The 112,337-nt window shown below is 63.3% G+C and carries 112 protein-coding genes, 4 tRNA genes and 1 riboswitch (2 of these 117 running past the window's edge); of the genes, 48 read left to right on the top strand and 68 right to left on the bottom strand.

Annotation, left to right across the window (positions count from 1 at the left end):
* Positions 1–142: the start of a 6-phospho-3-hexuloisomerase gene (hxlB, locus tag LDN85_RS02745; RefSeq protein ID WP_223944523.1), read on the bottom strand. The gene continues 449 nt to the left of window position 1, outside the view; 142 of the gene's 591 nt are visible here — the first part of the coding sequence; it begins with the start codon at positions 140–142; its stop codon lies off the left edge, out of view.
* A gap of 152 nt (positions 143–294) precedes the next feature.
* Here hxlB and LDN85_RS02740 point away from each other — a divergent pair, with 152 nt between their 5' ends.
* On the top strand, positions 295–1,569 hold the full coding sequence (locus tag LDN85_RS02740; RefSeq protein WP_223944522.1) for a LuxR C-terminal-related transcriptional regulator: 1,275 nt from the start codon (positions 295–297) through the stop codon (positions 1,567–1,569).
* 5 nt (positions 1,570–1,574) lie between these two features.
* Here the strand turns inward: LDN85_RS02740 and LDN85_RS02735 are convergent, their stop codons facing one another.
* Both LDN85_RS02735 and LDN85_RS02730 read right to left on the bottom strand, forming a co-directional pair.
* Complete coding sequence (locus tag LDN85_RS02735; RefSeq protein ID WP_223944521.1) at positions 1,575–2,990, bottom strand: ferredoxin reductase; 1,416 nt, start codon at positions 2,988–2,990, stop codon at positions 1,575–1,577.
* A complete protein-coding gene (locus LDN85_RS02730) occupies positions 2,987–4,288 on the bottom strand; it encodes an aromatic ring-hydroxylating dioxygenase subunit alpha (RefSeq protein WP_026542250.1) in 1,302 nt (433 codons plus the stop codon). The genes LDN85_RS02735 and LDN85_RS02730 overlap by 4 nt, the downstream gene beginning before the upstream one ends.
* 161 nt (positions 4,289–4,449) lie before the next feature.
* On the opposite strand from LDN85_RS02730, the gene LDN85_RS02725 reads away from it, so the two are divergent.
* Both LDN85_RS02725 and LDN85_RS02720 read left to right on the top strand, forming a co-directional pair.
* Positions 4,450–5,382, top strand: a complete 933-nt coding sequence (locus LDN85_RS02725) for a LysR family transcriptional regulator (RefSeq protein WP_026542249.1) — start codon at positions 4,450–4,452, stop codon at positions 5,380–5,382.
* A gap of 195 nt (positions 5,383–5,577) precedes the next feature.
* A complete protein-coding gene (locus LDN85_RS02720) occupies positions 5,578–6,942 on the top strand; it encodes a DUF1524 domain-containing protein (protein WP_223944520.1) in 1,365 nt (454 codons plus the stop codon).
* Positions 6,943–7,027: 85 nt separating this feature from the next.
* On the opposite strand, the gene LDN85_RS02715 is transcribed toward LDN85_RS02720, so the two are convergent.
* The 3 genes from LDN85_RS02715 to LDN85_RS02705 form a co-directional block, all read right to left on the bottom strand.
* Positions 7,028–7,252 carry a hypothetical protein gene (locus LDN85_RS02715; protein ID WP_026542247.1) on the bottom strand — a complete coding sequence of 75 codons (225 nt, stop codon included), beginning with the start codon at positions 7,250–7,252 and terminating at the stop codon, positions 7,028–7,030.
* Between the two features lie 5 nt (positions 7,253–7,257).
* Positions 7,258–8,106, bottom strand: coding sequence for a pyridoxal 5'-phosphate synthase lyase subunit PdxS (pdxS, locus tag LDN85_RS02710; RefSeq protein WP_272941670.1), 849 nt, complete (start codon positions 8,104–8,106; stop codon positions 7,258–7,260).
* Positions 8,107–8,323: 217 nt separating this feature from the next.
* Entirely contained in the window at positions 8,324–9,004 is a 681-nt protein-coding gene (locus LDN85_RS02705; RefSeq protein ID WP_091552752.1) for a GntR family transcriptional regulator, read from the bottom strand.
* A gap of 120 nt (positions 9,005–9,124) precedes the next feature.
* Between LDN85_RS02705 and purU the strand changes: the two genes are divergently transcribed.
* The 10 genes from purU (at position 9,125) to LDN85_RS02655 (ending at position 22,600) form a co-directional block, all read left to right on the top strand.
* Positions 9,125–10,039, top strand: a complete 915-nt coding sequence (gene purU, locus LDN85_RS02700; protein ID WP_026542590.1) for a formyltetrahydrofolate deformylase — start codon at positions 9,125–9,127, stop codon at positions 10,037–10,039.
* A gap of 47 nt (positions 10,040–10,086) precedes the next feature.
* Positions 10,087–12,579 carry an FAD-dependent oxidoreductase gene (locus tag LDN85_RS02695; RefSeq protein WP_091552751.1) on the top strand — a complete coding sequence of 831 codons (2,493 nt, stop codon included), beginning with the start codon at positions 10,087–10,089 and terminating at the stop codon, positions 12,577–12,579.
* Between the two features lie 7 nt (positions 12,580–12,586).
* Positions 12,587–13,213 (top strand): cyclodeaminase/cyclohydrolase family protein, encoded by a 627-nt coding sequence (locus LDN85_RS02690; protein WP_026548343.1) that lies wholly within the window; start codon positions 12,587–12,589, stop codon positions 13,211–13,213.
* Positions 13,210–14,094 (top strand): bifunctional 5,10-methylenetetrahydrofolate dehydrogenase/5,10-methenyltetrahydrofolate cyclohydrolase, encoded by an 885-nt coding sequence (locus LDN85_RS02685; protein WP_223944519.1) that lies wholly within the window; start codon positions 13,210–13,212, stop codon positions 14,092–14,094. Before LDN85_RS02690 ends, LDN85_RS02685 begins: the two co-directional genes overlap by 4 nt.
* A gap of 11 nt (positions 14,095–14,105) precedes the next feature.
* Positions 14,106–16,424 (top strand): FdhF/YdeP family oxidoreductase, encoded by a 2,319-nt coding sequence (locus LDN85_RS02680; protein WP_223944518.1) that lies wholly within the window; start codon positions 14,106–14,108, stop codon positions 16,422–16,424.
* A 177-nt stretch (positions 16,425–16,601) separates the two neighbouring features.
* Positions 16,602–17,819 (top strand): formaldehyde dehydrogenase, glutathione-independent, encoded by a 1,218-nt coding sequence (fdhA, locus tag LDN85_RS02675; protein WP_026542594.1) that lies wholly within the window; start codon positions 16,602–16,604, stop codon positions 17,817–17,819.
* A 117-nt stretch (positions 17,820–17,936) separates the two neighbouring features.
* Positions 17,937–19,172, top strand: coding sequence for a molybdopterin molybdotransferase MoeA (locus LDN85_RS02670; protein ID WP_223944517.1), 1,236 nt, complete (start codon positions 17,937–17,939; stop codon positions 19,170–19,172).
* Positions 19,173–19,301: 129 nt separating this feature from the next.
* Positions 19,302–20,108, top strand: a complete 807-nt coding sequence (locus tag LDN85_RS02665; protein ID WP_026548347.1) for an IclR family transcriptional regulator — start codon at positions 19,302–19,304, stop codon at positions 20,106–20,108.
* A 263-nt stretch (positions 20,109–20,371) separates the two neighbouring features.
* A complete protein-coding gene (locus LDN85_RS02660; RefSeq protein WP_026542596.1) occupies positions 20,372–22,333 on the top strand; it encodes a BCCT family transporter in 1,962 nt (653 codons plus the stop codon).
* 63 nt (positions 22,334–22,396) lie between these two features.
* Entirely contained in the window at positions 22,397–22,600 is a 204-nt protein-coding gene (locus LDN85_RS02655; RefSeq protein WP_223944516.1) for a hypothetical protein, read from the top strand.
* Between the two features lie 130 nt (positions 22,601–22,730).
* Here LDN85_RS02655 and LDN85_RS02650 read toward each other — a convergent pair whose 3' ends face one another.
* The 3 genes from LDN85_RS02650 to LDN85_RS02640 all read right to left on the bottom strand — a co-directional run bounded on the left by LDN85_RS02650 (position 22,731) and on the right by LDN85_RS02640 (position 25,484).
* Positions 22,731–23,423 carry a fasciclin domain-containing protein gene (locus tag LDN85_RS02650; RefSeq protein WP_026548349.1) on the bottom strand — a complete coding sequence of 231 codons (693 nt, stop codon included), beginning with the start codon at positions 23,421–23,423 and terminating at the stop codon, positions 22,731–22,733.
* A 204-nt stretch (positions 23,424–23,627) separates the two neighbouring features.
* Positions 23,628–24,002 carry a VOC family protein gene (locus LDN85_RS02645; RefSeq protein ID WP_026542598.1) on the bottom strand — a complete coding sequence of 125 codons (375 nt, stop codon included), beginning with the start codon at positions 24,000–24,002 and terminating at the stop codon, positions 23,628–23,630.
* 198 nt (positions 24,003–24,200) lie between these two features.
* Positions 24,201–25,484 carry an acyltransferase gene (locus LDN85_RS02640; protein WP_223944515.1) on the bottom strand — a complete coding sequence of 428 codons (1,284 nt, stop codon included), beginning with the start codon at positions 25,482–25,484 and terminating at the stop codon, positions 24,201–24,203.
* Between the two features lie 110 nt (positions 25,485–25,594).
* Between LDN85_RS02640 and LDN85_RS02635 the strand changes: the two genes are divergently transcribed.
* From LDN85_RS02635 to LDN85_RS02625, 3 genes are all read left to right on the top strand, one after another.
* A complete protein-coding gene (locus LDN85_RS02635; protein ID WP_223944514.1) occupies positions 25,595–26,836 on the top strand; it encodes a sensor histidine kinase in 1,242 nt (413 codons plus the stop codon).
* Entirely contained in the window at positions 26,824–27,462 is a 639-nt protein-coding gene (locus LDN85_RS02630; protein ID WP_026542601.1) for a response regulator transcription factor, read from the top strand. The genes LDN85_RS02635 and LDN85_RS02630 overlap by 13 nt, the downstream gene beginning before the upstream one ends.
* Before the next feature lie 62 nt (positions 27,463–27,524).
* Entirely contained in the window at positions 27,525–28,106 is a 582-nt protein-coding gene (locus LDN85_RS02625) for a GNAT family N-acetyltransferase (protein ID WP_026542602.1), read from the top strand.
* A gap of 60 nt (positions 28,107–28,166) precedes the next feature.
* Here the strand turns inward: LDN85_RS02625 and LDN85_RS02620 are convergent, their stop codons facing one another.
* Positions 28,167–28,940, bottom strand: a complete 774-nt coding sequence (locus tag LDN85_RS02620; protein ID WP_223944513.1) for an IclR family transcriptional regulator — start codon at positions 28,938–28,940, stop codon at positions 28,167–28,169.
* 171 nt (positions 28,941–29,111) lie between these two features.
* On the opposite strand from LDN85_RS02620, the gene LDN85_RS02615 reads away from it, so the two are divergent.
* The 3 genes from LDN85_RS02615 to LDN85_RS02605 are packed head-to-tail and all read left to right on the top strand — an operon-like array spanning position 29,112 to position 31,761.
* A complete protein-coding gene (locus LDN85_RS02615; protein ID WP_223944512.1) occupies positions 29,112–29,843 on the top strand; it encodes a CoA transferase subunit A in 732 nt (243 codons plus the stop codon).
* 20 nt (positions 29,844–29,863) lie between these two features.
* The gene (locus tag LDN85_RS02610; RefSeq protein WP_223944511.1) at positions 29,864–30,550 is read left to right on the top strand and encodes a CoA transferase subunit B; all 687 of its coding nucleotides are present in this window, start codon (positions 29,864–29,866) and stop codon (positions 30,548–30,550) included.
* Positions 30,547–31,761: an acetyl-CoA acetyltransferase gene (locus LDN85_RS02605; protein ID WP_223944510.1), complete on the top strand. Its 1,215-nt coding sequence runs from the start codon at positions 30,547–30,549 to the stop codon at positions 31,759–31,761. The genes LDN85_RS02610 and LDN85_RS02605 overlap by 4 nt, the downstream gene beginning before the upstream one ends.
* Before the next feature lie 18 nt (positions 31,762–31,779).
* Here LDN85_RS02605 and LDN85_RS02600 read toward each other — a convergent pair whose 3' ends face one another.
* Both LDN85_RS02600 and LDN85_RS02595 read right to left on the bottom strand, forming a co-directional pair.
* Positions 31,780–32,502, bottom strand: coding sequence for an ankyrin repeat domain-containing protein (locus LDN85_RS02600; protein WP_223944509.1), 723 nt, complete (start codon positions 32,500–32,502; stop codon positions 31,780–31,782).
* 10 nt (positions 32,503–32,512) lie between these two features.
* Complete coding sequence (locus LDN85_RS02595) at positions 32,513–33,097, bottom strand: heme-binding protein (RefSeq protein ID WP_223944508.1); 585 nt, start codon at positions 33,095–33,097, stop codon at positions 32,513–32,515.
* A 173-nt stretch (positions 33,098–33,270) separates the two neighbouring features.
* Between LDN85_RS02595 and LDN85_RS02590 the strand changes: the two genes are divergently transcribed.
* The 5 genes from LDN85_RS02590 to LDN85_RS02570 are packed head-to-tail and all read left to right on the top strand — an operon-like array spanning position 33,271 to position 37,574.
* A complete protein-coding gene (locus LDN85_RS02590; RefSeq protein ID WP_223944507.1) occupies positions 33,271–34,503 on the top strand; it encodes a sensor histidine kinase in 1,233 nt (410 codons plus the stop codon).
* The gene (locus tag LDN85_RS02585; RefSeq protein ID WP_026542610.1) at positions 34,500–35,126 is read left to right on the top strand and encodes a response regulator transcription factor; all 627 of its coding nucleotides are present in this window, start codon (positions 34,500–34,502) and stop codon (positions 35,124–35,126) included. The genes LDN85_RS02590 and LDN85_RS02585 overlap by 4 nt, the downstream gene beginning before the upstream one ends.
* Positions 35,127–35,152: 26 nt before the next feature.
* Entirely contained in the window at positions 35,153–35,719 is a 567-nt protein-coding gene (locus tag LDN85_RS02580) for a DUF308 domain-containing protein (protein ID WP_026548359.1), read from the top strand.
* A gap of 59 nt (positions 35,720–35,778) precedes the next feature.
* Positions 35,779–36,585, top strand: coding sequence for an exodeoxyribonuclease III (locus LDN85_RS02575; protein WP_026542612.1), 807 nt, complete (start codon positions 35,779–35,781; stop codon positions 36,583–36,585).
* A gap of 35 nt (positions 36,586–36,620) precedes the next feature.
* Complete coding sequence (locus tag LDN85_RS02570; RefSeq protein ID WP_223944506.1) at positions 36,621–37,574, top strand: hypothetical protein; 954 nt, start codon at positions 36,621–36,623, stop codon at positions 37,572–37,574.
* Positions 37,575–37,588: 14 nt separating this feature from the next.
* Here LDN85_RS02570 and aqpZ read toward each other — a convergent pair whose 3' ends face one another.
* The 5 genes from aqpZ to LDN85_RS02545 all read right to left on the bottom strand — a co-directional run bounded on the left by aqpZ (position 37,589) and on the right by LDN85_RS02545 (position 43,069).
* Entirely contained in the window at positions 37,589–38,329 is a 741-nt protein-coding gene (gene aqpZ / locus LDN85_RS02565) for an aquaporin Z (protein WP_223944505.1), read from the bottom strand.
* A 203-nt stretch (positions 38,330–38,532) separates the two neighbouring features.
* Positions 38,533–39,588: a LacI family DNA-binding transcriptional regulator gene (locus LDN85_RS02560; protein WP_026548363.1), complete on the bottom strand. Its 1,056-nt coding sequence runs from the start codon at positions 39,586–39,588 to the stop codon at positions 38,533–38,535.
* A 113-nt stretch (positions 39,589–39,701) separates the two neighbouring features.
* Positions 39,702–40,664, bottom strand: a complete 963-nt coding sequence (locus LDN85_RS02555; protein WP_026542616.1) for a carbohydrate ABC transporter permease — start codon at positions 40,662–40,664, stop codon at positions 39,702–39,704.
* The gene (locus tag LDN85_RS02550) at positions 40,661–41,626 is read right to left on the bottom strand and encodes a sugar ABC transporter permease (RefSeq protein WP_026542617.1); all 966 of its coding nucleotides are present in this window, start codon (positions 41,624–41,626) and stop codon (positions 40,661–40,663) included. Before LDN85_RS02550 ends, LDN85_RS02555 begins: the two co-directional genes overlap by 4 nt.
* Before the next feature lie 96 nt (positions 41,627–41,722).
* Entirely contained in the window at positions 41,723–43,069 is a 1,347-nt protein-coding gene (locus LDN85_RS02545; RefSeq protein WP_026542618.1) for an ABC transporter substrate-binding protein, read from the bottom strand.
* Between the two features lie 250 nt (positions 43,070–43,319).
* Between LDN85_RS02545 and LDN85_RS02540 the strand changes: the two genes are divergently transcribed.
* A complete protein-coding gene (locus LDN85_RS02540) occupies positions 43,320–43,721 on the top strand; it encodes a helix-turn-helix transcriptional regulator (protein ID WP_026542619.1) in 402 nt (133 codons plus the stop codon).
* Positions 43,722–43,762: 41 nt separating this feature from the next.
* Here LDN85_RS02540 and LDN85_RS02535 read toward each other — a convergent pair whose 3' ends face one another.
* The 7 genes from LDN85_RS02535 to LDN85_RS02505 form a co-directional block, all read right to left on the bottom strand.
* On the bottom strand, positions 43,763–44,407 hold the full coding sequence (locus tag LDN85_RS02535; RefSeq protein ID WP_223945411.1) for a DNA alkylation repair protein: 645 nt from the start codon (positions 44,405–44,407) through the stop codon (positions 43,763–43,765).
* A 524-nt stretch (positions 44,408–44,931) separates the two neighbouring features.
* Positions 44,932–45,267: a hypothetical protein gene (locus LDN85_RS02530; RefSeq protein ID WP_139183505.1), complete on the bottom strand. Its 336-nt coding sequence runs from the start codon at positions 45,265–45,267 to the stop codon at positions 44,932–44,934.
* A gap of 100 nt (positions 45,268–45,367) precedes the next feature.
* Positions 45,368–45,979 carry a hypothetical protein gene (locus LDN85_RS02525; RefSeq protein ID WP_026542621.1) on the bottom strand — a complete coding sequence of 204 codons (612 nt, stop codon included), beginning with the start codon at positions 45,977–45,979 and terminating at the stop codon, positions 45,368–45,370.
* Entirely contained in the window at positions 45,976–46,635 is a 660-nt protein-coding gene (locus LDN85_RS02520) for a DUF6286 domain-containing protein (protein WP_026542622.1), read from the bottom strand. Before LDN85_RS02520 ends, LDN85_RS02525 begins: the two co-directional genes overlap by 4 nt.
* The gene (locus tag LDN85_RS02515; RefSeq protein WP_026542623.1) at positions 46,632–47,012 is read right to left on the bottom strand and encodes a hypothetical protein; all 381 of its coding nucleotides are present in this window, start codon (positions 47,010–47,012) and stop codon (positions 46,632–46,634) included. The genes LDN85_RS02520 and LDN85_RS02515 overlap by 4 nt, the downstream gene beginning before the upstream one ends.
* Complete coding sequence (locus tag LDN85_RS02510; RefSeq protein WP_026542624.1) at positions 47,009–47,200, bottom strand: DUF2273 domain-containing protein; 192 nt, start codon at positions 47,198–47,200, stop codon at positions 47,009–47,011. The genes LDN85_RS02515 and LDN85_RS02510 overlap by 4 nt, the downstream gene beginning before the upstream one ends.
* Positions 47,197–47,643, bottom strand: coding sequence for an Asp23/Gls24 family envelope stress response protein (locus LDN85_RS02505; RefSeq protein ID WP_026548367.1), 447 nt, complete (start codon positions 47,641–47,643; stop codon positions 47,197–47,199). Before LDN85_RS02505 ends, LDN85_RS02510 begins: the two co-directional genes overlap by 4 nt.
* A gap of 222 nt (positions 47,644–47,865) precedes the next feature.
* On the opposite strand from LDN85_RS02505, the gene LDN85_RS02500 reads away from it, so the two are divergent.
* Together LDN85_RS02500 and LDN85_RS02495 are read left to right on the top strand one after the other, a co-directional pair.
* Positions 47,866–48,549: a DUF6318 family protein gene (locus LDN85_RS02500; protein ID WP_223944504.1), complete on the top strand. Its 684-nt coding sequence runs from the start codon at positions 47,866–47,868 to the stop codon at positions 48,547–48,549.
* Between the two features lie 221 nt (positions 48,550–48,770).
* The gene (locus LDN85_RS02495; RefSeq protein WP_223944503.1) at positions 48,771–49,496 is read left to right on the top strand and encodes a PKD domain-containing protein; all 726 of its coding nucleotides are present in this window, start codon (positions 48,771–48,773) and stop codon (positions 49,494–49,496) included.
* On the opposite strand, the gene LDN85_RS02490 is transcribed toward LDN85_RS02495, so the two are convergent.
* From LDN85_RS02490 to LDN85_RS02460, 7 genes are all read right to left on the bottom strand, one after another.
* The gene (locus LDN85_RS02490) at positions 49,493–50,341 is read right to left on the bottom strand and encodes a TIM barrel protein (protein WP_223944502.1); all 849 of its coding nucleotides are present in this window, start codon (positions 50,339–50,341) and stop codon (positions 49,493–49,495) included. The two genes, LDN85_RS02495 and LDN85_RS02490, sit on opposite strands and share 4 nt — an antisense overlap.
* 11 nt (positions 50,342–50,352) lie before the next feature.
* Positions 50,353–51,189, bottom strand: a complete 837-nt coding sequence (locus tag LDN85_RS02485) for a carbohydrate ABC transporter permease (RefSeq protein WP_026542054.1) — start codon at positions 51,187–51,189, stop codon at positions 50,353–50,355.
* The gene (locus LDN85_RS02480) at positions 51,183–52,154 is read right to left on the bottom strand and encodes a sugar ABC transporter permease (RefSeq protein ID WP_223944501.1); all 972 of its coding nucleotides are present in this window, start codon (positions 52,152–52,154) and stop codon (positions 51,183–51,185) included. The genes LDN85_RS02485 and LDN85_RS02480 overlap by 7 nt, the downstream gene beginning before the upstream one ends.
* A gap of 11 nt (positions 52,155–52,165) precedes the next feature.
* Positions 52,166–53,488 (bottom strand): extracellular solute-binding protein, encoded by a 1,323-nt coding sequence (locus LDN85_RS02475; RefSeq protein WP_223944500.1) that lies wholly within the window; start codon positions 53,486–53,488, stop codon positions 52,166–52,168.
* Between the two features lie 209 nt (positions 53,489–53,697).
* On the bottom strand, positions 53,698–54,804 hold the full coding sequence (locus LDN85_RS02470) for a LacI family DNA-binding transcriptional regulator (protein ID WP_223944499.1): 1,107 nt from the start codon (positions 54,802–54,804) through the stop codon (positions 53,698–53,700).
* Between the two features lie 74 nt (positions 54,805–54,878).
* The gene (locus tag LDN85_RS02465; protein ID WP_223944498.1) at positions 54,879–55,781 is read right to left on the bottom strand and encodes a PfkB family carbohydrate kinase; all 903 of its coding nucleotides are present in this window, start codon (positions 55,779–55,781) and stop codon (positions 54,879–54,881) included.
* 85 nt (positions 55,782–55,866) lie between these two features.
* Positions 55,867–56,868 (bottom strand): SIS domain-containing protein, encoded by a 1,002-nt coding sequence (locus LDN85_RS02460; protein WP_026547479.1) that lies wholly within the window; start codon positions 56,866–56,868, stop codon positions 55,867–55,869.
* A 154-nt stretch (positions 56,869–57,022) separates the two neighbouring features.
* On the opposite strand from LDN85_RS02460, the gene LDN85_RS02455 reads away from it, so the two are divergent.
* Positions 57,023–57,601, top strand: a complete 579-nt coding sequence (locus LDN85_RS02455; protein WP_223944497.1) for an HAD family hydrolase — start codon at positions 57,023–57,025, stop codon at positions 57,599–57,601.
* 110 nt (positions 57,602–57,711) lie between these two features.
* Here LDN85_RS02455 and LDN85_RS02450 read toward each other — a convergent pair.
* From LDN85_RS02450 to LDN85_RS02440, 3 genes are all read right to left on the bottom strand, one after another.
* A tRNA-Phe gene (locus tag LDN85_RS02450) sits at positions 57,712–57,787 on the bottom strand.
* Between the two features lie 46 nt (positions 57,788–57,833).
* A tRNA-Asp gene (locus LDN85_RS02445) sits at positions 57,834–57,907 on the bottom strand.
* Between the two features lie 84 nt (positions 57,908–57,991).
* Positions 57,992–58,064 (bottom strand) — tRNA-Glu (locus LDN85_RS02440).
* Between the two features lie 327 nt (positions 58,065–58,391).
* Here LDN85_RS02440 and LDN85_RS02435 point away from each other — a divergent pair.
* On the top strand, positions 58,392–59,345 hold the full coding sequence (locus LDN85_RS02435; RefSeq protein ID WP_223944496.1) for a DMT family transporter: 954 nt from the start codon (positions 58,392–58,394) through the stop codon (positions 59,343–59,345).
* A 20-nt stretch (positions 59,346–59,365) separates the two neighbouring features.
* On the opposite strand, the gene LDN85_RS02430 is transcribed toward LDN85_RS02435, so the two are convergent.
* Positions 59,366–60,289 (bottom strand): carbohydrate kinase, encoded by a 924-nt coding sequence (locus LDN85_RS02430; RefSeq protein WP_026547476.1) that lies wholly within the window; start codon positions 60,287–60,289, stop codon positions 59,366–59,368.
* Between the two features lie 90 nt (positions 60,290–60,379).
* Here LDN85_RS02430 and LDN85_RS02425 point away from each other — a divergent pair, with 90 nt between their 5' ends.
* A complete protein-coding gene (locus LDN85_RS02425) occupies positions 60,380–60,889 on the top strand; it encodes a metallopeptidase family protein (protein ID WP_026547475.1) in 510 nt (169 codons plus the stop codon).
* Between the two features lie 10 nt (positions 60,890–60,899).
* Entirely contained in the window at positions 60,900–61,820 is a 921-nt protein-coding gene (locus tag LDN85_RS02420; RefSeq protein WP_026542062.1) for a cation diffusion facilitator family transporter, read from the top strand.
* Here the strand turns inward: LDN85_RS02420 and LDN85_RS02415 are convergent.
* Together LDN85_RS02415 and LDN85_RS02410 are read right to left on the bottom strand one after the other, a co-directional pair.
* Entirely contained in the window at positions 61,817–64,585 is a 2,769-nt protein-coding gene (locus LDN85_RS02415) for a PEP/pyruvate-binding domain-containing protein (RefSeq protein WP_223944495.1), read from the bottom strand. The two genes, LDN85_RS02420 and LDN85_RS02415, sit on opposite strands and share 4 nt — an antisense overlap.
* Positions 64,586–64,606: 21 nt before the next feature.
* Entirely contained in the window at positions 64,607–65,644 is a 1,038-nt protein-coding gene (locus LDN85_RS02410) for a universal stress protein (protein ID WP_223944494.1), read from the bottom strand.
* 414 nt (positions 65,645–66,058) lie between these two features.
* Here LDN85_RS02410 and LDN85_RS02405 point away from each other — a divergent pair, with 414 nt between their 5' ends.
* Positions 66,059–66,751 (top strand): FAD-binding protein, encoded by a 693-nt coding sequence (locus tag LDN85_RS02405; RefSeq protein ID WP_091552699.1) that lies wholly within the window; start codon positions 66,059–66,061, stop codon positions 66,749–66,751.
* 195 nt (positions 66,752–66,946) lie between these two features.
* Here LDN85_RS02405 and LDN85_RS02400 read toward each other — a convergent pair whose 3' ends face one another.
* Positions 66,947–67,732: an NlpC/P60 family protein gene (locus LDN85_RS02400; protein WP_026542066.1), complete on the bottom strand. Its 786-nt coding sequence runs from the start codon at positions 67,730–67,732 to the stop codon at positions 66,947–66,949.
* Positions 67,733–67,735: 3 nt separating this feature from the next.
* Positions 67,736–67,928, bottom strand: a riboswitch (cyclic di-AMP (ydaO/yuaA leader).
* Between the two features lie 150 nt (positions 67,929–68,078).
* Entirely contained in the window at positions 68,079–68,711 is a 633-nt protein-coding gene (locus LDN85_RS02395) for a copper resistance CopC family protein (RefSeq protein ID WP_223944493.1), read from the bottom strand.
* Between the two features lie 114 nt (positions 68,712–68,825).
* Here LDN85_RS02395 and LDN85_RS02390 point away from each other — a divergent pair, with 114 nt between their 5' ends.
* From LDN85_RS02390 to LDN85_RS02370, 5 genes are all read left to right on the top strand, one after another.
* Entirely contained in the window at positions 68,826–70,268 is a 1,443-nt protein-coding gene (locus LDN85_RS02390; RefSeq protein WP_026542068.1) for an NCS2 family permease, read from the top strand.
* Between the two features lie 74 nt (positions 70,269–70,342).
* On the top strand, positions 70,343–71,293 hold the full coding sequence (gene hutG, locus LDN85_RS02385) for a formimidoylglutamase (RefSeq protein WP_223944492.1): 951 nt from the start codon (positions 70,343–70,345) through the stop codon (positions 71,291–71,293).
* Between the two features lie 69 nt (positions 71,294–71,362).
* The gene (locus LDN85_RS02380; protein ID WP_223944491.1) at positions 71,363–71,803 is read left to right on the top strand and encodes a hypothetical protein; all 441 of its coding nucleotides are present in this window, start codon (positions 71,363–71,365) and stop codon (positions 71,801–71,803) included.
* A 218-nt stretch (positions 71,804–72,021) separates the two neighbouring features.
* Positions 72,022–72,092 (top strand) — tRNA-Cys (locus tag LDN85_RS02375).
* Positions 72,093–72,255: 163 nt separating this feature from the next.
* A complete protein-coding gene (locus LDN85_RS02370; protein ID WP_026542070.1) occupies positions 72,256–72,477 on the top strand; it encodes a hypothetical protein in 222 nt (73 codons plus the stop codon).
* A gap of 122 nt (positions 72,478–72,599) precedes the next feature.
* On the opposite strand, the gene LDN85_RS02365 is transcribed toward LDN85_RS02370, so the two are convergent.
* The 5 genes from LDN85_RS02365 to LDN85_RS02345 all read right to left on the bottom strand — a co-directional run bounded on the left by LDN85_RS02365 (position 72,600) and on the right by LDN85_RS02345 (position 79,704).
* Positions 72,600–72,848, bottom strand: coding sequence for a hypothetical protein (locus LDN85_RS02365; RefSeq protein WP_026542071.1), 249 nt, complete (start codon positions 72,846–72,848; stop codon positions 72,600–72,602).
* Between the two features lie 199 nt (positions 72,849–73,047).
* Entirely contained in the window at positions 73,048–74,640 is a 1,593-nt protein-coding gene (gene hutH, locus LDN85_RS02360) for a histidine ammonia-lyase (RefSeq protein WP_026542072.1), read from the bottom strand.
* Between the two features lie 4 nt (positions 74,641–74,644).
* Positions 74,645–76,396 (bottom strand): urocanate hydratase, encoded by a 1,752-nt coding sequence (locus LDN85_RS02355; protein ID WP_026547468.1) that lies wholly within the window; start codon positions 76,394–76,396, stop codon positions 74,645–74,647.
* A 178-nt stretch (positions 76,397–76,574) separates the two neighbouring features.
* A complete protein-coding gene (locus tag LDN85_RS02350; protein WP_026542074.1) occupies positions 76,575–77,381 on the bottom strand; it encodes an IclR family transcriptional regulator in 807 nt (268 codons plus the stop codon).
* Positions 77,382–77,553: 172 nt separating this feature from the next.
* Positions 77,554–79,704, bottom strand: a complete 2,151-nt coding sequence (locus LDN85_RS02345; protein ID WP_223944490.1) for an ALF repeat-containing protein — start codon at positions 79,702–79,704, stop codon at positions 77,554–77,556.
* Positions 79,705–79,973: 269 nt separating this feature from the next.
* On the opposite strand from LDN85_RS02345, the gene LDN85_RS02340 reads away from it, so the two are divergent.
* Complete coding sequence (locus LDN85_RS02340) at positions 79,974–81,434, top strand: amino acid permease (RefSeq protein ID WP_223944489.1); 1,461 nt, start codon at positions 79,974–79,976, stop codon at positions 81,432–81,434.
* Positions 81,435–81,472: 38 nt separating this feature from the next.
* Here LDN85_RS02340 and LDN85_RS02335 read toward each other — a convergent pair whose 3' ends face one another.
* The 3 genes from LDN85_RS02335 to LDN85_RS02325 form a co-directional block, all read right to left on the bottom strand.
* Positions 81,473–82,906, bottom strand: coding sequence for an HNH endonuclease signature motif containing protein (locus LDN85_RS02335; protein ID WP_223944488.1), 1,434 nt, complete (start codon positions 82,904–82,906; stop codon positions 81,473–81,475).
* A gap of 508 nt (positions 82,907–83,414) precedes the next feature.
* A complete protein-coding gene (locus LDN85_RS02330; RefSeq protein WP_026542078.1) occupies positions 83,415–84,164 on the bottom strand; it encodes a 3-hydroxybutyrate dehydrogenase in 750 nt (249 codons plus the stop codon).
* A gap of 4 nt (positions 84,165–84,168) precedes the next feature.
* On the bottom strand, positions 84,169–85,554 hold the full coding sequence (locus tag LDN85_RS02325) for an MFS transporter (RefSeq protein WP_026542079.1): 1,386 nt from the start codon (positions 85,552–85,554) through the stop codon (positions 84,169–84,171).
* 137 nt (positions 85,555–85,691) lie between these two features.
* On the opposite strand from LDN85_RS02325, the gene LDN85_RS02320 reads away from it, so the two are divergent.
* Positions 85,692–86,588, top strand: a complete 897-nt coding sequence (locus tag LDN85_RS02320) for a LysR family transcriptional regulator (RefSeq protein WP_223944487.1) — start codon at positions 85,692–85,694, stop codon at positions 86,586–86,588.
* A 49-nt stretch (positions 86,589–86,637) separates the two neighbouring features.
* Here the strand turns inward: LDN85_RS02320 and LDN85_RS02315 are convergent, their stop codons facing one another.
* The 6 genes from LDN85_RS02315 to LDN85_RS02290 form a co-directional block, all read right to left on the bottom strand.
* Positions 86,638–87,489 carry an ABC transporter ATP-binding protein gene (locus LDN85_RS02315; protein ID WP_223944486.1) on the bottom strand — a complete coding sequence of 284 codons (852 nt, stop codon included), beginning with the start codon at positions 87,487–87,489 and terminating at the stop codon, positions 86,638–86,640.
* A gap of 17 nt (positions 87,490–87,506) precedes the next feature.
* A complete protein-coding gene (locus LDN85_RS02310) occupies positions 87,507–88,595 on the bottom strand; it encodes an iron chelate uptake ABC transporter family permease subunit (RefSeq protein ID WP_223944485.1) in 1,089 nt (362 codons plus the stop codon).
* On the bottom strand, positions 88,592–89,707 hold the full coding sequence (locus tag LDN85_RS02305) for an iron chelate uptake ABC transporter family permease subunit (protein WP_223944484.1): 1,116 nt from the start codon (positions 89,705–89,707) through the stop codon (positions 88,592–88,594). The genes LDN85_RS02310 and LDN85_RS02305 overlap by 4 nt, the downstream gene beginning before the upstream one ends.
* Entirely contained in the window at positions 89,707–90,588 is an 882-nt protein-coding gene (locus LDN85_RS02300) for a siderophore-interacting protein (RefSeq protein WP_223944483.1), read from the bottom strand. Before LDN85_RS02300 ends, LDN85_RS02305 begins: the two co-directional genes overlap by 1 nt.
* A complete protein-coding gene (locus tag LDN85_RS02295; protein WP_223944482.1) occupies positions 90,585–91,538 on the bottom strand; it encodes an ABC transporter substrate-binding protein in 954 nt (317 codons plus the stop codon). The genes LDN85_RS02300 and LDN85_RS02295 overlap by 4 nt, the downstream gene beginning before the upstream one ends.
* A 136-nt stretch (positions 91,539–91,674) precedes the next feature.
* The gene (locus tag LDN85_RS02290; RefSeq protein WP_223944481.1) at positions 91,675–92,505 is read right to left on the bottom strand and encodes an AraC family transcriptional regulator; all 831 of its coding nucleotides are present in this window, start codon (positions 92,503–92,505) and stop codon (positions 91,675–91,677) included.
* 40 nt (positions 92,506–92,545) lie between these two features.
* On the opposite strand from LDN85_RS02290, the gene LDN85_RS02285 reads away from it, so the two are divergent.
* Together LDN85_RS02285 and LDN85_RS02280 are read left to right on the top strand one after the other, a co-directional pair.
* The gene (locus LDN85_RS02285) at positions 92,546–94,348 is read left to right on the top strand and encodes an ABC transporter ATP-binding protein (protein WP_223944480.1); all 1,803 of its coding nucleotides are present in this window, start codon (positions 92,546–92,548) and stop codon (positions 94,346–94,348) included.
* A complete protein-coding gene (locus tag LDN85_RS02280) occupies positions 94,345–96,099 on the top strand; it encodes an ABC transporter ATP-binding protein (RefSeq protein WP_223944479.1) in 1,755 nt (584 codons plus the stop codon). The genes LDN85_RS02285 and LDN85_RS02280 overlap by 4 nt, the downstream gene beginning before the upstream one ends.
* A gap of 25 nt (positions 96,100–96,124) precedes the next feature.
* Here the strand turns inward: LDN85_RS02280 and LDN85_RS02275 are convergent, their stop codons facing one another.
* Positions 96,125–96,997, bottom strand: a complete 873-nt coding sequence (locus LDN85_RS02275) for a fused MFS/spermidine synthase (protein WP_223944478.1) — start codon at positions 96,995–96,997, stop codon at positions 96,125–96,127.
* A 117-nt stretch (positions 96,998–97,114) separates the two neighbouring features.
* Between LDN85_RS02275 and LDN85_RS02270 the strand changes: the two genes are divergently transcribed.
* Positions 97,115–97,279, top strand: coding sequence for a hypothetical protein (locus LDN85_RS02270; RefSeq protein WP_223944477.1), 165 nt, complete (start codon positions 97,115–97,117; stop codon positions 97,277–97,279).
* A 27-nt stretch (positions 97,280–97,306) separates the two neighbouring features.
* Here the strand turns inward: LDN85_RS02270 and LDN85_RS02265 are convergent, their stop codons facing one another.
* From LDN85_RS02265 to LDN85_RS02245, 5 genes are all read right to left on the bottom strand, one after another.
* On the bottom strand, positions 97,307–98,146 hold the full coding sequence (locus LDN85_RS02265) for a sucrase ferredoxin (RefSeq protein WP_223944476.1): 840 nt from the start codon (positions 98,144–98,146) through the stop codon (positions 97,307–97,309).
* Between the two features lie 65 nt (positions 98,147–98,211).
* Positions 98,212–99,378 carry a cupin domain-containing protein gene (locus tag LDN85_RS02260; RefSeq protein WP_223945410.1) on the bottom strand — a complete coding sequence of 389 codons (1,167 nt, stop codon included), beginning with the start codon at positions 99,376–99,378 and terminating at the stop codon, positions 98,212–98,214.
* A gap of 41 nt (positions 99,379–99,419) precedes the next feature.
* Positions 99,420–99,713, bottom strand: a complete 294-nt coding sequence (locus tag LDN85_RS02255) for a BatC protein (protein ID WP_223944475.1) — start codon at positions 99,711–99,713, stop codon at positions 99,420–99,422.
* Positions 99,714–99,798: 85 nt separating this feature from the next.
* The gene (locus LDN85_RS02250) at positions 99,799–100,314 is read right to left on the bottom strand and encodes an N-acetyltransferase (RefSeq protein WP_026542092.1); all 516 of its coding nucleotides are present in this window, start codon (positions 100,312–100,314) and stop codon (positions 99,799–99,801) included.
* A gap of 3 nt (positions 100,315–100,317) precedes the next feature.
* Complete coding sequence (locus LDN85_RS02245) at positions 100,318–100,989, bottom strand: O-methyltransferase (protein ID WP_223944474.1); 672 nt, start codon at positions 100,987–100,989, stop codon at positions 100,318–100,320.
* 78 nt (positions 100,990–101,067) lie between these two features.
* Here LDN85_RS02245 and LDN85_RS02240 point away from each other — a divergent pair, with 78 nt between their 5' ends.
* Both LDN85_RS02240 and LDN85_RS02235 read left to right on the top strand, forming a co-directional pair.
* The gene (locus tag LDN85_RS02240) at positions 101,068–101,643 is read left to right on the top strand and encodes a TetR/AcrR family transcriptional regulator (RefSeq protein ID WP_026542094.1); all 576 of its coding nucleotides are present in this window, start codon (positions 101,068–101,070) and stop codon (positions 101,641–101,643) included.
* Positions 101,644–101,716: 73 nt separating this feature from the next.
* Complete coding sequence (locus LDN85_RS02235) at positions 101,717–102,505, top strand: oxidoreductase (protein ID WP_223944473.1); 789 nt, start codon at positions 101,717–101,719, stop codon at positions 102,503–102,505.
* A gap of 61 nt (positions 102,506–102,566) precedes the next feature.
* Here the strand turns inward: LDN85_RS02235 and LDN85_RS02230 are convergent, their stop codons facing one another.
* A complete protein-coding gene (locus LDN85_RS02230) occupies positions 102,567–102,911 on the bottom strand; it encodes a thiamine-binding protein (protein ID WP_223944472.1) in 345 nt (114 codons plus the stop codon).
* 92 nt (positions 102,912–103,003) lie between these two features.
* Between LDN85_RS02230 and LDN85_RS02225 the strand changes: the two genes are divergently transcribed.
* The gene (locus tag LDN85_RS02225; RefSeq protein WP_026542097.1) at positions 103,004–103,633 is read left to right on the top strand and encodes a TetR/AcrR family transcriptional regulator; all 630 of its coding nucleotides are present in this window, start codon (positions 103,004–103,006) and stop codon (positions 103,631–103,633) included.
* Positions 103,634–103,705: 72 nt separating this feature from the next.
* Entirely contained in the window at positions 103,706–104,314 is a 609-nt protein-coding gene (locus LDN85_RS02220; RefSeq protein WP_223944471.1) for a DUF5684 domain-containing protein, read from the top strand.
* Between the two features lie 42 nt (positions 104,315–104,356).
* Here the strand turns inward: LDN85_RS02220 and LDN85_RS02215 are convergent, their stop codons facing one another.
* The 4 genes from LDN85_RS02215 to LDN85_RS02200 are packed head-to-tail and all read right to left on the bottom strand — an operon-like array spanning position 104,357 to position 106,778.
* A complete protein-coding gene (locus tag LDN85_RS02215; protein WP_026542098.1) occupies positions 104,357–104,668 on the bottom strand; it encodes an AzlD domain-containing protein in 312 nt (103 codons plus the stop codon).
* Positions 104,665–105,423: an AzlC family ABC transporter permease gene (locus LDN85_RS02210; protein WP_091552672.1), complete on the bottom strand. Its 759-nt coding sequence runs from the start codon at positions 105,421–105,423 to the stop codon at positions 104,665–104,667. The genes LDN85_RS02215 and LDN85_RS02210 overlap by 4 nt, the downstream gene beginning before the upstream one ends.
* Positions 105,420–105,854 (bottom strand): hypothetical protein, encoded by a 435-nt coding sequence (locus LDN85_RS02205; protein ID WP_026547445.1) that lies wholly within the window; start codon positions 105,852–105,854, stop codon positions 105,420–105,422. Before LDN85_RS02205 ends, LDN85_RS02210 begins: the two co-directional genes overlap by 4 nt.
* Positions 105,855–105,890: 36 nt before the next feature.
* A complete protein-coding gene (locus tag LDN85_RS02200) occupies positions 105,891–106,778 on the bottom strand; it encodes a glycerophosphodiester phosphodiesterase family protein (protein ID WP_223944470.1) in 888 nt (295 codons plus the stop codon).
* A 50-nt stretch (positions 106,779–106,828) separates the two neighbouring features.
* On the opposite strand from LDN85_RS02200, the gene LDN85_RS02195 reads away from it, so the two are divergent.
* Together LDN85_RS02195 and LDN85_RS02190 are read left to right on the top strand one after the other, a co-directional pair.
* On the top strand, positions 106,829–108,238 hold the full coding sequence (locus LDN85_RS02195) for a DUF445 family protein (protein ID WP_223944469.1): 1,410 nt from the start codon (positions 106,829–106,831) through the stop codon (positions 108,236–108,238).
* 50 nt (positions 108,239–108,288) lie between these two features.
* Entirely contained in the window at positions 108,289–108,717 is a 429-nt protein-coding gene (locus LDN85_RS02190; RefSeq protein WP_223944468.1) for a VOC family protein, read from the top strand.
* Between the two features lie 14 nt (positions 108,718–108,731).
* Here LDN85_RS02190 and LDN85_RS21965 read toward each other — a convergent pair whose 3' ends face one another.
* The 4 genes from LDN85_RS21965 to LDN85_RS02170 form a co-directional block, all read right to left on the bottom strand.
* The gene (locus LDN85_RS21965) at positions 108,732–109,916 is read right to left on the bottom strand and encodes a Fic family protein (protein ID WP_275966475.1); all 1,185 of its coding nucleotides are present in this window, start codon (positions 109,914–109,916) and stop codon (positions 108,732–108,734) included.
* 115 nt (positions 109,917–110,031) lie between these two features.
* Positions 110,032–110,865 carry a biotin-dependent carboxyltransferase family protein gene (locus tag LDN85_RS02180; RefSeq protein ID WP_223944467.1) on the bottom strand — a complete coding sequence of 278 codons (834 nt, stop codon included), beginning with the start codon at positions 110,863–110,865 and terminating at the stop codon, positions 110,032–110,034.
* 54 nt (positions 110,866–110,919) lie between these two features.
* A complete protein-coding gene (locus tag LDN85_RS02175; RefSeq protein WP_223944466.1) occupies positions 110,920–111,669 on the bottom strand; it encodes a 5-oxoprolinase subunit PxpA in 750 nt (249 codons plus the stop codon).
* A protein-coding gene (locus tag LDN85_RS02170; protein WP_091552664.1) for a hypothetical protein crosses the window boundary here: on the bottom strand, positions 111,653–112,337 show its 3' portion. 152 nt of this gene lie beyond the right edge of the window; 685 of the gene's 837 nt are visible here — the last part of the coding sequence; its start codon lies off the right edge, out of view; the stop codon is at positions 111,653–111,655. The genes LDN85_RS02175 and LDN85_RS02170 overlap by 17 nt, the downstream gene beginning before the upstream one ends.

Below are 112,337 nucleotides of genomic sequence, written 5' to 3'. Positions count from 1 at the left end.
CAGTACTGATCTTCTCCGCAAGACCTGACACATCGGCGTAGTCAATGCCTGAGGTGGTGCCGGCAAGCTCGCCCAGGATCAGGGATACGTTGCCGGCCACATCGTCATGGGTGCTTGCCGCTGGTTCTGCGGTGATGCTCATCGTCACTCCTTTTGCAGGTAGGTTATTGCCGTCGTTGAGGGGCTACCCATGATTCTTCCGGTCAGTTCAGGTAGGGGAAACGCTAAAAAGGGACGGTTATGGCTACTCCTTTGGGTAGTCAGGGCCGATGTCATTGGCCTAAGCTGCATGACATGTCCCATCCCACCGAGTTCCACTGGCCCCTCCTGGAGGCGGTTGCGTCCATCGCCAAAGCCCCCTTGACGGGCATTGCCGAGGAGCTTCGCGCAGGGATACATCCGTATCTGGAGTCAAGTGCCTTGGTCATCTTTACCGAGGACTGCACTGGCCGGCCGCAGAAGAAAGCAGGCGCCGAGGACATCGTCAGCAGGGTCTCCATCCCCGAGCTGGAAGGCCTGCGCGCCGCCATGGAGGGCGACGGACCGTGGCGGGGGTCGGCCCGGATCGCCGGTGGGCCCAGGGAGGTCCTCGCTTTCCGCTACCCACCCAGCAACGCCCTGCTGGTGCTTACCGATCCGGCGCCAGTTGAGCCGGATGCAGGGGAAGGATCCCTACGGTTGATGGCCTACCTCTGGGGGCTTGCAGCGGCGCGGATCCAGGAAAAAGTCAGCGACGCACCGCCGTCGTACCTCTTGGAATCCCGGGCCGCATCCGCGGAGCGTATTCGCGTCACCGGCGAGCTGGTAGACCAGCACTCGACAACCCTGGAGACAGTCCTCGCCGCGCTCAGGTCAAACTCGCTGGATGATCGGGCCGCCCGCACCTTCGTCACCGATCTGACTGCCAAAGCCCTGGTGGGGCTGCGGACCCTCAGTGACCACACCAACAACCTGGTGGAGGAGCCTGTGGCCAAAGCGTTCGAACGGCTCCGGGAAGACCTCCGGCCACTCATGCACTTCAGCAACATCGACATCCAGTTCATCGAACCACCGGCGAACGGCAGGGCACTGCCCGGAGAGGTGGCCCACGCAGCCAGGGCTGTGGTTCGGGGCTTGGTCCTGGCGATCGCAGAGCAGTCGGAGGTTCATCGGGTCCGGGCCCAGTGGGACTGCGACGGCGAGAACCTGCTGATCAACGTCAGGGACGACGGCGGCGGTGAGCTTTCCCCTCAGGGACCCAACCTGGAACGGTTGCTTCAACGCGTGCAGGCTGTGGACGGGACCATGAACGTGGAGATCATGCCGGGATGGGGAGCCGACATCTCCGTGGTCCTGCCGCTCGATCCGCCATCAACTCCGGCAGGGGATGCAGCCGGATGGGGGCTGGCCGCCCGGGAACTTGAAGTTCTTCAACTGCTGGCCGCGGGCCAGCGTAACCGGACGATCGCGACGGACCTCGGCATCAGCGAAAATACCGTGAAATTCCATCTCCGGAACCTCTTCCGAAAACTGGACGTCCGGTCCCGCACTGAGGCCATTGCGCTGGCCCACAGTGCGGGACTCCGGTAGCCGTACTAGGCGTCGATCACCATGTCGGTGAGCGCGGTGGAACAGCAGGGCAGGAACTTTCCGGCGTCGATTTCCCGGGCACGGATGCCGCCTTGGTGGTTCATCTCCACATCCCCTGAAAGCTTGACCACTTTGCAGGAGCCGCACATGCCTTCCTTGCAGTTGGCGCCGATCCTGACGCCCGCACGCTGGGCCGGGCCGAGGATGTGCTCGGTGGGGTCGACGCGCACGTTAATGCCCGTCCGCAGGAAGGACAGGGTGAGGCTTCCCGTTCCCACAGTGTCAAAGCTCGACGCGTCAGGGGCAGCGGCCTCCTGCCCGGCGTGAGGACCGGCGTCGGAAGGTTCAGTACCTGCCGCCTCCGGATCGGTGGTTTCCAGCGGCAGGCCGGTGGCTTTCAACGTTCCTTCAGCGTCGTAGCCTGGCTCGTAGAGTCCAAACGCCGTGGGTTGGCTTTCGTAGTAGTCCTCGGCGGAATCGGCGATTTCCTCGGCGATTTCCTCCGCAATGTCCGCTGCAAGGGCCAGCTCCGCCTGGTATTCGAGGATGGTCTGGCGATCACCCGTGAAGAACTCCATGTGGATGGAGGTATCGTCCACGCCCACCTTCCCCAGGAGCTCGGTGGCGGTGTTCAAGTAGCCTTCAGGACCGCAGGCATAGACCTGGCGGCCGTTGGCATCGGGTGCCACTTCCTCGAGCATGGCGGCCGTCAGCCGTCCCGTCAGGCCCTCCCAGTCCTCGGGCTTGCCGCGGTCACCCAGGGAATAGAAGACCTTGATGCGCGAGTCCACCGAGGCAATGTAGGCAAGCTCCTTATTAAAGGCAAAGCCTTCGGCTGCCGCGCCGTGATACAGCACCACCACATCGGCCTGTCCGGGCAAGGAGTGGATGGTCCGCACCATGGACATGATGGGCGTGATGCCTGCACCGGCGGCCAGCAGGAGGTACCGCGCCCGCCTGTCTGCATCAGGGAGGTGGAAGGCGCCCACCGGCCCCAGCATCTCAAGGACCGTGCCAGGTTTGATGTTCTCATGCACCCACGGCGAAACCAGCCCGGTGGGGTCCCGTTTGACCGTAATGTCAAAGGTCCACGGCTTGGTGGGCGCACTGGACAGCGAGTAGCTGCGGTCCGCAGGGTCCTGGTCCCCGCCGTTCACCGGGAAGGCAACATTGACGTACTGGCCGGCACGGAAGGCCAGGGGTGCGCCGTCGGAACGGCGGAACACGAAAGTCATCATGCCGCCCACTTCGGGAACAACTTCCACGCATTCGGCCATGAACTCCTGCGGATGCCAGGGACCCAGGGCCCGGGCGGCACTGGCTGGCCCCTCGGTGCTGCCCATGACCCTGTTCCATGGCATTTCAAGACCGCGGATGCGATGGGGCTCCTGGACCACTGTCTCGGTGAGGACTTCGGTCATGCCAAGTGCTCCTGGACACGCTGGACGTACCAGTTGATGAAGGCCTCCACCTGGTACTCGCTCTTCATGTACGGGCCGGGCTCGTAGGCAGGGCTGCCGGCACCGGTCTGGCACAGCTCCACGAACGCCTTGTCCTGCAGGTTGGTCTGCTTCCAGGTGTAGGTGAGCTTCTCGAGGTCGTAGTCCACGCCTTCCACGGCGTCGTCGGCAACCAGCCAGGTGGTGCGCACCAAGGACTGGTGTTCATTGATGGGGAAGACGCCGAAGGTGATGACGTGGTCGCTCTGGAAATGGAACCAGCTGTTGGGCTGCAGGTGCATCGAGCAGCGGCCCAGGCGGAAGTCCCGCAAGTCGCCGAGCAGCTTCTTGGAGAGCCTGCGGCCATCGGGCGAGAACGACTCGCCTTCGCCGTCGAGCGATTCGCGTGAAATGCGGATGCCGGCGATCCTGGTATCGAGCTCCTCCACAACCTCGTACGGAAGGCCGTAGCGGCGGCAACGCTCCTCAAGGGAGGACTGTGCTTCCTTGTTGCGGTCCCACACTTCCTCAAGGTGGGCTGGAATCAGGCCCTCGGTCAGTCCCCACGTGGGGAAGAGCGAGCAAGCGAGCTCCGGGTGGCCGTCGCAGTGGTAGCACTCACGGTTGTTCTCCATGACGAGCTTCCAGTTGCCCTCTTCGATGATGTTCTGCTGGTAGGCAATCTTCGTCTTGGACAGATCGTGGGGTGCGAGGTAGGGCTCGAAGATCTTGGAGGTCTCGTCAAAATCGGTGGGCGGCTCGTCCGCTACGCAGACGAAGATGAGTCCGGCCACTACGCGGCTGTGGGCACGCTTGAGGCCGAAGCAGCTCTTGTCGAACTTCGTCTCTCCCGGCGCCGAAGCGTGGATCAGGTTCCCTTCCGGTGAGTACGTCCAGGAGTGGTAGCCGCACACCAGGTTTCCTGTGGAGCCCGCGGTTTCGGTCAGGACGCGGGCACCGCGGTGGCGGCAGACGTTGTGCAGGACGTTCACGCCGCCGTCGTCATTGCGCAGCACGATCAGGGAGTAGGGACCATAGTCGACGGTGACGTAGTCGCCCGGCTCCGGCAGTTCGGCGATGCTGGCGGCGAAGATCCAATGTTGGCCAAAGATGGCCTCCATGTCGATCTTGAAGATCGTGGAATCGGTGTAGAAGGGCGCGTCCAGGGAAAATCCCTTGCGCCGGAACTCGAACAAACCGCTGATCTCTGCCAGCTGCTCTGCAGGCAAGGATGAAGCGAGTTTTCCACGTGAGTTGAGGGGCAAGACTGGTGCAGACATATGTTTCCTCCCGGGAGGCGTGGGTCAGAGTGTGTTTCGTGGGGAGCACGGCTGCGTTTGGGGCGAGCGGCGTTGTCGAAAACCTTATAGTCATGAGATTAGGGACGATTGAACCGCAACAAAAGCGCAAGATTCAGAAGATAACCGTGCACAATAGGTGCATGATCGATGCGAGGCTCATCACACTCCGGGTGTTTGCCCGCTGCGGCACCATTGGCGCCACTGCGGAGCTCACTGGCTACTCCCCCTCAGCCGTCTCCGCGCAACTCCGCGAGCTCCAGCGAATGCTGGGAATGCAGCTGCTGACCAAGGACGGCCGGGGCGTTCGATTGACCGCCACGGGACGCTTTTTGGTGACGGGCTCAGACGCCCTGATTGCCGAATGGGAGCGCCTCCGGGCAGCGGCAATGAAAGCCGGCGATCAAGTACAGTCACGTTTCGGCCTGGGCGGATTCTCGACGGCGGCCGCACAGTTGCTGGCGCCGCTCGCCGCCACGCTGCGCTCGACGCGTCCCCTGCTGGAAGTCCAGGTGCTGGAGGCCAACCCGGCCCGTTGCTTCGACTTGTTGGTGGCAGAACGAATCGACCTCGCCGTGATCGTGGCCATGCAGTCCGAAACCTACGGTGAGGACGATCCCCGGTTCGAGCAGACCGTGCTGTTGGACGATCCCCTGGACGTGATCATTCCCGCGGACCATCCACTGGCAGCGCAGGAATCGGTAACGCTCGAAGAGCTTGCCTCCGAACCTTGGATCACCGAGGCCGCCGGCTCCACGTACCACTCCCTCTTCACAGCCGCCTTTACAGCCGTGGGGGTGACACCCCGGGTGGCGCACGAGGCAGTGGAATGGGAAACCCAGATAGCGTTCGTGGGCGCAGGCCTGGGCGTCGGCCTGCTGCCAAGGTTGGCGCCCCTGAACAACGCAGAGAATGTTGTCCGGTTGCGCATCACGGGCAAGGGCAAGCCCACCCGACGCATTGTGGCTGCAGCACGTCGGGGCAGCATCGCCTCACCACTCATTCAGGAGTCGCTCGGCATTTTGCAGGAGAACGCCCACCGCATCCTCACGGCCCGGCCGGAAGACGAGCACTGAGACGCACGGGCTAGTCCAGCGCGGTCACTTATCCACAGGCGGCCTCATATGACTTTCGCTATGAATACCTCTATGTAATAATCCGGCCCAAATTACAATCCTGTAATTCGGATACTAGAATCCCAAGAGCGTCCAGCTACCGGCGCCACACTGTCGACCGCGAAAGGCGCGGCACGACGTCGAAATGGGGATTTCTTGTCCAATTACACTCCGCCCAATTCGGGCTCCTTTCGCCTGCGCACATCCACCCTTTGCGTCGGCATTCTCGCTGTTCTTTTGCTTCTGCTGGGCGCGGTCAGCTCAGGCTTTGGCGGAGCGCTGATCATGCTTGGCCTCCTGGCACTGTTGACGGGGCTCTACATTGCAGCCACCGGCCGACGCTCGTGGGCGCTGGTGCCCGGAGGCCGAAAAGCGGGAGCCGTTGTGTTGACGGGAGCCTTGGTAGCCCTGATTGCCGGCGCAGCTCTTGTTCCTGTTGAGCCCAAGGAGACATTGCAAGCCTCAGAACCCGCGGCCGAGGCGCAAAAGCTGACAGGGCCAGCGACTGCCAGCGCAACGCCGACCCCCACACCAACAGGCGTGGAAGCATCGACACCCTTGGATCCGGAAACGACCACCGCGGTTGCTGCATCTGTTGCGTACAGGGCACCAAGGGCCCAGCCTGCATATGGCTCCAAGGCTCTGGATGTGCTGGCAACCCTGGCCATCAAGGGCCGGGCGCCAAAGACCGGCTATGATCGCAATCAATTCGGTCAGGCATGGGCGGACGTGGATCGAAATGGCTGCGACACCCGCAACGACACACTCAAACGGGATCTGACGCAAGTTGCTTACACCAATGCTGTTCCTTGCAAGGTTCAGAGCGGCAACCTTGCTGACCCCTACACCGCCAAGACCATCAACTTCGTTCGCGGCGCCGCCACCAGCAGCATGGTCCAGATCGACCATGTAGTGGCCCTTAGTGACGCCTGGCAAAAGGGAGCTCAGCAGCTGAGCCTGGAACAGAGGACGGCCTTCGCCAATGACCCGCTGAACCTACAGGCCACGGACGGACCCACCAATCAGCAAAAGAGTGACGGGGACTCCGCAACGTGGTTGCCGCCGAACAAGAGTTTCCGTTGCGAGTATGTCGCGCGGCAAATCTCCGTCAAAGCCACGTACAGCCTCTGGGTAACCCAGGCCGAGTACGATGCCATGGCTCGTGTTCTGAGCGACTGCCCGGGGCAGACTGCGCCGACGGACCAGTCGGCGCCCGTTACGCCTGAGCCTGCACACACAACCCCAGTCACCGTTGTGGAACCAGCACCTGCACCCGCGCCGGCCCAAGCAGTGGTTCCAGCGCCGGCACCGGCAGCACCCGCTCCGGCAGCACCGGCTCCGGCTGCTCCCGCGCCGGCACCTGTAGCACCCGCTCCGGCACCTGCAGCACCTGCTCCCGCCGCGGCTTACTACGCGAACTGCGATGCTGCCAGGGCTGCCGGTGCCGCACCCCTGCACGCGGGGCAAGCGGGCTACCGTGCAGGCCTGGACCGGGACAAAGACGGCGTCGCCTGCGAGTAGACGATAGACGAGGCCAAGGAGCCTGATGCCCCCGCAGGCAACTGCGGGGGCATCTTCAGCCCGGCGCCAAAAGCCCGGCGCTCAGCTAAGCCCACACCTGGTAGCCCGTGGACTTGTCGAAGAGCTTCCGGGTGGACAGCCCCTCGGCCGCGATCCAGAGCACCGAGTCATCGTCGGCGGCCTGCTCCACCACCCCGGTGAGAACGTGGTGGTCGAGTAACCACACCTCTACGGTGTGGCCGATCAACTGGGCCCAGTCCTTCCGGAGGCCACGGCCATGAACAGTTTTGACCAGGGCAAGATCCGTCATTTTCTTTACCATCCACGTTCTGCGAGGCGGTGGGGTTGCGGGATGTCGTCCACGTTGATGCCCACCATGGCTTCGCCGAGGCCGCGGGAGACCTTGGCGATGACATCGGGGTCGTCGTAGTAGGCGGTGGCGTTGACGACGGCGGCGGCGCGCTCTGCCGGGTTGCCGGACTTGAAGATGCCCGAACCAACGAACACACCGTCCGCGCCGAGCTGCATCATCATCGCGGCATCAGCCGGAGTAGCGATGCCACCGGCAGTGAACAGCACGACGGGGAGCTTGCCGGTAGCGGCAACTTCCTTGACCAGCTCGTACGGGGCCTGCAGTTCCTTGGCCGCAACGTACAGCTCGTCCTCGGGAAGGGCTGCGAGCTTGGCGATCTCGGAACGGATCTTGCGCATGTGCCCGGTGGCGTTGGAAACATCGCCGGTGCCGGCCTCGCCCTTGGAACGGATCATCGCCGCGCCCTCGTTGATGCGGCGCAGCGCCTCACCAAGGTTGGTGGCACCGCAAACGAAGGGGACGGTGAAGTTCCACTTGTCGATGTGGTTGATGTAGTCGGCCGGGGTCAGGACCTCGGACTCGTCGATGTAGTCAACACCGAGGGACTGCAGGACCTGGGCTTCGACGAAGTGGCCGATGCGGGCCTTCGCCATGACCGGGATGGACACCGCGGCGATGATCGCATCGATCATGTCCGGGTCCGACATGCGGGACACGCCGCCCTGGGCGCGGATATCGGCAGGCACTCGCTCGAGCGCCATGACAGCCACGGCACCGGCATCCTCGGCGATGCGGGCCTGCTCGACGTTAACGACGTCCATGATGACGCCGCCCTTGAGCATCTCCGCCATGCCCCGCTTGACGCGGCTGCTGCCCGTGAGCGGTATGTGTTCGAAACGATGGGGTCTTGTAAGCACGCGATACTCCAAGGGCTGAAGGCTGTGATTGCATCACAAGCGCCCGAAGGCAGGCGTTGGGAGCACGCCTGATATCCGGGTGATATATTAGTTGGAATCTTCAGTATGCGATCAGGAAAGCGCGGAGTCAACAGCCGGACGACGGCTGGATTCAGGCCGCGAAAAGAGCCTGACGCACTGCTTGTTCGAAGCCACTGACGTGGGCGCGGGCCAACTCGGCAGCCTTTTCCTCGTCGCCGTCGATGACCGCACGGAGTAGATCCAGATGCTCGCGCACATGGTGTTCCAGATTGGGCAGCCGGTCCAGCACCATGCACCAGATGCGCGTGGCCAGGTTGTCATAGCGGATCAGGACGTCTTCAAGGTGGGGGTTGGCGGCAGCGGCATAGATGCCCTGATGGACGCTGGCATCGAGCCTCAGCGTTTCAACTACCGACGCCGCCTTCACATCGAATTCCTCCACCGCACGCATCACCGCACGCAGGTGTTCCTTGGTGGAAGCAGAAGCAACCCGGGCAGCGCGGGCGGCAGCAAGGGGCTCCAGCTGGGTCCGGATTTCGGAGATAAAGGCCAGATCGGTCACTTCCACCCGCGTGGCGAAAGTGCCCCGCCGCGGGTAAGTGATGACGAGCCTGTCGAGCTCCAGCCGCTTCAGGGCTTCACGCACCGGAGTGCGGCCAATATCCAGGTCCTTGGCGAGCTGGTCGTCGTTAAGGAGGTCGCCGGGCTTGATCTCCAGCATCAGGAGTCGGTCGCGGAGGCGCTCATAGGCGACGTCGGCCAGTGACTTCCTGCCGGCGTCATCCGTTATTGCCAGAGTTCCAAAGGCCACAGCGCCATCCCTTTCTTCACAACCCAAAAACCTATTGACCTGCCTGTGCGTCCAGTATACGCTGAATCCCAATCCTAATATATCAGTTCAGGACCCAGGAATATATCTAAAGGAGGAGACATGACCCTCGTGGCGACAGACTCACCAGTAAGCACCCTGCCAAAGCCCGCCTTGCTCAAAGAAGAGCAAGCACAGAAGTTCGTACTCACATTGTCGTGCGTCGAACGCGCCGGAATCGTTCAGGCAGTCACCACCTTCCTTTTCGAGCGCGGTTTCAACATCGAAGAGCACCAGCAGTTCGACGACGGCCTCCGCCAAACGCTGCACCTGCGGACCGCTTTCTCCGGACCGCTGTCCTACTCACCTGAGCGGCTCGAAGAGGAATTCAGTGCCATCGCTGACCGCTTCGAGATGAAGTTCAGCTTCCATGACCAGACCAAAAAGCGGGTCCTGGTGATGGTCTCCAAGTTCGGGCATTGCCTGAACGACCTCATCTTCCGGTGGCGCGGCGGCAGCCTCGGCGGCGACCTCGTAGTGGTTGCCTCCAACCATGAGACCCACAGGGCCATGGCGGAAGCAGCGGGACTGCCGTTCGTCTACATCCCCGTCACCCCGGATACCAAGGCAGAGGCCGAACAGCGCCTCCTGGACCTGGTGGAGGAATACAACGTGGACCTTGTGGTGCTGGCCCGCTACATGCAGGTTCTCTCCAACGACCTGTGCCGCGCCCTCGAAGGCCGTGCCATCAACATCCATCACTCGTTCCTTCCCGGTTTCAAGGGCGCCCGCCCCTACCACCAGGCCTATGACCGTGGCGTGAAGCTGGTAGGCGCCACCGCCCATTACGTCACCGCGGACCTGGATGAGGGACCCATCATCGAGCAGGAAGTCATCCGCGTCGACCACAGCTACGGACCCACCACGCTCTCAACCGTGGGCCAGGACGCCGAAGCCCTGGCATTGTCCCGCGCAGTCAGGTGGCACTGCGAACACCGTGTGCTGCTCGACCAGACCAGCACCGTGGTTTTCCGCTAAGCCACCCGACGCCCCAGACCCCCACGAACTTCAGCAGGAGAACCCCCATGGCAACCACGCCCCGCATTGTCATCATCGGAGCCGGGATCGTCGGCACCAACCTCGCCGACGAACTGGTCACCCGCGGATGGAACAACATCACCGTCCTGGACCAAGGGCCCTTGAACATGCCCGGTGGCTCCACATCCCACGCACCTGGCCTGGTCTTCCAGACCAACCCGTCAAAGTCCATGGCCCTTTTCGCCAAGTACACGGTGGAAAAGCTCCTCTCGCTGACTGAGGACGGCCAGAGCTGCTTCAACCAAGTGGGCGGCCTGGAAGTTGCCACCACGGAGACCCGCCTGGCTGACCTGAAGCGCAAGCTCGGTTACGCACAGGCCTGGGGCATCGATGGCAAAATCCTCACCCGCGAGGAATGCAAGGAGCTCTACCCGCTGATTAATGAGGAAGACATCCTGGGCGGCCTCCACGTCCCCACCGATGGCCTGGCGCTTGCCGCCCGCGCCGTACAGTTGCTCATCAAGCGCACCGAAGCCGCCGGCGTTAAGTACATCGGCAACACCGAGGTGACCGGAATCGAGCAGTCGAACCGCCGCGTGACCGGCGTCGAGACCGCCGAAGGCGTCATCCCGGCGGACATCGTAGTTTCCTGCGCCGGTTTCTGGGGCGCCAAGGTAGGCGAGCTGATCGGAATGTCCGTTCCGCTCCTCCCGCTGGCGCACCAGTACGTAAAAACGACGCCGGTTCCCGCCCAGAAGGGCAAGAACGAGCTGCCCAACGGCGCCCAGCTGCCCATCCTGCGCCACCAGGACCAGGACCTCTACTACCGCGAGCACGGCGACCGTTACGGCATCGGCTCCTACGCCCACCGCCCCATGCCCGTGGATCTGGATGAATTGGGCAGCTACGAGCCCAGCAGCATCAGCGAACACAACATGCCCTCGCGCCTGGACTTCACACTGGAAGACTTCCTTCCCGCATGGGAAGCAACCAAGCAGATTCTTCCCGCCCTCCGCGAAAGCGAAATCGAGGACGGCTTCAACGGCATCTTCTCCTTCACCCCTGACGGCGGCTCGCTGGTAGGCGAATCCAAGGAAGTGGACGGCTTCTTCGTTGCCGAGGCCGTCTGGGTCACCCACTCCGCAGGCATCGCCCGCGCCGTGGCGGAACTGCTTACCACCGGCAAGTCGCAGATCGACCTCGGCGACTGCGATATCCACCGTTTCGAAGAGGTCCAGCTGACCCCTGAATACGTCAGCGAAACCTCCCAGCAGAACTTCGTGGAAATCTACGATGTCATGCACCCGCTCCAGCCCAAGCTTTCCCCGCGCAACCTTCGCGTCAGCCCCTTCCACGCCCGCCACAAGCAGCTCGGTGGCTACTTCCTGGAAGGCGCAGGATGGGAACGTCCTTACTGGTTCGAAGCCAACGCCGAACTCCTCAAGGAGATGCCGGATGACTGGCAGCCCCCGGCACGTGACGCGTGGTCCGGCATGTTCAGCTCGCCCATCGCCGCAGCCGAGGCCTGGAAGACCCGTACGGCAGTAGCCATGTACGACATGACACCGCTGAAGCGCCTCGAGGTATCGGGCCCGGGAGCTTTGAAGTTGCTCCAGGAGCTGACCACCGGCGATCTGGCCAAGAAGCCCGGCGCGGTCACTTACACCCTTCTCCTGGACGAGGCCGGCGGTGTCCGAAGCGACATCACCGTGGCCCGCCTCAGCGAAGACACGTTCCAGCTCGGAGCCAACGGCAACATGGACACCGCCTACTTTGAGCGCGCAGCCCGCCACCAGACCCAGAGCGGCGACGCCGGGGACTGGGTCCAGGTCCGTGACACCACCGGTGGCACCTGCTGCATCGGCTTGTGGGGTCCGCTGGCCCGCGACCTCATCAGCACGGTCAGCAGCGATGACTTCACCAACGACGGCCTGAAGTACTTCCGTGCCAAGCAGGTCACCATCGGCGGCGTCAACGTCACCGCCATGCGCCTGTCCTACGTGGGCGAACTCGGCTGGGAGCTCTACACCAGTGCTGACAACGGGCAGCGCCTTTGGGATGCCCTGTGGAAGGCCGGCCAACCTTTCGGCGTCATCGCCGCAGGCCGTGCCGCCTTCAGCTCGCTGCGCTTGGAAAAGGGCTACCGTTCCTGGGGCACGGACATGACCACGGAACACGATCCCTTCGAAGCCGGCCTCGGATTTGCCGTGAAGATGGCCAAGGAGAACTTTGTCGGCAAGGCTGCCCTTGAAGGCCGCACCGAGGAAGGCTCTGCGCGTCGCCTTCGCTGCCTGACGGTCGACGACGGCAGGAGCCTCGTGCTGGGCAAGGAACCGGTGTTCTACAAGGACCAGGCGGTGGGTTACGTCACCAGCGCCGCCTACGGTTACTCGGTCCGCAAACCGATCGCCTACGCCTACCTGCCTTCGGCAGTATCAATCGGAGACTCCGTGGAAATCGAGTACTTCGGACGTCGGATCCAGGCCACCGTGACCCAGGATCCGCTGTACGATCCCACCATGAGCCGGCTCCGTGGCTAGCACTGCCATGATCAGCTCAGAAACCATCAATGACTACCTCTCCCGGTTGGCTTCACGTCAGCCCACCCCCGGTGGAGGGGCGGCTGCGGCACTGCACGCGGCCCAGGGTGCCGCGCTGGTTGCCATGGTGGCCAGGTACACCACGGGAGCAAAATATGAGCAGCATGCAGGGCTCGTCAACCGGATCACCAGCGCCGCCGACCACTTGGTCGTCGAAGCCCTGCGCCTCGCTGACGCTGATGAACACGCCTTCCAGTCCGTCATCGACTCCTACAAGCTGCCCTCGGACACGGAGGAACTGAAGACCGCGCGCACAGCGGCCATTCAGGACGCCCTGGTCCAGGCCGCCCATACCCCCGCACAGCTGGTCAAGGTTGCCGGTGAAGTGGTGGATCTGGCCACCGAACTTTTCGAGGTGGCCAACCCCAACGTCATCAGCGACGTCGCAGCCGCAGCCGATGCTGCCCGGGCAGCCGCCACCACGGCCCGGGTCAACATCGACATCAATGTGGTCGCCCTCAAACACGGCGAAGCCCGTTCACGTTTGGCGGAGCAGACGGACGGTATTGAGGACAAGGTGGTACTCGCCGCTGATGCCTTGGTGAAGCGCGTCCGGGAAAGGATCCTCTCATGACCACGGCCGTGCTTTCCGGAAAGGGACTCGCTTCCCGCATCCAACAGCAAGCCCGGGATGAGGCCCGCATCCTTCGCTCCGAGGGATTGCGGCCCACCCTGGCCGTTGTTGTCGCCACGGACGACGAGGCAACCCACTGGTATGTCCGTTCAATCGAGCGGGCAGCTGGACGGGCAGGGATCGAGTGCCGCGTGGTCGATCTCGGGCCAAACGCCGGTGAAGCTGCGCTGGCAAACATCCTCGAGGACCTCAGCGCAGAACCGGCCGTTCATGGGATCATCCTCCAGACTCCCCTGCCGGCCGCCGTACGTGCAGACCGCTTGGTGGGGCTCATCGCCCCCGAAAAGGACGTCGACGGCGCCAATCCCCTCAGTCTCGGCCGTTTGGCCGTGGGCCAGCCTGCGTTCGCGCCGGCCACAGCCCGGGCCGTGGTGGAATTGCTGGACCACTTCGAGGTGCCGGTCGCGGGCCGGAAGGTGGCCGTCGTCGGGCGTTCCGCCGTGGTGGGCAAGCCGCTGTCCCTGCTCCTCCTCGACAAGGATGCAACCGTCACCATCTGCCACTCCAAATCGGGTCCGCTGGAGCGCCATACCCGGTACGCCGACGTCGTGGTTGTTGCCGCGGGCCGCACCGGCCTGCTCAAAGGCAGCGATATCTCGGAAGAGACGGTAGTGATCGACGTCGGGACGAACGTCCTGCCCGACGGTTCCCTGGTGGGGGACGTCGATGAGGCCAGCGTCACCGGCGTCGCTGCCGGGCTGAGTCCGGTTCCCGGCGGCGTGGGGTCGGTAACCACGGCCCTGTTGCTGCTGCATACGGCCGAAGCTGCGCGGCAGCACTCCCCCGCCGCTTTGCTGACTGCATCCACTTCCGGGATCTGAAGGGTTTACCCATGCATGCCAAAGCTCCGCGCGAGAACATTGATGAGTCGCAACTGACCGTCACCAAACCCAAAACCAAGGCCGTGGGCATCCCGGCTGTTGCCAACGCCTTGAAAATTTCCCTGGAACAGATGGGACCGCTGCGCAGCGTCCAAACCCTGCTGGCAGTAAACCAGCTGGACGGGTTCGACTGCATGGGATGCGCCTGGCCCGAGCACGAGAAACGCAATGCAGCGGAGTTCTGTGAAAACGGCGCCAAGGCCGTGGCCGAGGAAGCCACCCGCCGCCGCGTCACACCGGAATTCTTCGCCCAGCACTCCATTTCCGATCTCAAGACCCGGGACGACTTCTGGTTGGGCCAGCAAGGCAGGCTCACCCACCCGATGTTCCTGGACGAAGGTGCTACGCACTACAGGGCCATTGACTGGGAGGACGCATACGACCTCATGGCCAAGGAACTGCGGGAGTTGGAACACCCCGACCAAGCAGTGTTCTACACCTCGGGCCGCACCTCCAACGAGGCAGCGTTTGTCTACCAGCTCCTGGTCCGGGGACTTGGGACCAACAACCTCCCGGACTGTTCGAACATGTGCCACGAATCCTCCGGTTCCGCTCTGGTGGAGACCATCGGCATCGGCAAGGGCTCGGTCAGCCTGACGGACCTGGAAACGGCGTCGCTGATCTTCGTCGCGGGGCAGAATCCCGGGACCAACCACCCGCGCATGCTCAGCGCATTGGAGAAGGCGAAGAAGAACGGCGCGGTCATCGTTTCAGTCAACCCGCTTCCTGAGGCCGGGCTCCTGCATTTTGAGAACCCCCAGCATGTGGCCGGGATGATCCAGGGCACCCAACTGACGGACGACTTCCTGCAGATCCGTGCCGGCGGAGACCAAGCCCTCTTCCAAGGCCTGGGCAAATACCTGCTGGAAGCCGAAGCTGCCGGAAGGAACACCCCTGGCCTGCAAACGGTCCTGGACCATGACTTCATCGACAACCACACAGTCGGCCTTGATGACTACCTGCGCTACCTGGAAAAGGTGGAGTGGGATGACATTGTGGAGGCAACAGGGCTGACGTTGGAGCAGATCCATTCCACCGGTGAACGGCTGCTTGCTTCCAGCGCCACGATTGTTTGCTGGGCCATGGGATTGACCCAGCACAAGCACTCCGTGCCCACCCTCCGCGATGTGGTCAACGTCCTGCTCCTGCAAGGCAACATCGGCAAGCCCGGCGCGGGTGTCTGCCCGGTGCGCGGCCATTCCAACGTCCAGGGCGACCGGACCATGGGCATCTTCGAAAAGATGCCCGGGACCTTCCATGACCGGCTGGACCAGGAATTCGAGTTCCACTCCCCCCGGGAGCACGGCTATGACACAGTGGCAGCCATCCGGGCCATGCGCGACGGAAAAGTCCGGTTCTTCATGGGCATGGGCGGCAACTTCGTCCGGGCCGCTCCCGATTCGGAGGTCACTGAGCAGGCCTTGGCCAATACCCGGTTGACCGTCCAGATTTCCACCAAGCTCAACCACTCACACTTGTCCACGGGTCGCCGCGCGCTGATCCTTCCCACGCTGGGACGCACCGAGAAGGACACCCAACGTACGGGCGACCAGCGGGTCACGGTGGAAGACTCCATGAGTGCCGTCCACGCATCACGCGGACGCCTCAAGCCTGCAAGTGAACATCTGCACTCCGAGGTAGCAATCGTATGCAACCTCGCGCACAGGGTGTTCACCGATGGCCACGGCCGCTTGCCCAACACACCCCAGGCCGCGTGGCTCGCCATGCGGGACGACTACACGCTGATCCGGAAGCACATTGAAGCGGTGTTTGACGGCTTTGAAGACTTTGAAGCACGGATCCAGCACCCTGGCGGCTTTGTGCTGCCCCACCCGCCCCGCGATGCCAGGAAGTTCGACACCGCCTCGGGGAAAGCGCACTTCACGGGCAACGAACTGGAGTTCATCAAGGTCCCGCCGGGCCGCTTGGTCCTTCAAACCCTGCGCTCACACGACCAGTACAACACCACCATCTATGGCAAGGACGACCGCTACCGCGGCATCCACGGTGGCCGGCGGGTGGTTCTCATCAACGCCGAGGACATCACAGGGCTGGGCTTTGCCGACGGCGACATGGTCCACCTGGTTTCCGAGTTCCAGGGAACAGACCGGCGGGCGGAGAACTTCCGGATCGTGTCCTATTCGACGCCGAAGGGGTGTGCCGCCGCCTATTACCCCGAAACCAACGTCCTGGTGCCCCTCGATTCCGTGGCGGACACCAGCGGCACGCCCACGTCCAAGTCCGTGATCATCAGGCTGGAGAGGGCCTGAGTTTCAACAAAAGTTCCAACAGTCAGATTTTTCACCCGTCAGATTTTTCACCCGTCCGGTGGTTCGTGAGGGGTGCTTCGGTGGCCTGAAACCTGGGGAGGTATTTCTTCATCGAAGCACCGCTTTCGGACCATTGGGCAGCATTTTTCAGTAACAGCCAGAGAACAGGGAGTGACCATGTCAGGAAACAGAGCAGTCGCCTACAAGGAACCCGGTGTCGTTGAGATCATCAACACCGACTACCCAACGTTTGAGCTCAAGGACGGGCCGGGCGTCAACCCTGCCAACGTGGGACGGAAGGTGCCGCACGGCGCGATCCTCCGGACGGTAACCACCAACATCTGCGGATCGGACCAGCACATGGTCCGTGGCCGCACCACCGCTCCGCAGGACCTGGTGCTGGGCCACGAAATCACCGGCGAAGTGGTGGAGGTAGGGCCCGACGTCGAGTTCATCAAGGTGGGCGACATCGTCTCGGTGCCGTTCAACATCTCCTGCGGCCGCTGCCGGAACTGCAAGGAACAGAAGACCGGCATCTGCCTCAACGTCAACCCTGACCGCCCCGGCAGCGCCTACGGCTACGTGGACATGGGCGGATGGGTGGGAGGCCAGGCCGAGTTCGTGCTGGTCCCCTACGCCGACTGGAACCTGCTGCGTTTCCCGGACCGCGACCAGGCCCTGGAAAAGATCATGGACCTGACCATGCTCTCGGACATCTTCCCCACCGGTTTCCACGGCGCCGTCACTGCCGGTGTTGGCGTGGGGTCCACTGTTTACGTCGCAGGCGCCGGGCCCGTGGGCCTTGCTGCCGCCGTCGGCGCCCAACTGCTGGGTGCCGCCGTCGTGATTGTGGGCGACATGAACGAGGACCGGCTGGCGCAGGCGCGCTCCTTCGGCTGCGAAACCGTCAATGTCTCCAACGGCGATCCAAAGGAACAAATCGCACAGATCCTCGGCGTTCCGGAAGTGGACTGCGGCGTTGACGCTGTGGGCTTCGAAGCCCGCGGCCACGGCAAGGATGCCTCCCACGAAGCTCCCGCCACCGTGCTGAACTCCCTCATGGACATCACTGCGGCCGGCGGATCCCTGGGCATCCCGGGCCTCTACGTCACCGGAGACCCGGGTGGAATCGACGACGCAGCCAAGCACGGTTCGCTCTCGCTCTCCCTGGGTACCGGCTGGGCCAAGTCCCTGTCCTTCACCACCGGCCAGTGCCCGGTCATGAAGTACAACCGTCAGTTGATGATGGCCATCCTTCATGACAAGGTCCAGATCGCCAAGGCAGTAAACGCCCAGGCAATCCCGCTCGAGGACGCTCCCCGCGGTTACGCAGAGTTCGACGCCGGAGCGGCAACCAAGTTCGTCCTGAACCCCAACGGCTACGTCAAGGCGTAGTACACCACCGGCTCAGTACGCATCAACCGATACCGGGGACTGCGCGGCAAGCATTACGGGAAGGCCGTGCAGTCCCCGGTATCTGCACTTAACCTCATTCCAGGGAGCGAACGATCCATGCTTACCCAAGAAGCCGCCGGCCCTGCCGTTTCAGTGCGGCACGCAGCCACCTGGGCTGAAGCCCGGGAGCTGGCGTACCACTGCGCCGGACCGCTGAACCCGTCCAAAGTCTCCCTCCGCGAAGCAATCGGGCACACCCTGACCCGCGCAGTCACTGCCCCGCGGGACCTTCCGCACTACGCGTCATCGGCAATGGACGGCTGGGCTGTCAATGGCAGCGGCGCCGAAACCGGCAGCTTTGGCCCGTGGAAATTGACGACGGCGGGGCTCCCGCTTGCGCCGGGCGAAGCCAGCACCATTGCCACCGGCGGACTGGTCCCTGCGGGTGCCACAGCAGTCCTGCGGAAGGAAAGCGGAACAGTCGCCGAGGACGGCCGGCTCTTCCTCGCCCATGATGCCAGGCCAGAGGACACACTCCCCGGCCGGCACATCAGGGGAGCCGGGGAAGAAGCCGGAGCCGGCGACGTCCTCATTCCCGCCGGCACACTCCTTAATCCGGCCCACATTGCTCTGGCCGCCGTAGCAGGCCACGATTACCTCCACGTACAGCGCAAGCCGAGGGTCGCCGTCGTACTGACCGGCTCGGAAGTGGTGACCTCTGGTGAACCGGCAGCAGGACAGGTACGCGACGCGTTCGGTCCGCAGCTGGATGCCGTCATTTCCCAATTGGGCGGAACCCCCGGTGGCCAGCGCAGGATCGGCGACTCGTACCAAGAGTGGATGGCGGCGCTGGACGATGCTGATGTTGCCGGGGCCCTGCCGCCGGACGTCACCATCACCACCGGCGGGACCGGCAAATCCGGGACGGACCACTTCCGTGACGCCGTTGCTGCGCTCGGTGGCCGGATCCTCCTGGACGGCATCGACATGAGGCCTGGTCATCCCGCCGTGCTGGCCGTACTGCCGGATGGCAGGTTCATCATAGGTCTCCCGGGAAATCCGCTCGCCGCCATGATGGCGCTCATGACCCTCGGTGAGCCCCTGCTGGCCGCCTTGGGAGACCGGCCCATCCCGTCAGCCAGCCTCATGACATCCGGGGCCGACGTTGATCCGGTCCCGGGAAAGACCCGCCTCATACCCTGCAGCGTGATCCACGACGTGGTGTTCCCGGCCTCCCATACCGCTTCGGGGATGATGCGGGGACTTGCCGGAGCCGATGGATACATGGCTGTTCCCCCCGAAGGCGTGGCAGCCGGGGCGCCCGTGCCGGTCCTGCCACTGCCCTGGAAGTAAACCACGCGAGTACCCCTGGTGTGAAAGGGTCCGTGCAAAACTCCGTCTAGGATGAGGTCAGACGAGAGCGCAGGCCGGACAACCCAAGCCAGTAAAGGCGGCCTGCCTGGACTAACGACACGAGGCATCATGGCCGCACGGAACAACCCGGACATCGAAAAGGATGCGGACGCCCAAGGCGGTGGCGTCCAGTCCGTGGACCGGGCCCTCCAGATCCTGGAAATCCTTGCCCGTGAAGGTGACGCCGGCGTGAGTGAAATCGCCGAAGAAATGGGCATCCATAAGTCCACCGTGTCCAGGTTGGTGGGGTCCTTGGTCAGCCGGGAAATCGTGCGGCAAAACAGCGAGCGCGGCAAGTACCAGTTGGGCTTTGGGATACTTCGCCTGGCGTCGTCCATCCCCGGCCGGCTCAGCGTGGTCCATGAAGCACGGGAGGTCCTGGAGTCCTTGGCTGCCGAGTACAAGGAGACCGTGAACCTGGCTGTCCTGCGGTCCAACTACGCCGTCAACGTGGACCAGGCCATGGGCCCTTCGACGCTGGCCACCTATGACTGGGTGGGAAGCCTGACTCCCCTGCATGCCACGTCCAGCGGCAAGGTACTCCTTGCCGCGTTGACCACCGACGAGAGGTCCCAGGTCCTCAAAACGGTGGGCCTGCCCGCCCGGACACCGCGCACCGTGACCAACCGGGGCGAGCTGGAGAAGCAACTGCTGGACGTGGCCCGCAATGGCTACGCCATAGTCCATGAAGAGTTCGAAATCGGCCTCACGGCCGTGGCCGTGCCCATCTTCAACCACTCAGGAAACGTTATTGCCGCGGTCAGCATCTCCGGTCCGGCCTTCAGGTTTTCACCCGAGGACCAGCCGGGGCTTATTGAGGGGCTCCGAACGGCCGGACTGACCATCAGCGCCCGTATGGGCTACCGGCACAGCTAGGCCGCAGCGAACCAACTGCTTCCACCAGCCCCAGGGGCAACATGCAGTACAAACACACCCCTGCACCTCAAGGCCAATTGATATATCAATCTGCTGTCAAAGAGCGAAAAAACCTTGACTTTCACTGTGACGCAGAGCACTCTGTTGCATAGCGCGAATGTTGTTGATTCATGCGGAACGCTCTCCACCCTTACGGATGGCCACCCCCTTCAAGGGCCATGTATAAACGCAAGCCCATGACTCTCCGAGCAAAGGACCCGCTCATGGCTATAAACAGTGACACCAAACCCCTTACACCAGAGGAGTTACCTGCCGACGACCAGTTAGTGGACACTCCACCCGACACCTTGGCCGCCCTCGACGCTGAGGACGGAGGCGCAGAAGTCCTTCCCGATTCTGAAGAGTACGAACAGATCATGGAAGAACTGCGCCACGCCAAGACCGAGCAGGCCGTCTCGGCCCGCCGGAACCGCAAACTTACCCTCGACAAAGTCACCTTCGGGATCACGGGCGCCATCGCCGTCGCCTTCGTGGTCTGGGGATTTGTTGGACGGGACAGCCTCTCTGAAACCTCCAAAGGCGCCCTGAACTGGGTCATGGAATACACCGGCTGGCTCTTCATGGTCCTGGCCTCCTTGTTCGTTGTGTTCGTCCTCTGGCTTGCCCTCGGCAAGTTCGGCAACATCCCGCTGGGCAAGGACGGCGAGAAGCCCGAGTTCCGCACAGTCTCCTGGGTGGCCATGATGTTCGCCGCCGGCATGGGCATCGGCCTGATGTTCTACGGCGTGGCCGAACCGCTGTACCACTACATCTCCCCGCCACCCGGAACAGTGGACGGCCGCACACCTGCTGCCATCCAGACCGCCATGGCCACCTCGATCTTCCATTGGACCCTGCACCCCTGGGCCATGTACGCCGTGGTGGGTATCGCCATGGCGTATGGCACGTACCGGCTCGGCCGTAAGCAGCTGGTGTCCGCGGCCTTCACCTCGCTGTTCGGCATCCGCATGGTGGAAGGCCCCATCGGGAAGTTCATCAATATCCTGGCCATCTTCGCCACCCTCTTCGGGACCGCAGCTTCCCTGGGCCTTGGCGCCCTCCAGATCGGCAGCGGAATGACCTCCAACGGCTGGCTCGGCGAGGTCGGCACCCCTGTGCTGGTGGTCATCGTCGCCGTCCTGACCTTCTGCTTCGTCGCATCAGCCGTTTCAGGCATCAGCCGCGGCATCCAGTGGCTTTCCAACATCAACATGGTGCTGGCGGTGGTCCTGGCCCTGATCGTTTTCGTTGCCGGCCCCACCCTTTTCATCCTCAACCTGATTCCTTCCGCCGTGGGCGACTACGCCAGGGACCTGGCCGAGATGTCCTCACGGACCGAAGCTGTGGGAGACGATTCCCTCCGCAGCTGGATGACCAGCTGGACCATCTTCTACTGGGCCTGGTGGATCTCCTGGACGCCCTTCGTTGGCTTGTTCATTGCCCGGATCAGCCGGGGCCGGACCATCCGCCAATTCGTCACCGGCGTATTGCTGGTGCCCAGCGTCGTGAGCGTCATCTGGTTCGGCATTTTCGGCGGGGCCGCGTTCCAGGTCCAGCAGGAAGCTGACAAGGCCGGCACTCCGGGGCTGGTGACCATGGTGGACGGTGCTCCCTCCATCAACTTCGACGGCGCCCTGTTCGATCTCGTAAAGAACCTGGGCATGCCCGGGTGGCTGACTGCCGCCGTCATCGTCCTGGCCATGGTCCTGGTGGCGATCTTCTTCATCACCGGCGCCGACGCGGCCTCGATCGTGATGGGATCCTTGAGCTCCAACGGTGCCGAGCACCCGCGCCGCGGCGTGGTGATCTTCTGGGGCAGCCTCACCGGTGCTGTCGCCGCGGTCATGCTCCTTGCCGGCGGTGACAAACCCTCCGAGGCTTTGGCAGGCCTCCAAAGAGTCACCATCGTGGCAGCCCTGCCGTTCGTGATCGTGATGCTGCTGCTCTGTTTCGCCTTGGTCAAGGATCTTCGCCGCGACCCCCTCTCGCTGCACCGCCGTCTGGCCACCTCAGTGGTGGACCGGGCCATCCGGGCCGGAGTTGAGCAGCACGGCGGGGTTCAGTTCGACCTCGTCACCAAGCACGAATGCGCCGAAAAGTGCACTGAGTCCGATTGCGCCGGTGGAACGCCCACGGGAACCATCCCCCTGGTGGGCAAACCAGCCCAGCACTCCGACCCCAAGTAACCGGCCTTTGGCCAGCCCATCCCCATTTCAGGCCAGCCCATTCCCATTCCAGGAAGGTCCACCATGCCCAACACATCCACCCTCCGCCTCAACGCCAAGGCCGGCCGCAGCAGCCAGGTCGGCTCCAACGACCAGTCCGGCGAGGACGTGACCCTCACCCTGGACTCCTCCAAACCGGTGACGGTCCGCATTGAGGTTGACCACTGCCCTTGCGGATCCGAACACCGCCGGGCCGGGTCCTACACCGACAGCGACTTCAGCCGCTGACAGAGCACAACAGAACAGGCGACACAACAAAGCAGCACACAACAAAGCAGGCGCCGGATCCCGGCGCCTGCTTTGTTGTGTGGTGCTGTTTATTGCTGGTTTGTTGCTGGTGATACTTGAGGCCTAAGGCCTATTTGGGCATCAGCACCGAGTCAACCAGGTAGACCGTGGCGTTGGCGGTCTGTACGCCGCCGCAGATCACGTTGGCGCCATCAACCGTGAGGGCGTCCTTGGTGCCGGCTACGGTCACTTCGCCACCCTGGACAGTCTTGTGGGTGCCGACGATCTGGTCCGGGGTCAGCTGACCGGGGATTACGTGGTAGGTGAGAATCTTGCTCAGCAGGGCATCGTCCGTCTTGAGCGTCTCGATTGTTGCGGGGTCGATCTTTGCGAAAGCATCGTCAACCGGTGCGAACACCGTGAATTCGCTGCCGTTCAGGGTGGAAACCAGGTCAACCTTGGGGTTGAGCTTTCCCGAAACAGCGGCGGTCAGGGTCTTGAGCAGCGGGTTGTTCGATGCTGCTACGGCTACCGGGTCCTTGGCCATGCCAGTTACCGAGCCGGCGCCGTCCGGAACCTGTGCGGCGTATCCGGCGCAGCCGGGGCCTACAAGGTTGGCGGCGGGATCCATCGCGGCGCTGGACATAGCGGACGACGACGGCGACGGTGCCATCGACGACGGAGCCGCCGAGGAACTCATCGGAGCCGGTGATGAAGACGACGGGGTGCTGGAGGTGCTGGAACCACCACAGGCAGTAAGACCGAGAAGGGCGGCTGCTGTGAGGCCAACGAAGGCGAGGGCGGGGCGCTTTGTGGACAACATGTCATTCTCCTTGTTTTTGGAACCAGGGCGTTGGCTCCATTGGTTGGTGGGACCTTGGCTGCTGATGCTGCTTTCGCTTCACCGGCGGTTTGTGTCTCACCATCTATTCGGAGGGTGGCACGGGGTGGATGGGTCCGGATTGAAAAAGTTTTTTAAAACCCTGGCCGGCCACCCCGCGGCCCCCATCCACCGTTCGCGTTCCACTCAGAAGTACGGCTTGGTGATCAGCTCCAGGGCATGGCCGGATGGATCCTTGAAATAGACGCCGCGGCCGCCGTGCTCCGTGTTTGTTTCCCCCGGGCGGGTCATCTGCGGATCCGCCCAGTGTTCGACGCCGGCGCTCACCAGACGCCCATAGGCACGGTCGAAGTGCTGGTCGTCAACAAGGAAGGCGTAGTGCTGCATCTGGATCTCGACCGGCGGCTCGGCGAATTGCAGCATTACCCCGCCGGCCAGCGTGAGGTTGGTGAAGGGACCCCAGCTGGGAGCTTCCTCCGCTTCAAGGATGGATTGGTAGAACGCGGCGGAAGCGGCGCGGTCCAAGGACGCGATGATGGTGTGGTTGAAAAGTGCAGGCATGGATATCTCCTTTGTGGGTTGTTTTCGATGGTTTGAGGGTCATCGATCCACAAGGAGGTGCCCGAGGGGCAACTGCGCTGTACCTGCCAATGCGGCAGGGCAAAACGCGCGTCAGAGGTCGGCCGGGTAGCCGATCCGTGCAGGGCAGAAGCCCGATCCGGTCATCACGGCAGCCAGTCTAACCCGTTTTGGTCCCGCTCACCGTTGTGCGGCAGCTCCAGCCTTCCGGAGATCGAGGTGGCCCCATAGCGCGCATAGGAACAGAACCACGCTGAGGAAGGCCATGCCGGGAGTGATGCCATCGACGAGGAGAACCACTACTCCAGCCACGCCACTGACTGCGCCCAGCAGGATCCTTGGGTGCGTGAGAGGACCTTTGCTCGACGCGCTTACCAGTTCAAGACGCCCCAGCCGCCTCGCAACCGGCAAGAGCGCACATGCAACAGCCACGAGCCACACCGGCCGGCTCAACCACCATTCCGCGGTCCCCGGAACCGGGAGATGTACCGGGACCATGAGCAGCAGGCCAGCGAGGGAAACCATCACCGGCATGTGCCAGAGATATATGGTCATCGCTTTGGAGCCCACCAACCTGACCAGGGACATGGCCTTGGACCTTTCGGTCCACCGTCTGATGCGCTTTTGGGCGAGGGAGAAAACCATCAGTTGTGCGATTGCCAGGAGCGCAAGGGCGCCCGTTGGCGGATTGAGGTTGCTGAACATATCCCCCGAATACCAGCCGGATGCGAAGAGATGGACCAAGAGGACCAAGGACAAACCCGCAATCCATTTCCGTGCCGCACGGGACATCCGCCCCACCCGCCCATCGGCCAGCCAGAAGCCCAGCTGCTGGATAAAGAGCCATACGAAGGCAAGGTTGGCGTGCCCGAGGGCAGGAAGCTCCATGAACAAACGTCCCGTATCCACCGCAACAATGGCGAGCGCCAACCCCACCAAAGTCGGGAGCCCCGCCTTCCCGTGAGCGGATGCCATCAGGGGAACAAGCGCCGAACATCCGAGGTAGACGGCCAGGAACCACAAGGGCTGGCTGATTCGATACCCGGCTGTTTCCACCATCTCCCCGGGAACGCCCGCTACGGCAAGTATCAGCAGCCCCGTTCCCACTGAGGCCACCAAGACCACAGCGGGAACCAGCAGCCGCACCAGCCTGAGCCGGACATAGTCACCGGCTGTGCTGCCCCGGAGCTGCATGCGGCGCCATTGCGAGACGGAACTGAAGCCGCCGGCAATGAAGAACAGCGGCATGACTTGAACAAGCCAGGACAGGGAGGAGAACCACGGATTTCCGTCCAGGGCATTCTCCAGTACAGGCCCCTGGGGACCAACGCTCACGCCCACCATCAGGGCGTGGAGTGCCACCACCACCACAAGGCAGAGACTCCGGATGACGTCCACACTGGCATCCCGCGCAGTGCCCGTTCCGTGCGGCCGGGCCATTTGTGCAGTTGTGTCACTTTTCATGCTTTCGACGCTACGGATCAGCGGATTCGGGCACGATGGTGCGGGCCACCCTGTTAAAGGTGGAGCTGGCTATACCGCCAAGGCCCTTGCTGCTGCGGCAGACTGAAGTCATGATCAAACCTCGTTTTCGGCCATGGCTTCGTGCCTACGGCTACCTTGTTGGTGAGCTGCTCGCCAGCGTCATCTCCATGGCCATGTTCATGGTTGCCGCGCTCCTTATCCCCTTGTTCCTTTTCAGCGGCGGATGGCTCGTAGCGCCCCGGGCGGTAGCCGGCCTGCGCTGGTGGGCGGCGATAGCCCGCCGTCGAACATCCAGCTACTCCGGTATGCCCGTGACCGAAAACTACGCTCCCATCCCCCGCAGGCCTTCCTTTGAAGAGCGCCTCCGTTTGGTTTTCTCCCGCAGCACCGGCCGCGATTTGCTGTGGTTGGTGGCTCACGGGCTGGGGATGCCGGTCGTCGCGCTCCTGTGTATCGGATTTCCTTTTGGCGCCTTGAACTCGGTGCTCATTCCCACGTACTGGTTCCTCCTCCCCGCCGACCAGCCTGTAGTCAACCTGTATCCGGTGACGTCATGGGAGGGTGCTTGGTGGATGCTGCTGATAGGCCTTGGATATGCAGTGGTCTCCTGGTGGCTGATTCCCGGAGCGGCTGCAGGCCTTGCCTGGATTCAGGCAAAGATGTTGTCGCTTCCTGCGAGCGCGTACCTGGCCGAGCGGGTGACTGCGTTGACGGCCAGCCGTGCCGCGGCGTTGGATGCCCATTCGGCGGAGCTCAAAAGGATAGAACGCGATTTGCATGATGGCGCGCAAAACCGGTTGGTGGGCGTCGTCATGATGCTCGGGCTGGCGGAGCGGACCCTTGAGAAAACCCCGCAGGACGCACTTCCCCATGTCCGCAGGGCACAGCAAGCCGCCACCGACGCCCTGGCCGGGCTGCGAACAGCGGTTCACGATATTCACCCGCCCATCCTGGACGAGCTCGGCCTGGAAGGAGCGCTCTCGGCTTTGACGGGCCGCTCGGCCATTCCCTGCAACCTCATGGTGTCCGACCTCCACCGGGTTCCGGCGGCATTGGAGTCGGCCAGCTACTTCATCGTGGCTGAGGCCTTGACCAATGCCAATAAGTACAGTGCCGCCACCCGGCTGTCCGTGGTGGTCAAACGGGACGGATCTGCTGAGCGGCTCCTGATCTCGGTGGAGGACAACGGCCGTGGCGGGGCGGTGGAACGTCCAGGTGGCGGGCTGGCAGGAATTCGACGCCGGGCGGCTGCTTTCGAGGGCGTTTTGGAATTCCACAGCCCGGCCAACGGACCAACAGTCGTGAAGGTGGAACTGCCGTGCGGGTTGTAATTGCCGAGGATGACGCACTCCTCCGCGAGGGGTTGTCGCTCCTGCTCAAGAGCGAAGGGTTCGATGTCATCGCTGCCGTGGACAACGCCGTCGACTTCCTTGCCGTCCTTGACGACGCCGACGCCGCCGTCCTTGACGTGAGGATGCCGCCCACCTTTACGAATGAAGGCTTGCTGGCCGCACGTGAGGCCCGACGACGACGGCCCGGCTTTCCGGTGTTGGTCCTCTCCGCTTATGTTGAGGACCGCTACGCCGGTGATCTGTTGTCCGAAGGTGCTGCCGGGCTGGGGTACCTCTTGAAGGAGCGGGTGGGTAAGGTAGCGGAATTCACTGACACCCTCCGGCGCGTTGCCGGAGGCGCAACCGTCATGGATCCTGAAGTGATCTCCCAGCTGATGAGCCGCCGGGGAGCCAGTGATCCCATCAGCACGCTCACTCCCAGGGAGCGCGAGGTCCTTGGCCTGATGGCCGAGGGCCTGGACAACCACTCCATTGGCTCCCGTTTGGTGGTCACCGAAACGGCTGTCAGCAAGCACATAGGCAACATCTTCCAAAAGCTGCAACTGTCCACCATGGACCGGGGCCATCGCAGGGTGCTGGCAGTGCTCGCTTATCTCCGGAGCTGAGCTTTGGAACCAAAGGCGGAATCCCGTTGCCTGCACCCGGTCCCGGTGACAGGATGGTCCGCATGGCTATCGAGGTTCGGCCCGCGACGGTGTTCGATGACGTGAAGACCATGGTGGGGCCCAAGAGCCCCGATTCCAACGTGTGCTGGTGCCTGAGTTACAGGATCCCGTCGAAACTGAACCAGGAGCTCCAGAAGCAGGAACGTGGAAAGTTCGTGAAGAAGCTGGTTTCCGAGGACCCGCCTCCCGGCGTTTTGGCGTACGACGGCGACGAAGTGGTTGGGTGGGCAGCGGTCCACCCGCGCGCGGACACCAGTTTCGCGAAGAACCGCAAGATCCCCCACGTGGATGATGCCGAGGTCTGGTCCGTATGGTGTATCCGCGTCCGGCCCGGGCATCGAGGGAAGGGGATCTCCCACGAACTCCTGCGAGGGGCGATCGACTTTGCCAAGAGCCACGGTGCCCCTGTGATTGAGGGTTACCCCGTGGACAACAGGGGCGGCAAGGTGGATCTGACCATGGCCTACGTTGGCACGCGCAGGCTCTTTGAAAAGGCCGGCTTCAAGAAGGTCGCCGAAACCACCTCTGTATTGAACGGCTTCCCCAGGGTGTTGATGCGACTGGACCTGCGCCAGCCCGCATAGGTAACAGCACATGCTCCGATGCGGGCTCCAATGCGGGCTCAGTAGGACGTTTACTCTCACCTAGTTGGGGCTGGCTCCCTGCAACCTTGCACTCATTCGGTGCGCTTCCTCGAGCAGCAGTTTGCCCAGGAACTCCTGGCGGTCAGGACGGAAGCGCGGTTCGATTCCCGTCAGGGACAGCGCCCAGGCCGCGCGGCCCTGCTGGTCAAACACTGCGGCACCCATACCCCAGCTGCCTTCGAGGATGAGTCCGGGATTAACGGCGTACCCCGCCAGGCGGGTGCGTTCCAGGTTGTCCCGCACTACGTTTTCGGGGTGGCCCACAGCAAAGTCGCCGGCGTGCGCAGGCCAGTCCCCCAGCAGTGCTTCCTGTTCCTCCGGGGGCAGGAAGGCCATGATCGCGGTTCCGGCCGAGGCCACTCCGAGCGGGAAGCGGACCCCTTCGTGCAGCACAAAGGATCGCACCGGAAACGCTCCCTCTTCGCGCAGGACGCAGATGGTTTCGTTCCCCCGGCGGAGGGAAAAGAACGCACTCTCCCCCGTTTCGGCGGCCAACCTTCGCAGCGAGGGCCGGGCGATGTCCTCCATGGGGAAACGGGCGGCAGCAACCGATCCGAGCAGGAAGATCTCCGGCCCCAGCACCCACTTACCCGTGCCGGGATCGTGCTCCAGCAAACCTTCGGCAGCCAGGGACGTCAGCAGGCGGTGAACGGTTGGCCGGGTCAGCCCGGACTCGCGCACCAGACCCGCCAAGGATGTCCCACCCGGCTTACGGCCCACCAGGCGCAGCAGCAGCGCCACCCTGCCCACCACTTGGGCTCCTTGCACTGCCACAGCACCCTCCCCGCGATTTTGTCCACAATATGGATACCACTCAGTCTAGCGTCCACAGCGTGAGTATTTGGTAAGTGCCTCCATTGATCTCTCACGTTGCCCTGCCTAGGCTCGATTCCAAGAGGAGACTCGTCCACAAAGTGGACCAACCAGCTCAACGAGGAGTTCGCAATGTCAACCATGTACGGGAGTGCAGCCGAAGCGCTGCGTGAGGTGATGGCAGACGGCTTGACCGTCGCCGTCGGGGGATTCGGTTTGAGTGGTATCCCCGCTGACCTGATCCATGCCGTTCGTGACTCCGGCGCCAAGGACCTCACCATCGTTTCAAACAACATGGGGGTGGACGGCAAGGGCCTTGGAGTCCTGATCGAAGCGGGCCAGGTCCGGAAGGTCATCGCTTCCTACGTGGGCGAGAACAAGCTGTTCGCCGAGCAGTACTTGGCGGGCAAGTTGGAGGTCGAGTTCACGCCGCAGGGCACCCTCGCTGAACGCCTGCGCGCCGGCGGCGCCGGCATTCCCGCGTTTTACACACGGACCGGCGTGGGAACCCTGGTTGCCGAAGGCAAACCGCTGGAAGAGTTCGACGGCGTCACGTACGTCCGCGAGCGCGCCATCACCGCCGACGTCGCACTGGTCCATGCCCACACCGCCGATACCGACGGCAACCTGATCTACCGCTACACGGCACGGAACTTCAACCCGGTGGTAGCTACGGCAGGAGCTGTGACCATCGCCGAGGCCGAGGTCATTGTTCAGCCCGGAGAACTGGACCCCAACCACATTGTGACCCCTGGGGTCTACGTCCAGCGGCTGGTCCAGGCCACCGCGCGCGTCAAGGACATTGAACAGCGCACAGTCCGGCAGCGGGCCGTAGCCCAGCACGCCGAAGCACTCACGGTTTAGCAGCAAAGGAGCCCATCACCATGGCATGGACACGAGACCAGATGGCCGCCATCGCGGCCGAAGAACTGAACGACGGCGACTACGTCAACCTCGGCATCGGCATTCCCACATTGGTAGCCAACAACCTGCCCGACGGCGTGCGGGTGGTCCTCCAGAGCGAGAACGGACTGCTGGGCATGGGCCCGTTTCCCTATGAGGGCGAGGAAGACGCCGACCTCATCAACGCCGGCAAGCAGACCGTCACCATCACTCCCGGCGGCAGCATTTTCGATTCCGCAACATCGTTCGGCATGATCCGCGGCGGGCACGTCAAGGTGGCCATCCTGGGTGCCATGCAGGTGTCCGGTTCCGGGGACCTGGCCAACTGGACCATCCCCGGCAAGATGGTCAAGGGCATGGGTGGGGCCATGGATCTGGTGGCCGGGACACCGCGAGTCGTTGTCCTTACCGAGCACAACGCCAAGGACGGTTCTGCCAAGATCGTCACCGAATGCACCCTGCCCCTCACGGGCCTGAAGTGTGTTGACCGGATCATCACTGACCTCGCCGTTTTCGACATCGAAGACGCTCTGCTGCTGCTGACCCGCCTCGCCCCGGGCGTCACCGTGGAAGAAATCCGCAGCAAGTCCGACGCAGAGTTCACCGTGGCGCTTGCCTCTGTTGAACCTACGCTTGTTGAACCCACGCTTGAAGGAGCACCCGCATGAGCTTGAAGGAGCAATTTGGCAAAGACATCCTGCTCACGGGATGGGGTCACAGCAAGTTCGGGAAGCTGACCGATGACACGCTGGAGTCGCTGATCGTCCAGGTGGCCGGCGAAGCCATCGAGAACTCGGGCCTGGACCCAAAGGACATTGACGAGATCTACCTCGGGCAGTTCAACTCGGGAATGCAGCCCCTGGGATTCACGTCCTCGTTGGCGCTTCAGGTATCGGCAGATCTGGCCAACGTTCCCGCAACCCGCACCGAGAATGCCTGCGCTTCGGGATCGGCGGCTTTCCAACAGGGTGTCAAAGCGGTCCTGGCCGGAACTGCCCGCAACGCCCTGGTGATCGGCGCGGAGAAGATGACCGACGCCGGAGCGGACGTCGTGGGGGCGGCCCTGCTGGGTGCTTCCTACGAGATGGCCGGAAAAGCGTCCTCCACCGGATTCACGGGCCTGTTCGCCGAAGTCGCCAAGCACTATGGCAAGCGCTACGGCGCCGGAATCGGCGGCCCGGGATTTGAAGGTGGCCTCGGCGATGTCCTCGGCTCCATCGCTGCCAAGAACCACCGCAACGGCATGGACAACCCCTACGCCCAGATGCACCGGGACTTCGGCGAGGAGTTTTGCCGGACCATCTCCGAGAAGAACCCCATGGTGGCCGAGCCCTTGCGCCGCACGGACTGTTCGCCGGTCTCCGACGGTGCTGCCGCCGTCGTGCTGTCCACCTCGGCTGCCGGCGGCGCAACCACGCCTGTTCGCCTGGCCGGTTTTGGCCACGCCAACGACTTCTTCCCTGCGGAGAAGCGCGATCCCACCGAGTTCGCAGCAACCAGGGCTTCGTGGGAACGGGCGCTGGGCATGGCCGGTGTCGGGCTTGAGGGACTGGACTTCGCGGAGGTCCACGACTGCTTCACCATCGCCGAGCTCATCATGTATGAAGCCATGGGCCTCACACCCCGCGGCGAAGGTGCACGTGCTGTCCAGGAGGGCTGGGTATATAAGGACGGAAAGCTCCCCATCAATGTCTCCGGAGGGCTGAAAGCCAAGGGCCACCCCGTGGGCGCTACAGGCGTATCGCAACATGTCATCGCCGCCATGCAGCTCACGGGCACCGCGGGTGACATGCAGTTGCCGAACGCCCGCCGCGGCGCTGTGCAGAACATGGGCGGCGTGGGCATCGCCAACTACGTCAGCGTCCTGGAGGCTTTCTAACCCAAGTGAGTAGCAAGATCAGCGGTTCCGGATCAGCGCCGCGATCTCCGTAAACCCGAGCCGCTCTGCGTTCTGCAGTGCGGTTCGGCCTTGGGGGTCGCGGATATCCGGGTTCGCCCCGGCTGCCAGGAGCTGCCGGACCACCTCCTGCTGGTTGGGCCCGCCGTTGTTGAGCAGGATGGCTTCCTGCATGGCGGTCCAGCCAAGGTTGTTGACGTGATCCACCGGCACACCTGCGGCAATGAGGATCCGGACAGTGTCCGTATGCCCGTGCTCGCTCGCCGGGATCAACGCGGTGCCGCCGTACCTGTTAATGCTGCGAACATCCGCGCCCGCAGCCAACGTCAGTTCCAGGACCTCGTTGAAGCCTTCCGCCCCGGCGTACAGGAAGGCCGAGTCCTGGATGTCGTCCTTTGCGTTGACGTTGCCGCCTGCCGCGATCAGTTCACGGACGCGGCCGGCGTCGTTGGCTTTCGCGGCAAGGATCAGGAGACGGTCGGTTTCCAATTGGGCCTCCGGTGGGAGTTTGGGCGGTGTGCCCGGAGCCGACGACGACGGGGCCGGGTTTGAGCCAGGCGACGCGCCGGCCGCCGGGGCAGCCGCCGTCGTGCTTGCATCGGGCGTGCCGGAAGCCGGATCGGCGGGTTCCGACGGTGCGCAGCCGGCCACGAGCCCGGCGATCAGCAAACCCGCACCGATCACCCGGCCCGCCGCCCAGCTGCGCCCCTTCAGGGAATCCATACTGTCGAGGCTACTTCGCTGCCGTGGCCAAGGCATCGGCACCGGCGGTGGCGCAGGCTTCGTCAAGGGCGCCATCGGGAGCGCCGCCGACTCCGATGCCGGCAACGGAGACTCCGTTGACCTTCAACGGGACGCCACCGGCAAGGAAGAGCGTGCCGGGGAGGTCGGCGATGGAGGGTCCGTTGCCGTTGATGCGCTTGGCGAGCTCGCTGGTGGGAGCACCGAAGGCAGCTGCCGTGTAGGCCTTCTGCTTGGCGGCTTCGATGGTGTGCTCGGCAGCGTTGTCGCCCCGCAGCAGCGCCTGGACAGTTCCGAAGCGGTCCACCAGAGCAACTGTCACGAACGGAAGTTTGTCCGCCTGGCACTTGGCCAGCGCAGCAGTGACGGCAGCGCTCGAGGCGCCAACGGAGATCCTGTTCTGGGCCACCACGTTCTCCGGCGCGGGCTGGACCTCGGCTGCAACCTTCACCGGAGCGGCCTGGGCAGCAGCCGGCGCACCTGCAGGGGACACTGCGTTGGCCACGGCCGTGACACCGCCGGTGAGCAGCAATGCTCCGGCAGCGGCGGCGGCAATCATCTTGTTCGACTTCTTCACGGGGTTCTCCTTGTAGGGCATCGGGACCGCAGTTTCGGGTACATCCCCATGCTTCCGTGGACCCACCAACCGCCACATCGCCCGGTTGCCGTTCCCGGACTCAGCCTTTCCGTCGGCGGTATCAGCCAAAAGGTGGACAGACCAATGCCCGCAAAGGGACCTAGCATGGGAGGATGCCCACTGTCCCTTCCCAGCCGGCGCCAGGCGTACGGCTCGATGGACGCATCGATGCTGTGGTGCATCTGGGCTTCGCCGTCCTGATGGTCGCTTCGGCTGTCCGCTATGTCATGCGGCACTCCCCCGCAGACAACCTGTGGACAGTTGCGTTGGCAGGGACTGTTTGTGCCCTCTATGCGGTTACCGCGGTGTTGGCCCGCCGTCGGGAACCTGGCAGGCGTCCCCCCGGACCGGCGCGCGGGGTATGGATTCCGTGGATGGCCGCATTGGTGGCAGCGTGGGCGGCGCTTGTCATTGCCGCCCCCAGCTTCGCGTGGTGTTCCTTCGCGATCTTCTTCCTCGCCCGGACCGCCTTCCGCGGGTGGGCCGCCTATGTGGCCGGTGGCGCGACGGCGGCCGCCACCGCCGTCGGACTCTTCCGGATGAGCGGCTGGACCGACGTCGCCATGCTTCTTGGCCCGCTCGCCGCGGGTGCGCTGCTGACCTTGATTTACGACAAGATCGAACGCGACGCTGCGCTGCAACGCAAACTTCTCCATGACGTCACCCAGGCCCAGGAGCAACTCGCGGCGAAGCAGCGGGAAGCCGGGATTGCCACCGAACGCGAGCGCGTTTCGCGGGAAATCCACGACACCGTAACCCAGGGCCTGGCCAGCAGCCTGCTCCTGCTCGAAGCCGCACAGCGCTCATGGCCGGATCCTGCCGCGAACCGCGAGGTGCGCAAAGCCTCCGACCTGCTGCGACGCAACCTCGCCGACACCCGCAGCCTGGTACATGAGCTCTCCGCCCCCGGGCTCGAGACCGGGCCCCTCCCCGAAGCCCTGGAACAGGCAGCACAGCAGTACGTGGACGGCATCCGTGTGCAAGTCACCGGGGATTTGCGGCCGCTCCCTTCGGAGGTCCGGCATGCCCTGCTCCGTGTCGCACAGAGCGCGGTGGCAAACATCAAGCTCCACGCCCACGCCGGCCATGCCAGCGTGACCCTTGGCTACCTTCCGGACGCGGTCACCTTGGACGTGTACGACGACGGCCGCGGCTTTGATCCCGGAGCGGTACCTCCGCCTTCTGAAACCGGAGGGTACGGACTGCGGGCCATGCGCCAACGCGTGGAACAGTTGGGCGGACAATTGTCGGTGGAAAGCACACCCGGCGAAGGCACCATCATCGCGGCCCAGTTTCCGCTGGCCCGGCCTGCTGATCAGGCAAACGCCTTGAAGGAGGCTTTGTGAACACCATCTCCGTGCTGCTCGTGGACGACCACACCGTGGTCCGGAGCGGGCTCAAAGCGCTGTTGGGCACCCAGGGCGACATCGCCGTCGTCGGGGAAGCCGCATCCGGGGAGGACGCGCTGGAGGCGGCCCGGCAACATGCCCCGGACGTGGTCCTCATGGACCTGGCCATGGGTCCCGGCATGGACGGGATCGAAGCCATCAAACAGCTCCGCCGGCGAACCCCCAAGCAGGCAATCATCGTCTTCACCACCTACGACTCGGACGCGGACATTGTCCGCGCCGTGGACGCCGGCGCCATGGGCTACCTGCTCAAGGATGCGGCACCCGAGGAGATCTTCGCGGCCGTTCGTGGTGCCGTGCAGGGCAAGAGCGTCATGAGTGCGCCCGTGGCGTCGCGGCTGTTCCAACAGCTGCGGAATCCGGACGAAATCCTCACTCCGCGGGAGGCCGAACTGCTCAGCCTGCTGACCGAGGGCCTCAGCAACCGCGACCTCGGAAAGCGCCTCTTCATCTCCGAGGCCACAGTCAAGACCCACCTCGCCCACATCTACGCGAAACTGGGCGTCGAAACCCGTGCAGCAGCAATTGCCACAGCTATCCGGCGCGAGGGGATGCGGTAGGACACGCGGTTGGTTACTCTGACCCTATGTCGGACGTAGCTGATCGCAAGATGTTCAAGAGCCCGGGAACTGCGTTGCTGGTCCGGGGAATCCTCGCCATTGTTTTTGGCCTGCTGATCTTTGCCCTGCCCAGCGCCACGGCGTTCGTGGTGGTCGTCATGTTCGGGGTCTTTGCGATCATTGACGGCATCACCAGCGTGGCCCATTACTTCTACGACCCCGCGGGCCGGTCCCGCTGGACCATTGTGGGTGGCCTCATCTCCATCGCGGCCGGCATTGTGGCCATTGCCTTGCCGGGAATTACGGCCGCGGCGATCGGCGTGCTCATCGGTTTGTGGGCGCTGGTGCTGGGGTTGTCACAGATTGTTTTGTCGCTGGCGGCCCGGACTTTCGTCAGCAGTTGGGGGCTCTGGCTGCTCACAGGCCTGATCACCACCATTTTTGGAATCGTGGTGCTGGTCAATCCGGGACTGGGTTTCCTGGGCCTGGTGTGGATGCTTGGGGCCTTTGCGCTCGTGACCGGACTGCTGCTGGTCGCTTCCGGCATCGGGTTGCGTAAACTGGCCCGCTCGGAGCTGTTGTACGGCCACTAGGTCACCGCAAATAGTCTTCAGGGGATGCGCTCAGCGCCAAGTTCGGTAAGTTAGTGGCTGTGAAGATAGCTACCTGGAATGTGAACTCCCTCCGCGCCCGTGCAGACCGCGTTGAAGCCTGGCTTGAGCGCAGCGACTGCGACGTCCTGGCCATCCAGGAGACCAAGTGCAAGGACGAGAACTTCCCGTGGGAGCTCTTTGAGCGCATGGGATACGAGGTTGCCCACTTCGGTGTGAACCAGTGGAACGGCGTTGCCATCGCCTCCCGCGTGGGCCTTGAAGATGTCGAACGCACCTTCCTGGACCAGCCGGCGTTCGGCAAGGCCGGCAAGGATCCGGTGCAGGAAGCCCGGGCCATCGCAGCCACCTGTGGCGGCATCCGCATCTGGAGCCTCTACGTTCCCAACGGCCGCTCCCTGGACGATGAACACATGCCGTACAAGATCAAATGGCTGGATGTCCTGCAGGGCCACGCAGCCGAATGGGTCAAGTCCGACCCCACCGCCCAGGTGGCACTGATGGGTGACTGGAACATCGCACCGTTCGACGACGACGTCTGGGACATCGAGCTGTTCCGCACCAACAATTACACCCACGTCTCCGAACCCGAGCGTGCAGCGTTCCATGCGTTCGAAGCCGCCGGATTCACCGACGTCGTCCGTCCTTATACCCCCGGCCCCGGTGTCTACACGTACTGGGATTACACGCAGCTGCGCTTCCCAAAGAAGGAAGGCATGCGCATCGACTTCTGCCTCGCCTCCCCCGCGCTGGCTTCGCGGGTCACGGGCGCTTCCATTGACCGCGAGGAACGCAAGGGCAAGGGCGCCTCGGACCACGCTCCCGTGATTGTGGAGCTCGCAGACTAAAGGATCCAAAACCACCGGCGAAAGGGGCGGCTGCCATGACAGGAAACCTCTATCGGGGCCAGGCAGGGCTGCCGTTCTCTTCGTCGCTGCGCATTTACGAACCCCTCGAAGCGTTCCCGCCCGAGCAGCAGCGCCGGCTCCTGGCGCGGGGCAGCAAGAACGGTTCCCGGGCCGCCGTCGAGAATGCGGAGCTGCAGGCCTCGCTGGGCCGCATCACGCGGTCCGGCGGCGATCCTTTCCCCACCGGCCGCACGGACCTGGTACGCATGACGCGCGTGCCCACGGGCCGGCACGCGGCCATGCCGGACCAGCCTGCAGTGGGCCAACCTCCAGCGGAGGACCAACCCACGGGGGATCAGCCTGCAGCGACCGCCCAGGAAGCGCACGACGCCGGGCGGCTGCTTTACTGCCCCAGCCAACTGGTGATTCGGGCGGGTTTGGCGGCCAATGCCCTCATGGACGGCGTGCACAGTCCCCTCGCCGACCTCCTCATCCCCGTCTCACAACGGGACAAGCACCAGGCAAGGATAGATCGGGTCAATGCGGGGGAAGATGCCAAGCGCGTCCACACCCGTGCCTCAACATGGGGAATCCCGTTCAGCTGGTTCTCGCTCTTCGCCGAGTCGGACAGGAAGGACGTGGTGGAATCCGACGGGCGCATTCTGACGGTGCGGGTATGGACGCCCCTGACCGAAGCCCTGGACAGGGCCCGCTTCGCAGTGGCGCACCTGGCCTTGGCCGCGCCGGACCTGGACATGCTCGATGACCTGACGCAGCTCACCGAATGGCTGGAACTGTTCCACATCCAGTCCATGGTGGAACTGGACTACGGTGCAGTGGCGGACAAGGTATACCCGGATGAATCCCCCATGGACGTGCGGCTGGGCATCGAGTGCCTGGCGGAAGGCGACATGACCGGCGCCGCTGCCGCCTACCGCAGGCTTGCCTCCCGGTGGATCCCCATCCGGCAGTTGGCACGGGCTTCCTGACCCGTCGAACTTCCCTAGCGTTCGAGGACCACTTCCTCGGTGTTGGGGAAGAACATCTTGTAGGTGATGCCTGCAATGGCAGCCCCGATGACCGGGGCAAGAATGAACAACCACACCTGTCCCAATGCTTCGGGGCCGGCGAACCATGCCACTCCCAAGGAACGTGCCGGGTTGACGGAAGTGTTGGTCACCGGGATGGACACCAGATGGATCAACGTCAAACCAAGCCCGATGGCGATGGGCGCGAAACCCTTTGGCGCCCGCGAATCGGTGCTGCCCAGGATGATGTAGAGGAAGACTGCGGTCAGGATGATCTCAATGATCAAAGCAGCCACCATTGAATACCCATCCGGGGACCTCTCGCCGTAACCATTGGAGGCGAACCCGGATTTAGCAGCATCGAACCCGTCCTTTCCGGAGGCTATGGCAAACAACGCCAGCCCGGCCAAGGAGGCAGCAGCGACCTGCGTGACGATGTAGGGGCCAACGGCCTTCCATTCAATCCGGCCGGCCAAAGCGGCGCCGATTGTCACTGCAGGGTTGAAGTGTCCACCCGAAATGTGTCCCACTGCGTATGCCATGGCCAGGACCGTCAGCCCGAAAGCCAACGCAACACCCAGGAATCCGATGCCCATGTTGAGCTTGTCCTCCGAGAGAACTTTCGCAGCCAACACTGCGCTGCCGCATCCTCCGAAGACGAGGACAAAAGTCCCCAAAGCTTCGGCCCCAAGCCGGGACGGAAGTGATTTATGCATGATCCCTCTTTCATTAGACGAGCGCCTCCCGGGCCCAACCTTCCAGGTCGGTCGGTGTCCGGATGCTTCGGCGCGGCCGCGGCACAGCAACTGCGCGGCACACAGTCGCGGCGCATTGATGCCGCGGCACAGTAACTATGTGGGCCCCGGACGGGATTCATGACGGAGGTTTGCAGGTGGGTCCCGCGAAGAGGCGGGCTGCCCTAGCTTTCCATTGGCGGGGCTGTGGTCTCGCGCACGATCAGCTCGTGTGGGGCAACCTCGGAATGGACAGCACCGGGGTTCCCATCCAGCTCGTCAAGCAGCATCTTGGTGGCGAGTTCAGCCTGGTTGTCGGGGCGTTGCCCCACCGTCGTCAAACCAATGGAAGACGAGAAATCATGATCGTCAATGCCGATCACTGAAAGGTCCTGGGGCACCTTGACGCCGTGGCGCCCCGCCTCGAAGATGACGCCCATGGCCATCTCATCGGACGAGCAGAAAATCGCTGTCGGTTTGCGTCCGGGCTGGTTCCACAAGCGGTTGAAGGCCTCTTGGCCACTGGCAACCGTGAAATCGCCCCACTGGTCCCATTCGGGACGGACTTCCAGTCCGGCGTCGGTCATGACTTCCTGGAAGGCGCGGATCCGCACACGGGGAACGTCGAAGTTCAGGTCGGTTTCGTCGTCGCCATGGAGCAAGGCGATGTCCTTGTGGCCCAAGTCCAGGAGGTGCCGCACAGCGGTGGACGCGGCGTCGTAATCGTTGATGCCGATATAGGCGCAATCCTCCACGTGCCCGCCTACTACCACCAGCGGAATGTCGATCTTGTGGAGGTGTTCCAGCTCTTCCTCGGTCAAGGACATACAGAGCACCAGCAGGGCGTCGATCTGTTTGTAGACCATGGTGGAGCTGAAGAGCCGCTCGCGGTTGCTGCCGTGGCCGCCGAGGTTGAACAGGGAGAGGTTGTACTTGCGCGAATGCAGTTCCCGGTCCGCGCCTTCGATCGCTTTGGAGAAGAACCAGCGGCTGACGAACGGGGCCAGGACGCCGATGGTGCGTGTACGGCCGGTGGCCAGGCCGGATGCCGACGACGACGCGACGTAGCCCAGCGAACTGGCAACTTCGAGAATCTTTTCGCGGGTGGCCGGAGATACGCGCGGCAGGCCCCGGACGGCCCGTGAGACGGTCGCCGTCGAAACTCCAGCGGCAGCGGCGACGTCCTCGATACTGACGCCGGTATGGCCACCGCGTTGGGACCTACCCGTTGTTCGTGACACAGGCTCCCCTCTCCGGCCGCCGTTGCTCCGCCTTCACCTTAAAGGTGGACTTCTGCTTTGCAGCCCTCGGTTACGCAGCGGCGTAATGCGCTGCGCAACCGAGGCTGCGGATCCTAGCCCTTGAGGCCGCCGGAGAGCAGGCCGCGTACAAAGTAGCGCTGCAATCCGAAGAACACCAGGAGCGGGATGATGATGGAGACAAATGCTGCCGCCGGGTTGAGGTAGTCCCTGGCGCCACGCGTACCGGAAATTTCCGCCAAGCGCTGCGTAATGGGGGCCACGTCCGCCGTACCACCGGAGAACACCAGCGCCACCAGGAGGTCATTCCAGACCCACAGGAACTGGAAGATCGCCAGGGATGCCAGCGCCGGAACGGACAACGGGAGGATGATCCGCCAGAAGATGGTGCTGTGTCCGGCGCCGTCCACCCGTGCTGCCTCAATGACTTCACCGGGGATTTCGGAGATGAAGTTGTGGAGCAGGAAGATGCCCAGCGGAAGGCCGAACATGGTGTGGGCGATCCACAGCTGGGCGTACGAGCCCGCCGGAAGGTGCAGTGTCTGCGTGAAGAACTGCAGGAGCGGGATCAGTGCCATCTGGAGCGGAATGATCTGGAGGGCAAAGACGAAGATGAACATCGCGTCGCGGCCCTTGAACTTGCCCCAGGCAAAGACGTAGGCAGCCATGGATGCCAGCACGAGGACAAAGATCGTGACCGGAATGACGATCGCGATGGAATTGACGAAGTACTGGGACAGGTTGGCCGACTGGGAGCCTGCCGGAGTGAGGACGTCGGCATAGTTCTTGAACGTGAACTGCCAGTCGACGAAGGCATTCCACCAGCCGTCGGACCGGGGGCCCACCTGCTTGGCCGCTGGACGGAATGAGGTAACAAACAGGCCGAACGTCGGGACGGACCAGACGACGGCGATCACGATCGCTGCCGCTGTTGCCCACTTGGAGGTCAGCTTGCTCTTGACCCGCCGCATGATCGGCTGGGCGTCCTCCGTGGGGTCGGATCCAGGACGCTGCCGGGTGGCCTTGGCGGCCTCTTTCGGGGCTGGCGTGGCTGTCAATGGATCTCCCTTTGCTTGCGAAGGACTCGGGCGTTGTAGACCACAATGGGCAACACCATCAGGAACAGGATGAGGGCCAATGCGGCACCGCGTCCCGGCTCACCGGCACGGAATGCCTGGGTGTACATTTCGTTGGCTACCACCGACGTGTCGTAGTTGCCGGCGGTCATGGTCCGGACAATATCGAACACCTTCAACGTGGCGATCGTGATGGTTGTCAGCACCACCACCAGCGCTCCACGGATACCCGGGACCGTGACATTACGGAATTGCTGCCAGGCATTCGCCCCGTCCAAGCGGGCTGCCTCGGTGAGTTCCACCGGGACGCCCTTGATGGCGGCCGAGAGAATCACCATGGCGAAGCCGGTCTGGATCCAGACCATCACGATGATCAGGAAGAACGTGTTTTCCGGCGCATCCAGGAGGAACTGCTTGGGGTCCATTCCCAGGGCGTCGCGGAAGAAGTTGATGACACCTGTTTGTTCGATGCCGGGCCCACGGTAGTCGTAGACGAGCTTCCAGATGATACCGGCGCCTACGAAGGAGATCGCCATTGGCATGAAGACCAATGACTTCAACACCTTTTCGCCCCGGGCCTTGTCAATGAACACGGCGTAGGCCAGGCCAAAGCTTGTGGACAGCAAAGGAACCAGGATGGTCCAGATAACGGTGTTTCGCAGTGTGGTCAGAGCCTCGGGCTGCGTGAACATCCACACGAAGTTGTCAAAGCCGTTGGCATTGCCGCCGGCATCCGTGAACGCCAGCATTGACGTTCGGATGGCCGGATAAACCAGGCCCACCAGCATCAGGATCGCGGCGGGGGCCAGGAAGCCGGCAACGGTGACTTTGTCCTTGACCGTTTTGGGTGCCCTGTCCACCAGCAACATGATGAGGCCGATAACCGCTGCGAATATCGCAAGGGCTATCACTACTTGAAGGAGTTTTTCTCCAATAAATTCCATACCCAACCTCCGGGGCGTGAGTGAATCACTAAGTTCCGGGAAAAGCACTGCCTCCCCGGCTGGGCAAACCAGTCAGGGGAGGCAGCACTTTGGGAGTTAGCTCTTAGGCCAGCTGGATTCGATGCTGTTGGCAACATCCTGCGAGGACGTGCCGTTGATCCACTGCACGATGCCCTTCCAGAAGGAGTTTGAACCCACAGCACTCGGCATCAGGTCGGATCCGTCGAAGCGGAAGACGGTGTCAGGGTCCTGGAGGATCTTGACGGTCAGCTTGTCGAGGTCGGACTGTGCGTTGTTCGGGTCCAGGCCCTTGTTTGCACTGACAACACCGCCCAGCTTCACGCGGTTGTTGGCGAAGTCGGCGCTGGCCAGGTAGGCCAGGAAGGACTGAACCTCGGGGGTGTCCTTGTAAGCGCCCACCATTTCGCCGCCACCGGTGACTGCCTTGCCCTTGCTTTCGTCGATCGGCGGGGTGATGAAGGCCCAAACATCGCCATCTTCAGCAACGTTGGTTCCTGCAGGCCAGTTGGCGGCCTGGAAGTTGGCCTGGTGGTGCATGGCGCAGGTACCGTCAAGAACCGGCTGGCCGGCCTGGGCGAAACCGGTGCTCAGGATCGAGCGGACGTCACCGAAGCCGCCGTTCACCATGTCCTGGTTGAGCAGGATGTCGCCGGCCTTGTTGAAGGAGTCGACGATCTTGGGGTCGTTGAACGGAATCTGGTGGGCTACCCACTGGTCGTAGACCTCCGGGCCGTGTGCACGCAGAACCACGTCTTCGATCCAGTCCGTGCCGGGCCAGCCGGTGGCTTCACCGGACTCGAATCCAGCACACCACGGCTTCATGTTCTTGTCATCGGCCGCGATCTTCTTGGACAGGTCAATCATTTCGTCCCACGTCTTGGGGACTTCCCAGCCCTTGTCCTTGAAGGTCTTGGGCGAGTACCAGACAAAGCCCTTGACGTTCGCGAGCATCGGGGCAGCGTAGTAAGTGCCGTCAACGGTGCCGTACTTCTTCCAGTCCGGGGACCAGTTCTTGTCCACGAGGTCGGAGACCGTCTTCGGAGCCGGCTTCAAGTAGCCTGCCTTTGCCTGGGTGGCCAGAAGGCCGGGCTGCGGGAAGATCGCCACGTCGGGCGCGGTCCCGGACTGGGCACGGACGCCGATCTGCGTCTCGAACTCCTTGCTGCCTTCGTACTTGACGGTGATGCCCGTGCAGTCTTCGAACTGCTTCCAGGACTCCTCGAGGTTGGTAGCCTCGATGTCTACGATCGTCGAGTAGACCGAGACGGTCTTGCCATCGTGCTTGCCATAGCTTTCGTAGCTGGCGCAGTCATTCGAGCCGGCGGTGGATCCCCCACCGCCACCATCTCCGCTACAGGCGGAAAGGGTAAGTGCCAGAACACCGGCGGCTGCGACCGGTAGCAGGTACTTGGTTTTCTTCATGCTAAAGACTCCTCGCTGAGTACAAGTGATTCGGCGGCGCAATTGATGTGGTGACGCTCACACTAGCTAGGAAGCGTGTGAAAATGCAAGCGCTTACACAGAACGTAACCGCATCGATACCAAGCAACCTGTTGATCTTGAAAACGCAGCCTTCTTCGCTCCATTTGGCCAACGCCCCATCAGTCCTGCACGCTCTTCAAGCTGCGGATCGATTTGTTTACCCAATGTTGCCTATGGAAAAATAGGAAGTGTGGATGAACTTGAAGCACTGCAGACCATCGGCCGATTGATCAAGGAAGAACGTCTGGCCCAAGGTTTGAGCCAAGTCCAGCTGGCCAAGCAGGCGGGAACTGCCATCAAGACCGTCCGTACGCTGGAATCGGGAACCCGCCGCACGCAGGAAATCAACCAGCGCAAGCTTGAGCATGCTTTGGGCTGGCGTGCAGGATCCGTCTCAGAGGTCCTTAAAGGAAAATCAACGTTTGCCCCGGAAATGATCACTCCTGACGACATGCGCTCAGGAGACGAACCCCGGCAGGGACCACCGCGCATCGCTGTCCCCGCGGCTCCCATCGCCAGGGCGTCACACCTGTCCGACGAAGAACTCCTCGCCGAACTCACCTACCGCATGATGCACCGCAACCGGGGCTAATTCCCGGTCCTGCCTATGGGGGCCGGCTACGGGGCGGCTGGCTATGGGGCGGCTTGGCGCCGCACCATCTCGTTGATCCAGGTGGGCGCAAACGGTGAGGTGCAGTTGGGCGGCGTGGGATAGTCCTTCAGGACCTCCAAGCGCTCCCCGATGTCCAGAGCCCTGGTCCTGTGCTCCGGAAACTCGATGCCGATCATGGCAAGGCACTGGTTCATGGCCCACTGCAGACGTTCCGGTGCGTCCTTCATGGCGGCCTCGATGCCATCCAGCAGTGCCACCAGGTCCAGGCCCTCAGGCTTCTTGACCACGCGTTCCGACGTCAGCGCCCATCCTGCGCTGGCCACCACTGGATCAGCGTCGGCGAACCAGGCCACCCGCAACTCTTCGGAATGCGGGCTCTTTTTGACCACGTAATTCACCAGCCAGTCGTGGACCTTGGGAGTCCGTGCCTCCCGGAGCATGCTGTCCAGTTCGTCGCGTTCAAAGGCTTTGGGCTTGCAGATCAGCAACGACAACAGCCTGGCAGCGGTGTCGTCCGTAGCCCACAATTTGCGTGAGAGCTCCTGCTGGGTTTTCAGCCTTTTGGCGACTGCCCGCAATTTGCTGAGGTTCACGCCATGGTCATCGCCGTGCTTTTCGTTGATTTCGCGCGCCCGGGGATCTTCGAGGGCGGCCAATTCGGCCATGAGTCCGGCCACCGTGGAGTCCAGCACCGCTGTTCCCGCCACTGGGGCTTCAACCGCTGCCGTTTCAATTACTGCCTCTTTAGCCACTGCAGCCTCCTGTCCATAGCGTATTGACCTCAGGTTACTAGCTCCGGACTGGCAGGGTTACCGGACTGGCAGGGTTACCGGACTGGCAGGGTTACCGGACTGGCAGGGCTACCGGACTGGCAGGGCTACCGGACTGGCAGGGCTACCGGACTGGCAGGGCTACCGGACTGGCAGGGCTACCGGACTGGCAGGGCTACCGGACTGGCAGGGTTACCGGACTGGGACCGAATGCTGGGCTGGGCGTGCGACCGGGCTGCATGCGCTGACGGTCTGGACGGATTACCCGGGCGGATGGAAACCGGGATTCATGCGCTTCCGGACTGAACGAGCTACCGGCTGGGACCGAATACGGGGCATTCACACAGCGATGGCAGCCCGCTCCCGCGCGGGTTTCCGCTGCGGATACGAACTGCCATCCTTTGCTGGTGGGGCGTTTGCTACTTATCGCCCTTCAGCAGACCGGCGATCTTCGTGCCCAGTCCCTTGACGTTTTCGGCTACATCACCGGCAATTTCCTTGGACTTCTCCGCCACGTCTCCGGCCAGTTCCTTGGCATTTTCGCCGACATCACCGGAGAAGAATTCTTTGACGTTTTCCGCGGCCTCGCCTGCGAACTCTTTGACGTTCCCGGCTGCCTCCCCAGCGAATTCCTTGACGTTTTCAACAGCCTCGCCCGCAAATTCCTTCGCATTTTCCAGGGCTTCGCCTGCCGCCTCTTTGGCGTTTCCTGCTGCGCCGTTTACTGCTTCGGCTCCCGTGGTCTCTTCACTCATGGTGTTCTCCTCTGTAACGGTCGGATCTGTGACGTGGCGTGCCAAAGGAGGCATTCCCCCTCGGACTCAACTTAGGGGCCGGGACTTGCATTCCGCAATGTCAGCGGACACGTTCCGCCTTGGTAAACCTGGACCGGGCACCCGAAACCATGTGCACCAACACCGGCGTTTTTTGGCCGATAACCAGGTCCAATGCTTCAACGAGCTGGGATACTTCGGCGGCCAGCACGTGTGGCGCCACTCCTTGCCTGGGCTGGATCCGGATGCGCAGCCCCGGCTTCCCCCGCACCTCGTAGGTGGCCACGGAAGCGGCTGCGAGGTCGGTCCGCTCAGCCAGCGCAGCCCTCAGCGCCTGTTCCGCCACGCCTCCACCGATCCGCACTTCTCCATCGATATGGCTGTCGTCATCGCTTGCGACCAACAGGTTGGCCCGGCCCTTGCCCTGCTGGGAGAGCCAGGCGATCATGGCGACAATGACGGCCACCAGGACCGCTCCAGCCACAATCCACAGCCAGCTTTCCTCATGTCCTGGCAAGCGGGTTTGGCGGAAGGCATTTTCCATCCCGGCCCAGACACCGGCAGAGAATCCATGCCACCACGCCGCCACAGCGGGCACGGTCGCCAGCAGCACGAGCAACAGTCCGACGGCCAGGAGTTTCACCCCAATGACGAACAACAGCACACGGTTGAGGGCACGCGGTGTCCCGTTCACGCGCCAATCACCCCCGAGGACGCCACGTTGACTCGCACGGAAGGCATCGGCACCGGCGACATCTCCTCAAGTTCTGCCCGCACAGCAGTCAGCACAGCTTCTTCGCTCACCCTGCTGCCCGATGTAGGCCGGACATTGACCACCACCAATTGCCTGGAAACCACCACCATCACCTGCTCCTGGGTAACGTTCGCGGCAGTTCGCGCGCGACGCGCCAGCGCCGATGCCAGTACTTCGTCATCAACCACGACGGCGGTACGACGGTCCCGGAGCAAATGCCGGGCTCGCCTGCCGGGCAGCACTGCGTGCAGGAAGAAGAAGAGTCCCACCATGGCAACTACGGCACCACTGGCGCCAAGCAGCAAAGGGGAAATACCTTCCGGGAGAGCGATGATGCGCCCGGCCGCAGTGGTGGGGTCGATCAGCCAGGGAGGCTGTCCCACGGCCCGCACGCCCGCCTCGAGAAGTGCGTAGAGGCAGAGCACAATCACCAGGACGGCGGCAATGACAGCAGCACCGGCGCGGGAAGAATGGGTTTCACGCCGAAGGATACGGCTCATCTCAGGGTCCTCGCCGGCCACCGGTCCAGCTCCAGCTTGCTGCTCGATGCTGTTTTGATCCCGGGTTGGGCGGTGGGCTTTCTGGTCCTGTGTCAATGAACCCGGCCTCCTTCGGTGACGTGGGCGCCGCTGATTCTGATGTCCACCCTGCTCAACTGGGATCCGCTGAGTCGCGTGACCGTTTCAAGGACAGTGGCTTTCGCAGCAACTGCCCGGTCCCAGATGGAGCCGCCGAAGCCCTGGACGCGCAACGGATCCCGCAAGACTTCGGTCAAAGCCGGGATGCTGATAGGTGCCACGATCGACAAAGCCAGCAGGCCGTCGTCGTCCGCCCAATCAGCGCGGATGTCGCTGGCCTCAACGCCGAGGGCTTCAGCGGCGGCGGCGCGCGCCAAGGATGTCAAAGCCTGGGTACTGATCCGGTTGTGGCCGGCCAGGCTGGTGGTGGATTCCACAGCCTCAGCCACGCTCATGACGAGGAGCGCCGGCCCGTAATGGCGTCCAGGACGCTCCGAAGATCCAATTTTCCGTCAGCTGCCCGGCCCAGCAGTGCTCCGATGCCCATGAAGAGCAGTGAGATCAGGAATCCCCACAGCCCAAAGGAAAAGGACATGAAGGCTACGAAGGCGCCGATCGCGATGCCCACAACGGTCATGCTCACTGGAGTGCCTCCCTTTCCACTACGGCGGCCTTGCTTCCCGTGGGTTTAACAGGCGGGGCCACATAGACATCATTGATCTCGATATTGACTTCAATGACCTGCAGGCCAACAAGCTCTTCAACCGCGCGGAAGACTGCGCTGCGCACTTGGTTGGCGACGCCGTGCAGGGGGTGTCCATAGAGGGCTACAAGGTTGATGTCCACGGCCACCTGGGTCTCGCCCACTTCTGCGCGGACACCCGCTGCATGGTCCGAGCTGCCGACGGCGTCGCGAATCGCGCCGAGCGCGCGGGACGGACCCGAACCCAACGAGTAGACGCCCGGCACTGTGCGGGCAGCAATGCCTGCAACCTTGGCCACCGCCGCTTCGGAGATGATGGTGCGTCCAGTCCCCAGGATTTCGCCCCCAGGCACAGGATCAAGCTGCACGTTCTGGTCTTCCATGGAGCACTCCCCTTCTCTTGAGTACCACCCTAGCGTCTAGCTCCGACGCTTTGGGAGAAGCGTCTCTTCGGGCGCCTGTTTTGCCGGCAACCCGGCTTAAATGCCGGCTCCGGCAGCCACTCTGGGCGGGTTATCCACAAGGCACAATTCATGGCTGGGACCCGCTTGGCAGCCCACCTAGACTGGCCGAAACATCACAAAACAGCTGCTGGGGAGCCTGTCATGCCACGTCTTTCGTCTGCCACTTTTCCTGTTGCACTGCCACGGACGGCGGCCTTGGCAGTGGGACTGGCCCTGCTCCTCACGGGTTGCCAAGGCGGCAGTCCGCCCGGCCTGCAAACCTCCGAATCAGGCTCGACGACGGTGTCCCCCACCTCGAGCAGCGCCGTTCCGGCTGCTTCGGCTACCTCCAGTGCACCGTCGCCGTCCGCGGTGTACAAGCCCGCAGATGCGAAGGGGAAGGCACAGAATGTGCCGGTTCCGGTGATGCCCGAACTGGCGAAGGAGAACTCGAAGGCGGGGTTGGAGGCGTTTATTGGGTATTGGTACGCGACGTACTCCTACGCCATCGAAACAGGCGAACTGGGCGCATGGAAGAAGATCACCGACACTACGCTCCCAGTAGCCGTGGCCCATGAAGCATCGGTGAATCTCAACTACAAAGCAGGCAGATGGATGGCTGGCGGCACCCTAAAGACGCCTGTGATTGACGTCCTGTGGAACGAATCCGAAAGTGGTGCTATTTCAGCCAAGGTCCAAGTAATTCAGGAAGCTATCCAGTACTTCGATGCTGACGGCTCCAAGGGCCAGAATGACTCTGCCGGTAGCAACACTGCGGATGCACTTTTCGCCAGCTACACGGGCGGGGCGTGGAAGGTGACCAACTACGGAACGATCGTAGGTTAATCATGCGACCGTTCACCTTCTGCGGCAGCATCTTGCTACTTGTTCTTTTGCAACTCGCCCTCGGACCTGGTTTCGCGAACGCCGACGACACACGGGTTAGCGCTGACCGGCATCAACGGCAGATAGAAGTAGGAGCTACATTCGTATTCGACCCTGAGACCGGTCAATCCAAGCCAACATCTGGGACCCCACTAGCAGCCGCCGCCGATCCAAACCAGTACATGGCCGACACCCACTGCCGTGCCGATGGGCCCGACACCAAGGACCCCGGTTGCGATGCCCTCGAATGCCCCGCCACCGAAGCCAACACCGAAGCAGGCACCCCGGTCATCTGGAAGGAAGCCCCCAAAGCCATCACCAACCCAGGCTGGACAGACTGGATCCCCGTCACCGGACCCACCTGCCTCTACGCGGCCCAACCCGAGAACGTCCTGGCCAACATCGCAGCCCGGATCCTCAACGACTTCCAACAACTACCCATCAACCCCGGAACCCTCCAAGCCCAACCCTTCCCCCACACCCTCAAAGGCGCACCCACCAACTTCTACACCACCACAGGAGAACAAGACTTCAACCTCACCATCCTCGGCCAAGCAGTCCACCTCACCGCAACACCGGCCAACTACACCTACGCCTTCGGCGACGGCACCACCCTCGGACCAACACCAGCAGCCGGCTACCCCATCCCGGAAACCGAATGGCTCAACACCCAAACACGCACCAGCCACAGCTACACAGAAACCGGCAACTACCAGGCCACCCTCACCACCAGCTTCACCGGCACCTACTCCGTCAACAACGGCCCACCCCTACCCATCAACGGAACCCTGAACCTCACCACACCAGCCCAAACCATCCAAGTCTGGAAAACACAAAGAGCACTCGTCGCCGACACCTGCCAGGAAAACCCCAACTCCTGGGGCTGCCCCGGCGCAAAGTCCGGCTAGGACGAGATCGCCGTCAGGCTGGCCGCAACAGCTTCGAGGCACTTGGATACCGCGGCGCGGGGTTGCAATGAGTAGGAGCCGTCTCCAAAGAGTTCAAACGTCAGGGCCCCGCCGTAATTCAGCCGGCTTAGGTCGCGCAGAATCTTAGTGAGATCCAGGAAACCATCACCCCACGCCAAGTGTCCGGTTGGAGTACCGTCAATCAAATGAACGTGTCGGATAGCTTCGCCGAAGGCCTTGGCATAGTCCCTGACGCTTTCCCCTGCCGCTGCCATGGCAACGGTGTCTACCACCACCCCCAAAGCCGGGGATCCGACGTCGTCGAGCATTGACCGGAGCGAACCGACATCAGTGACCAGGTTCGACTCAACACGCTGAAGAGGCTCAAGGACACAGTTCACACCAAGTTCGGCAGCGCGCTGGGTGATAGTCTGCAGGGCTTCGACGGACCTCGCCCACGCCGCCTCAACCGGCTGGTCCTCGTAGCCTCGTCCCGCTGTCAGGAACAACAGAGGTGACTCCAGTTCGCTGCACACTTCCGCGGCCCGCAAGAACAACTGAACGCTTTGATCTCTTAGCCATTTCTCCCCGGAGGCAATATTGACCGGGTAGGCCACCTGTTCGGGGGTAAGGCAATTGACTGCAAGCTCCCGCTCCCGCAGCTGTCGTCTGACTTTTAGCAGGTGTGCAGAATCAGCTTGCGGAATGTAAAGGTGCGGGGCAATTCCCCAAAGCTCCACCTCGGTCCTTCCCAGCTCGACCATGTCATCGAGGCAACGCTCAAGGGTGTGGTGCTGGTAGGCGAAGTTCGATCCACCGACCTGGTCCAGGCTCAGTAAACCCATCACGCTCATAACTACTTACCAACTCCGTCGGCGAGTCCACGGATGAAGTACCGCTGTCCGGCGAAGAAGAGCACAATCACCGGAATTGCCGCGATAGCCATACCCGCGAACACCACGGGATAGTCCGTACCGTGCTTGGACATCAAGTTGGTGAGCCCCACTGGCAGGGTTTGCAGCGCTCCCCCGCTGGTGAAGACCATGGCGAACAAGTACTCGTTCCAGGTGAACAGAATATTCAAGAGAACAGTCGAGACCAGGATCGGCTTACACATAGGCAGAATAACCTGCCAAAAGGCCCGGGCCTTCGACGCTCCATCCACGGATGCGGCTTCATCCACCTCCGCGGGCAGGTCCATCATGTAAGCCCGGATAAGGAACGTTGTGAAGGGAACCCGAAATGCCGTGTACAGGATGAGCAACGCCCAGAGATTGTTGTAGAGCCCCAGGCTCTGGAACATCTTCACCAACGGGATCAGGGCCACCGTGGGAGCGAGCATCAGGCCGCCCAGGATGAGAATGAGCACCACTCTGTTAAAGGGGATGTTCACCCTGGTCAGCCCGTAAGCCGCCCATGCGCTGATGAATACTGTCGCGATGGTGGACGCAACGGTCACCAGGACACTGGTGGTGAGGTAGTCGCCCACCCCTCGATTCCATGCAGTGATGTAGTTGTCCCATTTCCACGCAACGGGCAGTGCGAACGGATTGGAGAACAGCTCGGAGTTGGACTTCACACCGTTCAGCAGCATCCAGATCAAGGGATAAACGACGACGACGGCCAGTGCAATCAGGAAGGCTTTGACGAGGACCCGTCCGAGTACCAACAGCAGGGCTGAGCGCGTCACCATTGGACCCTCTTTTTCTTGGAGATACGTAGCTGGACGACTGCCAGGACCAGGGTGATGATGAAGACGGCGGTTGCGACGGCGGCCGCATAACCAAAGTCATTGCGGACGAATCCGCTCCTGTAGAGCCATGTACCAAGGACCTGGCTGGAATTGTTCGGCCCTCCGCTGGTCATCACCATGACTTCGTTGAACACTTGGAAGGCTCCGGAGACGGTGACAATCATCATCAGGCCGGTCATTTCCCTGACAAGTGGCAAGGAAATCGAAAAGAACCTCTGGAAGGGTCCAACGCCGTCGATGGATGCAGCTTCATACAGTTCGGAAGGGATTCGCTGAAGCGCCACCGAGAAGAGAAGCGTGCAGTATCCAAAGCCCTGCCATTGGCTCATGGCGATGATGGCAAAGATCGCCGTGTTTTCCTGTCCCAGCCAGGCTTGGGTGAAGTTTCCAAGGCCCAGGAAATCCAAGGCGGCGTTGAGGATGCCCATCTCGGGTTCGTAGATGAAGTAAAACAGGAGGCCGGCAACTGTGAGGGAGATTGCGGACGGTACAAAGTACACGGCCCGGAGGATCCCCTTCCACCGCTGGCTCCGCAGTCCCTCGATCATCGCGGCGAGGATCACCGCCCCGAATACTTGGAAGGCGATTGAGATGACCGCGTACAGCGAGTTGTTGAGGAGTGACTTCCAGAAGATGGGGTCATTGAACATCCGGACGTAGTTGTCCGCACCCACAAAGGTCTGGCGGCCACTGTAGATATCCCACTTGAGGAAGCTGAACCCAAGATTCTGCACCAGGGGCAAGTACGCGAACACGCCCAGCAGCAGGACTGCCGGCAGCACCCACACCACATTGCGCCAGCGGGGACCCTGGACAGACCTGGGTTTGCGACCCTTGGAGTTTCCGGCGGAAACGGGCGCCGTGGGCGGCGCCGCAGGCTTCCAGTCAGTATGCGAAACAGTCATGGCGTCCCTTGCTACTTCGCTGCACTGGAAGCGGCCCGGACGGAGGCAAGTACCTGGTCCGGGGTCTGGGTTCCGGCCACCAGGGCTTCCCCACCGGCCAACCAGGCGTCAGCGACTGCAGGAACAGTAACGGAGTCCAGCCAGGTGATGGCCGCAGATGCTTCGTTTACCTGCTTGATGCCTTCGATCACAGGCCCTGAGGAGTTCTCGGTGGAAACCGCACCTTTGACGGCGCTGGGCTGCCCGTACGGCGGAGCGGAGAGCTTGGCAGCGTTCTGGCTGTTGGTAGCGAATTTCATGAAGTCAGCGGCAAGCGCGGCGTTCTTGGAACGCGCATTGATGATGTAACCCTCCGGGGAACCTTCAATGGCCTTCGGATCGCCCTTGGCGTCTGCTGCCGCCGGAAGCTTGAAAATGCCCAAACCATCCTGCTTGAGCTTTGAATCGGCGGAGGCGGTGGAGTCGAATTCGAGGATCTCCTGGTAGTACATACCGGACTTCCCCTCAGCCAGGGCCTGCTGCGCCGTGGTGTAGAGAACACCGTTCGAATCCTTGTCGCTGCCGGTGCACTCCTTGACCAGGGTGGTGAACTGGTCCATGGCCTTGAGGTAACCCTTGTCCTCGAGCTTGGCTGTTGAAGGGCTGAAATCCCCTTGCAGCGTTTCGGCGGGTACCTCGTAGGCGAAGAGTTGCTGCAGGTAGTGCAGGCCCGGCCAGCCGTCCTTGTTTCCAAACGAGATCGGCTCGTAGCCGGCTCCCTTGAGTACAGAGCACGATGAGATGAGCTCGTCGAAAGTGGACGGCGGGGTCAGTCCCAGTTCTTTGAAGATGCGCTGGTTGTAGCCCATGAACTTGCCGTTGTTGTAGAGGGGTACCGCATAGTACTTCCCGTCCTTCGCGAACGCCTTGAGGGCGGACTCTCCGAAGTTGTTTCCCCACTCGGTACCGGGGGCAATGACCGGGGTCAGGTCTGCTGCGAGGCCTCCGTCAATGAAGTTGTTGGCCCAGCTGCCGGCCCAGGTGAAGTAGATGTCAGGCATGGCCTGTGACGCAGTCAGCGTCTTGGTCTTGTCCTTGATGCTCTGGTCCGTCTCCTGGATGAGGTCGAAGGAAACCTCCGGGTGCAGCTTCTTGTACTCCGCAGCCAGGTCCTCGAAGTAGGGCTCAAGCGGGTCTCCGCCAAACTTCGTGAGGATGCTGAGGGTCCCGGTGTACTGCGGGGCAGCGTTGGGATCCAAGGCAGCGGCGGGCTGGCTGCCGCCGTCGGAACAACCGGTAAGCGCCAATGCGGCGCCGGCCAGCAATGCCATCAGTGATTGGGTGCTTTTACGCATCAGTTCTTCTTTCGGTCGAAGGGCCGATCAGCCGGGACTCCTCAAAGGGAGTAGGAAAGTTATGCCCGCCGTTGGGATGAACTCGGGTACGGGCTGAAGGGGTAACTCTTGATGGGACTTGGGGGTGAAACATGTGATACCGGTACCACAGTGAATCATGATTTGAGGCACCGGGGAAGAGAGCGGAGAAAATTAGGGGCGGGAAATTTCTATTCGCCGCTGGCGGCCCGCACCGGGCCATCCGACGAGCGGGCTACCAACAGCGAAGGCAGGACGTGCTTCTTTGGGGCAGACGTATCGCCGTCAATCCTGGCAATGAGCTGCTGGGAAGCGACCACTCCCATCTGGCGCATGGGCTGCTGGATCATGGTCAGCGGCGGTTCCATGACGGCAGCCCACGGGCTGTCATCGAACCCGATCAGCGAGACATCCTTGAGCAGGCGCAGGTTTTTGGCGCGCAAGGAGTGCAGCGCCCCCACAGTTGCCTCAGTCTCGGTAGTGAAAATGGCAGTGGGTGGGTCCGCAAGGGCGAGCATCCCACTGACAGCCCGCGTGGCTTGGCCTTCATTCTTCAAAACGTGGGTGATGAGAGCAGTGTCAAAAGGAATCCCGGCCTCCTCGAGCGCGTCGAGGTAACCCCTCAACCGCTCGCCGTCACTCCAGAGCGCTTCGTCCAGAATGCTGTGCATCTGCTTCAAGTCCGTCGCCGGGCTCAGGGTCACCGGCCCCCACGCGAATGCTATGCGCCGATGACCATTCTGAATGAGCGAAGCAACGGCAGACCTCGCGGCCTCCCGGTTATCGATCACCACCGAGTCCGTCTCCAGTTTGTCCACCAGGCGGTCTATAAGAACCACAGGGGTTCCTCGATCAATGGCATTGGACAGATGGGAGACGTCATCACTTCGCCCCGCAGCTGAAGCCACAACGAGGCCATCCACTTGCTTTGCCAGCAAGACCTTGATCGCGTCGCGCTCCAGCTCAAGCTTCTCGTCAGTGCTCAGGATGATGGCATCGTAGCCGGCCGTTTTGGCGGTTTCCGAAATGCCTTTAAGCACTCCCGAGAAGAACGGGTTGGCCACATCAGCCAGCACGATTCCAAGGGTTTTGGTGACCCCCGTGGTCATGCTTCGGGCCAACGTATTCGGCTGATAGCCCAATTTCTCGGCCGCACGCATCACCTTGGCCCGTGTGGCTTCGCTGACCGATCCATAGTTCCCCAGGGTCCGGGCAACCGTCGCCCTGCCCACGCCGGCGGCTGCTGCCACCTCAGTGATGGTCGGGGCAGCCGGGTGGTTCTGATGATCCGTCGCCATCCGGCCCCCTTCAGTTGTGGAATCCGCGTTTGCGGTCTCCTGCGTTGATTTGTCTCTGCATCAGATCCTAGTAGTTACCTGGCCGGCTGGTAGTTACCTGGACGGCTGCTAGCTACCTCGACTGCCCGGCCGTAACCGAAGGCGCCCTCCACATAGCACTGGGCAGCGGCGGACCGCGCACCTCTGGCCAAGGCTTTTTGACACTCCTCAACCGGTGGCCGACGCGATCGACTCCAACCCGAACCCAACAGACTGACCACGAGTCCCGCCAGGAAAGCATCACCGCAACCCATCGTGTCCGCAAACCGGAGCGGATCGGTAGGTGCCGCCGCCTGCGTCAGGAAGCGTTCGCCGTCGTACATCACTGCGCCCGACTGGCCGCGGGTCCCCACCGCAAGCGAAACGCCCGCTGCGTGGACGCGTTTAAGGTCACTTTCGACGGCGGCAACGGTCATGTTTCCGCACGACAAAAGGGCAAGGTCCACGTAGGGCGCCGTCTGCGCCAAATAGGCGTCCGTCCTACGTTCCGGCTCGGACGAGTAGTCGAAACTGACCAGTGTCCCTGCGTTGCGCACGGCAGGCAACTGGCTTTCGGAAGCGGAGTAGACGCTCGAATGTACCAAGTCGGCCGAGGCCAGGTACCGGAGGTGTTCATCCTCCAGCACGAAAGGATCACTTGTGGTGACGCCACCTTCGTTCCAGCCAAGGAAGACCCTGTCACCGTCCACAACTTTGATTTCAGTGACACCGTTGAGGCCATCGCGGATGACGCACTGGCTTGTATCGACGCCTTCTGCATCAATGGCATCGCGGACAAAGGCGCCCAAGGAGTCCGAGCCGAAGACGCCGAGGTAGCCGGATTCAACGCCCAGCCGTCGGGCAAAAACCGCAACGTTGACGCAGTTCCCCCCGGGGTACATCACTTTGCGGTCGAGAAAACGGTCCACAATGTTGTCCCCGAAACCGATTACTTTCATGCTCTTCCTGTCTCGAAGCTGCGGGCCCGGGGAGGGCCGGGCCCGCAGCGCATTGCCTTAAGCCCCTCCCGGGTGCGGTTCTGGGTTAGTACTCGACCACGCGGTAATAGCGACGGAGATCCAGGGAGTGGTTGCGGACGCGTTCGAGGTGCTTGCTGAAACGGTCGAGTACCGTGTCCAGGACCAGCGGAGAAAGGAGTGCGCGGAACCGCGGGCTAACGCCTGGGAGTTCGTAGGCCTTGCTGTCCAGAAGAGTGGTGTTCTTGTTGTAGTTTTCGGCGAATTTGGCCACACGGTCCATCAGCGGACGTGTCTCGTCTTCGCCCATGAGCAGCATGAGGCTGGTGTCTTCCTCAATGAGTTCAAGGGATCCGTGGAAGAACTCCGCACCGTGCACGCGGGTGGTCCGGAGCCACTGCATTTCTTCGAGGATGCACATGGAATACAGGTAGGTGAGGCCCCACAGATTCCCGGTGCCCACAAGGAAATGGTAGTCAGCGTCCTTGTTCTTCTCGGCAAACGCTTCAGCCACTGATTCTGCTTGGCGGGCGACGCCGACCAGGCTTTCGGGAACGGACTGCAGTTCTGCTGCCAGTTCCTCATATCCTTCAAATTCCTCCCGCACGGCGAGAAGCCGGGTGCTCAGGAGAATCATAGGGATATCGAACGGCCAGGTTTTGGGTTCGGTAACCAAGGCGACGTCCAGGGCTTTGGCGAACGGGCTGTCACCGAAACCCGTGAAGCCGATGGTGTAGGCGCCCTTGGCCTTAGCGAACTCGATGGCCTCGATAACGTCTTCCGTGGTGCCCGAGACTGAGGCGAAGACAGCTACGGAGCCGGGGCCGAATGTCGGATCCTCGGTCAACATCAGCTCTTTGCCGATGGACGCACGGACCGGCAAGGTGGAGCGGGACCGGATGAAGTGCTCGTACGGCAGCATCGCGGCATAGGTTCCACCTGCACCGATAAGGAACAGGTTGGTCATCCCACGCTGCTGGATGGAATCAACCACCGATTCGATCTGCCCCTGCAGTGCCAGTGCGCTGCGGGTCTGCGTGAGGAATTCCTCTTCTTTGAAGCCAAGCACGGATGGTCCTTTCGTATGACGACCTGAGACGGTTGAAACAAGTTGATACCGGTATCAAGATGTGGTCATCATGGTGTCATGGGGAATTGGAGGCGTCAATAGCTTGGCTCAGCGAATCGGAGGCAGCGGGATTCGTTGCAGGAATGAGTGGGAGGTGGAAGGGCAGGATTCAGGGCGCCACGACCGCTTCCTTGGTGGAGAATTTTCTTTCCACGAACAACGCCGCGAACGGCTTCGCCAGTTTCTTCCGCTCGCCGGAGACTCCATTCCCCCCTCGGACACCACCCTCGACGCGCTGTTCGCGGTCTATCTTGAGAACTACGAGCAAGCCTGGGCCGCATTTCCCGACGCCGTGCCCGCCCTGCAGCGCTTGCGCTCCATCGGTATCCCGGTTGGTGTCATTACCAACGGGAATCACCAGCAGCAAGTCTCCAAGATCAGGAGAATCGGCCTTGAGCGGCTCATTGACAGGGTCTTCAGCTCAGAGCTCACTGGTTTCGCCAAGCCGGACGCAAGGGCCTTCCTGCTACCCTGCCGCAGCATGGGTGTGCAGCCGGCAGCGACCCTGTACGTGGGCGACAACTACCTCACCGACATCGCAGGCGCCCGCAACGCTGGCTTACGAGCAATCCACCTCCGCCGGGAAGGGTGCGAGTATCCAGAATCCATCGGCAGTTTGGAGGGCAGTTTGGAAGGAGTGATTAAGCTAACGAGCATCGAGGCGGCCAATTGAGATGCTCGGCATCAAAAGCCGGCGCTTGGGATGCCCTCTAAAATTCCAAGGGGCTTCGGCCGGAAGCGAAAGTTAAAGCAAAAAACCCCCGGATAACCGAGGGTTCTAGCTGGTGGCTCCGACCGGCGTCGATCCGGTGACCTTTCGATTTTCAGTCGAACGCTCTACCAACTGAGCTACAGAGCCTAGGTGACACGTCACCTTGAGAACCGAATTTCTTCGGCGCTCAGAGCGACCCTGACGGGACTTGAACCCGCGACCTCCGCCGTGACAGGGCGGCGCGCTAACCAACTGCGCTACAGGGCCTTGCGTTTGCAGTATCTCTACCGCGTTTTTTTCAAGGCTTCTAGCTTACCAGACTTTTTTCATCCGGTTTACCACTTCCTTGCGTACCCCCAACGGGATTCGAACCCGTGCCGCCGCCGTGAAAGGGCGGTGTCCTAGGCCGCTAGACGATGGGGGCCTGAACTCAATTCGGATTTCACAAAACAAAAGCGACGCTTACGCGTTCTTTCCGTGTCTCGCTCGTCCGAACTGGACTCTAAAACTTTAGAGCATAGATGGCGATATTCCCAAATCGAGGATTTGCCGGGCATCTGGACACCTCATCCGATGACCATCGAGGGGCTGGATCCCAACCCTAAGAGACACCCAAAGAGCCGAGAACCCGCCCCTCGCGAGCAGGCAGGAAGACCTGGGACGGGCGGCCGAGGAATTTTGGCAGGATCTTGCCCTGACGCGTCCGAAAACCGCCAGCCGCGTCGGCCCGGCGGCGGCTAGATTTGGCTCTATGACAACCACCACCCCGGCCGAACCCGGCCAGCCCTCCCCGGACCTGCCCCCGCGCATCACCCCCGCGCCGGGAGCAGCCATCAGCAAACTCGGCATTGCCGCCGTGATCGTCACCGTCGTCCTCTGGGCCTCCGCGTTCGTGGGCATCCGCGCAGTGGGCCCCAGCTTCTCCCCCGGCTCCTTGACGTTGGGACGGTTGGTGGTGGCCGCCGTCGTACTTGGAATCGTGGTGCTGCCCACCCTGAAGGTCTGGCCACGCGGCCGGGAATGGCTGCCGATCGTTGCGTATGGAGTGATGTGGTTCGGCGGCTACAACGTTGCCCTGAACGCCGCGGAGCACGTGCTCGACGCCGGCACCAGCGCCATGCTCATCAATGTCTCCCCCATCCTGATCGCAATCCTCGCTGGAATCTTCCTCAAGGAGGGTTTCCCGCGGTGGCTCCTGATCGGCAGCGGTGTTGCGTTCTGCGGGGTCGCGATGATCGCGTTGGGCTCCGGCCAGCGCTCGACGGCGGACGTCGCCGGTGTGCTGTTGTGCCTGCTTGCCGCTGTGCTCGCCTCTGTGAGCGCGATCCTGCAGAAACCCGTGCTGAGGAAGTTCACCGCTGGACAGGCGACGTGGTTCGGAATCATGGTGGGCGCAATCTGCTGCCTGCCGTGGTCGGGACAGCTGATCTCCGAAATCCAATCGGCACCGCTGCCGGCAACCCTGGGACTGGTGTATCTGGGGATCTTCCCCACAGCCATCGCCTTCACCACGTGGGCGTACGCGTTGTCCCTGATCTCGGCAGGGAAGCTGGCTGCCACCACCTACCTGGTTCCGGGCACCACCATCCTGATTTCCTGGGCTGTCCTTCAGGAAGTCCCCACGATCTGGGGGCTGATCGGCGGCGTGGTGTGCCTGATCGGCGTGGGCCTGACCCGTCGCCGGACCCGCCAGCCGTCCCGTTAGCGGACCCGCCAGCCGCTCCGTTAGCGGGCCATTCCCACCAGTAGTTCGCGGTGTGTGGGCGGGTTGGCGCCAGGACGTCCGACGGCGATGGATGCCGCCATGGAGGCAATGGTGCCGATCCGCTCCATGACGGTGGGGGCCAACCCGTCGCTGCCGCGCAGCAGCAGACCCATAATGAGCGCTGCCATGTAGGAGTCCCCGGCACCAATGGTGTCCGCCACCGTGGCCGGGACGGCTGGGACGTTGAGCTGGATGTGCCGGGTGGCCATGAGCGAACCCTGGACGCCTTGGGTGACCACAACCAACCCGGCCCCCAGGGCGAGGAGGTGTTTGGCCGTGTCCTCAAGAGCCTTGCCCGGGTACAGCCATCGGGCATCGGTGCCGCTGAGCTTTACGACGTCGGTCAGCGGCACGATCTCCTCGAAGAGCGCCAGGGCTTCCTGATGGCTTCCAAGGAGGTCCGCGCGGATGTTGGGATCGTACGTGACCATGCAACCGCCCTGCGCTTGCTCCAGCAGGCTCCGGACAACGCTTGCGCCGGGCTCGAGGAACGTGGCGATGGAGCCCGTGTGCAGGATCCTCGGTGCGTACGGCAGGGCGAGCGGAGCCAATTTCCAGTCGATGTCGAAGGTGTAGTCAGCCGAACCGTCGGCAGCTATCCGGGCGGTCGCCGTCGCAGTCTTGCCTGCTGACATGGATCCGGGCAGCAGCACCACTCCGGCGCTGTGCAGATGTGCCGCAATGGCATCGCCACGGGTATCGCGCCCAATGGCCGTCAGCAGGCCCGTTTTGACGTCCAGGCGGCCCAGGCCGAAGGCGACGTTGGCCGGAGAACCGCCGGGGTACTCCACCTGGCCTTCTGATGACTCCACAATGTCGATCAACGCCTCGCCGACAACGACGACGTCAAGGGGTTCAGGCGCGAGGGAAGAGGTGCCGGTCATGCGGTTCCTGTGTCTGTCGAAGAGGATTGACTTTCAGTATCTCTCATCACACACGGCGCCGATGATGCCTGGGCGGACTAAAGTCGGATTATGCCCGCGAATCTTCCACCCGGCTTGCCCATTGTTCCGGACGGCGAGCGCCCATCATCGCCTCTGCGGGAACGCAACGCGGTCCATAGCCCTGTTGAGCAGACGCCGGTGGACGAGGCCTATGCGGACGGCGTCGCCCGGCCTTTCGACATGTCTGCCGAGGAATTCGAAGAAGCAGTGAGCGATGCCCTCCAGCTGATCCCGCCCAAGGCGGCCAGCGCCATGGACAACGTAGCCATTTTCATTGAAGACGACTACACACCCCAACCGGGTGAAAATCCGGATACCGTGCTGCTGGGCCTTTACGAAGGCGTGCCCCTGACCGAACGCGATTCCTGGTGGGAGGCCGGCTCCCTTCCTGACCGGATCACGATCTTCAGGCAGCCTATTCTGGACATTTGCAGTACGCGTGAGGAAGTCATTGATGAAGTGGCCATCACGGTGGTCCACGAGATCGCACACCACTTCGGGATTGACGACGATCGCTTGCACGAACTCGGCTGGGGCTAGCCTTATAGACATGGGGCACGACCACAACCACTCCCACGGAGTCACAGCAACCGGCAAGCACCGGAAGCGGCTGATTGCCGTCCTCGCCATCACCTTGGGGGTGGTGGGCATCCAGGTGATCGGCGCCGTCGTCTCCGGCTCCCTGGCACTGCTGGCAGACGCAGGCCACATGCTCTCGGATGCCGCCGGCGTGTTCATCGCCCTGATGGCGGCCTGGATTGCCACCCGCCCGGCCAGTGACCAACGGACGTACGGATACCAGCGGGCCGAGGTCCTGGCGGCCTTGGCCAATGCGTTGATCCTCATTGTGATCGCTGTAGTGATCATGATCGAGGCGATCCGCCGCTTCGGAGAGTCCCCGGAGATCCATACGGACGTCATGCTGTGGGCGGCCATCCTGGGTGCCGTGGCCAACCTTGTCTCGCTCCTGATCCTGCAGGGCGCACAAAAGGAGAGCCTCAACGTCCGCGGCGCCTACCTTGAAGTCCTTGGCGACCTCCTGGGTTCCATCGCTGTCATCATTGCGGCAATTGTGATCATGACAACCGGTTTCAGCGCTGCGGACCCCATCGCCTCAGTCTTGATCGCGGTGATGATCATCCCCCGCGCCTGGCACCTGCTTCGCGATGTGGTGGACGTCCTCCTCGAAGCCACCCCGAAGGGCGTGGACGTGAACATGATCCGCGAGCACATCCTGGCCGTGGACGGTGTGGTGGAAGCCCACGACATCCATATCTGGACCATCACCTCCGGCGTTCCGGTGTTCTCGGCACACGTTGTTGTGGAGGACGAAGTCCTCAACGCCAGCGGTGCGGACAGCATCCTTGACCAGCTGGGGTCTTGCCTTGGCCGGCACTTCGACACTGAGCATTGCACATTCCAGTTGGAGCCGGTGAGCCACTCCGAACACGAGTCACACCAGCACGCCTAGCCTGTCCTGCCAGCGGGACTTTCAACGCTGACCGTCCCGGCGGCCCCGTCCACTGTGACGCGCTGGCCGGTGGCCAGCCGCGACGTAGCATCCGGAACCCCAACAACAGCAGGGATGCCGTACTCCCTGGCCACCACGGCTCCGTGGGAGTTGGGTCCGCCCATCTCCATGACCAGCCCACCGGCAGTGAGGAACAACGGGGTCCAGCCGGGATCAGTTGAGGGTGCGACGAGGATTTCTCCGGGCTCCAGGTGCGCACCAACGGGGTCCATGATGACGCGCGCAGGCGCTGTGACCCGCCCCGCCGACGCCGGACTGCCGGACAAAGTGCCAGGGCGCTGGATACCGGTGTGCCGGGGTGCGGCTTCGGGTTCGGTCCCGTCAGACAAGAGCACACGCGGTATATGCCGCCTCCGCAGTTCTTGCTGGTAGGCTTCCCGGCGCTCAGCGACCAGCCCTTTGAGGTCATCTCCGGCCAATGCTGTCTCGGCTTCATCGAGATCCAGGAAGAAAATGTCCCGGGGATGTTCGATCCGCTGGGCGGCGGCAAGTTCCTCCCCGACAAGGAGCAACTGCTTTCGTGCAGCTGAGAGCCCCAGAACCAGGTTGTACTTGGGTAACTCGCGCAGGCCCGCGAATCTCCGTGTCCGGTCCAATGCCATGCGAACCACGGCCGCGTGCAACGGGCTCTTCAACCGGGCACGGGCGATGAACCGTGCAATCTGTTCATCAGCCTCGTGGGCTGCCCGCGCGAACTGTTGGTCCGGCGCCTCAGCACCTTCGGCCAGCCTCAAATAGTTGGTAACGACGCCAAGAATGTGGGTGGGGTCATCTGACCAGCGGGGCATGCCGAGATCGATCTCGGCCACGGCCCGGTGACCGAACATGGCCAGGAATGAAGTCAATCCGGCCTGGGCAACTGCCGGGAGATCACCGTTTCGGTACTGCCCGGCCAATTCTGCTGCCGTGGAGCCTGCCATGGAGGCAACGGCGTCGGTGTCCTTCCGAATCCGGGAGGCGAGCTGCCACAAGGCCAGGTCCATCTCCGTGGTGACGTTGTTGGGCAGGCCGCGGATCACCGCCTGCAGTTCCCCCTTCGGAGCCTGGTCTCCCAACAGGCGGCCAACCAAGGCCAGCATGGCGAAGCCGAGCGCGGGCAGGGGCAAAACCTGCGGAACCGTGGCGAACAGCTCTTGGCCGAGGATCCGCTGGGCGTGGCCGATCCTCTGGTGGGGCGTAGCTTGAGGCGGGACGGCCAAGGCGGCCCGCAGGTCCACTCCGAGCTTCTCCACCCGCTTCATGGCTGAAGCCGGGCGGAACAGTCCACGGAAGAGTGACTCCGGAACGCGGTACCTGGCCGCGACGGGAGCTATGTGGCGAATCAACTTCAAGGGCGTCCTTGACGTCACTGTAAAGCGTGGATCGTCAAAGAGGCCACGTATCAGGGTGGCCGAGCGGGCCTCCATGACGTCGAAAACGCGGGGCACGATCGCACGCCCGATCCTGCTCCGCACTACAGCGGTGAGGTCGAAAAAAATGCGCTGCCCGGCCTCGTAATACGGCGGAGGTCCGGAGCGGGGATCGGGGACGTCGAATGCGGCTGTCCTGGCTACCGAGGAGGCGATGAGCCGGATGCCGGCCAGGCCCATGGGCGTGAGCGGTCTGGTCAGTCCTTGGGCGAGGCTGAAGTTCAGGAAGGCGTGCTCTCCGGGTGCAGGAGGGGTTCGCGTGGTTTGCGGGTACAAGGTAGTGATGGGCCTGGCTTGCGTGAGCCACAGTTTTCCGTCCTGATCGATGGCCCATTCAGTGTCCTGCGGGGCCCCGTAATGGATTTGGACCTTCCGGCCCAAGTCCGCGAGCGCCAAAATCTGAGGATCACTGAGGCAGGGCTGTGGATCCTCCTGCCCATCCCGCCCGGATCCAGCGGCCCGTTCAAGGCGTTCCGTGCCGCCTCCAGGGATTGGCCTGATCTCCACTTGCCTGTCCCCGACGGCCCTTTTCACAATGGCGTTGTGGCGAACGTCAACAACGTACTGATCGGGATTCACGGCCCCGGAAACCACGGCCTCTCCCAGGCCCGGGCTGGCGTCAATCACTGTCTCGTGCCGGTTTCCCGTCACGGGGTTTGCAGTGAACATAACCCCAGCGGTTGCTGAATCCACCATCTCCTGCACCACCACAGCCAGGGTGACCGATGCGTGATCGATCCCGTTGGTGGTCCTGTAGGTCACCGCACGGTCTGTCCACAGCGAAGCCCAGCAGCGGCTCACCGCGTCCAGAACCGACTCCACGCCAACGACATTCAGGAAAGTGTCCTGCTGGCCGGCGAAACTCGCGAAAGCCAGGTCCTCGGCGGTGGCAGAAGACCTGACGGCGACGGGGACATTGTCTCCCATCTGCCCGTAGGCGGCCCGCACCGCTTCGGAGATCACGGCAGGGACGCCGGCCTCGAGCACCAGCGACCGGGCATCTGCGGCAAGCCCGTTCAGCTGGTCCAGCTGGGAGGCAGAGGTCCCTTTCAAGGCCGCAAAGACCTTATCCAAACCAATAGCGGACAATGCGTAACGGTAAGCCGCGGTGGTCAGGCAGAAGCCGGGCGGTACTGGCAGGCCGGCACCGGCCAGCTCACCAAGGTTGGCTCCCTTGCCACCCACCTCCGGGAGCATTGGCCCCCGGATTCCGGCGATGTCCAGAATGAACAGGGAGCCGTGCGCGTCTGTGACGTGCCGATCCTGCTGCTGTTCCCCGGTCTCCTGGCCTTCCATGGCGATGCAGGTTCCGCTCCGCTACGCTGCCCCGAGCATGGGGCCGAACTTGTCACGGTCAGCAAGTCGTGGGTCTTCACGGTCAGGGACAACCAGCACTGGTCCCTTTGCATGGTGCAGTACGCCGTCCGAGGTGGAACCCAGGAGCATGCCCGCGAAACCACCGCGGCCACGTGTTCCCAGCACCACCAACTCGACGCTGCGGCTTGTTTCCACCAGCACGTCCACCGGAGAGCCGTCCCGGAGGTCAGTCTCAATGGCCAACTGCGGGAAGTGGCTCCTGAGCCACGCCACCCCGGCATCGAGCTGGACCCTGATGTCGGCAAAGAGGGCGTCGCGGTCCAATGGCGCCGGCACCCAGGCCAAAGACCCGCTGTACTGCGGTACGGCGCAAATGACGCGGAGCTTTGCTCCCATACGTTGTGCTTGCTCGGCTGCCTCAAGCACTGCCACACGGGCTTGCTCGGAGCCATCCACACCCACCGCAACCACGTTCTCCACAGTGCGGGACCCGGCTTTGGCGTGCTCGGCCTTGATGTGCTTGTCCTCCGTGTTTTCGCCCAGCCTGTCGGCGCAGTACAAGGGGACAGTAACCGTGGGGCACTTGGCGTGGGCGGGCAACGCACTGCTCACAGAGCCCAAAAGGCGTCCCACAAAGCCACCGCGGCCCCGGCTTCCGGAAACGAGGAGCGCGGCGTCTTCCGAGAGATCCAGCAAAACACCGGCAGCGTCGCCGTTTTCCACGGAAGCGTCGACGTCGATGGCGTAACCGGAAACCTTGTCCATGGCCTGCTTGATGATCGCGTCCGCGCCTTCGCGAATCACCGAATCATCCACGGTTGCGTAGCCACCGTCCAGGCCTGACGCGGCAAAGATTGGCACGGAGTAGGCCGTCACGATGTGAAGCGGCAGCTGACGGCGCTCCGCCTCGCGTGCGGCCCAAACCAAGGCACATTGTCCGTGCTCTGAACCGTCCACTCCAACGACAATGCCACCTGGCGCCACTGCCTGGTCCTGGCCGTCCTGTGGCTCTTCACTGTCTCTGCTGTGCTGGTCCATGGGGCCCGCCTTCCACCTGCTGCTTGATGTTCCGGCCATTCTGCCAGAGGTTCTCCACCACAGATTCCCTCACGGCTTCATTGTCAATGGCCGGGGCAGAAGAAACCTGGTAATTCCTCCTCCCAAGGCCCACTATTCTCGGTCGGCACCGCCGAATCAAGGCGACTTTGGGCTATGTGCATAACGGTCCGGGCTCGGTTGCCGCGACCCCATTTTGCGCTGCGGATGAACACCGGAAACACGCAGACGTCCGAGGCTATCCATGGCAGAAAAAGTTCGGTAGTGTTCGATTCACCGAATGGCCGGCAAACGTGTTCCAAACCACACTCCGGCCATTTATTTGCGGCCGCTTGGGGACTCGGACGCGAGCCCACGCGATGCCGAACGGCACACACGTCAAGGAGGAACCAAGCAGTGTCACTCACGCCTGATTCCGCCACGGAACGCACCACCACCGTGGTCATCGGAGCCGGCCTGTCCGGCTTGGCAGTTGCCAGTGAGCTCAGCCGCTACGGCGTGGGCTCCATAGTGGTGGACGGGTTCGGTGCGCTGTCGGCAACTGGCCCTTCAGTCCACACAGGCATGCTTCAACGCTGTGATGCCGGCGATCCCGCAGCCATGCAGGAACGCAACGAGATCCTCCGCCACCTGCGGAACTACGCCGCCAGCCATCACCTGGACGTCCGCAGCACCACGCGGGCGGTGCGCCTTGATTTCCTGGGCTCAGACCCCTCCCAGCAGATTGGCTACGGCCTGGCCGCGAGTATGACCACTGCCGGCCTCAGGACAGGGCTCCACGCCTCCGGCCCCCTGGAATCCACGCGCCGCCAATGGGCCGTGCACACTGCCAGCGGCGTCCTTTTGGCCGACCACATTGTGGTGACACGCTGTGCCCAGAGCCAGCTGCGCCGCATGCTGGCGGAACTGGGCATAGCGATCGGCCAGAACCTGTCCGCGGCCATGCGGGCTGTCGGAATGCACCTCGTCGGAGTCGGCGAACTCATCACGCCCACACCGAAGGAAGTGCTTCGGCAGGCAAAGGCCGTAGGCCAGACGATCTCATCCAAGGTCGCCCTTGCCGCAGGGCCGGGCATAGCCACCGCTTAGCGGACAAAGGCTCCGGGGCCGCCCCTGAAGCGCCGTTTGGGCGAAGAAGGACCCTCCTGCGCCCGGATTCATGGCGCGCCCTACCGGCGTCGAACCTGACTCTGAACTTTTACTCACATAACTTAACGCCAAAGGCCGGTGTCCTCGAAGATTGGTTCTTCGGAGACACCGGCCTTTGAACTGAAGCGTGAGGCTTTATGCGCCAGCGCGTACGTAGGTCAGGGGACCCGTAGCAGTCAACCAGCTGATCGGGTGGATACCCGTCTGGTTGCCGTTGATGCCACCGCTGATTGCCTGGCCGTTGCCGATGTAGATGGCAACGTGGCCGGACTGGACGATCATGTCACCGGGCTGGGGTGAGCTGACAACCTTGCCGTAGTTCATGAACTGCATGGGACCGAGGTCGCCAACAGGGATGCCTGCCGAACCGAGGGCCCGCTCCACCATGGCGGTGCAGTCCTGCATGATGCCGATCTGGGCGTAGGCCGAGGCAACCATGGCAGCGTTGACGCCACCGACGGCCGGGGCAGCAGCTGCTGCAGGAGCAGGAGCAGCGGCGGCCGGAGCGGCAGCAGCAGCCTTGGCAACAGGAGCCGTTGCAGCTGCGGTGGTGACTGCAGCCTTCTTGGCGACGGGAGCCGGAGCAACCGGAGCCGGCTTTTCGATGACCGGAGCTGCTACGGAAGCAACAGCAGGACGCTCGAAGTTGACGGTGGCGGTGGCCAGTGCGGTCACAACCTGGGTGGGAGCCTCGGAAACGGTCTCAGCGACCGTGGCGGGGCTGGAGTCCCGCTGAACCGGAGCTTCAGCTGCGTGGGCAGCAATGGAGCCGGTCAGGACAAGGCCAGAGGCTGCTGCGATGACCGCTGCCTGGCGGCCAGCGCCGGAAGCGTTGCTGGCGACTGCCTTGGAGATCGAGATGAACGGATTAGGACGTACGCTGTCCGCCTTACGACGGCCGCGAAGAATGCGTGAAGACATGAAAGAGCCTCTCCCGATGCCTGCGAGGTTAGCTGTCGGATTCGGATGGGAGTCACCCGGCCACTACGCCCCGCTGTTACGCGGAAGCTTCGTGACTTCACCCCAAGGCACGCTCGAAAGCGACCTAAAATGGGTTCCCCGTCTCTGCCGTAAGGTTTGTCTGCGAACGGATTCCGGACTGCGGCAGAGCTAGGCAATCAGGCCGGAAGTGCCCGCTACGTGGAACAGGCACAGGTACAACCGTACGCGATGATCACGCCGAAGTCACATTTAAGTAACGAGAACCATGCTTCTGGCGTGTCGCGGTGACCATTTCGAGATCTTCGCAGCTACGTAGAAAACCCCGTTATTCCGCGGCAGAATCGCCCTCAGAGTCATTTGACGCAGCCAGTTTCCGGCGTGCAGTAACAGCCAGAAAAATAACGAGACCAACAGCAACCACGGCCAGCCCAACAATGCTCCAAGGGAAGGGCTGGGAGGCGTCGGCGGCAGGCTCGCTCTTACCTGTTGCCGGCGCCCCGGTTCCTGCGGTGGGCACAGCTGCGGAGGATGAAGCCGGGGCCGACGGCGAGGCACCTGCCGAGCCACCCGGCGTCGTGCTTCCTGCGGTGGCGGTGAACGTAAAGGTGCCCTCGATGGGGTGGGAATCGCTGCTGACGACGCGCCACACGACGGTATATTCGCCGGCGGGAGCGCCTTCGCGCAGCTTCTGAACGGCCTGGTTGTCGATGATTTCCACAGGTCCGTCGGCCCAGTTTTCGCCGGCCGCCGTGACCGTCACGCCCGAACCGATCGCGAGCGGCCGGTTGTTGAACGTTATGGAGACCGACGCCGGAACTTCCGCCACCGCTGTGCCGTTGGCCGGCGTCGTGGATTCTGCGACGTCGTGGGCAGATGCCGGGGCCGCGGAAAACAGCAGGGCAGAGGCGAAGGCAAGAGCGGCGACGACGGCGGCCAGAAGCGGGCGGATGGTACGCATGGGGCGGTTTCTCCTAGTGTTGGCTTCCTTACAGACTAGGCGAATCGTCCGGAGGCCCTTTACCGGACCGCATAGGATTTGAAAGCACACTCCCCTCGATCCCCGGAGTCCTTCATGCTTAAACAAGGTTCGGCAGTAGACCGCTACTTCAAAATTACTGAACGTGGATCCACGTACTCACGGGAAATTCGTGGCGGCTTCGCGACGTTCTTCGCCATGAGCTACATCGTGGTGCTGAACCCGTTGATCCTCTCCGGGGCTGATTCGAGCGGGGCGTCCCTCGGATTCACCGCCGTCGCCGCCACCACGGCGTTCGTAGCGGGCATCCTGACCATCCTCATGGGCGCCTGGGCCAAGCACCCGTTCGCCGTGGCAACAGGATTGGGCGTCAACGCGTTCGTCGCCGTGACAGTGGCCTCGCACCCGCAGCTGACCTGGCCGGACATGATGGGCCTTGTGGTCTTGTCCGGTGTGACCATGCTCATCCTGGTGCTCACCGGTTTCCGCACTGCCGTGTTCAAGGCCGTTCCGGAAGCCCTGAAGACCGCGATCGTGGTGGGCATTGGCCTCTTCATTGCGTTGATCGGCCTGGTCAATGCAGGGTTTGTCCGGCGGATTCCCGACGCTGCCGGAACCACGGTTCCCCTGGGACTTGGCGTGGACGGCAAGCTCATGGGCTGGCCCACCCTGGTGTTCGCAGTGGGCCTGATCCTGACCATCGCGCTGGTGGTCCGCAAGGTCCGGGGCGCCATCCTGATCGGCATTGTGGTTTCCACTGCACTGGCCGCCATCCTCGAATTCACCCTCCATATCGGCCCCAGCTTTGACGGCAAGAACGTCAACCCCCGCGGTTGGTCCCTGGTTGCCCCCACCCTTTCGGAGTGGGGCGCCCCGGACCTGTCCCTCATCGGCAAGGCCAACCCGTTCGGCGCCTTCGAGCACTTGGGGTTCATCGCCGCGGCACTGCTGGCGTTCGTGATCCTGCTGAGCATCTTCTTCGACGCCATGGGCACCATGGTGGGCCTGGCCAACGAGGCCGGAACGGTGGACAAGGACGGCAACATCCCCAACGTTGACCGCGTCCTCCAAGTCGATGCCCTCGGGGCGATCGTGGGCGGCGGCGCTTCGGTTTCCTCCAACCAGATCTTTGTTGAGTCCGGCGCCGGGATCGGCGAAGGCGCCCGCACCGGCCTCGCCTCGATCGTCACCGGCTTGCTGTTCCTGGTGGCCATGTTCTTCACCCCGCTCATCAACCTTGTCCCGTTCGAAGCCGTAGCCCCGGCCCTGGTGGTTGTGGGCTTCATGATGGTTTCCCAGGTGGGCAAGATCGATTGGCAGGACTGGGGCGTTGGCATCCCGGCCTTCCTCACCATTTCCCTGATGCCGTTCACGTACTCGATCGCCAACGGCCTTGGCGCGGGCTTCATTTCCTACGTCCTCATCCGCACTTTCCAGGGCCGCGCCCGTGAAGTCCACCCCCTCATGTGGGCCGTGGCAGCTGCCTTCCTGCTGTTCTTCGGCATCGGAACTGTGGAGGAGTTGTTGGGGGTCAAGTAGGGAAGTCCGAGATTCCGGACACCCGGGTGATTGGATCGCTGGTTTTAGTGCCCGCCTTCGGGTGTGCTTAAGGCATGGAAACCAGCAGCATCCCCACTGTCGACGTCAGCCCCACACCCTGGACGGGCCGCTTTGACGGGGACGGCACCGAACACCGCCGCTGGTGGCAAGCAGTAGCACCCCTGACCTCGGCCATGCCTGCCACGTCCTCGCGTCCCGCCGTCGTGCTTGGCTTCTGCAGCGACGCCGGTGTCCTCCGCAACAAGGGCCGCGTGGGCGCTGCCGCAGCACCTGCCGCCATCCGTTCAGCGCTGGGGCCGCTGGCGTTCCACCTTGACCGTGACGTGTTCGACGCCGGTGATGTGGTTGTGGAGGACGACTCACTGGAGTCGGGACAAGAGCGCGCCGGACGCGCCATATCGGGATTGCTCGACGCCGGAAACCTCACCGTGGTGCTGGGCGGCGGCCACGAGACCGCGTTCGCCAGCTACCTTGGGGTGGCAGGTTCTGAAGCAGTTCGCGGCAAAAGGCTCGGCGTGCTGAACCTGGATGCCCACTTTGACCTGCGCGATGAGCCCACGCCGAGCTCAGGCACGCCGTTCCTTCAGATGGCCCACGCAGAAGCGGCCGCCGGACGGGAACTGAAGTACGCCGTCGTCGGAATTTCGGAGCCCAACAACACGCGTGCCCTCTTTGATACGGCCGACCGCCTGGGCGTGAAGTACCTGCCGGACGAGCTGTGCACGCCGGAGGCTGTGGAGATTTTTGTTGCCGACTTCCTGGCCGGGGTGGACGTACTGTACTTGACCATCGATCTGGACGTGATGCCGGCTTCGGTGGCACCCGGGGTGAGCGCCCCTGCTGCTTACGGTGTGCCGTTGCCGGTAATCAGCGCGGTCTGCCGCCAGGTTGCTGCGAGCGGGAAGCTGCTGCACCTGGATGTCGCGGAGCTGAATCCGGAGTTCGACATAGATCACCGCACCGCCAAAGTGGCAGCACGCCTGGTGAACACCCTGCTCGCGTAGAGAGGCGTTTAGCCGGGCCTGTTCCCGGGAACTTCCTCCGCATAGCCTGTGTGGAGGAAAGGAATGGCGATGCGTGCAGTGTCTGTGCAGGACAAGTGGGCCTGGGTGGCCGGCCTGGTGGCTGTGGCCCTGGGCCTGGTGGCGCACATGGTGGCCGGCGGGAGCGCCCCCGCCATTCCCGTTCTCCTGGGCTTCGCCGCACTCGGCTGCTTGGCCGCCCAGCTGATCGCCCGATGGGTGCACGGGCCCTTGTTGTTGCTGCTGCTCTCCGGCGTGGCCCAGCAGCTGTTGCACCTCGGATTCGACGCCTTTGGTGGCTACTTCCCCGGCAACGGTTTCCTGGACCACTTCCACGGAGGGCAGTCCCTGGGGGACGTACCTGAGGGTGCTGCGAGCAGTGGCGGGGATGTACATCTCCTTCTATACACACACATGGCAGCGGCCATCCTCACACTGCTGGTGGCGTCGGGAGTTTCCAAAGTGGCCCGGCTGCGCTCCCCCGCGGGATGAAGCCAGGGACCACGCGTTTGTAGGCGCCTTGAGCCGCTGAGCCGCTGGAGCCCGTCCGTCACCGGAAGCAACGCAGGGCAACTTTCGCGTAGCGCGGCGACACCACCCCGTAGCGCGCCGACACCACTCCGTAACGCGCCGACACCCTGCGTAGCCCCACGACAGTCTTCGAAACCAACTTTGCAACGCCCACTTGCCGGACCCTAGTGTCGTTTGCACGTGGTGTACCCAAGAGGCCAGGGAGCTGCCTGCAAAGCAGCGTACGCGGGTTCGAATCCCGCCACCACGTCTCCTGGGCACACAGCGGATCCCCCTCCGCCAGCACGCATCCATACGCAGGCTCCACATGAGACCCACATCACGGGACTGCCGGTCATCTTACAAATTTTCAGCCCCGCCCACTATGATTGATGGGTCGCCCTCGCATGCGGCACGTAATAGGAGGCCCCCCAATGACCCCTGCAATGATTGCAGAACGCGAAATTCGCCTGTCCTTTTCCAAGGCAGACGAGATCCACGACGGCCTTGACCGCGCCGTGGATGCCCTGATCGAAAGCGCAGCAGCTGACGCTAACTGCGGCATTCTGGTGACCCGGCACGAGCCCGGCACCTACACCGTGGCTCTGGACGAATCCGTTCCCTTCGGTCAGACCCGCGAAGTACTCGCTGCCTGATACCCCAACGCATCGCCGGCAGCGACGCCAAAAACCGGGGCCCGTTCCCTTCCGCATCTACTACCCGCGGAAGGGAACGAGCCCCGGTTTCTGTTTAACAAGTACCTCGACAGTAACTGCAGCTACGCCCGGCGGAGAGTGACGCCGTCGGACTTCATGAACAGTTCCTTGCCCTCTTCGGTGACGCCGGAGCCGGAATGCTCAAGCCACACCACGTTTCCACTGCCGGAAACTTCCTCGACCCGGCCCGTCGCAACCACGTGGGCGTACTTGACCACTTCCACTGCCTCGCCAACCACCAGCGTCCGCCAGTCGGTGACCGTAGCCGTGTGAGCGCTTCGCCTGGACAGGACTGCACCGCGTGCCTTCATTGAACTTCTACCCCTTTGTGGATGTTCTCTGTTGTGTATTGAGTTGTCTGCACCATTGACCGTCAAGCCCACGACATCGTTGGCGTGGACGTGACGTACACCATAAGTTTTACTACATTTGCCACGCCCCGGTGATTGCGTTGCGAACAAAGACCGGGGCGTGGCAAATATGCCCATCAAATGAGCGTTTTATTCGACGTCAGGCCAAAATCCCGACGGCGGATTCGGCGGCCGCACGGACGGCGCCGGAGCCAACCAGACGGTCAGCCGCTTCCAGTTCCGGGGAAAGGAACCGGTCCGTGCCCGGGCCCTGGACCACTTCGCGCAGCACCTCAAGGACCGCCGTGCCGGCGGGACCCGGGGTGAGTTCGCCGTCGGACATCTGCGTGCGCATGTCGATGGCGCGGGCGCTGGTGACAAGCTCGACGGCGAGCACGCGGCGGAGGTTCTCCACGGCCTTGCGCAGCTTCCGGGCAGCGTGCCAGCCCATGGACACGTGGTCTTCCTGCATGGCGGAGCTCGGGATGGAGTCCACTGATGCGGGAACGGCCAGGCGCTTGTTGTCAGAGACGAGCCCGGCTTGCGTGTACTGGGCGATCATCAGGCCCGAGTCCACGCCAGGGTCTCCAGCGAGGAACGCCGGAAGCCCGTGCGAGCGTGCGGGATCGAGCATGCGGTCGGTGCGGCGCTCGGCGATGGAGCTGAGGTCCGCCACCGCGATGGCCAGGAAGTCCAGGACATAGGCCACGGGGGCGCCGTGGAAGTTGCCGTTGGACGTGACGCGGCCGTCCGGGAGGACCACCGGGTTGTCGATCGCTGCGGCGAGTTCGCGGGAAGCAACCAGTGCGGCGTGGTCCACGGTGTCGCGGACAGCTCCGGCAACCTGCGGGGCGCAACGCAGCGAGTAGGCGTCCTGGACCTTGGTGTCGTTGATCCGGTGGGACGCGACGATCGGCGAGTTGGACAGCACGCGCAGCATGTTGTCTGCGCTGGCAGCCTGCCCCGGGTGGGGCCTGAGTGCGGCGTGGAGCTCCGGCAGGAACACCTGGTCCGTGCCGAGCAGCGCCTCGACGCTGAGCGCAGCGGTGACATCCGCCGTCGCAAGCAACAACCGGATGTCGGCAATGGCCATCAGGAGCATGCCGAGCATGCCCTCGGTGCCGTTGACGAGGGCCAGGCCCTCCTTCTCGGCGAGGGTAACCGGCTCGATCCCGTGCTGCGCGAGCAGCTCAGCGACAGGTGCTTGTCCTGCGGTTCCGTACAATTCGCCGTCGGGACCCATTGCTTCGCCTTCGCCCATGAGGACCAACGCGCAGTGGGACAGCGGCGCGAGGTCGCCGGAGCAACCCAGCGAGCCGAACTCGCGGACCAGTGGGGTGATGCCGGCGTTGAGGACATCCACCATGGTCTGCAGGACCACCGGACGGACGCCCGTGCGGCCGGAAGCCAGGGTCTTGGCGCGGAGGAACATGATGCCGCGGACCACTTCGCGTTCAACGGCCGGGCCCATGCCGGCGGCGTGGCTGCGGATCAGCGACTTCTGCAGCTGGGTGCGGAGGTCGTTGGGGATGTGGCGGTTGGCCAACGCACCGAAGCCTGTGGAAATCCCGTAGGCCGGGACGTCGCTGGTGGCGAGGTCGTCAATGTGGGCACGGACCTTGGCGACGTTGTCCAGGGCGTCCTGGGAGATGGTGACCTTGGCGTTGTGGCGGGCGACGGCGACGACGTCTTCCGGAGTGACGCCACTGGAACCAAGGGTGACGGTGAGCTGTTCGTTCGAGGTAATGGTCATGTTCTTACTTGCTCTCTGCGGATTCGTTCATGGGGATGCGGACGCCGCGTTCGTTGGCGACCTCGACGGCGCGGTCGTAGCCGGCGTCGACGTGGCGGATGACGCCCATGCCGGGGTCGTTGGTCAGGAGCCGTTCGAGCTTCTCTGCGGCGAGGTCGGTTCCGTCAGCAACGGAGACCTGTCCGGCGTGCAGGGAACGGCCAATGCCGACACCGCCGCCGTGGTGGATCGAGACCCAGGTAGCGCCCGAAGAGGTGTTGATCAGGGCGTTGAGCAACGGCCAGTCCGCAATCGCATCCGAACCATCGGCCATGGACTCGGTCTCACGGTACGGAGATGCCACGGAACCCGAATCCAGGTGGTCACGGCCGATCACGATCGGGGCCTTGACCTTGCCCTCCTTCACCAACTGGTTGAACAGCAGGCCGGCTTTGGCGCGTTCGCCATAACCCAGCCAGCAAATACGTGCCGGCAGGCCCTCGAACTCCACCCGGTCCGCAGCAGCGTCGAGCCACTTGTGCAGGTGCTTGTTCTCCGGGAACAGCTCCTTGATGGCCTTATCCGTCACGGCGATGTCTTCCGGGTCCCCGGACAGGGCAACCCAGCGGAACGGGCCAAGGCCCTCGCAGAACAACGGGCGGATGTAAGCCGGGACGAAGCCGGGGAACTCAAACGCGCGCTCGTAGCCGCCCTTACGTGCCTCATCACGGATGGAGTTGCCGTAATCGAACACCTCAGCACCGGCGTCCTGGAACTCCACCATCGCCTGGACGTGGCGGGCCATGGAAGCCTGGGCTTTCTTGGTGAACCCTTCCGGATCCGCCTCAGCCTCGGTGTGCCACTCGGCCACGGTGATGCCCTCCGGCAGGTAGGACAGGGGATCGTGCGCGCTTGTCTGGTCCGTGACCACATCGAAGGTCACTTCCCCGGCCTTGTGGCGGCGGAGCAGTTCCGGGAACACCTCTGCGGCGTTGCCCACGTAGCCCACGGACCAGCCGCGGCGCTCGTCCTTGGCCTTCTGGACCTTCGCAATGGCCGTATCCAGGTCAGTTTCGACCTCGTCCAGGTACCGCTTGCCGGCCCGGCGACGCAGGCGGGTCTCGTCGACGTCGACAATCAAGCACGCGCCGTCGTTCAACGTCACCGCCAACGGCTGGGCGCCGCCCATCCCGCCGCATCCACCGGTCAGGGTCAGGGTTCCGGCCAGCGGGCCCTCGGAGGAACCTTCAACGGCGGGTGCCGGGTGGCGGGCGGTGTTCTGCCTGGCGGCAATCAGCTTATTCCCGACGGCGGCAAAGGTCTCGTACGTGCCCTGCAGGATGCCCTGGGTACCGATGTAAATCCAGGACCCGGCCGTCATCTGGCCGTACATCATCAAACCCTCAGCCTCGAGGCGGCGGAACTCAGGCCACGTCGCCCAGTCCCCTACCAGGTTCGAGTTCGCCAGGAGAACACGCGGTGCCCACTCATGGGTGCGGAACACACCTACGGGTTTGCCCGACTGCACCAGGAGGGTCTCGTCCTTCTCCATGGTCTCCAGGGTCCGGGTGATCGCATCGAACGCGGCCCAGGACCGGACAGCACGGCCCGTGCCGCCGTAAACCACCAGGTCATCCGGGCGCTCAGCGACCTCGGGATCCAGGTTGTTCATCAGCATGCGCAACGGCGCCTCGGTCTGCCACGACTTGGCAGTGAGCTCAGTACCCCGGGCGGCCTTAACCGGACGGGCACCAGTAGTGAAATCGGCGGGTGCCATGGTGACTCCTTCGTCTGTGGGAAAGTGTGGTGGAAAGATCTTCTACCTCTACTAAAGCCCCTTTATCCCGCGGCTGGAACGGGTTTTGGGGTGGTGCTGTCCGGGATTACAGACGCACCCGAGTCCGGCTTGGTTGGCGCCTTTGGCGTGCCGGGAGGCGGGAGGTCCGTGTGGGAAGTTACTGCGCGGGCCGGCCGTGGATCCGGACCGAGAGCTCGTCTGCAGCCTTCCGGATCCGCGCAGCCAGCACCGGCCATTGCTCAGCAGGGACTTTGTCCTCCAGGAACGTGACGGCGACTGCCGCCGTCGGCCATCCCACATGGTCCGTCACGGCGACGGCAATGGAACCGAAACCGGGCGTCACTTCACCGTTTTCCGTCGCGTAGCCGCGCTGGCGTACCTGGTCCAAGTGGGAGGAAAGCGTTGAGTACTTCATGATGGGCGACTCCACCTCGTGCCGGGCAGTGAAGGCTGCGGCATTGGGGTACAGCGCCCGGACCTGGGACTTGGGCAGGGCAGCAAGAATGGCGCGGCCCGAAGCGGTGAGGTGGCTCGGCAGTCGGACTCCGACGTCGGTCACCAGACTGGGGCGGTTCTTGGCGCGTTCCTCCACGATGTAGAGGACGTCGCGACCATGGAGCACCGCGAGGTGCGCGCTCTCGCCAATCACGTCCACCAGCGACGCGAGCATGGGCCGGCCGAGCCGGGACAAGGGCTCCTGGCGGGAGTATGCGGAACTGAGTTCGAAGGCACTGATGCCTAGCCCATACCGTTGCTCTTCGTGCAGGTGCAGGACGAAGCCGTTGGCCTCCATCACGCCCAACAGGTGATAGACGCTGGAACGCGGCAAACCCAGTGCCGTGGCAATATTCGACGCCGCCATGGGGCCCCGCCTCGAGGCCAACAGTTTCAGGATCCTGAGGGTGTTTTCGGCGGCGGGGACCTTGGAACTGGCCTTGCCTGGTGCCACTGGCGACGTTGTCATGGTTCCTCACTGCTCGGGTCCGGGACCAGCGGACGCGGGGCTGTCCGGTATCCCGTACTCAAGCGTGCACCCTGCCGGGTCTCGCATCCAACCCGCATGATCAGCATTGTGTCTGGGATGCCAGAACACTGCGAGGCGCCTGGGGCGGGCGGTGCCTCAGGCTCGGCGAAGCCTACGGCTTGGGCGTGGTCTTGGGCGAGGTAGTGCTGGCGGACGCCGGCGCCGTGGCAGGAACCGGAACCTTACGGCGCAGCAGGAAGATAATTGCTCCCGCAGCCGCCAAGACCAGCGCCACGATCAAGGCGATGGTCCAAGCTCCCAGCCCAGTGGATGATGCGGCCAAGGGCGCGGCTGCCTCTTGCGACAACGACTCCGCCGTGGCCGATTCGCTGGGCCACGTAGCCGCCGGCGGGACACTGGCATCCGTTGCCTCCGGGCGCTCAGCAGCAACGGGCTCACCATCGGGCGCCTCACCTGTGACATCAAGCGCGACGGCGGGAACCAGCGCCTGCGGCCACGGCACCACCGTGGGCGCTGATGCGGAGAGTTCGGACGAATTACCTCTCGGCACGTTCAGCGGGAGTTTACCGCGAGCCTGCTCGGCCGCCGCTGCAGCCTCTGCCTGGCGTGCCGCTTCCGCGGCCCTAGCCGCTTCCGCCTGGCGCGCAGCTTCCGCCTGGCGTGCAGCTTCCGCGGCCTTCGCAGCGTCGGCTGCTATACCGGCGTCGAGCGCTGCCTTGTCCGCAAGTCCTGTGAGCTCGGTAAGCATGGCGTCAACCGACGCCACATGTGCTGCGGTGGCTTCGTCGCGCTTGGCGGCAGCAAACTGGCCGCTGGCGGCGAATGCCCGGAGATCCGCGCGACTGCCTTCTAGGGCCACTGTGGCGGCCGCCCGAAGTTCCGGCCCGGCCTTGTCCAAGGATGCGTAGGCAAGGATGCGGTTGTCCAGATCCTGCGCGGTAGCAAACCCGTACTCCAGGAAGTAACGGACATCTGCGTGGCTGGCGGAGCCCAGGGCAAGGTCAGCGGCCTTGTTGACGTGGCTGCCGCCGAGGCTCAGAAGCTGATAAACACGCTGACGGTCCGTGCCGAAAGCCGAGACTCCGCTTGAATCCCTCTCAATGGCCTCGTCGTGGCCCTTGGCTATAAAACTCTTGATCGCCGGGTCGCCCGCCAACAGGGCCTTTTCGGCAGCCTTTTTCACCTCAGGTGTGCCCACCAGCGCGAGATCCAGCGTCGCTTGACGGGCTTCCTTGATAAGGGCGTCAGGATCAGCAGTGGCCGCAGCGAGGACTGCCAAAAGTCCCGGCAACTCCTTGGCTGCGGCCGCAAACGCTTCCTTGGCAGGCTTCTCCGAAACAAGTGTCGCGTTATCCAGGGCGCCGCGCGGAACAGCATGGGCGCTCAGGAGGTCCCTGTCGGCAACCAAGCGGGCCGAGTCTGCTGTGCGGGCAGCGGTTGCGGTGTTCCGCGCTTGCTCGACGGCGGTCCTCGCCCGGGCAGCGACGTCTGCGGTTCCCGCCGGGTTGGCCTTGATGTCAGCTTTGACCTGCTGGAGCAGCGAAGCAACGGCGGCCGATTCATTGTGGTGGTCGCCTGCGACGAACTGGCCGTAGCGGAGGTAGTCGGCAACCTTCGCGGCGTCGGCGGCGGGCTCTGCGGTGGCGAGTGCGGTCTTGGCTCCGGATGAAACCGCGGGATTGGGCGAGGCGATCAGTGCGTACGCCGCCTGCCTGTCCGACACCTGGGCCTTGACCTTCCAGCCGCTCAGGACGAACTCTTCGACTGCTTGCTGGCCTTCGTCAAGGCTCTTCTGAGCCTCGCGCTGAACCAGGCCATTGTTGTACTCGGTGAAGTAGTAGGCAACTGTTTTGAGGTCCACCCTCCACGTGCTCTCCCAGCCGGAGGCGAGGAACGCATCGATCAACGCGGGGTTGGCGGAGGCCAGAATCTCATTCGCTTTCGAGCGGACATGCTCACTCCCCCGCTGCGTCAGCTCGGTGACCAACTGCTTGCGGTCCGCTGCCAGCGGAGCGTTTTGTCCGCCGTCGACGAATGCCTGGACGGCCTGCGGGCCTCCAGCCAAGGCGACAGCGGCGGCAGCGCGTGTTGCGGGGCCGGCCGTCTTCCACAATTGGACCACGCCAGCCGCATCTACAGCCCGGGAAACATAGGGAACCGGAGCCTGGGACTGGGTCGGGACCTCAAAGGCCGGAATCTCGTAGGCCTGCGCAGGGGCGGCAAAGAGCAAGGACGCCCCGGCTACAAGAGCCACGGCGGCAGCGGCCCAACGGCGTCGGGTGTGACGAAGTACAGAAATCAAAGGTCCCCCATAAGGATGCGATGGCAGCGCTGAATTCAAGGGGGGGCGACGCTGGAAGCGAGGGATGCCTGACCGGTTTGATGAGCTGTCCGCGGTCATCATATCCGACGCCGGACTATGACTTTGACCACCATCCTGCAAGGCAGCGCCCGTTCACAAAACGCACTGTCTGCGATCAAAGACACCAAACGTCCGTGAGTCCGATCACAAGGGGCTCAAAAGTGATCTGCTGGATAGCGATCCCCTCCCAAAGACGAGAAGGTTTTACTATGCAACAAACCAAGCTGGCCGCGGAGAACTCTGTCCTCCAGGCCGCGGGTACGGCGCTCAGCCGAGGCCTGAACGTCCGCCACATCCGCTTCATGGCCCTCGGATCCGCAATTGGTACGGGCCTCTTTTACGGCTCTGCCTCCGCCATCCAGAAGGCCGGCCCGGCTGTCCTGCTGGCCTACATCATCGGCGGCGCAGCCGTATTCATGGTGATGCGCGCCCTCGGTGAAATGGCTGTCCGACACCCCGTGTCCGGCTCCTTCGGTCAATACGCGTCCAAGTACCTGGGACCGTTCGCCGGTTTCGTGACCGGGTGGACCTACGTGTTCGAGATGGCGATTGTGGCTATTGCCGATGTCACCGCATTCAGCATCTATATGGGCTTCTGGTTCCCCCAAGTGGATAGATGGATCTGGGTGCTCGCGATCATACTGTTCCTTGGCGCCATGAACCTGCTCAGCGTGAAGGTCTTCGGAGAGCTGGAATTCTGGTTCTCGCTGATCAAGGTGGTGGCGATCATCGCCATGATTGTGGGCGGTGCCGCGATCGTTGTGTTCGGCTTCCAAACGGGCGACGGCGGCGGCGTGGCACCGGGGCTGGGGAACCTCGTGAACCACGGCGGTTTCTTCCCGAACGGTTTTGAGGGGCTCCTCGCCGCTTTCGCCGTCGTGATGTTTGCCTTTGGCGGGATCGAAACGATCGGTATCACGGCCGGCGAGGCCACCAACCCCAAGAAGGTCATCCCGCAGGCAGTTAACACTGTTCCGGTCCGTGTGCTGCTCTTCTACGTGCTGACCCTCGGCGTGCTGATGAGCATCTTCCCTTGGAACGAGATAGGAAGCAGCGGGAGCCCGTTTGTGCAGATCTTCGACGGTTTGGGCATCCCTGCCGCGCCCCACATCCTCAACGCCGTGGTGATTACGGCTGCTCTCTCGGCGATCAACAGCGACATTTTCGGGGCCGGACGCATCCTGTTCGGCCTGGCACAGCAGGGTCATGCGCCCAAGAGCTTCAGCAAGATCTCCCGGCACGGAGTTCCCTGGATGACGGTGGTGATGATGGGCGGCATCCTGCTGGTGGGCGTCGTGCTGAACGCCGTCATCCCGGAGGACGTGTTCGTGCTCATCGCCTCGATCGCTACCTTTGCCACCGTGTGGGTCTGGGTGATGATCCTGGCCTCGCACGTCGCCATGAAACGCGAGATCAAGCGCAAGGGGCTGCCGGCGTCGGAATTCGGGTCGCCTTTGTGGCCCGTCGCCTCAATCCTGACCATGGCGTTCATGGCAATGGTGATCGTGATCCTCGGCGTCTTCGAAGACACGCGCATTGCCTTGTACGTAGGTGGCACCTGGCTGGTTCTCCTGTTCGTGGCCTACAAACTGTGGGTCCGCGGGGGTGGCCTTCGCCGGGCAGAGCTGGTGGACGAAACGGCCGCCATCCCCGTGGTGAAGGCACGCTAATTTGTTGAAGGCCTCATGTTGTTGAAGGCGCTCCAGCCTCAGCTTCTGAGGCGTGCGGACTTGTGCCCCGGCAACGGTGGTGCTTTTGATTGGTAGCTATGCCCGGTGGGAGTGCGGACCTGAAGTGTGTGCACGTCACCGGGCATACTCGCGGCGTTCCAGCCCGGATTTTCCTTGGTGTGGTTGCAGGCTTCGCAAAGACCGGCTCCGTTTCGGAGGTTTGTGCCGCCTTCCGAATGCCATGGAATGATGTGGTCGATGTGTCGGATGGGCGCGTCGCAGTACGGGGTACGGCATGTGTTGTCCCGGATGTTGATGAAGCGCCGCAACCGTTGCGGGAAGAATCGAGCTCGGCAGTCCATCGTCAAGAGTTCGCCGCTGCCGGGAGCGGTGTAGAGGCGGCGGAGCAACACCGTGAATTCGCTGCGATGATGCTGGTCCTCGGACCCGGATGGTTCCTCAGCAAGAAGCGCCCTTGCCCATTCCGCGGGTACGATTCCGTAGCCTTCGAGTCGGGCCGGCTCGGGATCCCCTTGGAAGAGCGTGCGATCGGTCATGACGAGGTTGAGGTTGATACCTGAGACACCACCCGGTGTACCGGTAATGCGTTCAGTTAGGGTGTCTGCCATGGCCTGGCCGCGGGTTCGCGGGTCTCCGCTGGAGCGAAGGGAGTCAGCCGTCCGGGTCAGCGCGGCATAGACAGCGACGCCTTGGGCGACCGGGAGCAGGGCGGTGAGGTACGTCATGGTGTCCGGCGCAGGACGGAGGCTGACCGTCCGTTCCGTGGCTGCATGGCTGGCTCGTTGCGCCACCGAGCGCGGGTCACGGCGATACGCGGCGGCCTTGGCGGCAGCGATGATGGCTTTGTCCCCGACTCCTTCAAAGGTCCCGGAGTCAGGGGCGAGTTCCTCGTCCACAGCAGCCCGGTCTTCAACGGACAGGCAGGCTGTTTCCTTCACTAGCAGCGTTGCCCGCCATTCGTTCAACTGGCCCGAATCCAGCGCTGCCATGGTCCGGTGCATCTCCATGACCAGCGCTTTGGCAAACCCTAAGAGCCTGGACCCTTTGTTTGGTGATTCCCGCCGTGCCAACGCCACCTGCGCAGCAACGCCCATGCCGCGTTCTGCTGCGGGAACCCCGGACTGGGCCTGCTCCGCCCGCTGCGTAAGATCAAACGCCACCGCAACCCGGGCCTGCCGAGCCGAAATTGCAGACGTCAGTTCCTCAAGTTCGCGCATCTCATCAATAAGCCCCGAGCTATCAGTGTTGATCGGAAGCGTCCTCAGATCAAAGATGAGCCCCTGAATACCCGGTCCTCGTACGGCCGCGCCAGGTACCGCCGACCCGGTAGCCGCAGTAGCCGAGGGAGTCAGGACAACGGAAGAAGCATCCGGTGGCGAAGCCACTGGCGCCTGCTGCGATCCCCGATTTCCGTCCATGAAGCCACTCTTCCAGCGACTCGGCCCGAACATCAGACCCCATGTTGTCTATGTGGACAACCTTCAAAACGCCCGGGAAGGGCAGGAAAACAAAAGGCCAACAACGCCAATGTTCACGACGAGCATTGGGGCCAGCTGTCACCTCGCAGGCTCAAAATAGAACAGCAGTCCTCGTACCTCCTCCATGGCCTCGGGAAAGCCGGCCACGTCTATCACGCCCAAGGTTGTGTCCAGCTGGATCGAGCGAACACCCCGGCCAAGCAAGCTCGCATCGTTGGGATGAGGGTCCCAGAGATTGGGCTCCGCCCTCCCACTGATGAGGAAAGTGAAGAGCCTTTCTTGCGACGGTCTGGCGGGGCCCGTTCTGACAAAGTCCACCGCTGGAGTGCGAAACGAGACCAGTCCGCGCTCCCAGCCCGTCCGGCGGCCGCTTTCCTGTGGCTCGTGGCAGCGGATCCAACACTCCAAACGCCCGCTTCGCAGCAGCCGTTTGAAGCGCAGCGCCACCTCGGCGGCGGGGGACTTGCGCGCCGCAAAGGAGCTACCGGGCCGACCACCCGCCGTCCATGGTGTAGCTCGCGCCGGTGACCATACCGGCGTCGTCGGAGGCCAACCACGCGGCCAACGACGCAACTTCCGCAGGCTCCACCAAGCGCTTCACTGCGGACTCGGTGAGCATCACCTTGGCCAGGACTTCGGCCTCGGGAATGCCGTGGAGCCGGGCCTGATCCGCGATCTGCTTCTCGACAAGGGGGGTGCGGACGTAGCCCGGGTTGATGCAGTTGGACGTCACGCCCCGCTCGCCGCCTTCCAGGGCGGTGACTTTGCTGAGTCCTTCGAGCCCGTGTTTGGCGGAGACGTAGGCGCTCTTGTAAGCGGATGCCCGGAGCCCGTGGACGGAGGAAATGTTGATGATCCTGCCGAATCCGTTGGCGTACATGTGCGGGAGCGCGGCCCTGATGAGGAGGAACGGGGCCTCCAGCATCAGGGCCAGGATCCGCCGGAACTCCGCAGGCTCGAACTCCTCGATCGGGGCAACTTTTTGGATACCGGCGTTGTTGACCAGGATGTCGCAGTCCAGGCTCAGCGCAGCCAAGGAGTCCACGTCCAGCAGATCCACGGTCCAGGCAGTGCCGCCCAGCTCATCGGCGAGGGCCGCAGCTCCGGAGGCGTCGACGTCGGCCACTACAACTTTCGCCCCCCGGGCGGCGAGCGCACGGGCACAGGCTGCCCCGATCCCGCTCGCCCCGCCGGTCACCAGTGCTTTGCGTCCGTTCAAGGAGTTCTCCATCGGATCAGCCTTTCGAGGTAGCGGTTGTCAGGCCGTGGCGGATCGCGTCGGCTTGGTCCACGTCCTGCAGGGCGATGCCCTTGGTCTCCTTCAACGAAACGACTGCGACGACGGTAATCGCGCAGGCGACCACGAGGTAGATGGCTGTGGGAACCCAGGACCCGGTGTCCTTGAGCCACTGGGTTGCCAGCAGCGGAGCCAGTGAACCGGCGAAGATCGAGGTGACCTGCGAGCCGAGCGAGACACCCGAGTAGCGCATGCGGGTGGGGAAGAGCTCGGACATGATGGCCGGCTGTCCTGCGTACATGAACGCGTGGAGGCAGAGACCGATGGTGACGGCCAGGACGATGACCACGGCGTTCTTGGTGTCGAACATGGGGAAGGCGAAGAACGGCCACGTTGCCCCGGTGATCGCGCCGATGAGGTAGACGGGTTTGCGTCCCCATGAATCCACCAGGCGTCCGATTTGCGGGATGACCAGGAAGTGGATGACGTGGGCGATCAGGAGTGCCAGCAGGAGCGAGGAGGTGTCGTACTTGTGGACGCTCTTGAGGTAGACGATCGCGAAGCTCACTACGAGGTAGTACATGATGTTCTCCGCGAAACGGAGCCCCATGGCCTGGAGGATGCCCTTGGGGTACTTGCGGATGACTTCGCCCACGCCGTAGCTGATTGCCTTGGACTCTTCCACCTGTGCCTTGGCTTCGAGGAAGATGGGGGCTTCGGTGACGTGGGTACGGATGTAGTAGCCCACGAACACGATCACTGCGGAGAGCCAGAACGCTACGCGCCAGCCCCAGCCGAGGAAGGCCTCGCTGCTGAGCGTGGTGGACATGACGAACAGGACCAGGGTGGCCAGGAGGTTGCCCACCGGCACTGCCGCCTGGGGCCATGAGGACCAGAAGCCGCGGGACTTGTTGGGGCTGTGCTCAGCCACGAGCAGCACGGCGCCGCCCCATTCGCCGCCGAGGGCGAAGCCCTGGATGAAGCGCAACGCCACGAGCATGGCCGGGGCCCAGTAGCCGATGTCCACGAAACCGGGGAGGCAGCCCATCAGGAAGGTGGAAACGCCCACGATCACGATTGTCAGCTGCAGAGTGGGCTTGCGGCCCAGTTTGTCGCCGATCTGGCCGAAGACAATGCCACCGAGCGGACGGGCCACGAAGCCCACCGCATAGGTAATGAAGGCTTGAATGATGCCATCCAGTTCGTTGCCGGTGCTCGGGAAGAAGTACTTGCCGAAAACCAGCGTGGCAGCCGTGGCGTAGAGGAAGAACTCGTACCACTCCACCACCGTGCCCACCATCGAGGCCGCGACGATCTTCTTCAGGCCGGAGCCTTGGCCGGCGCCTTTCCCGGCCTTTGACGCGGAGCGCTGCTCTACGCTCATATCCATCTCCTCAGTGTCCTCTTTGACCCTTTTGACCGTGTTGTGATCCACAACACGAATAGCTCCACTGAGTATTGCTGCAGATTCGTTATGCCTCAATGACCAATAAGGCACCTTAGGTGTGCAGAATTGCAGATATGAACCCGAACCCCGACGACCTCCTCATCTTCCTTGCCGTCTCACGTTCAGGAAAATTTACGACGGCGGCCCAGGCCTTGGGACTGAACCACACCACGGTTTCGCGCAGGATAGCGGCGCTGGAGAAAGCGCTGGGCGGCAGGGTCCTTGCGCGGGCTGCCGGTGGGTGGGAAGTGACGGAACTGGGCGCCGAAGCCGCACTGGTTGCTGAGCGGATCGAAGCGGCCGTGGGCTCGCTGGGACCGAGCGACACTGCACCCGACCCCATTACCGGCGTCGTACGCATGACCGCGACCGATGGCTTCAGCGCCTACGTCGCGGCGCCCGCCGTGGCGCGCTTGCGGAGGGAGCACCCAGGGCTGAGCGTGGAGATCGTGACGGTGACACGCAGGGCGTTGCAGCAACGTTCCGGCCTGGATATCGAAGTGGTGGTGGGGACGCCGCAGGTTCACCGCGCCGAAGCCATCAGGCTCGGAGAGTACCGGCTGGGCATGTACGCGTCCCGCGCTTACCTGGCAGACAAGGGCACGCCGGAGAGCGTCGAGGAACTGACGCAGCACCAGCTCGTCTATTTTGTTGACTCGATGCTGCAAGTGGATGACCTGGACGCTCCCCGCCGGCTGGTTCCCACCATGCGTGACGGACTGAGTTCAACCAACGTGTTTGTGCATGTGGAAGCCACCCGGGCCGGGGCAGGCGTGGGATTCCTTCCGTGCTTCATGGCTGACCGGCACCCGGATTTGGTGCGCCTGCTCCGGTCTGACTTCGCCGAGCTTCTCCCCTACTGGATGGTCCTCCGCCCGGACTCCATGCGCCGCCCCGCGGTAGCCGCCGTCGTGCAGGCCTTGCGGGAGGAGACGGAGCAGCGGCGGGAAGAGCTGCTGGGGGCGCAGTAGCGCGCCGAGGTGCGCAGACAGGGCGGGGGTGGGTCCGGGGTGGCGGTACTCAGGAGCCCAGCGGGATCACCAGCGGCGTGTGGCTTACGGGGTCATCGATCACCATGCACGGCAGGCCAAACACGTGCTCCACCAGCTCGGCCGAGATCACGTCGGCGGGCCGCCCCTCGGCAATCACGGCACCGTCCTTCATGGCGATCAGGTGCGTGGCATAACGGCAGGCATGGTTGAGATCGTGGAGCACGGCAACCAGCGTGGTGCCATGGTTGTTGAGCCGCCGGAAGAGTTCCAGCAACTCAATCTGGTGTGCGATGTCCAGGAACGTAGTGGGCTCATCCAGCAGGAGCAGCGGGGTTTGCTGGGCGAGGACCATGGCCACCCACACCCTTTGCCGCTGCCCGCCGGAGAGCTCGTCCACCAATCGGCCGGACAGCGAAGTCACATTGGTGGCCTCCAAGGCCGCCACCACAGCGGCTTCATCCGTTTCGGACCACTGCCGCAACAGCTTCTGGTGGGGGTAGCGTCCGCGCGCTACCAGGTCAGCTACGGTGATTCCGTCGGGGGCAATGGAGGTCTGCGGCAAGAGTCCCAGACGACGCGCGGCTTCCTTTGCCCCATAGGAGGAAATGCTCTTCCCATCCAACAACACGGAACCGGTGCTGGGCTCAAGAAGCCGGGACAGCGCCCTCAACAACGTCGACTTTCCGCAGGCATTCGGCCCCACAATGACGGTGAACCCTCCATCGGGAATGCTCACGTCAAGTGCGGAAGACACCGTACGGCCTGCATATCCGAGGCTCACGTTGTGGGCGCTGAGGCGCCCCGAAGCCGGCAACGCCGAACCCGACAACGCCGACCCCGGCGGGCAAACCACAGCAGCGTTATCCAACACATCAGTCATGACAATCTCCTCGGAATTCATTGCCGCTTCACCTCGCGGGCAAGGAGCCAGACGAGGTAGCAGCCGCCGATGCTGACGGTCACCACTCCCACAGGCAGTTGGATGGGCGCGAACAGGTTCTGCGCCACGATGTCGCTGGCCACCAGCAGGAAGGCGCCCATGGCTGCGGAGGGGAGCATCCCCACCGAGGCGGACCGGGTCAATCGCCGGGCAAGTTGGGGAGCGGCCAGGGAAACAAAGGCAATGGGACCGGCCGCCGCGGTGACCATGGCAGTCAATGCCACACCCACCACTGCCAGGACCAGCCGCGAGCCTTCCAGCCGGACGCCCAAGGCCCTGGCGGCGTCGTCGCCCATCTCCAGCAGTCCCAACCGCCTGCCGTAAAAGGCCAGCAGGACCAGCAGCACCGCGAAGGTACCCACCACCGGAAGCACCTGGTCCCAGGAGACCTTGTTCAAGGAACCGGCACCCCACACCGCTGCGGACATGGCTTGTTCCAGCGAGGCTTTGAGGATCATCCAGGTGTTCACCGACGCCAACATGGCGCTCACGGCGATGCCGGCAATAATCAGCCTGAAGCCTTGGATGCCCTTTTTGTACGCGAACAGGTACACCAAAGCAGCCGTCACCAGCCCACCTACCAAGGCACCGGCGGACACCGCGAAGTACCCGCCGCCCATCAGCAGGATGACCACCAGGGCACCGGTGTACGCGCCGGTGTTGAAGCCGATCACGTCCGGACTGCCCAGCGCATTGCGCGTCAGCGACTGGAAGATCGCCCCGCTGGCACCCAGGGCCGCCCCCAACAACAGGGCCAGGAGCACGCGGGGCAGTCTCCACTCCACCACCACCATGTGCACGGCTCCAGTGGATTGACCCAGCAACGCGGACACGACGTCCGGCACCGCGATGCTGAACTCACCCAAACCAAGGGCGACGACGGCGAGCGCCAGGGCGGCGGCGACGAGGACGGCGGTGACACCCACCGTGCGAACGTCGACGCGGAACGAGACGCGCCCGCGGAACCCACGGATGGCCAGGGTCCGTCGGCCGAAGTCAATGGATGTCGCCTGCCTGATGGAAGGCACAAGATTGGCGCCCGTCACAAGGTGCTCACTTTCCGGCGTCGGATGAGCCAGATCAGGACCGGTGCGCCGATGAACGCGGTGATGATGCCCACCTGCATTTCCGCCGGACGAAGCACCAGCCGGCCCGCGATGTCCGAGACGAGAAGCAGCACCGGTGAAAGCACCAGGGTGTAGGCCAGGATCCAGCGTTGGTCCGGTCCTACGATCCACCGGGAAACGTGCGGAATCATGAGTCCCACGAAGCCGATGGGGCCGGCGGCAGCCGTCGCAGCGCCGCAGAGGAGGGTAACGGACACGATGGTCCAGACCCGGGTGCTGGTGATATTGGCACCAAGTGACTTGGCGGTGTCATCGCCCAAGGCTACGGCGTTGAGCGGCCGTGCGAGGGCGAGGGCTATCAGCGCGCCAACCACGATGAACGGTGTGACAGCGGTGAAGATTTCCCAGGTCCGGTTGCTCAACGTGCCGGCGCTCCAGCTGCGCATGCTATCGAACACTGCGGGGCGGAGAAGGGTGATGCCGGACGAGATTCCACCCAGCACCGCACCCAGGGCAACACCGGCAAGGGTGAGGCGGAGCGGTGTCGCCCCGCCCCTCCCCCTTGACCCGATGAAGTACACACCCACCGTGGCAACCACTGCACCGGCGAACGAAAACCAGATGTACTCCCCGATGGTGGTGACACCGAACAACGCCACGCCCAGGACCACGAAGAAACCCGCACCCGCGTTGACTCCCAGGATGCCGGAGTCCGCCAAGGGGTTGCGCGTCAATGCCTGGATCAGCGCCCCGGACAAACCCAGTGCGATTCCCACCAGCACACCGGTCACCGTACGCGGCAGCCGGAGGTCGCGGATGATCACATGTTCCGGCGAACCGTCATACGCAGTGATCGCCGGCCAAAGGCTGGCCAGGTCCACGTCCTTGGAGCCCACTACGAGGCTGAGCCACAGAACCAGGGCCAGGGCAGCCACCGCCGTGAGCAACCCCATGAGCCGGTACCGGTTCGCGGAGGCAAGACCGGCAGCGGCGCCACCGGCCGCACCACCGGAAGCCTCACCACCGGGAGCCCCCTGAGCGTCGGCGGGCACGGACACCTGCGACGCCCGCGCCATGGTTCCAGCCGTCACTACAGGCCCAGCAATTCGAACTTGGCGTCCTGCAGGTCCACGATTTCCTCGCGATCGCGCTTCTCGTTGGACCAGAGGTCGTCGAACCAGCGGCGGGTTTCGGCGTCGAGGTTTTCCCAACGTTCTTCCCACGCTTCGCTCTGGTCCGTCCAGTAGCCAACCAGCTTGTAGGACGCGGGCGTCAGCTTCTTCTCATGCCGGAGATATTTGCGGATCCCCCGAAGGACCTTGGTCTCTCCTGCTACCCAGATGTAGCCCACACCGCCGGGCAATTCCATGGAGCGCAGCACCTCATCCAACCGCGATTGGCTGTGGCCGTTCCCGCCGTAGATCCACGCGATTTCAGTGCCGGCGCCCAAGGTGAGTTCCTGCCGGTGCGATGGCTCTTCCACCTCGATCAGGACACGCGTCCGGACACCGGGCGGCGTCTGTTCCACCAGCCGGGCAACAGCCGGAAGCCCGGTGGCATCGGCCAGCAGGATCTGCCATTGAAGGTCAGCGGGCGGTTCGTACAATCCAGTGGGCGAGTTAAGTCCGACGACGTCACCCACCCGGGCGTGCTGCGCCCAGGAAGCTGCCAACCCGCCGTCGTGAATGACGAAGTCGATGTCCACCGTTCCGGCGGCAGGGTCCACAGCGCGGACGGTATAGGTCCGCCTGGCGGACGGCTCAACCCCCGGCGACCAGTCCCAGGAGTCTCCGGCGGAGATCGGCAGGCGTGCCTCCCGGGTCCCCGGATCCGGCAGGAAAACCCGCAGGTATTCATCGCCCACACCCGTGCTGGCGAAGCCGGCCAGGCCGGGACCACCGAAGGTGATCCGACACATTCCCGGCGTGAGCAGGCGCGTGGCCACTACCTCTGCCCTGTAGATACTCATCATGGCAGGAGCGCCTTTTCAAACTTCTCGAGCAATGCGTACTGGCCGCTCGGGGAACCGTAGATCATTTCGAGGTCGTACGGGTGGATCTGCTTGTTGGCCACAAAGGGCAGCGAGGTCCAGAGCTTGTTGTTGGCCAGCGGGGCGAAAGCGTCCGGGTTGGCTCCGTCCTTCTCAGGAACCTCGGTGGTGATGATGGCGTCGATGCCGTTGAGCTGTTCCAGCTGCTCGGCGCTGAGCTTGACGCCCTCGCCATCGGCCAGCGGGGATACCTTCAAGCCCAGGTCCTTGATGACCAGGCACGGGGTTCCATAGCAACTGACCGAGACCTGGTCCTCGTAGTAGTCCACGGGGCCAATGACAAGATCGGACTTACCTGCCGCGGCCAGGCGCTTCTTCACCTGGTCCACTTTGGCTTGGTACTTGTCCATCCAGGCTTGGTATTGCGCGGTCTTCCCGAAGGCCTCGGCCACGGTCTTGAACTTGGTACGCCAGTCGCTGCCGTCAAAGCCATTGAAGGTGTAGGTGGGGGCGATGTCGGAGAGCTTCCCGTCCAACTCCTTGTCATAACCCAGGCCGTTCAGGATGAGGTCCGGCTGGGCTTTGAGGATGGCTTCGAAGTTGAATTCCGGGTAATTGGTGAACGGCGTGATGCCTTTGAGGGCGTCCTGGTCGAAAAAGTACGGGAAGCCGGAGTAGCCGCTGTCGCGGATTGGCTGCTGGCTGGCCAGCGGGATGCCGAGCGTGATCAGCATGTCCAGGTCGGTGGTGTACATGCCCAGGGCCTTCTTGGGCTCGGCCGGGATGTTGACCTCTTTGACCTCGCTGGTGACGGTGCGGGTCTCCGATTTCGCGCTTGCGCTGGCATCCGTGGCAGCGCAGCCGCTGAGGAGAAGGGCTGCGGATGCCAGTGCCGCGACGGCGGCAGACATGGTTTTAGAGCGTGAAATCACTGCGGTCCTCTTGATTCTCAGGGGAGACGGAGAGCTCCCGATGGCTGCCGCGGCCCGTGTGATGGACTCTCGCAGCGGCTGCCGAAGTTAGGTATACCTACCCTAACAACGTCATGGTCTGAGAAACCGGTGGATTCTATTCGGTACCGGCCAAAGAGTGGTGGTTTCCGGCCTTAATCGATGACACATACCACCCCGGAGTGTGCCCCATGACCTTCCTGAACACCTGCACGAAGGCACTCGGGTTGTTGTAACCCACGCGCCTGCTGACCGAGGAAACGGGGTAGCCGGCAGCGAGCAAACCCAAGGCGACCCGTACCCTGGCATGGATCCGCCATTGGGCAAACGTCATTCCAGTTTCCTTGTGGAACAAACGGGAAAGGTTGCGCACGCTGATGGCAACTTCCGCACTCCACTCCTCCAGCGAACGATCCAAGGCCGGATCATCCAGGAGCGCCCGGGCAATAAGTTCCAGCCGCGGATCGGTGGGCATCGGCAGCAACATCGGCCGGGCGTCCACCACGTCCAGGAGTCCCACCACCACCTGCTCGGAACCGGCACGAAGGGAATCCTCCATGTCGTAAGCACTCATGTGGCGCAACAACTCCTGCGCGGCGGCGGGCACCGTCACCGCCACGGTCTTCTCCGCCAAGTGCGGCATCACCTGGCCATCAATGTTGGAGCAGTAGAACCCTGTGCCTTGCGTGGACTTCACGGCATGGACCACGCCGGCCGGAATCCACAGCCCCAGTGTTGCCGGAACGGCGAAGAACCCGCCGTCGGCCTCCACAGTCAGAACTCCCCGGGCACCCCACAGCAGTTCGTGGGTAGCGTGGAAGTGGTCAGTCCAGGTAGCCGGCGTCGCGCACTCGAAATACTGGGTCGAGATGCCCCTGACGTGGACTTCCACCTCCGGTGTTGCCCGTGGCACGGTCTGTCCGGATTGCGATATAGCTTGGCGGGTCATCTGGCCTTCTTGAAGTTAGGTGAGCCTTACTATGGTAAGCATGCCCTCCCGTTCCGCCATTCCGCCCTGCCCGCCCGGGCGCAACAAACAAGCACCCTGGAAAGCGTCCCGCCTCTTCAGGTTCACGTTGTTCGCCAACGGCCGTTGGAAGCTCTTGGTGGCTGGTTGCGCCGGACTCGCCCTTCACCAGGTCAGCGAGGCTCTGGTGCCGGCAACCATTGGCGCCGCGGTGGACAACGCGATTGAACCCAACGACGCCGGAGCCCTCCTGGGATGGCTGGGCGCCTTGGCCACGGTGTTCGTGGTACTTGCACTCTCCTGGCGCTTCGGCACCCTGGCCACGGAACGTGCCTTCAATTACGGCTCGCACGACCTCCGCCAGTTGGTGGTGGAGCGGACCCTGCATCCCCGTGGAATGGCTGCCCGGCGCGCCCCCGGCGAAATCGTGGCGATTGCCTCTTCGGACGCCGACAGGGTGGCCGGACTGGCCTGGCTGATCAGCGGCGCCCTTGCTGCAGTGGCCGGTGTGGTGACCTCCGCCGTCACCCTCCTGCTCATTTCCGTCCCGCTGGGCCTTGCCGTCCTGGTGGCCACCCCGATCGTGCTCCTGGTGATGCACCGGCTGACCAAGCCCTTGGAAATCCGCAGCGACGTGGAGCAGTCCACGGCAGCCCGTGCCGGCGCGCTGGCCACGGATTTCATCACCGGCTCCCGCCCGCTCAAAGGCCTGGGGGCGGAAGATGCCGCCTTGGCCCGCTACCGCAATGCGAGCCGGACGTCGCTGGCATCCGCCCTGAAAGCCATCCGCGCAAAATCTGCCTACACAGGGGCAAGTACGGCCCTGTCGGCAGCGTTCCTGGCGGGCATCGCGTTCTTCGCGGCCTGGTTCGCGCTCCAGGGAAGCATCACCGTGGGCCAACTGGTAGCCGTTGTTGGTGTGGCCCAGTTTGTTCAGGGACCCATGACCTGGCTGGGATTCCTCAGCGTTGAACTCGCCCGCAAACGGGCCTCCGCAGCACGCATCGCAGTCCTGCTCGAGGAACCGGACGCGGTACCCGCGACCGGTTGCGGGGAACGGGCTCATGGCCAAAGCGCCCCTACAGGAGAAAGCACGACGACGACAACCGGGCCAGCGGGACGCCCCACCTCCCCCGGACAGCCAGTCCCGCTCCTTGAACTCTTCGACACCCCGGAAAACAACGGATTCCCACCGTTCGCTGCCTCTCCCGGTGAAATCGTGGGTGTCGTTCTTCCCGACAGCTCCCAGGCCCGGCGCTTGGTGGACACACTCGGCTTCCGAACACCGGCTCCCCGCGGCGTCGTGTCCATCCAGGGCCGCGATGCCGCGGACCTGGACCCCTTGGACGTCCGTGCCAAAGTCTTTGCCGACAGCCACGAGGGCGTACTTTTCCGGGGCAGCGTCCGCCACAACGTCGCAGCAGCCGGCACCCAACTGCAGGAACGGGCCATGGCGGCGGCCGCCGTCGGGGACTTTGTTTCACAACTTCCGGAAGGCACCGAAACCGTTCTTTCCGGACATGGCCAAAGCCTGTCCGGCGGGCAGCGGCAGCGGCTGGTGCTGGGGCGCTCCCTGCACCAGCAGCAACCGGTGCTGGTCCTGCACGACCCCACCACCGCCGTCGATACCGCCACCGAAGCCGTCATTGCCGAGGGTCTCCGAAATTTCCCGGACAAAGCCCTGGTGTTGGTCACCACGAGCCCCACGCTGCTGGCCGTCTGCCACCGCGTGGTGGTGGGCCGCGCCGATGGGCCACCGGAAACAGGCACCCACCGGGAGTTGCTCGCGGCATCGGCCGGCTACCGCGAGGTGGTGGGCTCATGAGTGCCGGGATCCTCCCAATTGCCACCCCGCGCGAGACCCGGAAGGCCATGTGGCGCCTGCTGGCGCAACGGCCCGGCAGGCTCGCCCTGACCATCCTGGTGTTGTTGGCGGCGTCTTGCTGTGGTTTGGCCGCCCCGGCAATCCTGGGGGTGATGGTCAACATTGCAGCATCCGGCGGGGACGTCATGTCCCTGCTGTGGCTGGCCATCGGGCTTTTAGTAGCAGGAGGCCTGGGTGCATTGCTGGGCATTTTGGGCCAAAACCTGCTCGCCCGGATCTGTGAAGAAGCCCTCGCCGGCCTGCGCGAGGAGGTGTTTGCCGCCGCCATCCGCAAACCACTGGCACAGTTGGAAAAGGCGGGGATCGGCGACGTCGTGGCCCGGGTGTCCGGCGACGTGGAGGCCGTCAGCGAAGCAATCTCGGGGGTGCTGCCGGCGTTCACCAGCGCGGCCTTCACCATCGGAGTGACCTTGCTGGGCTTGGGCGTCATCGACTGGCGCTTTGCCGTGGCCGTCCTCATTGCTGCGCCGCTGCAAATCTTCACCCTGCGCTGGTTCCTCAAGCGGACCGCCCCCATTTACCGCACCGTGCGGATCACCGAGGCCAACCGGACCGAGCAGATCATCGAAACCGTCCACGGCTCACCGTCCGTCCTGGCCTTGGGCCTGGGCCCGCACCATGCCGGATTGGTGGCAGCAGCCTCGCACGAGAACATCGGCCATTCGCTGCGCGGCGTGGGTTTCCTGACCAGGTTCTACAACCGCCTCAACCTTGCCGAACTGATTGGATTGTCCGCGGTGTTGGCGGTGGGATTCTGGCTTCACGCCGAAGGTGCCGTGACCATTGGAGCAGCCACGGCGGCGGCCTTGTACTTCTACCGGCTGTTCGATCCGATCGGGCTGGTTCTGGGCCAGTTCGACGAGCTCCAGAAGGCTGCCGCCGGATTGGGCCGCATGTTCGGGCTGACCATGACTGCAGGATCACCCACCACTCCAGGGCCCTCCGCGGCAGCTGACTCCGGGATCATGGTGGAGAACGTCACCTTCGCCTATCCCGGCCAGCGGCCCGCGCTCCAGGAAGTCTCGCTGACGGTCCGCCCTGGCGAGCGGGTTGCGATCGTGGGGACCTCAGGCGCCGGTAAAACCACCTTGGCCAAGATCATCATGGGCCTGGAACACCCCGATACAGGGACGGTCCGGGTGGGCGGGCTCGATTCCGTCCGCTCGGCAACGGAAGACCTGCATTCTCGGATCGCCATGGTCAGCCAGGAGGTGCACGTCTTCTCCGGCACGCTGGCCGAGGACCTCAGGCTCGCCAAAGAGGACGCTTCCACCGAGGAACTTTCCCATGCCCTGCAGGCTGTCGGGGCCACTTGGGTTGAAGCGCTCGACGACGGACTGGAGACTTCCGTAGGCGCCGGCGGCCATCAGCTCACGCCCGAGCAGGCGCAGCAACTGGCCCTGGCCCGGCTCATGCTCAAGGATCCGCCCATCGCAGTACTCGACGAAGCCACAGCTGAAGCGGGAACCGGCTCGGCAGTCTTGCTGGACCGGGCTGCAGAGGCTGCGTTGGCGGGCCGGACGTCAGTGGTGATCGCGCACCGTTTGTCCCAGGCTGCCTCCGCGGACACCGTAGTGGTGATGGACCACGGGAGGATCATCGAGTCCGGCCCGCATCAGCAGTTGCTGGCCACCGGCGGCAGGTACGCCACGTTGTGGGAGGCCTGGAACAGCTCCCTGAGCCGGAATTGACGTGGAGTTTTTGTAGTGCAGTAGCTCACCCCTGGGGGTCGTGCCGCACGGGGGTTCCTTTGGCGAATGCGCGCACTTTGGCGTCGTCCCAGATGTGCGCCGGGACGCCGCCTCCCAGGAGCCTGCGGGCCAATGTGGGGTCGTCGCCGAAAGGCGCATGGCTGCCGGCCATGATCATGTTGCCGTAGCGTCGCCCCTTGAGCATGGCGGGGTCGGCGATGATCATGGTGTGCTCAAACGTGTCCGCGATGGTGGCGGCATCGGCCCGGGCATTCTTGAGGTCAGGCGCATCCCCTGAATTGACCACGTACAGTCCGTCGGATGCCAGGACCGCGTCTGCATGCGCCGTGAACTCACGGGTGGTCAGTGCACGGGGCGTGAAGGCGCCGGCAAAGACATCGCGGATGATGAGGTCCCTGGTATCCGGAGTGAGGGATTCAGTGACTTGGCGGGCTTCGCCCACACGGAGCCTTAACAACGGTGCTTTGGGGAGGTCGAACCACCCGCGTACGTAATCGGCCAGCTTGCCATCGAGCTCCACCACGACCTGCCGTGCTTCGGGGTAGGCGGCGTGGAAGTAGCGGGCCATGGAGCACGCTCCCCCACCAAGGTGCAGTGCGCGCAGCTTCGGTTTCTGCTCGCGCGGCCACCGCGATTCCACTAAGGCGGCAATCCAGCGCATGTATTCAAAGTCCAGGAACAGGGGATCTGCGAGGTCGATGTGCGAGCTCATGACGCCATTGATCTTCAGCAGCCAGCCGTTGGAGTTGTCCTGGTCCGGGATGAGTTCGCAGTCGCCGGTATCGATATAGTAGACCCCCGCCACTGGACCGTCAGGGCGGGCGCCGGAAGGCACCTCGACGACTCCCGCCGTCGACCTTTTACCGCGTTTCGCCACTATTTCCGCCCCATCCGAGTCATGCGTCAAGCCTAGTGGAGCGACACATTTCCCCTAACTGCACCTCAACACTAAGGGTACTTATGATTTAGCGCGATTGAGTCCTATGATCTCTACATGGGTCTTGGAGAAACAGTGTGGGCGGAGGTGCTGACGGTGGCGGTAGCGTGGCTGACCGTCGTTTGCCTCATGCTGGCGCGGGTGCCCAAACCTCCGGGCCTCCTGGATCCACCACTTGATACGGATCCGTCCGACGACCCCGAATCCCGCCAAGCTCCTTAGGAGCAGCTCCTTGGCGGGCAACCCGTCTCAGGTGCTCCGGATGGAGATTGGCTGGTAGATCACCACCGAGCCTTCCCCTGCGGCCCGGCACGTCAACTGGCGCTGCGGCGTGCGGAGGGCGCGCAGTTCCACCTCGATACGTGCCGGATGGGGCGGCCGGCCGGCGAGGTGAATGAGCCAGTGATCGCCCTCACGCAAAGCCCGCGTGACCACGTAATCATGCCTGCCGGCGGGCCCGAATTCTCCCAATGCGGCCGCGACTGCTGCCTGCTGTGGCGGCAGCAGATCCGTGTAGCCGCGTAAATACCGGGCATGGATACGGCCGGAAAGATGCTCCTCTATGGTGGTGACGGAAGTCCCGGCGTCGAGTCCTCCGTAATACACGCCGTCAGGGGCGACCACCGCATTGGCCGCGAACCTGTCACCGCCAACGTGGGAGCATTCCCACACCAGTTCAGGCCAGCGCTCACTCAGGGCAAGCCCCACCGGCCGCCCCCACACCGCGCAGCAAGGGTCGTGCTGGCCATGCGCGCAGACCAGGATGGCCGGCGGCAACCCCGTCCCGCCGGGCAGGGCCAAGGCCGAAGCAATCTCCGCCAGGTCCTCGTCCCGCTCCCACGTTCCCCAATGCTGGCGATATGCGCCGGAACTTTCATGGCGAAGGACCGCCCAGCTGGCCACTCCGTGGCGGCGCCTGGGACCGGGCCGCCGCACCAGGAGGACCCGTGCATTCGCCGCCCGCGCCGAGGAGAGGACCATGGCTTTGGTTCCGGCATCGAGGTCAAGGCCTTCGAAGCCGCTGGGCGGCCACGCACCCCGGTACTCCACCAGGACCCACACCAAGGAAGGCGACGCCGTGCCCGCCATTGAGTCTCCGCGAATCCGGGCGTTTTCGGCGCAGAAGAAACGTCCTGTTGGGGCCACAGGCGACGTCACGGCTCAACGGGGATGAGAACGCCTGCGCGCAACAGCCTTTCGACGAGTTCTACGCCAAGATCAGCCGCAATGTGGTCCCCGCCCTCCAGCAGGCGCCGCACCGATGACAGGTGGTCATCATGGAAATCGAGCCACCCTACCCGGGTAGTGAGGCGTGAGCCCTCAAGCCGTGCTTCCAGTGCTTCCCGAAGCCGCACCACCGACTCCGGCCCCAAGCGCTCGATGGCCGCGAGCTGGGCCACCGGACCAAGCGGGGCAGGGCGTCCTTGTCCCCTCCGGGTGCGGTGGAAAAGGGACGTGGTGTCCGCTTCCATGACAGCAGCGGCGAGCCGTTCGCGAACAGCAGCGATCTCTTCTTCGGGCCCGCCCACACCCAAAGGCAAAGATCGGCGCATGGCGGGATCCTCACCCAACGCTGCGAGCGCGGCCTGCGCCAAGTGTTCGGCCAAGGCATGGCGGGTCCAGTTATGGACTCCCAGTGTGAGATGGATGGAGACTTTGCCTTGGGCCTGCGCGGCGTGCAACCAGCCTCGGGGCAGATACAGGACATCACCGGGTTCCAGGATCGTGTCTATGTACGCCTCACCCTTGGCGGCCTGGGCCACCGCGTCGCTGCGATCGGTCCAGGGTTGGCTGCGCAAAGGGTCCTCATGGACCGGTTCATGGATGATCCAGCGCTTGGTTCCCTCGATCTGCAGCACGAAAACGTCATGGACGTCGTAGTGGTCATCGAAACCGCGGTTCTGCGGCGGCGTGATGTAGGCGTTGGCCTGCACAGGATGGCCGAGCTCGGTACTTAGCCGCGAACTGAAAGTCGCCACCGGATCCCACGTGCGATGCAGGGCCTGCAGGACCAAAGTAGCCCCGTCAGCGAATTTGCGCCACAACGCGGTGTCGTCGAGTTGATCGGAAATGGTGGCGCCCACCCCCGCCTGCGAAGTGAAGGAGGACTCGGGAAGGGTGGATCCTCCCTTGGCGACACGCAGGAACGGTGTCCGGAGCCCGCGGCGTGAAATCAGCTCGTCAACGGCGCTGCTTGAGAACACATCGGCGAAATCACTGACACCCCTGGTCAGCAAGGCCGTCCGCCCCCAGACATCACTGGCGAACTGCTCCCGGCCGACATCGATCAAACGTGTTTCCAGGACCCCGCCGCCTTTCACCGCACCGGGGTCCTGGAAATCAGTATTGGCAGCGCTCAAATTCAGCTGCCTTGCTGCCCGGCGCCGCCGTCGGCACCACCGTCAGCTCCACCATCGGCACCGCCATCAGCACCACCGTCCGCACCGCCGTCATGAGTACCGGGGACGCCGTCCGCGCCACCGTCTGCGGGGCCTTCGGCACCACCGTCAGCTCCACCATCGGCACCACCGTCGGCACCACCGTCATGAGTGCCAGCGCCGCCGTCGGCACCACCGTCATGGGTACCGGGGACGCCGTCCGCGCCACCGTCCGCGGGGCCTTCCTGCTGGCTTGGATCCTGCTCTGGAATAGACATGCTTCCTCCCGGGAATCGGACCGGGCGGACCTCGTCGACACCGCCCGTGATCACCCTATCCAGATGAGTCGGCTCTGGGAACAGTTCAGTGGGCGGGAACTTGCTGCAGCCCGGGACGGACCATCCGATGCTCCGGCAGTGAGTACCAGGATGGGTCACACAGCTGCCGCTTTCCGTCCGGCACAAATCCGTTGCGCCGGTAAAAGGCCTGGGCGCGGGGGTTGTCGTCCAGAACCCATAGGTATGCCGGACCATCGCCGATCAGGGCATCCACCAGTGACTGCCCGACTCCCCTGCCGTGGATTCGCTCCAGGGTGTAGAGCATGAACAGTTCGGTCCCACAGGGGCTGTCCTCATCCCTGCCCGGGCCCGCGGCGCCGAGGCCAACCAGGAAACCGTCGGGGTCGTGGGCCAACATCCGGGTGTGCCCCGCAGCGATGTAGTCCCGGTAGCGCCGGATGCGGTCGGGCAGCGCCGCTTCCTGTTTTTCAAAGAACTCGGGAGGCAGCAGGTGCCCGTAGCTTTCGCGCCACGATTGGACATGCATGAGCGCCATGGCCTCGGCGTCGTCCACCGTGGCTGGGCGAAGCGTGAAATCCATGCGCTACCTGACCCTCGCGATCGCGAATCCATCCCAGCCCTTGCTGCCCACGGTCTGGATGGCAGTGGCGTCCAAGCGCGGATCCTGGCCCATCATTTCCAAGACCTTCACGATGCCAGGCGCGTTCACCTCGTCCCGTCCAGGTTCAAGGATGGCACCGTCCCAGATGACGTTATCCACCACAATCACGGTGCCGGGATGTCCCAGCCGGATGGCCCAGTCGAGGTAGTTGGCGTCATTCTCCTTGTCAGCGTCAATGAAGACGAAGTCGAACGATTCCTGCCCGGCCAGCGCGGGAAGCGTGTCCAGCGCGGCGCCCACGCGGATGTCCACCTTGTGCCCTACCCCGGCAGCATCGACGTTGGCGCGCGCAACATCGGCGTGCTTGCGGAGGAATTCGCAGGTGACAATCCGACCGTCGTCGGGCAGTCCCTGTGCCATCCAGATGCTGCTGAAACCTGCCAATGTCCCAATCTCCAGCACACGCCTGGCCCCAGAGACCTGCACGAGCATCCTGAGCAGCTTGCCCGCATTGGGTGCCACTTCAATCGCCGGCATACCGGCCTCTACCGCGGACGTCAGGGCGCGCCGATGTGCAGGTTCAGGACGCACGACGACGTCGGTCAAGTAACGCTCGACGTCAACCCAACCAGGCTCTGTCACGTGTTCAATCATGGCCCCCAGTCTTGCACTGGCGGCTTCGGCAGGAAACCCTTTTTGACCCGCTGGTCAAAAATGGCCTAGGCTGCGGACATGGGCCGGCCAAGAAGCTTCGACGACGAAAAAGTGATCTCCGACGCCATGGACGCGTTTTGGACCCACGGCTATGCGGCAACGTCGCCCGCAAAACTCGCCGAAGCCACCGGCATTGCCAAGGGGAGCCTCTACAACGCTTTCACGAGCAAGCGGGATCTCTTCGACCGTTGCCTCACCCTGTACCAAGACCAGATGATGCGCATGGCCCAGGAGTTGCTGGAGCACCCCGGAACCACCAAGGAGTGTCTTCGCGCGGCCCTTCGCACGATCGTTGACAATGACCTGGCGCAGGCCCATCCCCGCGGGTGCCTGATCGGCAATACTGCAGTAGAGCTCGCCGGGCAGGATCCGGCGCTGGCGGGCAAGCTCCGGCTGATGCAGGACGAATCGACCGGATGGTTTGCTGCTCGAATCCAAAGCGGCCAGCTCAAGGGAGACATTTCCCCCGACCGAGACGCGCAGGCCTTGGCCGAGCATCTGGCCACAACCCTGGCCGGCCTTCGAGTGATGGCCATGACGCACGACGCACCAACTCTCCATCGCGTCATCGACACCGCCCTGGCGGTCCTCTAGTTCTCACGGCAAAGCAAAATCTGCTGAAATTTACGCTAATTTTTGACCAACTGTTCCAGAAAAGGATAGGTGCATGGATTACTCACTCAACGGGAAAGTTGCTGTTGTCACTGGCGCGAGTCGTGGCATCGGGCTGGCTACGGCACGGGCATTGGCATCGGAGGGTGTCCGGGTAGTCGGGGCGGCCCGCACCATCAGCCCCGAACTTCGGGAGGTGTGCAGCCTTGGCGTCTCTGTCGACCTGTCCACGAGGACCGGAGCCCAGGAGTTGATCGATATGGCCTTGGCCAAAGAGGGCAGGGTGGACATCCTGGTCAACAACGTAGGCGCCGGGGACGCCAACAGCTTGAAGCTGGGCGGATTCCTCGATGCCGACGAGGATCAGTGGCAGAGATTGCTGGACCTCAACCTGCTCAGCGCAGTACGGACCTCACGCGCTGCCCTGCCAAGCATCGTGGAACACCAAGGCGTCATCGTCAACGTCTCATCAATCAATGCGCGCATCCCTTCCACTGGCCCGGTCGGATACAGCGAGGCCAAGGCCGCCCTGACAGCCTTCAGCAAACGGCTCAGCGAAGAATTCGGACCGCAGGGGGTACGGGTGAACACAGTCTCGCCTGGCCCCGTGGGCACTGGGCTTTGGCGTGATTCCGATGGATTCGGAGCAAGGGTCGCCGAAATGTACGGGGCAACCCACGAAGAATTCCTCGAAGCAATGCCAGCGACGTTCGGCGTTGCCTCCGGGCGCATTGCGGAACCGGAAGACGTGGCGGCGTTCATCACGTTTCTGGCCTCACCAATTGCGAACAGCATCACTGGCGCGGACCTGGTCATCGACGGCGGGACAATCAAGACCAGTTGAAACACGTGCCCGCATGATGCCGTGGCGCGGTGACACGGCATCATGCGATGTTCACGGCGAACTACATGTTTTCCTCTCCCGGACCGGCGATCGCCTCTTCGAGCCGCTCCACCTTGCCGGTCAGTTCGCCGCTGTACCCGGGCCGGATGTCAGCCTTGATCACCAGGGAGACACGGCTGCCGTAGCGGCCCACTGCTTCGGTGGCGCGCTTGACGACGTCGAACACCTCGTCCCATTCGCCTTCGATCGTGGTGAACATGGAGTCGGTCTGGTTGGGCAGTCCGGACTCGCGGACGATCTTGACGGCGGCAGCGACGGCGTCGTGGACCGAAGCGTCGGGGGTGGGTCCGCCGTTGGCGGCGGATGCGGGCTGGCCCGAAGGGGCGACTGAGAAGGCAAGCAACATAAAATCCAGTGTTTCACGTACTGGTTTGTCATATAACGGCCTACTCCCGCGTAACAAGAGGCCTTCGACGCTCCGTTGCTACCCTGACAAGCATGGAACAGCCCTCTGAACGCAAGCCCCTCAGGGCAGACGCCGCACGCAATGTGGACAAAATCATCACCGCCGCCCGGCAGTGCTTCCGGGAACACGGACCCGAAGTGCCCTTGCAGACCATTGCAGCCACTGCCGGAGTTGGCCCCGCAACGCTGTTCCGCAACTTCTCGGACAAAGAGCAGCTGGTCCTCGCAGCCTTGTCCCGCCAGCTGCGCCTGCACGTGGACCCCGTCGCCACTGCCGCCCTGGACGGCATGGATGCGGCAGAAGGACTCATCAACGTCATCGACGCCGTGATGCAGGTTGCCAGCGAAGACGCCAACCTCCTTGACGCCGTCGCAGGCCGCAGGGGCCTGCTGATCGGCATCACCCGTGGCATCATCGGCTCCATGGCCACACTGCTGGAGCGCGGACAAGGCCAAGGTTCCTTGCGGCGCGATATCACCATTGAGGATATGGTCCGGCTGGTAGCCATGTTGATTGGTGCCGTTGACACCATGGAGCCTGGCTCCGCTGCATGGAAGCGTCCTGTGGCCCTGATCGAAGATGCCATCCGGAGCGAGCGTCCGTCCCGGCCGCTGCCGGAGCAGTCCGGCATCCCCGGCGTCACGCTGACAGAAGCTCCCTGACAGCAAAGGCGGGCTCAGCATGGTGAGTCCTGCCCATCGCGAAAGCCTCGTCAGGGCACTAGGCTCGAACGCATGGTTATTCCCTTGAGCTCATACTCATCCAGCGGTTCCGAGTCCGCCGCAGCAGCAGGCCTTGTCCTGCTGCTCATGGTCATTTACTTCGCAGTGGTCTTCGCGATCGTTGGCGTGCTCTACATGGGAATGTTCACCAAAGCAGGGCGTCCAGCCTGGGCAGCTTTTGTTCCGGTCTACAACAGCATCAAGCTCATGGAAATCGCAGGTCGCCCCTGGTACTGGTTCCTGTTGACCCTCATCCCGTTCGCCGGAATCTACTTCGGCATCGTGGCCCTGCACGATCTCTCCAAGTCATTCGGCAAGGACGCCGGATATACCGTGGGGCTGGTCCTGCTGCCCGTGGTCTTCGTACCCATGCTGTCCTATGGTTCAGCGCCGTACTTGGGACCGGCAGCCGGACGGCAGTTCGTGGCTTACCCGCAGGCTTATGGGCAAGGCTACGGGCAGGGTTACGGCCAGCCGTACGCGCAGCCGGCTCCGCAGGGGTACGCGCAGGGATATGCGCAACCGCCAGCCCAGCAGTACAACGGTCAGCCGTTCAACGCCCAGCAGTTCAGTGGCCAGCAACCGCCGGCCCAGCAGCCGGATGGCCAGCAGTACCGCTAGCCAGCAACGGCGGGCCCAGCAATACCTCCGCCCAGCAGCGCTCTAACCCCACCCGAGCAACCTGAGGAGCGCCGCTGCAGCAGCGCCCGAGATGACCACCACCAGGAACGGTGCCCTAAGCCACAGCGCGACGGCGGCCGCCACCAAGGCGCCGATGCGGGCGTCAAGGACGAGGCCCTGGCCCGAAGCAACGGCATTGACAACTGTCAGGGACGCCAGCAGTCCGATGGTCATGGTTCCGGCCACATGCATGATGCGTGGACTCTCCAACAGCTTGGCGGGCACGAAGTAGCCCACCAATTTGGTGAGGTAGGCCAGTACGCAGGCAATCAGGATCCAAAGCCACAGGCTCATTTGCTGTCCCCATGATCGTGGTGTCGCCTTGCTGCGTAAGGATCCAGGTCCGGCTCCAGCCCTTCGTCAACGCGTGCGTGGCTGAACCATCCGATGACACCGGCCACTACCGCTGCCACCAGGATGGGGACGCCCGAGGGGACAAAGGGCACGGCCAGGATGGTTGCCAAGGCGCACGCAGCAGCGATCGCCCAGGGTTCCCGGCCTTTCAATCGCGGCCACAACAAAGCCAGGAATGCTGCTACTGCGGCTCCGTCCAAACCCCATTGCTTGGGATCACCCATGGCATCCCCGGCCAACGCGCCGATGGCGGTGAAGATATTCCAGAGAATGAATATACCGATTCCGGCGGTCCAGAAGCCGCGTCGTTGCTCATCGGGATCGGACTGGCCGGACGCCGTCGCGGTTGATTCGTCGATGGTGACGTGCGCGGAGACGTAGCGTTTCCAGCCGGCCGGGCGGAGCATGGCGTTGATCTGCATACCGTAGATGCCGTTGCGCAGGCCCAACAGGGCGCTGGCCGTCATGGCCGCCACCCCGGAACCGCCACCGGCCACCACACCGATGAAGGCAAACTGCGATCCACCGCTGAACAGCAACAGGCTCAGCACCATGGTTTGCCAAAAGTCGAACCCGGATGCCACGGACAGGGCACCAAAAGACACCCCGTAAAGACCTGTGGCGATACTCAAGGACACGGCCACCTTGAACGCAGGTGACTCCCTCAGCTTCATGGGAGCGGCACTGCCGCTCATTTCCTAAGACTCCAGGACCACAGGATCAGCGGAATCTGCAAGGGCAGGCGGACAGTGTGGATACGCCGTTCGGCCGCCGTTCCGTTGGGGCCATAGGCGCGACGAAGCGCGTCAATATGCCCTGCAAGAAATGCCGTGAACATTGCCGTGGTGGCATCTGCCGCGGCCCGCCGCGTGGCGGGGACCAGGAGTCCTATGGCAACAGCGGCCTCGATCAGGCCCGAGGAGGCTACCCATTCCTCGCGGGACATCACGGCAAGGGGACCGTTTGGGCGGCTTCCAGGCTCGTCCTTGCGGCACAAGTAGTCGGGGACCACCGGGTAGTAGAACTTAGGCGTGCGGAAATGCTTCGCGGCGCTGGCCAGGAGCAGGGCGCTCAAAGCTACTGCGGACGTGGTTCGGGTTGCTTGTGCTGACCAGCGAAATGACATGTGACCACTCAATCACAAGCGCGGTGGCCCCCAAAGTCAGCTCGATACCATCAACTGTTTGAGTACCTGCGCCGGCTTGTTGGTGGTGATCTCGTGGATGCCGAGGCCCTGGCACAAGGCCACATCCTTTTCCGAATCGACAGTCCACACTCGGAATATACGTCCGGCATCCAACCACCGTTGGACGTTGCGTGCGTGCTCCCTGATGTAGTCGATTCCCGGGCCTGCAATGACCACTTCGCCTTCATCCAGAACACGTTCAGCCTCGAGCTGCGTGGCCCGCATGACGTTGGCCACCGCGCTGCCAGTCAGGAAGCCCAGCCCAAGTTCCTCCCGCAACTCTTTGACTGTGAAGTCGTCCACCAATTGGCAGATGTACTCCTTGGGGACGCTGCGGAGCAGCCGCTGGACGGAATCGGTATCAAAGCTCATAAAGGAGATCCTGATGTTCTCCAACCGTGAGTCCTCCGGGGTCCAGCCTTCTTCTTCCAGCAGGGCCAACACCCTGTCCTCGAGCTTGAGCCGATACGGGCTTGGGTGCTTGAGTTCGATCGCCAAACCGATCTCCCGGCCCGCACCCCGCAGGATGTCCAACAATTCAGGCAACGTCAGGAATTGATCGGACACTCCCCCGTACGCCTCCGGAATGCGGGCACCCTTCCAGGAGGAGAAATCCAGGGACCGGAGCTCTTCCAAAGTGTGCTCGGCTACCGGGCCGGTTCCGGTGGACGTCCGGTCAAGGTCTGCATCATGGAGCAGCACCACGTGCTGGTCGCGGGTCAGGTGGACATCGCACTCCACACCGTCGGCGCCGTCGGCAATGGCCTGCAAATAGGCAGCCCGCGTGTGCTCGGCGTAGGCCGCACTGGCGCCGCGGTGGGCATAGACCTTGGGCCGGCCCGGGGCGAAGTCGTCGCTGGTCATGCAAACACGGTAGCCCACCTCGCTGCATCTTCGGGGGCTACGCTGGGCTCATGCAGGTGAACTCTGAACAAATCCCAACTGAAGACCTCACCAACCCCCAACAGATGCCGGACCAGTCGCGTTCGGCAGGCTCGAACAGCCCAGGTTCTGCACGCGGAGGTTCCGGTCGCGCAGGTTCCGGTCGCGCCAGGGGCGATTCCGCCGTCGTCGACCTCTCAACAGGTGACCTGGAAAAGGCGGCCGCGCTGCGCCGGATGAAGCGGTTGGCCTTGGCGTTGCTGATCGGCATGGCGGTGATCTTTACCGTGGCGTTTGCGTTCCAGAAGCAGTTCCCGTGGCTGGAATATGTTCGTGCGGCAGCCGAAGGTGGCATGGTGGGCGCGTTGGCCGACTGGTTCGCCGTGACTGCCCTCTTCAAGTACCCCATGGGCCTGAAGATCCCGCACACGGCCATCATCCCGCGCCGCAAGGACCAGATTGGTGAATCACTCAGTGACTTTGTGGAGAGCAACTTCCTCTCCCAGGAGGTTGTGCAGGACAAGTTGGCCAGCATTGATATTGCCCGGAAGGCGGGCACCTGGTTGTCGGCGCCCGGTGGAGCCGAACGCGTTGCCAAGGAAGGCGGCGCGATCATCCGTGGCGCGTTCACCGTACTGAACGACGACGACGTGCAGGCAGTCATCGAAGGAATGGTCCGCAAGCATCTACTCACTCCGCCGTGGGGACCGCCCGTGGGCAGGATGGCTGAACGGATCTTCGCCGACGGGCACCACCACACGTTGGTTGACCTGTTGGTTGACCGGGCCGCCGATTGGGTGGAGGCCAACCATGCCACGGTGAACAGGCTCGTCTCGGACCGTTCTCCTTTGTGGGTCCCGACATTCGTGGACGGTCTGGTGGGTGACAGGGTGTACGTGGAACTCTCCAAATTCGTCCGCGCCGTCCAGTCGGACCAGAACCATCAGGTGCGGCAGTCGATCGATGCCTACCTCACGGATCTGGCCCAGGACCTGCAACACGATCCCGCCATGATTGAGCGCGCCGAGAGCATCAAAGCCCAGATCCTTGGTGATCCCGAGGTCCGCGAGTTGGCATCCCGCACCTGGGGAACCGTCAAGACTGCGCTGCTCAACGCCGTCGATGATCCCGACAGTGAACTGAGCCAGCGCTTCAAGGGTGCCGTCCGTGACTTCGGTACGCGGCTGGTCAACGACGACGAACTGGCCGGAAAGGTCAACGCGTGGATCGGAGACGCCGCAGGCTACCTGGTAAACACCTACCGCTCGGACATCGCAGGGGTCATCTCTGACACCGTGGCGCGTTGGGATGCCGAAGAGACGTCCCAGAAGATCGAACTGCAGGTGGGCAAGGACCTTCAGTACATCCGCATCAACGGCACTGTAGTGGGCGCCTTGGCCGGGCTGGCGATCTTCACGGTGGCACACCTGCTGTTTGGCTAGCAGCATCCGCGGTACTGGAGCTATCCTGCGAGCCTTGGTACCTTCAACGCATGCCCATCAAACTTGAAAACGTTGGTATTGCGGTCCGGGACCTGGAAGAAACCATCTCCTTTTTCACCGACCTCGGCCTGACGGTCCTTGGCCGGGACACGGTCAGTGGTGAATGGGCAGCCACCGCAGTGGGCCTGGATGGAAACCACGCAAAAATCGCCGTGCTCCAAACTCCGGACGGCAATGGGCAACTGGAACTCTTCGAGTACATCCACCCTGACGCGATCGAGACAAACCCCACGCTTCCCAACGAGATCGGCATGCACAGGGTGGCTTTCTCGGTGGATGACATCGATCAAGCCCTGGACATCGCCGCACAACACGGGTGCTACCCATTGCGCGGCGTGGCGAACTACCAGAGCGTTTACAAGCTCACCTACCTCCGCGGCCCCAGCGGGATCCTGGTCATGCTCGCGCAGAAGCTCTAAAGCGAATCCTGCGTTCAGGGCCGGATCCGACGCCCAGCCCTTGCAGCGAAATCGTCCAGCGCTGCAACGATGTCGCTGGCGATCCATGCCCGGACTCCGCGCACTCTACCGGCAGGGCTCAATACTCCAGCCTCTTGGAGCCGTTGCACAGCCCGATATGCGGTTGCCGTTGATACTCCTGCGTATTCAGCGGCCATTTCCGCAGTGATCGCCGGCTCCCGCGGCAGCAACGCCAAGACCTTCAATACTGAGTCCCGTGCCGGCCCAACCCTGGTTCGAAACTCGGACTGGACAGCTTTGATGTCAGCAGCCAACAGGCGGCCATTGTCCACGGCCAGCAATGCCGACTCGGCGAAGCGCTGCACAATGGGCAGGATATTACCCATTCGGTACGCACCCAACGCATCGAAGTACAGGCGGGTATCAGTCAGGAGGCCTGACGACACCGGGATCGTGACATTCTCGGTGACGCCTTTGGCACGCAGCAGTGCGCTGACAATGGCCCTGCCTGTACGCCCATTGCCGTCTGCGAATGGATGGATGGTCTCGAACTGGGCATGGGCCACCGCCGCCTGGGTCAGCGCGGGAATATCGTCCCGTTTCATGAACTCCACCAGGTCGGTCATACCGCCAGGAACCAGATCATGGTGGGGCGGCACGAACTCGGCCGAATGGGGAGAGTTTCCGCGAATCCAGACCTGCGAGGTCCGGTATTCACCCGCGATGACCCTGTCCGATGCGGATAGGAGAGTGTGGTGCATCGCCCCGATATTGTCCACGCTGAGGTCCTCGGACAGTGCGATGGCCGCCTGCATCGCCTCAACGTTGGAAGCCACGAGAGAAGCATTGATACTGGACCTGTCACCCAACTGCGCCAGCACAATCTTTCGGGCGCCGGCCGTCAAATTCTCGATCTGGGAACTCGATGCGGACTCGCTCCTCAGCAGCAAGGCAGCGAATGGCGTGGAATCCTGTCCCAGTTCAGCATCGAAACGAACCATTTCCATCGTGGCTGTTTCAACCAAGGATTGCGTTGCAGAGTCAACACCGGGATCCAGATCAGAGATAGCAGGCGGCACGGCGGCCTCATACGGTCCTCTGGCGAGCAGACGCTGTTGTCTCGACACGCCCGGGGCAGGCTCAGTGGTCCACGAGCGCTGCTCAAAAGTCAGGGGCGGCCAGTCAGTTTCCTTGTTCACGGCACTCCTTGAGAATAATGTTGCCCTATTTTCTCATAGAGTGCTCTTACTGAGAAAATCACCATAGACGATTCTCAGAAGGGCCCCATTCTGAGAAAATCGGCATCACGTTTTCTCAGCCGAGCAAGTGCATCATCTGCCCTGGCCTTGCTTGGCCGATCAAGTCCAGGTCCTCGTCACGCACCAGCGCGATCACCGGCGATTTGGCCGTTGCCGGACGGCCGGCCAACGCAATGACGGGAAGGCCCGACGGCGGCAGCACCACCGAGCCCAAGGCCAACGGTTGAGGATGGGCTGCTTGGGCTTTGGCAGCTGGGGCGGTTTGACCCACCTCAAGCGGCCGGCCAAGAAGCCGTGCACCCACGCGGTCCGATTCCTGCGAGAGGGTCCACGGTTCCGTGGTCAGCCGAAGCCACGTTCCGGCGTCGACATTTTGAGCCTGCGGGTCTTTCGGCACGCGTGAAACCCTGGCAACAACCGGTCGTTCCGGGTCCAGTGCCCGCCGGGCAGGGTGGGTGACGGGAGGGTGGGTGACTACAGGTTGCCTGCCGGCAGAGAGAGCCTGACCGCGGGGCTTCCCGAACGTCACGGCTGCACCGGCGGACAACACCTCACTGGCTTCCTGCACACCACCGTGAACCGCCACGTAGTAACGCAACCCAAACAGCGCCGGCCCGAACTCCAGCACTGCCCCGGGAGCTACCCTGACTGCTGTGTTCAGCGGAAACTCTGCTCCGTTGAGCGTCACGGCCCCGTCGGCTCCAGTGACCGCCACAGCGGACCCTGTCACGAACCGGAGCTTCAAACCGCCCAACAGGACCTCGAGTCCGGCGGTATGGTCGGGATTTCCCAGCAAGGCGTTGGCCAAGTGCATGGACATCCGGTCCAGGGCCTCATTGGGTTCCAGGGCCAGCGTCAACATTCCGGAAGCCACTACCACTGCGCCCATCCGAACAAACCCCTCCCTCAGAACCCGCTGAACCTGGCCCGCCCTGACTCAGGCCTAAGCGAACGCCTCTATCTGTACACCTGCCTGCTCCAGTCCTTCCCGGACAGCAGCTGCCATGCTGACGGCGCCCGGAGTATCTCCGTGAATGCACAGAGAATCAGCCACCACCGGGACAACAGTTCCGTCGATGGCCAGGATTTCCTTGCGGGTTGCCAGCCGCACGGCTTGGGCCACCACGGCAGCGGGGTCATGAAGAACTGCACCTTCCTGGCTGCGCGGCACCAGTGTGCCGTCGGGAAGATAGGCGCGGTCCACAAATGCTTCCCGGAACACCGGGTGCCCTGCTTCCTCGGCGAATTTCAGCCACTCAGAGCCCGGCAGGCCAAGTACGGGCAGCCCGGGATCGTACGCGTGGACGGCGGCCACCACGGCTTCCGCTTGCTCGGAGTCATGGACAATCCGGTTGTACAACGCCCCGTGTGGCTTCACGTAATCCACCGATGCCCCCACAGCGTGGGCCATGCCGTCCAGGGCGCCGAGTTGGTACAAGACATCGCCGAAAAGTTCGTCGAACGTCATGTCCAATGAGCGCCGGCCGAAACCCGCCAAGTCCCGGTAACCCACGTGGGCTCCCACCCGGACATCCAGCTCAAACGCTGCCCGGCAGCTGTCCAGCATGGTGAGGGGATCGCCGGCGTGGAACCCGCAAGCGACATTGGCGCTGCTGACGATGCGGAACATCGAAGCATCATCGCCCATGGTCCACGATCCGAAGGACTCTCCCAGGTCAGCGTTCAGGTCCACTGTTACCGCCTTCCAGCGTGGGGGTTTCCGGTGCCGCTTCGGGAGCGGCCAAGGTCTGTGATGCGTTGGGGAGCAGCTCACCGGGGACGGTGTCCGGCAGCGGGCCGAATGCTTCCTTGGCGGTGGCCACCACGGCGCGGCCCATCATCAGGTTGCCGCCACCACCCACTACTGCGCCGATGCCGAAAGGCAGGGCGCGGCCTAGGAACGCAGTTCCCTGGCGCTTCACGAGGTTCTTGAGGAAGGCCCGCTGGATGGAGTCGCGAATGACGCCGAATCCACTTCCCGGGATCTTCTTGGTAAGGGTCCTGCCCCACGCGTTGGTCACGCCCTTGCCACGGCCGAGCGATTGGCCGCTCAAAGCTCCGAGCATGGACGTGCCTTCCTCGCCCAGCATGATGGCCATGACCATGGTCTGCGCCCGCACAGGATCGGTAAGCCGGATGCCGTGGAGCTCGGCCAGTGAAGACGCGTACAGGGCCGTGGTCTCCAGGAAGCCCACGGTAGCCAACGCCGAAAGGCCCAGGGATGCCGCGGTTCCGATGCCGGGGACGACGGCGGTGGCACCCACTGCGGCGCCGCCACCGGAGATTGCCAGCAAGTAATGGCGCTCAAGTTTCGCGGCGAGCTGGGCCGGGGTGTCACGCGGGTGCTTTCGTTGCAGCCTG

Origin of the sequence: Arthrobacter sp. StoSoilB20, from assembly GCF_019977295.1 — a bacterium.
Lineage (GTDB): Bacteria > Actinomycetota > Actinomycetes > Actinomycetales > Micrococcaceae > Arthrobacter > Arthrobacter nicotinovorans_A.
Note: the sequence above shows the minus strand (reverse complement) of the source record. Positions and strands in the feature narration are given on the sequence as shown.

Bases quoted from the DNA above. Each gene is read 5' to 3' on its own strand.
- LDN85_RS02680 (WP_223944518.1), top strand. From the start codon at position 14,106: ATGCATGCCAAAGCTCCGCGCGAGAACATTGATGAGTCGCAACTGACC.
- LDN85_RS02730 (WP_026542250.1), bottom strand. From the start codon at position 4,288: ATGTCTGCACCAGTCTTGCCCCTCAACTCACGTGGAAAACTCGCTTCA.
- LDN85_RS02650 (WP_026548349.1), bottom strand. From the start codon at position 23,423: ATGTTGTCCACAAAGCGCCCCGCCCTCGCCTTCGTTGGCCTCACAGCA.
- LDN85_RS02610 (WP_223944511.1), top strand. From the start codon at position 29,864: ATGGCATGGACACGAGACCAGATGGCCGCCATCGCGGCCGAAGAACTG.
- LDN85_RS02500 (WP_223944504.1), top strand. From the start codon at position 47,866: ATGCCACGTCTTTCGTCTGCCACTTTTCCTGTTGCACTGCCACGGACG.
- fdhA (WP_026542594.1), top strand. From the start codon at position 16,602: ATGTCAGGAAACAGAGCAGTCGCCTACAAGGAACCCGGTGTCGTTGAG.
- LDN85_RS02740 (WP_223944522.1), top strand. From the start codon at position 295: ATGTCCCATCCCACCGAGTTCCACTGGCCCCTCCTGGAGGCGGTTGCG.
- LDN85_RS02580 (WP_026548359.1), top strand. From the start codon at position 35,153: ATGTCGGACGTAGCTGATCGCAAGATGTTCAAGAGCCCGGGAACTGCG.
- LDN85_RS02200 (WP_223944470.1), bottom strand. From the start codon at position 106,778: ATGACCAGCGACGACTTCGCCCCGGGCCGGCCCAAGGTCTATGCCCAC.
- LDN85_RS02240 (WP_026542094.1), top strand. From the start codon at position 101,068: ATGGGCCGGCCAAGAAGCTTCGACGACGAAAAAGTGATCTCCGACGCC.
- LDN85_RS02285 (WP_223944480.1), top strand. From the start codon at position 92,546: ATGCCCTCCCGTTCCGCCATTCCGCCCTGCCCGCCCGGGCGCAACAAA.
- LDN85_RS02410 (WP_223944494.1), bottom strand. From the start codon at position 65,644: ATGGACCAGCACAGCAGAGACAGTGAAGAGCCACAGGACGGCCAGGAC.
- LDN85_RS02615 (WP_223944512.1), top strand. From the start codon at position 29,112: ATGTCAACCATGTACGGGAGTGCAGCCGAAGCGCTGCGTGAGGTGATG.
- LDN85_RS02665 (WP_026548347.1), top strand. From the start codon at position 19,302: ATGGCCGCACGGAACAACCCGGACATCGAAAAGGATGCGGACGCCCAA.
- LDN85_RS02605 (WP_223944510.1), top strand. From the start codon at position 30,547: ATGAGCTTGAAGGAGCAATTTGGCAAAGACATCCTGCTCACGGGATGG.
- LDN85_RS02685 (WP_223944519.1), top strand. From the start codon at position 13,210: ATGACCACGGCCGTGCTTTCCGGAAAGGGACTCGCTTCCCGCATCCAA.
- LDN85_RS02355 (WP_026547468.1), bottom strand. From the start codon at position 76,396: ATGGCACCCGCCGATTTCACTACTGGTGCCCGTCCGGTTAAGGCCGCC.
- LDN85_RS02400 (WP_026542066.1), bottom strand. From the start codon at position 67,732: ATGTCTTCACGCATTCTTCGCGGCCGTCGTAAGGCGGACAGCGTACGT.
- LDN85_RS02180 (WP_223944467.1), bottom strand. From the start codon at position 110,865: ATGGGCGCAGTGGTAGTGGCTTCCGGAATGTTGACGCTGGCCCTGGAA.
- LDN85_RS02195 (WP_223944469.1), top strand. From the start codon at position 106,829: ATGCAGGTGAACTCTGAACAAATCCCAACTGAAGACCTCACCAACCCC.
- LDN85_RS02370 (WP_026542070.1), top strand. From the start codon at position 72,256: ATGACCCCTGCAATGATTGCAGAACGCGAAATTCGCCTGTCCTTTTCC.
- LDN85_RS02530 (WP_139183505.1), bottom strand. From the start codon at position 45,267: ATGAGTGAAGAGACCACGGGAGCCGAAGCAGTAAACGGCGCAGCAGGA.
- LDN85_RS02425 (WP_026547475.1), top strand. From the start codon at position 60,380: ATGCCCGCGAATCTTCCACCCGGCTTGCCCATTGTTCCGGACGGCGAG.
- LDN85_RS02545 (WP_026542618.1), bottom strand. From the start codon at position 43,069: ATGAAGAAAACCAAGTACCTGCTACCGGTCGCAGCCGCCGGTGTTCTG.
- LDN85_RS02380 (WP_223944491.1), top strand. From the start codon at position 71,363: ATGCGTGCAGTGTCTGTGCAGGACAAGTGGGCCTGGGTGGCCGGCCTG.
- LDN85_RS02190 (WP_223944468.1), top strand. From the start codon at position 108,289: ATGCCCATCAAACTTGAAAACGTTGGTATTGCGGTCCGGGACCTGGAA.
- LDN85_RS02335 (WP_223944488.1), bottom strand. From the start codon at position 82,906: ATGTTCGGGCCGAGTCGCTGGAAGAGTGGCTTCATGGACGGAAATCGG.
- LDN85_RS02270 (WP_223944477.1), top strand. From the start codon at position 97,115: ATGGGTCTTGGAGAAACAGTGTGGGCGGAGGTGCTGACGGTGGCGGTA.
- LDN85_RS02280 (WP_223944479.1), top strand. From the start codon at position 94,345: ATGAGTGCCGGGATCCTCCCAATTGCCACCCCGCGCGAGACCCGGAAG.
- LDN85_RS02625 (WP_026542602.1), top strand. From the start codon at position 27,525: ATGGCTATCGAGGTTCGGCCCGCGACGGTGTTCGATGACGTGAAGACC.
- LDN85_RS02570 (WP_223944506.1), top strand. From the start codon at position 36,621: ATGACAGGAAACCTCTATCGGGGCCAGGCAGGGCTGCCGTTCTCTTCG.
- hutH (WP_026542072.1), bottom strand. From the start codon at position 74,640: ATGACCATTACCTCGAACGAACAGCTCACCGTCACCCTTGGTTCCAGT.
- LDN85_RS02495 (WP_223944503.1), top strand. From the start codon at position 48,771: ATGGCCGACACCCACTGCCGTGCCGATGGGCCCGACACCAAGGACCCC.
- LDN85_RS02245 (WP_223944474.1), bottom strand. From the start codon at position 100,989: ATGATTGAACACGTGACAGAGCCTGGTTGGGTTGACGTCGAGCGTTAC.
- aqpZ (WP_223944505.1), bottom strand. From the start codon at position 38,329: ATGCATAAATCACTTCCGTCCCGGCTTGGGGCCGAAGCTTTGGGGACT.
- LDN85_RS02225 (WP_026542097.1), top strand. From the start codon at position 103,004: ATGGAACAGCCCTCTGAACGCAAGCCCCTCAGGGCAGACGCCGCACGC.
- LDN85_RS02215 (WP_026542098.1), bottom strand. From the start codon at position 104,668: ATGAGCCTGTGGCTTTGGATCCTGATTGCCTGCGTACTGGCCTACCTC.
- pdxS (WP_272941670.1), bottom strand. From the start codon at position 8,106: ATGGCGGAGATGCTCAAGGGCGGCGTCATCATGGACGTCGTTAACGTC.
- LDN85_RS02300 (WP_223944483.1), bottom strand. From the start codon at position 90,588: ATGATGAGTATCTACAGGGCAGAGGTAGTGGCCACGCGCCTGCTCACG.
- LDN85_RS02235 (WP_223944473.1), top strand. From the start codon at position 101,717: ATGGATTACTCACTCAACGGGAAAGTTGCTGTTGTCACTGGCGCGAGT.
- LDN85_RS02645 (WP_026542598.1), bottom strand. From the start codon at position 24,002: ATGCCTGCACTTTTCAACCACACCATCATCGCGTCCTTGGACCGCGCC.
- LDN85_RS02210 (WP_091552672.1), bottom strand. From the start codon at position 105,423: ATGAGCGGCAGTGCCGCTCCCATGAAGCTGAGGGAGTCACCTGCGTTC.
- LDN85_RS02255 (WP_223944475.1), bottom strand. From the start codon at position 99,713: ATGTCTATTCCAGAGCAGGATCCAAGCCAGCAGGAAGGCCCCGCGGAC.
- LDN85_RS02660 (WP_026542596.1), top strand. From the start codon at position 20,372: ATGGCTATAAACAGTGACACCAAACCCCTTACACCAGAGGAGTTACCT.
- LDN85_RS02640 (WP_223944515.1), bottom strand. From the start codon at position 25,484: ATGAAAAGTGACACAACTGCACAAATGGCCCGGCCGCACGGAACGGGC.
- LDN85_RS02690 (WP_026548343.1), top strand. From the start codon at position 12,587: ATGATCAGCTCAGAAACCATCAATGACTACCTCTCCCGGTTGGCTTCA.
- LDN85_RS02695 (WP_091552751.1), top strand. From the start codon at position 10,087: ATGGCAACCACGCCCCGCATTGTCATCATCGGAGCCGGGATCGTCGGC.
- LDN85_RS02515 (WP_026542623.1), bottom strand. From the start codon at position 47,012: ATGAGCGTGGCTGAGGCTGTGGAATCCACCACCAGCCTGGCCGGCCAC.
- LDN85_RS02715 (WP_026542247.1), bottom strand. From the start codon at position 7,252: ATGACGGATCTTGCCCTGGTCAAAACTGTTCATGGCCGTGGCCTCCGG.
- LDN85_RS02340 (WP_223944489.1), top strand. From the start codon at position 79,974: ATGCAACAAACCAAGCTGGCCGCGGAGAACTCTGTCCTCCAGGCCGCG.
- LDN85_RS02415 (WP_223944495.1), bottom strand. From the start codon at position 64,585: ATGGAAGGCCAGGAGACCGGGGAACAGCAGCAGGATCGGCACGTCACA.
- LDN85_RS02325 (WP_026542079.1), bottom strand. From the start codon at position 85,554: ATGAGCGTAGAGCAGCGCTCCGCGTCAAAGGCCGGGAAAGGCGCCGGC.
- LDN85_RS02320 (WP_223944487.1), top strand. From the start codon at position 85,692: ATGAACCCGAACCCCGACGACCTCCTCATCTTCCTTGCCGTCTCACGT.
- LDN85_RS02735 (WP_223944521.1), bottom strand. From the start codon at position 2,990: ATGACCGAAGTCCTCACCGAGACAGTGGTCCAGGAGCCCCATCGCATC.
- LDN85_RS02485 (WP_026542054.1), bottom strand. From the start codon at position 51,189: ATGGTGACGCGCTCAGCCCTGCTGTTGGTACTCGGACGGGTCCTCGTC.
- LDN85_RS02670 (WP_223944517.1), top strand. From the start codon at position 17,937: ATGCTTACCCAAGAAGCCGCCGGCCCTGCCGTTTCAGTGCGGCACGCA.
- LDN85_RS02265 (WP_223944476.1), bottom strand. From the start codon at position 98,146: ATGGCGGGCACGGCGTCGCCTTCCTTGGTGTGGGTCCTGGTGGAGTAC.
- LDN85_RS02550 (WP_026542617.1), bottom strand. From the start codon at position 41,626: ATGGAATTTATTGGAGAAAAACTCCTTCAAGTAGTGATAGCCCTTGCG.
- LDN85_RS02205 (WP_026547445.1), bottom strand. From the start codon at position 105,854: ATGTCATTTCGCTGGTCAGCACAAGCAACCCGAACCACGTCCGCAGTA.
- purU (WP_026542590.1), top strand. From the start codon at position 9,125: ATGACCCTCGTGGCGACAGACTCACCAGTAAGCACCCTGCCAAAGCCC.
- LDN85_RS02330 (WP_026542078.1), bottom strand. From the start codon at position 84,164: ATGGAGAACTCCTTGAACGGACGCAAAGCACTGGTGACCGGCGGGGCG.
- LDN85_RS02395 (WP_223944493.1), bottom strand. From the start codon at position 68,711: ATGCGTACCATCCGCCCGCTTCTGGCCGCCGTCGTCGCCGCTCTTGCC.
- LDN85_RS02535 (WP_223945411.1), bottom strand. From the start codon at position 44,407: ATGGCCGAATTGGCCGCCCTCGAAGATCCCCGGGCGCGCGAAATCAAC.
- LDN85_RS02505 (WP_026548367.1), bottom strand. From the start codon at position 47,643: ATGGAAGACCAGAACGTGCAGCTTGATCCTGTGCCTGGGGGCGAAATC.
- hutG (WP_223944492.1), top strand. From the start codon at position 70,343: ATGGAAACCAGCAGCATCCCCACTGTCGACGTCAGCCCCACACCCTGG.
- LDN85_RS02250 (WP_026542092.1), bottom strand. From the start codon at position 100,314: ATGGATTTCACGCTTCGCCCAGCCACGGTGGACGACGCCGAGGCCATG.
- LDN85_RS02220 (WP_223944471.1), top strand. From the start codon at position 103,706: ATGGTTATTCCCTTGAGCTCATACTCATCCAGCGGTTCCGAGTCCGCC.
- LDN85_RS02490 (WP_223944502.1), bottom strand. From the start codon at position 50,341: ATGGGTTTACTGAGCCTGGACCAGGTCGGTGGATCGAACTTCGCCTAC.
- LDN85_RS02725 (WP_026542249.1), top strand. From the start codon at position 4,450: ATGATCGATGCGAGGCTCATCACACTCCGGGTGTTTGCCCGCTGCGGC.
- LDN85_RS02655 (WP_223944516.1), top strand. From the start codon at position 22,397: ATGCCCAACACATCCACCCTCCGCCTCAACGCCAAGGCCGGCCGCAGC.
- LDN85_RS02430 (WP_026547476.1), bottom strand. From the start codon at position 60,289: ATGACCGGCACCTCTTCCCTCGCGCCTGAACCCCTTGACGTCGTCGTT.
- LDN85_RS02590 (WP_223944507.1), top strand. From the start codon at position 33,271: ATGCCCACTGTCCCTTCCCAGCCGGCGCCAGGCGTACGGCTCGATGGA.
- LDN85_RS02365 (WP_026542071.1), bottom strand. From the start codon at position 72,848: ATGAAGGCACGCGGTGCAGTCCTGTCCAGGCGAAGCGCTCACACGGCT.
- LDN85_RS02635 (WP_223944514.1), top strand. From the start codon at position 25,595: ATGATCAAACCTCGTTTTCGGCCATGGCTTCGTGCCTACGGCTACCTT.
- LDN85_RS02470 (WP_223944499.1), bottom strand. From the start codon at position 54,804: ATGGCGACGGATCATCAGAACCACCCGGCTGCCCCGACCATCACTGAG.
- LDN85_RS02420 (WP_026542062.1), top strand. From the start codon at position 60,900: ATGGGGCACGACCACAACCACTCCCACGGAGTCACAGCAACCGGCAAG.
- LDN85_RS02435 (WP_223944496.1), top strand. From the start codon at position 58,392: ATGACAACCACCACCCCGGCCGAACCCGGCCAGCCCTCCCCGGACCTG.
- LDN85_RS02480 (WP_223944501.1), bottom strand. From the start codon at position 52,154: ATGACTGTTTCGCATACTGACTGGAAGCCTGCGGCGCCGCCCACGGCG.
- LDN85_RS02390 (WP_026542068.1), top strand. From the start codon at position 68,826: ATGCTTAAACAAGGTTCGGCAGTAGACCGCTACTTCAAAATTACTGAA.
- LDN85_RS02350 (WP_026542074.1), bottom strand. From the start codon at position 77,381: ATGACAACGTCGCCAGTGGCACCAGGCAAGGCCAGTTCCAAGGTCCCC.
- LDN85_RS02600 (WP_223944509.1), bottom strand. From the start codon at position 32,502: ATGGATTCCCTGAAGGGGCGCAGCTGGGCGGCGGGCCGGGTGATCGGT.
- LDN85_RS02315 (WP_223944486.1), bottom strand. From the start codon at position 87,489: ATGACTGATGTGTTGGATAACGCTGCTGTGGTTTGCCCGCCGGGGTCG.
- LDN85_RS02475 (WP_223944500.1), bottom strand. From the start codon at position 53,488: ATGCGTAAAAGCACCCAATCACTGATGGCATTGCTGGCCGGCGCCGCA.
- LDN85_RS02290 (WP_223944481.1), bottom strand. From the start codon at position 92,505: ATGACCCGCCAAGCTATATCGCAATCCGGACAGACCGTGCCACGGGCA.
- LDN85_RS02230 (WP_223944472.1), bottom strand. From the start codon at position 102,911: ATGTTGCTTGCCTTCTCAGTCGCCCCTTCGGGCCAGCCCGCATCCGCC.
- LDN85_RS02465 (WP_223944498.1), bottom strand. From the start codon at position 55,781: ATGAAAGTAATCGGTTTCGGGGACAACATTGTGGACCGTTTTCTCGAC.